The organism is Pseudomonas sp. LBUM1643, from assembly GCF_059716215.1.
On the sequence record NZ_CP166813.1, the window covers coordinates 3,616,350 to 3,731,692 of the forward strand.

Consider the following 115,343-nt stretch of genomic DNA (forward strand, 5'->3'; position numbering starts at 1 on the left):
GTGGTGAAATCCGCCCGCGTGATGAAGCAGGCCGTGGCCCACTTGATCCCGTTCATCGAACTGGAAAAAGGCGACAAGCCCGAAGCCAAGGGCAAGATCCTGATGGCCACGGTCAAGGGTGACGTGCACGACATCGGCAAGAACATCGTCGGCGTGGTGTTGGGTTGCAACGGCTACGACATCGTCGACCTCGGCGTGATGGTGCCGGCGGAAAAAATCCTGCAAATGGCCAAGGAGCAGAAGTGCGACATCATTGGCCTGTCCGGTCTGATCACCCCTTCGCTGGATGAAATGGTTCACGTGGCCCGCGAGATGCAGCGCCAGGATTTCCACCTGCCACTGATGATCGGAGGCGCAACCACTTCCAAAGCGCACACGGCGGTGAAGATCGAGCCCAAGTACAGCAACGATGCAGTGATCTACGTGACCGACGCCTCGCGCGCCGTGGGCGTGGCGACACAGTTGCTGTCCAAGGAGTTGAAACCGGCGTTCGTCGAAAAAACCCGTCTGGAGTACATCGAAGTTCGCGAGCGCACCGCCAATCGCAGCGCCCGCACTGAACGCTTGAGCTACCCGGCCGCCATCGCCAAGAAACCGCAGTTCGACTGGAGCACCTACACCCCGGTCAAACCGACGTTCACCGGCGCCAAGGTGCTGGACAACATCGACTTGAAAGTCCTGGCCGAATACATCGACTGGACGCCGTTTTTCATCTCCTGGGACCTGGCAGGCAAGTTCCCGCGCATCCTGCAGGACGAAGTGGTCGGTGAAGCCGCCACCGCACTCTACGCAGACGCCCGGGAAATGCTCGCCAAACTGATCGACGAGAAACTCATCAGTGCCCGCGCGGTGTTCGGTTTCTGGCCGGCCAATCAGGTGCGCGACGACGACATCGAAGTCTACGGCGATGACGGCAAGCCAATCGCCAAGCTGCATCACCTGCGTCAGCAGATCATCAAGACCGACGGCAAGCCGAACTTCTCCCTGGCCGACTTCGTGGCACCGAAGGACAGCGAAGTGGCCGACTACGTGGGTGGTTTCATCACCACCGCCGGCATCGGCGCCGAGGAAGTGGCGAAGGCCTATCAGGACGCTGGCGACGACTACAACTCGATCATGGTCAAGGCACTGGCCGACCGCTTGGCCGAGGCGTGTGCCGAGTGGTTGCACCAGCAGGTGCGTAAAGACTACTGGGGTTACGCCAAGGACGAGACCCTGGACAACGAGGCATTGATCAAAGAGCAATACACCGGCATCCGCCCTGCTCCGGGCTACCCGGCCTGCCCGGATCACACCGAGAAAGGCACGCTGTTCGCCCTGCTCGATCCCGAAGCCAGTGAAATGCAGGCTGGGCGCAGCGGTGTGTTCCTTACCGAGCATTACGCGATGTTCCCGGCAGCGGCGGTCAGCGGCTGGTACTTCGCTCACCCGCAGGCGCAATACTTCGCCGTGGGCAAGATCGACAAGGACCAGGTGCAGAGCTACACGTCGCGCAAAGGTCAGGAGTTGAGCGTGACCGAGCGGTGGCTGGCGCCGAACCTGGGTTACGACAACTAAGTCTGTCTGTGGGCGCAAGGCTTGCCCGCGAAGTTTTTGGCGTATTCAAGGACGCCATCGCGGGCAAGCCATGTTCCTACAGACCGGAGCCACGCCAACGGATTCAGATGGAAGGCTCGAACTCAGTTACGTCGTGAAGGCCCGGGTTGGGGCTCACGCGTGCCGGGTTGCTCAGTGTTGCTGGCGAGACTCTGGAGATCCCGTACTTCTCTTCGAGACAACTCGATCAGTTTCTGCTTGCGACTGGCTTGAATGATTTTGCCCAGTGTCACCACCTCCTTATCGTAATCCTGCGCACTGATGTCCCCCCTTTCTCTACGATCCTCCAGTTCGCTCAGTCCCTGTTGACGTTCTTCATCGATGGCATCATTGATGCCGGCGATTTCGTCTGGATATCGCTCCTCCAGATAACTCGTCCAATAATCACGGGCGACCATACTGTCCAGGAGCGCGTCGGAATGCTCGGCAGCAAGAATTGACGCCCGGGTATCAGCCAAAAGTCGCCCACTGATCGGTCTATCGAATGCCATGTGGGTAGGCTGCCCCGGCAAATCCAGCCCGTCTGCCCACCCCCCCCTCAATCCAATTCGATAGCGCAGGCGCACCTCGGCTCTATCGCGGTGCTGTGCCGCCGCATCCGCCAATGTCTCTACCCTGTCCAGCCTGAACAGTTGCCGTGACAACCTCAACAAGGCCTGGCCTCTGCGCATGGGGCGGCCTGGGGGAATGTTGCGCAAAGCGTGGTACACGTACACCCGGACTTCCAGCTCGCTGAACGTCAGGATTCGGCCGTCAATGCAGGTGCCGTGGGTCTCGGCGTTATGGAACAGCAACTCCCGCAGTTCGGTATTTTCGGCAGCGGCTTCCATGACGTCCCAAAGCCGTCGCGTCAGGTCAGCGCCAACAAATCTGAATTCATCGGTATCACGCAACAGCGTAATCAACTGAAAGAAACGTTCATGATTCTCTTCCTGGGCCAGTTGCCTCCAGAGTACCCTTCTGACGATTGCCAGCTCAGAACGCGTGTTGGCAAGCCATGGTTCCAATGCCGGGTCTGCAGTATCGAGTCCAGGGTTCAAGAGGGGTTCGACAGGTTGAACGACCGCATGTGTGTCAGGGCGACCTCCACCGTCACTGTCACTGTCACTGTCACCGTCACTGTCATCGTCCGAATCCCCATCAGAGCCGATTTCATCATCAGTAAGGGGATCCTCGATTCGCCTGATGATTTCCTCTCGGGAAATCCCCATCACGTCCCCGCGCCCGTTTGCATCACCATAATCCCTGAGCTGTTCAAGTGTTTGTAGCGAAAGCTCAAGGTTATCGGACAAATCCGTGCCGGCCACCAATCCATCATGATTGCCGTTGAGCAACTCACCCGGGATTTGCGTGATGGAGTTGCCGCTCAGGTTCATTGTGCTCAGGTGCCCAGCATCCAGCGCCCCCTCGGGCCACTGCCGGAGACCGTTGTAACCAAGATCCAGCGTCTCCAGTCGGCTGAATGCGCGAACACTGAACCCGTCCAGCGTGTTCTGGCTCAAATCCAGCCAACGCAGGCGCTCTGTGCCCAGTTGTTGATAGAGAGGTACAGGATCCGCGATGTGGTTGGCGGCCAGTTCCAATCGCTCAAGCTGACTCATGTGCTGAACGGCGCTTGGCAATTGCGTGAGCTCGTTACCGCTCAACGCCAAACTGTTCAGACGAGGGAAAGCATTCAAGAAATCGTTGGAGCCTTGAGCGGTGAGCCTGACGCCCGTCAGGTCCAGCGTTGTCACCTGTGGAAACTGCACCTCAAGTTCAGGCAGATCACCCGTCTGCAGGCCATTGAGTTTTAGTTCTTGCCCTGGGGCGGTGCTGTGATCTATCAAACCTTCCTGCCACAACTCCTGGATGCGCAATGCTGCGAAGGAGCGGGTTTCCGAGGAGACGAGGGTTCCGGCCGTTCGTACTTCCCGGGTGTAGAGCCAGCTGTTCAACCGCCGCGTCAGCGAAACGCATGTCTGGTTCCAGTCGTTGATCTGCGTATCTATTTGCACAGTGTTCATGCCATCGCTGCGTAGGCGCTGGATCCTTTGCAGGGCCTGGTCCTCGGTCATGACCGGGTTCAAACGGCGCAAGCGCTCGACAAAACCGGCGGCCCCTTCGATGTCGACGGCCTGCTCGGGCAATGACAGTAAATTACGAGCGATCGACCAACCGGTCTCTGTCGGCGGGAAATCCGATGGCACCGCCTCCTGCGCAAAACGTTGCAATGTCCCTTCGGACAATCCCTTTGCGTTCTCGATCCGCTGCTGCGCCGCTTTCAGGGAGGCCTCGCCTTGAACGCTGAATGCGTTACCCGTCAGACTGGTTTTCATCAGTGCATCTTCGTGGGAAAGCGCCTCGGGAGAAAGCGATGTCAGCCCGTTGTCACGCAAGTCAAGCCAGGACAGTTGAGGCAAGCTTTCGGCCCCCTTCGGCCACGCCTGCAATTTCGTCCCTCTCAGGTTCAGCGCCTTCAACTGAGTCATCGCGCTGACATCAAGATTGTTCAACGGGTTATTGCCCGCGTTCAGGTACTCAAGATTTTTCAGCCCATTGAATTGGTTCTGGACGGTCGGCGTGACGACAATACGGTTGTTGTACAGGTCAAGCCGAGTCAAATCCGGAAGGTCACCGGGAACGATCGGCAGCTCGGTCAAGCCATTACCGCTGATTTCAAGGGTTCGCGTTCCGCTGAACGCCTGAACAAAACCACGTGTTTGCTCGATAGGCACATCCAGCCATCCGAGACGCAATGTTTGAACATGGGAAAAACTGCCCGCCGGCAAGCGTGGAAGCGTCTTGATTTTTTCATCGCGAAGCACTTCGGACATGCGCAACCCGACGTTTGGCAGTTCGAACACGGACACATCTGCGACCAATCCATAGCGTTGGCGCACGGCCCCACGCCAGCTCGTCTCAAGGGCAAGAAACACACTGGCGTTATGCCCTGAAACCGAACGAAAGGAACGTTGCGCCCATCTCAACCCTGCGAACCCGGTCGGTTCATAGAATGGCCGAAAGATTCCGGTATGCTCAGCGCTCAGGGCCTCAATGGCGGCGAGCCGGGTCCGGGGAGTGTTCCAGGTACTCATGATTCTCGCGTGCAGAGGGTCCATGAAACCGGCGTCTCCCATCAGGAACTTCAGTTCCCCGCGACAATATTCATTCACCATCTGATTCACATCAGCCAGATGCCCCAACGGCCCAGAGTAATTGCTTGCGTACTCAAAAGCAGGTTTGAAGGCCTCGACAGAAAATCTGGACCAATCCATCGACAAGCCCGCCCACAGTTTTTCATGGCCGGTAAACAACGCATCGGGAAGTGTGCTGATAGCAGTTTTTGACAGGTCCAGACGTTCAAGCTGCTCCAGTTTTTGACCGTAGGACGGCCATTGCGTCAAAGAATAGGGCGCGTTTAATTTCAATGATTTAAGTTGGCTAAACGACGCCAAATCAATTGCATGGATTGCCTCAGAGGTAAAACCGGAGTAGTCGATGTCCAACGACTCCAGAGAAGTGAGCGCATTCAGTCGGGTCGGGAAATCCGCTGCCAGTGAATTCGCATCTGTCGAAAACCTCAGATGCGTCAGCGCCTGCATTTCACCGACCACCTGCGGCAAAGAAGTGAGTGGTTGGCGCCTGGCTGCAAGACCGCCAAAGGCACTTCCTTTGCCACCTATCGACAGTGTTCTGACGTTTGGAAAACGTGCAAGCAATGCATCGGCATTAGCGTCCGTCATGCCGCGTCCCGCTACCGATAGTTCACGGACATGCGAAAAGTCCGTGGTGAGCGGTGGCAATGGCTCATCACAGATAAGGTTCAGCTGCGCGGCTTCGGAGACTTCCCCGGCTAACGGAGTGTTACGCCAGCTGGTCTTGAACGCTTGCGCGACTTGAGTCCTGTGGTGAAAGCTTGAGCTCCCGGGGGTTCCAACCCATTGATCTAGTGACCAGTTCAGCGCCTGCCAATCACGCGTACGTGTTTCCAGAACATTATAGATTTGCTTCTCGGTCTGCCCGAGCTGTTGTCGGATAAATGCGTCTGCCTGTGCTGGAGTCGGATAGAGCGCCTCGACCCGGGAAATCAAGGACGGACTCAGCCCTTTGCCGCGCCCGCTGGCGTAGTAACCCAGCAGTTTCTCGTTGACCCGCACCGGTGGCTTGAACGGCTTGGCTTGTGGCTCGAGCACACGCGCTGCTTCACTGCGGTGAGCGTCCGCATAATCGATGATTTTTCTTTGCAGCTCGCTGCTTTGACTGCCCCTGGAAACCCCCAGGTTGGAGCGCGCGTCATCAGGCAAGGCATGCATGATGGATGCGTAGAAATTATCGCCCTGCCTGGGCAGGCTGTTGAGTGTCTCTCCCCGGCCGTTGAACGCCTGGTACTGTGGACCGTTTTTTATCAGGTATTTCTTCTCGGGTGCGGCCTCGCCACCAATACTGTCAAGCAGCGTACCCGTGTCACTCCCATCGCGGACCTCCAGACGCAATGTATCCGGCCAGCCCGGGAGGTTTTCCAGGGCGTGCAAGGCCAATCGCCGACTGTCTGCCGAGGCCATATTTTCGCTGCGCAACCCCGCGTATGCCCGAGTCTGGCGGCCTTGCAGCGCGTACCACCGAGCGTCCTCAAGCATTTTCAAAGGAGTGCGGTGCGTGGCGTCCAGTCGTGCGAGGTCATCCGGGCTGCCATGGGCCAGAACCTCGCGCGCAGCGGCGTCGCTGAGCCCGGGACATTCGCGCTGCAACTTGCTGATCCGGACATCCCCCGGATCGGCGCGTTTGTATAGCGCGTCAAAAATGGCTGGCTGACGAGTCTGCGCGTAGTCGGCAAATTGCCTGCCAAGCTCTTCGGATCTTAATGCGCGGACACGTGCCCCCTCCCCTCCAAGCAGGTGGGTGATTTCGGATTCATTCAGTGCTGCCAGAATGCGAGTGGGCAACGCTCCTTTCAAGACATCTGCCCGGCTCACCTTGATCAGGGGTTTGCCGGCATCACCACGCCAAGGACGCTCAGTGCCATACTTGATCGATTCCCCCGACAGGCCGGGCCCTTCGAAGACTTCCAGCACCCGACCGGTCGGCCATCTTGGCATCCTCGTCACCAACGGCAACGCATGGAAGTAGCGATCATCAATCGGTCGCGTCCCGTGCAGTTGCTCGATCACCTGCCCCGCCCCCGAATCAGCGTTGAACAGACGCATGGCATCTGTCAGCTCGGGTGGAGGCGCGGCGTGATCCACGTGCATTTTGCGCAAAGCGTTATCGCTCACGCCGCTGACATCGGCGGCCCTGAGCAGCGCTGCGTCAGAAAACGCCTCGGTTTCGTGGCCCATACGGCGCAACAGTGTCAGACGGTCCCAGGTCAGCGGACGCTCCAGCGTGTGGCGCCACGCCCCGAGGCCGTTACCTTCGAGAACAGGCTGATAAGCGTTAGCGTCGGTTGGATGCTTGATGCGCCATTTCTGGATCGACTCGTCAAAGAACTTCTCGTAAACCATGTCGCCTTCGCGGATGTACGTTCTGCCGTCTATAACGTGTTGCCCCAACGCATTCGGACGGGAATGGGCGTCCAGCGTCACGCGGCTTTCATAACCACCAAGGTCCGGCCTCCATAGTCGTGTTTCACCATTGGGCAGCGTGACGGGATGCAGGTCGTCAATCAAAGGCTCGGGCTTGACCGCCGTCAGTTTACCGACCCCTGCTCCCACGCCCGCCATTACACCAATCAGCGCCAGGTTCTCGGCCACGTCGACCAGGTGTGCCTTGGCCGCCCGCTTATCACCCTCACTCCACTCAACGGCACCTTCCAGGGTTTCGTACAACAGCTGGCCCGCCATGACCACCATCATCACTTCGCCCAGCACCGGAATGAACATGGACACCATGTTCACCCCCAACATGCCGATCTGAAGGAGGCGGGCAAGTTTCGCCTCTCGCGCCTTGACGTCAACGTCATTGGAGGGCACTGCATGGCTGCGGGCGTCGGCCAGGACCTTGTCGCGGTTTTGTTCGTAAAGATAGGTCCAAAGATCAACGTTTTCAGCCCAGATGCCTCGTCCCTTACGGGTGACGCTCGATGGCGCGATGTAAGGTTCAGACGCAGGCTCCATTTTGCCGGGCCGCTCAGGAGGCAACTCCTTGATATAGGTAAGGGATGAAGCCGTACTGATGAACTCGACAACTGTTCTCCAAGGAGACCTGAAGACGTCGCTTGGGGAGTCCGCCGACTTTTGAGTAAACTGGCTGAAGTAATAGGATCGCTGATCGTACGGCACGAATTGGCTGAAAAAACGCTGGTAGTTGTTCGGTTCGCTGACACCGGGGTGCAAGGCGTCCGGGCCCATGAACAGGCGTTTGAACTCCTGCTCCATCTGCGACCCGCTGTAACGCTTGAACGGGTGCGCCGGATCGTGGGGAATGTAAAGAATCAACTCATCGTTATAGCGATACTTTCACAGATCACGAACGCCACGCAGCCTGTCATCCTGTGCTTCATCAAGCCCATGTCGTGGAACCAGACTTGTTTTTTGCCCATCCAGGGATGGACCTCACCGTTGATCACCGACAGGATCATCGCGTGATCCTTTGCTTCGATATCATTTGTTATCAATGCCTGTTCAGCGGCGGCTCTCATGGCCGCTTTTTGGCTGGCAATGAAGTGTTGTCGAAGTGTCGCTTCAGCCCCTGCGTCCGCAGGGTGGAAGAACGACTGCAGATAGGCCTGGTATTTCGCCCCGATATCAAGGCTTCGGCACAGGGCCATAAACTGGCTGACCGTCAGGTTTACGGCCGCTGACGCGTACGTATCGGGTGTGGAAGTGGCCACCAAAAACCCGGAAGTCTTATGGTACGCCCCAGGGTTGCATTCCCAGGCTTCGAAGTTATGCAATGCCGCCTGCAGCATCGACAATTTCATAAACTCGAACGACGAAATTTCCACTTCTAAAACACCCAGCGCCAAAGGCCGCCTCAGGCACAAGTGTGTCTTTTTGACATCCACTTCTACCGCGTACTGGTCTTTGAGTGCCTTGAGCAGCAACGGCTCGGCGAACGCGTCGATGTCCTTGAAGGTCGACATCGTCTTATCCAGCCGGGCCTGCGCGACAGCACTGGCCTTGAAGCTTTCATTGATAATCTTGCGTTGTCCGGGCGTGGCGTTCAGATACCAGGCCGGCATGACCGTTCCTGCCTCCTTGAGCGCCGTCCTTCGTTGCGGCGAAGCGTCAACCAGCCACTGGGGGATCGCTTTTTCGAGGAACTCGCCGTGGATGCTATCAGTCGCTGACGGCTTTTCGTCTTTGGTGGGGTGGGGCGATTGCGAGGACATGAGTCACTCCTTTGCTTAGGGAGCGACAGCACACCATTCGCCGCGATTTCATCTGCGGTACATAGATAGTGTCCGGGACGGGATCCTGTATCCCGCTGCTTGATCGAAGGCACCCGACGGCAAATTGTCTATGCTCTGTATCAACGCGACTTTCGTAACGAGGGATTTATGGACGATCCAGTCGACAACAAACCGCCGAGCTTCTGGCAGATGCTGCACAGTGTCATGGCCGCGGCGTTTGGTGTGCAAAGCGGAAAAAATCGGGCTCGCGACTTTACCCATGGCAAACCGAGCCACTTCGTCATCCTGGGGATTTTGTTCACGGCGGTGTTCGCTTTGACGCTGTTCGTCATCGTCAAACTGGTGCTGCATCTGGCGGGCGTATGACGCGGCTTAACGCATCAACGTTTGCAAGGTGAATGGATAACGATAGGACGTCGGTTTGCCTTTCGCGGACAAGCGACGGAAATCGACGCCGTAGTCCGTCGAGGTTTTTATGGCCAATAATCGCTTGGCCTGCACCTCGTCAATCAGCTGCAACAGCGAAATTTTCCGGTCACGGCCGCCGTACTGGTTCAGGTCTACCCCCTGATCAAGGTCATGCAACTCCACCAGCGCCCAGCCGCCCAACGTGAAATGTCCGCCCAACAACACACTCAGGCGCCCGTCCATCTTCGCCTGCAACGCCTCGGGCGAGGTGTTCACCGCGCTGAACAACGCGTCCTTGCCCGGCACGCCCCCCGCCTCCGAAAATGCCTGCATGGCGCCAAACGCCATTTCATCATTGGCCGACCACACCAGCGACACCTTTGGATAGCGCTGAAACAACAGCTTGGCCTGTTCATGCGCCCGCTCCCGGGTCCAGCCGCTATAAACCAGTTGGCGCAACCGCACTTCAGGGTGTTCGGCCAGGGCGCGCTGCATGCCTCGTTCACGCAATTGGGCCGACGGTGTGATCTTCAGGCCAGAGAACGCCAGCAATTCGATCACCTGGCCCGGCGCCACGGGCGGATGCTGGCGAATCAGCTCCTTGAGCATCAGGTAGCCGCCCTCCTCGTCGTTGGGGACCAGGCTGCCCAACAAATCGGGCCGCTGGCCCATCAGGCTCAACTGATCAGGCGTCAACGACGCATTGACCATGAACAGCTTCACGCCGCTGCCTTGGGCCATGCGCATGATTTGCGGGGCGACATATTGTTCGTTGACGAAGACCAGATAGTCTGGACGGTCGGGGCCTTGCAGCGCCTGGCGAGCTTGCGCCAGCGTACGCTCGGGCATGCGCTCGGCATAGAGGGTTTGCAGGTCGATGCCCAAATCATCGGCGGCCGCCTGCATGAACTGCGTATAGGTGACCCAGAACGTTTCCTCAGTGGCCCCCGGGTTCAGGAACACCACCGACTCGGCTCGCGCAACCTGACCGTAGACCGCCAGGGTCATCAGCAGGAAGGTGTAGAAAAACTTGAGCATTGATCGTCCGAGCCCCGAAAATCCGCCGGCATTATAGCCGGCAGACTCCCGTAAAACGGCGTTCACTACGGTTTTTGTCCAACAATCGTCGGAACAAGGCCCGGACCAAGTGGTTTACTGATGACTGACCCAGAAAATCGCGGTACCCACGACCAGGATAATCAGGAACAAAATCGCCCAGGCATCCACTTTGCTATCGGGTTTCGAAGCTTTGGTAGGGTTGCTCATTGCATCGCCTCTTGTCGGTTTTATCGGTGATTGCACGAAGACTCGCTCACAGTTAAGACGATGATTGCCCACACCACAAACGCGGGTTTATCAACAACGATTCTCGTTAGTCGTTTTGGTTCTTTACATATACTCAAACATCACTTTTGCGCATAACTGCAAACTGGTATCTTGCCCCGGCTCCGTTGGGAGTGCGCGGCCGTGCGCGCAGAATTGCCGAGGCAGTATCGGACTTCAGCAAGTCACAAAAAGCAGCTGGAACCGACCGGCCCAAGCCTGAGAACAGGACTTATATGTACGTATACGACGAGTACGATCAGCGGATCATCGAGGACCGCGTCAAGCAGTTCCGTGATCAAACCCGACGCTATCTGGCAGGCGAACTGAGCGAAGAAGAATTCCGCCCCCTGCGCCTGCAAAATGGCCTTTACATCCAGCGTTTCGCGCCGATGTTGCGGGTTGCGGTGCCTTACGGCCAACTGACTTCGCGCCAGACGCGGATGATGGCCAAGATTGCCCGTGACTTCGACAAGGGCTATGCCCACATCAGTACCCGGCAAAACGTGCAGTTCAACTGGCCAGCACTGGAAGATATTCCAGACATCCTGGCTGAACTGGCCACCGTGCAGATGCACGCGATCCAGACCAGTGGCAATTGCCTGCGCAACGTCACCACCGACCAGTTCGCCGGTGTCGCTGCCGACGAATTGATCGACCCGCGCCCCTGGTGCGAGATCGTCCGCCAGTGGACGACGTTCCACCCGGAATTCGCCTACCTGCCGCGCAAGTTCAAGATTGCCATCAACGGGTCGACTTCCGACCGTGCCGCTATCGAAGTCCATGACATCGGCCTCGAGCCAGTGCACAACGCCGCAGGCGAACTGGGCTTCCGTGTGCTGGTCGGTGGTGGCTTGGGCCGTACGCCGGTGGTGGGCGCGTTCATCAACGAATTCCTGCCGTGGCAAGACCTGTTGAGCTACCTCGACGCCATTCTGCGTGTCTACAACCGCTATGGCCGTCGCGACAACAAGTACAAGGCCCGGATCAAGATTCTGGTCAAAGCCCTCACGCCTGAAGTCTTCGCGCAAAAAGTCGACGCGGAAATGGAACACCTTCGCGGTGGCCAGACGACGCTGACCGATGCAGAAGTGCATCGTGTCGCCAAACACTTCGTCGATCCGGACTACAAGTCGCTGGACAACCTGTCCGCCGAACTGGCCGAGCTCGACCAGCAGCACCCTGGCTTCGCTCGCTGGCGCACGCGCAACACCCTGGCGCACAAGAAGCCGGGTTATGTCGCCGTGACCTTGTCCCTGAAGCCGACCGGTGTTGCTCCAGGCGATATCACCGACAAGCAGCTCGACGCCGTGGCCGACCTGGCCGACCGTTACAGCTTCGGTCAGCTGCGCACCTCCCACGAGCAGAACATCATTCTGGCCGACGTCGAGCAGAGCCAACTGTTCGCGATGTGGGGCGAATTGCGCGAGCAAGGTTTTGCCACGCCAAACATCGGCTTGCTGACCGACATCATCTGCTGCCCGGGTGGCGACTTCTGCTCCCTGGCCAACGCCAAGTCGATCCCGATCGCCGAATCCATCCAGCGTCGTTTCGACAACCTGGACTACCTGTTCGACATCGGCGAACTGGACCTGAACATCTCGGGCTGCATGAACGCCTGTGGTCACCACCACGTAGGCCACATCGGCATTCTCGGCGTGGACAAGAAAGGCGAAGAGTTCTACCAGGTTTCCCTGGGCGGCAGCGCCAGTCGCGATGCGAGCCTGGGCAAGATCCTCGGCCCGTCCTTCGCCCAGGACGCCATGCCGGATGTGATCGAAAAGCTGATCAACGTGTACGTGGAACAACGTACCGAAGACGAGCGCTTCATCGACACCTATCAACGTATCGGCATTGACCTCTTCAAGGAACGCGTCTATGCAGCGAATAATTAAGAACAACGAAGTCGTCGACGAAACCTGGCACTTGCTGCCCAAGGACTTCAACATCGACGAGATCAGCAACTGCGACGACCTGATCGTCCCGCTGACGCTGTGGCGCGAACACGCCCGGATGCTCAAGGCTCGCGACGGCGGTCTGGGCGTTTGGCTGGACGCTGATGAAGAAGCCGAAGAAATCGGTGAAGACGTGGACAACTTCCAGGTCATCGCCCTGAACTTCCCCGCCTTCACCGACGGGCGCAACTATTCCAATGCGCGCCTCCTGCGTGACCGTTACGGTTTCAAAGGAGAGCTGCGGGCCATTGGCGATGTGCTGCGTGACCAGTTGTTCTACCTGCGTCGCTGCGGGTTCGATGCCTTTGCATTGCGGGCCGACAAAGACCCGTACGAAGCGCTGGAAAGCCTCCAGGATTTTTCGGTGACCTATCAGGCCGCCACTGACGAACCGCTGCCGCTGTTCCGCCGCCGCTGATCGTCAAACCTTGAACCCCGTCCGGGGTTCAAGGCACTCCTCCCCTAGTGTGTATCGACCGGAATCGGTCGTCCCATGGCCACCCAGTCCCGGTACAGCCTCGCCTGATTCTCCAGCGCTGTGAAAAGAGCAAACGGATTTTCAGCGTCGACTTCGGCCACTTCGACATCCTGCACCAGCCGGGCCCACAACGCCTCTGACGCATCGGCTTCGCCCAGCAGTCGCCAGACCCGCGCCTGAAGCGGCAGGTAGTCCACCCGAAAATCTGCGGTCAGGCTCAGACCGTCAATAATCCGCAAAAAACGCGTGCCAAGCGGCTTCGCTTCCAGCCGTAGCCAAATCAATCGTCTGGCGAGTCGTTGTTCTTGAAGGCTTTCACGTAGCCATTCGTTGACGTCACCGTATTCGGGCCCCGGTTCGCTTAACCAGAGATTGATGCCTGTGCGCTTGCGGTGCTCCACAAGGCGCAACAGCGTGTCCTCGTCGGCCAATGGATTGCCGTACAACAGCACGCGATCCTGGGTGATGGCCTGGTTCAATACGGCCGGCGGCACCCGGTTGATCTGATTATTTCGCAGGTCCAGCACGTCCATGTACGGCGGGTCCATGATCCCGATCGGACATGAGCCGATTCGGGTATTTCTCAGGTTCAGCCAACGCAACTCTTCCATCCCCACCAGCAAAGGAGGGACGACCAACGGGTTGTCGCTCAAATCCAGTCGCTGCAATCGAGTCAGTTCGCTCAGTCGCGAGGCAGTCGCCTCCGTGAATTTCATTTCGGTTGACCTGAGATTCAACGAGGTGAGATGGCGCAATCGAGGAATTTGAGGGGGCAGAACGCTTTGCAGGTTCCCATCGATATCGGAAAGGCGTAAATCGACGCCTTCCAGATTCAAGGTGCGTAGGTTTGGGAAGCTTTCCAGAAATCCATTCAGGCTTTCACGCTCGAACAAATGCAAGCGACGCATCGACAAACCGGTCACATCGGCAAGACGAACATTCAGACTTGGCAGTCGATGACAGTCCTCAAAATCCATGTCTATTTCGAAACCGGTCAAGTGGCTGCCTGAATAATGACTGTCGTGGTGTGGCGCACGTTTTTGCCAGATTTCGCTGATTTCATCAGCCAGTTCCTCTCTGAATGCGCGCTCTTGCTGCATCGCGTTCTGGAACAATGTCAGGTTATGTGCCTCGATCTGCACAGCGCTCAGCCCATGCGCGTCAATGTCACCCACAGCCAGGAAAGGAATATCCATGTCTTCGACATCGTCTGCGGTCTGATTTATCCAAACGTCCAGATCGATGTTCAATTGCCGCAGCTGGTGGTTTAACCCGTCGATGTGCGCCTGGGCACTCGCCCCCGCCCGTTGCAGCACCTCATCTGCTTCTGCGGTGGAAAATTCGGGATAGATGTCCTTGAGCTGCAACCTCATCATTTCGTGCGTCAATGCCTCTGCCTGCGGTGTGGCCGGAAAGCCACCGCCCCGCAGACCCTGGGTTTCAAAGGGCAGCCTGCTGTCCATCCTGCCGGATCCGAGCATGAATTCAGACCGGGACATTGCCTGTTCGCCAATCTTGAGCCGTAGCTCACTGGCCGGATCAAGGGACGTGAGCTGCAACACCGAACGCTCATCGTCGGACAACACCCCGAGCACCGCACCGTAAAAGTCCGTTTGCCGGCCCTTGTACTGGTAGTGGTTTTGCGTCTTGATCAGGTGTCGTACATCCGGTGCATCCAGTGGGCCGGTACGGTCGAGCACTCGCCCGATGGCCGATTGATCAAGAACGTCTATCCGCAGGTTTTTGGGCCAGCCAGGGAGGTTTTTGAGTGAATGCAGCGCCAGTACCTCCGACTCCGGATTGAGCATCGAACGCAGATACAACCCCTCATATGCCCGGTTGAGCCTTACATGCTGCTGATATTGACGGGCCTTGCTGTCCAGGCGCTTGAACACTTGCAAGGCCTCGGCCGCCTCTGGCGGTCGCTGAATGTCCACGCCATAGCGGTCGAGCATTTGTTCGATAGCGTTTTTTGGCAAGCCTGGGTATTCACGTTGAAACAACCGTACCCATTCATGCGCAGACTGTTGAAGCATTTCATAACGGCTGTTGAACTGCTCCGGGCGCCCTGCCAGCCCGAGTTCCTGATCGATCTTGAAGCGGCTGATCGTATCGGCCAATAACGGTGTCGGTGGGCGCCCGGTTTGCATCAGGCGCAGCATGTCGTCATCGACCGCGCTGATTCTGCCGATTTGGGCGAGCATTTCATCACTGAAGGTGGCCACCGTCGGGCCGACTCCACGCAGGAGTTCCAGACGGGTTGGCAGGGTTGGAATGGGTTGAGCGCTCGCCCCAGGTGCCGGCGGCGCCACAGCAGGCTCGCCCTCACCGCGTTCAGCTTCCCCCAGCACTCTGATTTCCGCTGCATCGCGATCCGCCGAGCCTGCGACGCCGAGGATCGGCAAGGCATTGAGCAAGCCAAATACCGTGCGCGTCACACCCTCTGAACGCTGGCTTGCCGTCGCACCGTTCAGGGCCTGATCCAGGCCGTAACCGGCATCGATAAGCCCCGCCAATGCCAGCAGGCCCTCACCTCCAGGAACGAACAGGGCCAGAGGACCGAACCGATTGACCCACTGCACAATTGGTTCAACAACGGCGCTCAGATTGTCGCGATTGACCTGCGCATCGTCACGAATGGTTTTGACGCTGGCCAAGGCGGCCTGCTTCATTGTCAGCACCAGTTGCGCGAAGGGATCGGTGCCGGGGGGCGGGTCATCGAAGCCGATGTACACGGCAGGATCCCAGTAGCCATCATTGTTGAAAAAACCGGACTCTCGGGTTAACCGGTGCATTCGAGGATACAGGGCCATTCCCTCCAGCGCGGTCAGTACTCCCGCGTGATAGGTGCCGTCTGCGCGATCGTCCTCGGCAAAATGACGCGCAAGCGCCTGCCGCGTTTCAAGGACCCGCCCCTGCTCGACCACCCATTGGCGCAAGTGTCCGGTGTCGGCGAAATCATGCAGCGGCGAGGAGTTACCGGGGATGTACATCAGCATCCTGGCGCTGGACGGGCTGCGGAAGGTCCAGATATCGGTGGCGGTATAACGATAGAGTTTCAGGCGGCTCGCCTTCACCGCGGACGGCGTCGGGGTCGGAGCTTGCAGCGGGTTGATCGTCAGCGTTTCCCAGGTTTGCGCAGGCGGCAAACCGGCGGCCTGTAATGCTACGTGCAGCCCTTCTTGAGTCAGCATTTGGTCATGGCGCTGCAACCAGGCACTCATGACAAATGCCGCCTTGACCGACGTCCTCAAGGCATAGGGCGCGGGTGCCATAAGGACTTCGTCCGAGGGCCACGCCCGATCAAGGTAATCGCTGTACAGGTCCTGCAACTCCAGTTCCCAGACCCATTTCTTGAAATCCGCCGGGCGCAAGGCCAACTGTGTTTCGGGTCCGTAAACTTGAGGAACGGTGTGTCGATAGATGCCTTCATACGTCTGGTGATTGCCGCTGCCGTGGTCGGCGAACTCATCGACCTTCTCCACGATGCGTACCTGCGGGCCGACATCAGGCGGGGTGTATAAACCAAACGCTGTTTCACCGAATCGTCCGTCACCGACGGTCTGGTAGTTGAGAAGTAGAACCTGCAGCAACGATTGAGCGTTTGCGACTTGCCCTTGATGGATCCCGGCCTGTGCAGGATGCCCCTTGTAATCGTAATCGAGCGTGACCAGGAAGGTGGTCTGCGGATCGATGTCCCGCCCCCATTTTTTCGTGATCTGGTGCTCGCCAAACTGTTCGGGGGTCTGTGGCAGCGCGACGTCCACAATGTCTTTCAGTTCGTCGCGCATTTGCCGGCGCGGAGACGGATGCGGGCCGGCGACTTCGTCATGAGGAAGCTCATTCATGGTGCATTCCATTGCAGTTGATTGAGCCTCAACATTAACCCTCCCCCGATGGTCGGTAAGCAGGAAAGGGTCCCGCCCCCTCTCGGAAAAATCGTCAGCGTGAAAAGAAAGGCACCGTCGCAACTGGCGAAACCGGGCCTGACCCGGTTTCTTTTAACTTGCTGTTTGTTCAGGTAACCGACGGATCGGCTGGCGTCAGTCCGGGATGTCTGACCAAGGCTTCGGTCGTCAGGCGCCTGATTAATTGATCGACATCGTTTTTATGGTTTTCAATGATCGCGTTCATGCGCTGGGTTGCGGTTGCACGCGGCAAGTCCACCTGCGCCTCAAGTTGTGCAATGGCATCAGCACTGCGCTGATTAACAACGTGAAATGCCTCTTGATAGGTAGCGACTAAGTACTCGTACCAGAACCTCCAGGCACTGATCGAGGCCGACGGTGCCGCTGACGCCTCTGCGTTGACCACCTCTTGGTAAGCGTGCTCGAGCTGTTCGGGGGAAACGTCAACATCGCGCACGAAATTCATGTCCCTCGGCTGAGCGGGCAAGTCAAGGCGATGCGCCAGCCTCACACGGTAGATCAGGCTCAGTTCCTGGCCCTGTGCGCGACTGATCGACCCGGACAGGGCGCGACGGCCTATCTCGATCATGGCTTGCCGTTGCACCTCCCGCAGTCGAAACAAGCCTCTCATCAAACGAACCAGTTCTCCTTCGAGCGTACGCTCGCCCCCGCGGGCTGCAGCCACGGCTCGAAAACACAGGACCCGGACTTCAATATCGCTGAATAGACCCGAAGCGTCTTCGGCACCGACTCGCCCGATACGAGCCATCCGAAACAACGCCCGACGCAACCCATCGTCTTCGCCTGCGGCCTCCAGTACGTCCCATACACGCCTGCTCAAGTCGATTTGCAGCAGGTTGAAATCGGCGGTGTCATGCAGTTGGGCAAGCAGATGAAAGAAATCCCGGGACCACGGATAAGCCGACAATGAGTTCCAGAGCGCTTGTTTACTGGCTAATGGCACCCCTGTCAGGCCGCTCATCCAGATGGCGCCGTGCCTGGCCAAATCCGGCTGCACTGCCGCCGCCTGACGGTAATCGGCGGTCAGGACGCCCAAGCTGATTCCGCTGGATTGTTGATAAGCAGAAAGCTCACCCAAACTTGAGGATGAAAGCGGATTGCCATTAACGTTGGTGCCGCGGTTCAACTCGGCTCGGCCCTTGTAAACCGACTCGGGAATTTGTGCGATGAGGTTGTCGCGCAAATCCAGCATCTGCAGCTCGCTAAGGCCGTTGACCCCCACTGGCCAGTCGTTGATCCCGGTGCCGCGCAATGCAAGTTGCCGTAGTTTTTGCAGGGAAGTGACAGTCGGAACTCGCCCAAGGGTCGGGTTGAAGCTCAGGTTCAAAGAGTGCAGATGTTCCCTGGCGGCCAGCAACCTGACTGATTCGGGCGTCAGATAAATCTGGTTATCGCTCAAATCCAGGTGTTCCAGCCTGGGCATGATCTCGATCGCTTGAGGAATTCGCGTCAGATGATTGTTGACCAGGCTCAACGTGCGCAGGTTCGTGAAATTGCGCAGAAACGCATTCAGTCCCGCACTCGCTCCTACCTTGTCCATCTCCAGGGCGCCGATGTGACCGAAGTCACCAACAATGACAGGCAGATCCCCCAGCGATTGCGCATCGAAACCCAGGCTGTAAAGCGTTTGCGCCGAGCCTGGCATGAGGCCGGTCTCTTTGCGCCAGGCGCGCAAAATCGCCATGGCCGCCCGTTCCTTGCTGTGTGGCGGCACCTTGAGTCTTGGACCGTCGCCCTCTTGGTAGTGTGTCTCGCTATGGACCCAGCGCTCTAGCGAATGACGGATGGCATGAATTTCCTGACGAAGATTTTCCAGTGCCCTGATGACCAGCACTTCGTCCGTTCCCAGGGTTGTCAGGAACCGGTCGATCTCGGCATCCGAATGCAACGGGTACAGTTCCTGAGCACGCTGCATCACCTCTGGCGAGCGACCTGAAGATCCGCTCGAAGTGCCTGCTCCCAGCAAGGTCACTCTTTCGGCCTTCCGATCAGCCAGGCCCATAGGCGAGCTGTATCCAACGCGTGCCGTCTCGATACCAATGGCCTGGGCAATGAGACTTCGGCGCTGCAGAGCCAGCATGGTGATTTTTTTCCTTAACGCCACACCAGCATCGTTCGCTTCGACCCCCAGCACGTTGCGGACATTGACTGGCAAGCTCTCCCATAGCGTTTGAAAAAAATGCGCGCGGGTGCGTTTCAGGTGCTCGGACAACACCTTGTCATTACCATCAGACGCCTTAAACCGGTCAGGGTAGGCTTCAAAGTAAATCTTGTGTGCCGCGGCGTTCGAACCAATAGTGGCCTTGTCCTGCGAATGAACAGCCCATTCGACGATCTCGACAAACACATCATTCGACCACCCAGGAAGATGCTTGAGGGTGTTGAGTATCAAGCGGTCCGTATCCATCCCACTTGCCGCATCCAGATAAAGCCCTTCATACGCCCGGTTCAGGCGCACGACTTGCGCATACCGCCGAGCTTCTTCGACCAGACGCAACGGTACCTTTCCCTCTTCGAGTTCGAGCCATTCGGCAACATCGGCGTTGTGTACCAACTCGTCAGCAACGCTGGCAGGCAATTGCGCAAACTCCTCCCGCACAGGTGCGGCCTTCGTCTGCGAGCTGACGTCAGCGCGCTGATAGACACGGGCAAAAAGCGCCAGCCTATTGCGTTCGGACTGCTCGGCAATCATTTTGCTCAAGGCCTGCGCCTGCAGCGTTTGGTCGGTCGTCGTCACGCCAAGCAGGCGTGCGCGCTCTTTCGTGTCAAGCGCCGTCAGCAGGGCTGGATAAAACTGTCCCTTGTCTAACAGACGCTCTGCGATGTTTATTTGTCGAGGCGCTGAAGCAGGGCCGTAACGCCTGACTTCAGCCCCGGTGGTGTCCGTAATACGCACGCTCGCGTTTTCGGGCCATTGACCCACGGACGTCAGCAGGTGCAACTGCAGGTCGGCGTCCGCTTGCGGTGCGGAGGACGGCAGGCTCATTTGCGCAATGAAGCGACTGACGGCCTTGTCCGCGCGAAAGCGTCGAGTGGTGTCGACCAGCGTAGCCATGGGCTTGCTTCTATTGAGGTACAGCCGTTGTAACAGGTGTTCGTCGATGCCGCTGGCCGCGAGGATTTGTGCTCCTTCCATGTCCGAAAAGTCTTCTTCGCGATAGCCGAGGCGCCGAAACAACGTGAGCAGATCCCATGTCTGCGGCAGTTCGGACTCATGTCGCCACGCACCAGCGCCGTTGGTTTCCAGCACGGGGGAATAGCGTTCAGGCGTGACAGGGTGCTCAATCTCCCACAAGCCGGTGCCTTGTACGGGACGGATCGCAAAGCTATCCATGCCGGTTCGCAAGTATCGACCTTCACGCCACGAGACAAGCCCCTGGTCATCGACAGCGAGCCTGCGCGGCACGGATGAAGTCTGCCGATAGGCCTTCAGATCCGGTTTCCATAACCGTAAAGAACCGGACCCAGCCGTGACGAATCTCAAGCGGCCAATGAAACTCGAGGTATTGATCACCCTGAAGCCTTTGCCTGCCGCCACGCCGCCGCCGGCCATTGCCGTCATCAGAATCAGGTTTTCGATGACGTCGAATAGATAATCCGTGGCCTGCTCCTGCTCACCCTCGGACCAGCTTTCAATGCCTTCGTAAACTTGCGCCAGAAGCTGAAGGCCCGCGACCGCAAACATCGCCTCGCCGACGACTGGAATGAACGAGGAGAAAAACAGCAACGTATTGAGGCCAATGGTTTTATAAGTCTCCAGCCTGTCCAGACGCGTTTTTTCGTCCTCGTCATCCGTTGGCACCACCAGTAATCGCGCATCTGCAAGGACGTGTGCTGAGCGCTGGTTGAACATCGCCACGAACACCTCAGCGTCAAGATCGAACCCATCGACCGGTACATAGACACTTTTCTGAGGAAGTGGTGATGTGTTTGCAGACAGCAGCCTGGCATTAAGCGTCGAGAGAAACCCGGGACGATCACCGAGCAAAATGAAACGCATGAAAAACTGGCGAAAATCGGCATTTCTCAAACGATCGCTGAGCTCGGTTTCAAAATATTTAAACGACGCGTATTCCTTCAGCGGGTGCAAAGGATCACCCGGCAAGTACACCACGCACCGGTAATCGTCATCTGCATGCTCGCTGACAGGGCCAATAAAAAACACACCGTGCAGTTTTACATTCAGTAGTTCCAAGCCTTGATAACCCGGCGAGTTCTTCCCCAGCTTGAGGGATGAGGCATCATTCCTGACCGACTTCAGCAGGTCGTACACATCGGCGCCGATATGTTTTTTCATGAATGCAATGTGCATCTCGACTTCAAACTGATTTTTTGCAAAGGCGACGTATTTATCACGTAACTGGAGATTACCAAATACCGCTTTAATGTGATTTTGATACTGCTCACCCAAGTCAAGCGTTCGACAAAGTTGCGCAAACTCATGGGGTTTGATCGCCAGAATGTTGTCGGAGCCGCCATTAATTAGCGCAGGTGCATAAATTAAAGAATACTCATTGTAGTGACCAGGCTCCGTCTCGGCGGATTCGAAGTTTTCGCAGGCCGCCATCAACAGATCCCGATCAATCGGCGTTACCAGCTTTTTCCGGAGCCCCAGCAGACTCGATGTAGAACGAACATGCTGAAAGATGACACCTTGCACATCGAGCTTTCTACGCAACTTGTCTGACACGGCTTTTGCCAGCAAAGGCCGACAAAACTTCTCAGGTGATTTCAACGCCGTCAACAACGTCGCCACCGCGTTTCGTGTTTGATGACTCGCCAACAAACGTTGGCGCAAGGCGTCACGGACATCTGCAGGTGATTCAAGCACCCAGGAAGGTGCTTGCTGTTTAATGAGAGAAAAGAAAACGCCCTGTTGTTCTGGCGTCATGTCCACCCGTAGCGCGTTAATATTTTTAACAGGCATGCTCAATAACCTTAGAACTGATAAGAACCCTCAGACTAACGTCGAGATGCTTTAAAGAAAATTCCGATTACTTGATGAACGACAGGCTAAAAAAAGCAGAATTATAAAACTATAAACTATCTATATACTGCACAAGCCCCATACAAGATAAAGAGCGCTTGTCACCGGATACCGGCAACAAGGCCCTTCTCGAAGTTTTTACCAGAAGCGTTGCTGAGTCAATCGACTCCACCAGGTCAGCAAGACACGGTCAACTGAACCGCTGGCCGCCATGCCAATGCGCTCTTGCAGACTTTTGCGTTCGGCATAGTGCAGGTGATAAAGCTCGGATTTTTTGGCTCGCTCGGAGAGGTATTCATCACTGGTCTTGAGTTCGTCCACCAGTTGATTGTCCATCGCCGCGACGCCCAGCCAGATTTCACCAGTGGCGACCTTATCGATGTCCAGTTGCGGGCGGTAGCGCGAGACAAAGTTCTTGAACAGCTGATGCGTGACGTCCAGGTCTTCCTGAAACTTCTCACGGCCCTTCTCGGTGTTCTCGCCGAACACGGTCAAGGTGCGCTTGTACTCACCCGCGGTCAGCACTTCGAAGTCGATGTCGTGTTTTCTCAACAGACGATTGACGTTAGGCAACTGCGCGACCACACCGATGGAACCCAGGATCGCAAAGGGTGCGCTGATAATCTTCTCGCCGATGCACGCCATCATGTAGCCGCCGCTGGCTGCGACCTTGTCGATGCACACCGTCAGCGGCACGCCCGCGTCACGGATGCGCGCCAGTTGCGAGGAGGCCAGACCGTAGCTGTGCACCATGCCGCCGCCGCTCTCCAGGCGCAACACGACTTCGTCCTTAGGCGTGGCCAATGTCAGCAACGCGGTGATCTCGTGGCGCAGGCTTTCAGTGGCTGATGCCTTGATGTCACCATCGAAATCCAGCACAAATACCCGGGATTTGGCCTCAGGCTTCTTCTTTTGCTTTTTCTCGGTTTTAGCCTGGGATTTGCGCAGCGCCTTGAGCTGATCCTTGTCGAGCAACGTCTGCTCCAGGCGTTCACGCAGGCCCTTGTAGAAATCATTAAGCTTGCTGACCTGCAATTGGCCGGCCGATTTGCGTCGGCCTTTGCTACGCAACGCCGCGAAGCTGGCCAGGACCACCAGAATGGCGACCACCAGTGTCACGGTCTTGGCCAGAAAACTGGCGTACTCGGACAAAAACTCCACAGTGACTCCTTCAATACTAAGCGCAGCTTAAACAGGCGCGGATGTGTCCAGCATACCCATGCGCCGGCTTGTCGGCCAGCCGCGAAACCTCAGGCAACAGGCCTGCAACGGGCATTTCAAACAAGCGTATGTTTTTTCATTGACAGCTCATCGCCATCCTCATAACCTCGCCAAACCTTCAACGTGCGGGAAGACGTGGACGTGGGCAGCATCTATCTGATTCGACATGGCCAGGCCTCCTTTGGTGCAGACGACTATGACGTTCTGTCGCCCACTGGTATTCGCCAGGCAGAAATCCTCGGCCAGCACCTGGCGGAGTTCGGTATCAGCTTTGATCGCTGCCTTTCAGGTGACCTGCGCCGCCAGCAACACACGGCCAACAGTGCACTTGAGCAGTTCGCCGCCGTGGGCTTGCCCGTCCCGATCCTGGAAACCGATGCCGCATTCAATGAATTCGACGCCGATGCGGTGATCCGCGCACTCTTGCCGGCCATGTTGCAGGATGAACCTGAAGCCCTGCACATCCTGCGCAATGCCGCGCAAAACCGTGCCGAGTTCCAGCGCATCTTCGCCCTGATCATCGAGCGCTGGCTGGCCGGCACCTACGACACGCCCGGACTTGAAAGCTGGCTGGGGTTCGTCGAGCGGGTGCAGGCGGGGTTGCAGCGCATCCTCGAACAGGCCGACAACACACAGAAAATCGCCGTGTTTACCTCCGGCGGCACCATCACCGCCCTGCTCCACCTCATTACGCAAATGCCTGCCCGCCAGGCCTTTGAATTGAACTGGCAAATCGTCAACACCTCGCTCAACCACTTGAAGTTTCGTGGTCGCGAGGTGGCACTGGCTTCCTTCAACAACCATGCACACCTGCAACTGTTGAAGGCCCCGGAACTCATCACGTTTCGTTGAGTCCGGACTATTGTGACCCTGGCTGTAATCACCCAGCTCTAATTACCCAAGAAAGGATCGAACCATGACCTCCGTAGCTGACGCCGTACAAGCAATGAAAGCCAAGTTCAACCCAGCCGCTGCAGCCGGTCTGGACCTGGTATTCGGTTTCCGCATTGACGACACCAAGAACTTCTCGCTGATCGTCAAAGACAGCACCTGCGAACTGCTAGAAGGCGAAAACCCTGACGCTCAGGTGACGTTGGTGATGGACGGCGAGACGCTGCAAGGCATCGTCGACGGTTCGACCGACGGCATGCAAGCCTTCATGGGCGGCAAACTGCGCGCCGAAGGCGACATGATGCTGGCCATGAAACTGTCCGAGCTGTTCCCGGCCTAAGTACGCCGCTCCCGACCTTCGGGGGCACATCTGGCTGCAAACGAATCCCGCCCTTCGAGGCGGGATTCGTCGTTTTTCGTCTCCGTAAAACGGCTGCCTGCGGATTTGCCGTCTATATTCCTTCTGGCCGCTCGCGTCAGACATAGGCCGCTTGCCCCCGATCGTTTTACGCGGAGCACTGCCATGAGCCCACCTGATGACCACGATGGCTACAATCGCCGACGTGTACTGCAAGGCCTGTCGGCGGGTGCCGTCGGTGCCTGGATCAGCCCGCTATTCGCAGGGAGTAAAACCATGCCTGACGCCCCGGCCGACCTCATTCTCTACAATGGACGCCTGCACACCGTCGATCGCAAGAAACCCCAGGCCAGTGCCGTCGCAATCAAGGACGGACGTTTCGTGGTGGTCGGCAGCGACGCCCAGGCCATGGCCCTGCAAGGTCCTGGCACACAGATCATCGACCTCCACGGTCGCACGGTGATTCCCGGTCTCAACGACTCACACTTGCACCTGATCCGCGGCGGTTTGAACTACAACCTCGAACTGCGCTGGGAAGGCGTGCCGTCACTGGTCGACGCCCTGCGCCTGCTCAAGGACCAGGCGGACCGCACACCCACGCCGCAATGGGTACGGGTGGTCGGTGGCTGGAATGAATTCCAGTTCGCCGAAAAGCGCCTGCCCACAATCGAAGAGCTGAACAAAGCCGCACCGGACACGCCCGTATTCGTCCTCCACCTTTACGACCGCGCCCTGCTCAACCGCGCGGCGTTGAAAGTGGTTGGCTACACCCGCGATACGCCGAACCCGCCGGGCGGCGAGATCCAGCGCGATGCCAACGGCGAGCCGACGGGCATGCTGATCGCCCGCCCGAACGCGATGATCCTGTACTCGACCCTCGCCAAAGGGCCGAAACTGCCCCTGGAGTATCAGGTCAATTCCACCCGCCAGTTCATGCGCGAACTCAATCGCCTGGGGGTTACCAGCGCCATTGATGCCGGCGGTGGTTATCAGAACTACCCGGACGATTACCAGGTCATCCAGCAACTGGCCAGGGACAAGCAACTGACCGTGCGCATCGCCTACAACCTGTTCACCCAAAAACCCAAGGAAGAGCTGACCGACTTCAAAAACTGGACCAGCACCTCCCGTTACGGTCAGGACGATGATTTTTTACGGCACAACGGCGCCGGGGAGATGCTGGTGTTCTCGGCGGCGGATTTCGAGGATTTCCTCGAACCTCGTCCCGACCTGCCGCAAACCATGGAACAGGAACTGGAACCGGTGGTGCGGCATCTGGTGGAACAACGCTGGCCGTTCCGCCTGCACGCCACTTACAACGAATCCATCAGCCGCATGCTCGACGTCTTCGAGAAGGTCAATCGCGATATACCATTCGATGGTTTGCCGTGGTTCTTCGATCATGCCGAAACCATCACCCCGCAGAACATCGAACGGGTCAAAGCCCTCGGCGGCGGCATTGCGATCCAGGATCGCATGGCGTTCCAGGGCGAATATTTCGTTGACCGGTACGGCGCCAAAGCGGCCGAGCACACGCCTCCCATTGCGCGCATGCTCGCCGAAGGTATTCCGGTCGGCGCCGGCACCGATGCCACGCGGGTGTCCAGTTACAACCCGTGGACCTCTCTCTACTGGCTGGTCAGCGGCCGTACCGTAGGTGGCCTGGAGTTGTACCCCCAAGGTTTGAGCCGCGACACGGCGCTGGAGTTGTTCACCCATGGCAGCGCCTGGTTTTCATCCGAGCAAGGCAAGAAAGGCCAGATCAAAGCCGGGCAACTGGCGGACCTGATCGCGCTGTCGGCCGACTATTTTCACATCGAGGATGAAGCCGTCAAATGGATCGAATCGGTGCTGACGATCGTTGATGGCAAGATCGTCTACGGTACGGCGGAGTTCGAAAAACTCGGGCCACCGCCCGTGCCGGTCGTACCGGAGTGGTCGCCGGTGGTCAACGTGCCGGGGCACTGGAAACCCCTGGCGCCGATGACGGCGCAGGTTCATCACTGCGTGGGGGCATGTGCGGTGCACGCACACAGCCATGAACGGGCGCGATTATCCTCTGCGCCGGTCAGCGATTTCCAAGGATTCTGGGGGGCGTTTGGCTGTTCGTGTTTTGCGTTTTGAACGGCGCCTGCCAGACAACAGGAGTGCCCCGTGGGAGCGAAGCTTGCGCGCGATGATGATGGAACAGGCCATATCAAATTTGAATAAAAAATTGCCATCGCGAGCAGGCTCACTTCCACAGTGGGCGACGCAAGCTTCAAATCAGCTCACGTCGAAGGCTGACTAGCTTTAGTGGTTGATCTGCTTTTGATCTGCTTTTGATGTTGATCTTCTTGCCGCCTCGAGAGGCCGAGCGCAGGTTCTGCGCAGTGGGCAACCCGGCATGGATGCCGGGTTAGCCGCGCACGGCCATGGATGGCCGATCGCGGCGGGCCCACGGAGCAGGACCGGAGCCGAGGGTATGCCGAGCCTAAGCGAGGCACCGAACGACAGGGGCAAGAGCGTTTGGTTACTTTGCGCTTTTCAAAGTGACTCGCTGTAAAAGCGAAACCAATAGCAGCCGTTACCGCAGAAATGGATATGTACACCCGAAAAATTCCGCCGCCGTCCAAACCGCTATCGCCAGCAGGCTAGCTCCCACAATTGATCTGGGTACATCAGCGAGAGACAGGTCAACTGTCAGGCCGCCTTCGCAGGCAAGCCAGCTCCCACAATTGATCTGGGTGCATCAGCGAGAGACTGGTCAACTGTCAGGCCGCCTTCGCAGACAAGCCAGCTCCCACAATTGATCTGGGTACATCAGGGAGAGATCGGTCGGCTATCAGGCCGCCGTCGCGAGCAGGCTTTGCTCCTACAGCAGGATCACCGCTGCAACAACAACAACGCCACCAACGCCGTCCACCCCGTTTGATGACTGGCCCCCAATCCGCGCCCGGTCTCCCCATGAAAGTACTCATGGAACAACATCAGGTCGGCGCTGGCAGGATCAGCCTGCAACTGTGGATACCCCTGCATCGACGGTCGATTCCCCTCTTCATCGCGTAAAAACAACCGGGTGATGCGCTCGTTCAGGCTGTCGGCCACTTCTTCCAGCGACGCCAGAAACCCCGAGCCGGTCGGGTATTCCACAGAAAAATCTTCATCGTAATAACGATGAAACTCACGCAGTGATTCGATCAGCAGGTAGTTGATCGGCATCCACACCGGCCCGCGCCAGTTTGAATTACCGCCGTACAAACGCGACTCGGACTCGGCAGGTTCATACCGGGCGCACAGCTGATGACCGTCGATCTGCAAGCCAAAGGGCTGCTCGGCGAAGGCCTTGGACAATGACCGAACTCCGAAAGGCGATAGAAACTCTTCTTCATCCAGCATTCGTCTCAGCAGATCCTTGGTTCGCTCGCCCCTCAACAGCGCCAGCAGCATGCGGTTGTCCTCACCCGGTTCGGTCCAGCGCGACACCAGACTCGCCAGGTCCGGCCGGTGGCGCATGAAACCGAGCAGACGCTCACGCAACCCCGGCAATCCTTCGTGTTCGTGCTGTTCCAGCACCTGCACGGCAAACAGCGGCATCAGGCCCACGATCGAACGTAAGCGCAATGGTTCGTTGATGCCGTCGGGACGGTGCAGCACGTCATAGAAAAAATGATCCTGCTCGTCCCACAAGCCTTCGGCCTCCGAGTCGACCCGATTGATCGCTCCGGCGATGTACAGGAAGTGTTCGAAGAACTTCACCGCGATGTCCACGTAGACGCTGTTGCGCTTGGCCAGTTCCAGCGCGATGCGCATCAGGTCCAGCGCATAGGCGGCGACCCACGCTGTGCCATCGGCCTGGTCGAGTTGATAGCCGGTCGGTAGCAGCGCCGAGCGGTCAAACAGCGCGATGTTATCCAGCCCCAGAAAGCCGCCCTGAAACAGGTTGCGACCCTCGGCGTCCTTGCGGTTGACCCACCAGGAAAAATTCAGCAGCAGCTTGTGGAATATCCGTTCGAGAAAGTCCAAGTCGCCGATGCCGGTCAGCGCTTTGTCTTGCTGATACACCCGCCAGCTGGCCCACGCATGGACCGGTGGATTGGCGTCGTCGAAGCGCCATTCGTAGGCCGGCAACTGGCCGTTGGGGTGCATGAAGCGGTCTTTCACCAGCAGCAACAATTGATGCTTGGCGAATCCCGGATCGATCAGCGCGTAGGCCACCGCCTGGAAACCCAGGTCCCACGAGGCATACCACGGGTATTCCCAGGTATCGGGCATCGAAACAATGTCGAAATTCGACAGGTGCCGCCAATGCTTGTTGCGCAGGTTCGAACGTCCCGGTGGCGGCGCCGGTTGCGCAGGATCGCCATCGAGCCACCGATTGACGTCGAAGTCGTACAGCTGCTTGGACCACAGCAATCCCGCCAGTGCCTGGCGCTGAACATTGCGCGCATCCGGGTCACTGATGCCGCTTTGCAGCGCCGCGTAGAACCCGTCGGCCTCGCTGCGCCGGCGTTCAAACAGCGCACCGGCGTTCAACTTGCGTGCCCCGGCTGGCGCGAAACGCACGTAGACGCTGCGTGTCTGCGAGCCTTCGAAAGTCAGCGCAAAATGCGCGGCCACCTTTGTTCCCGCATCACGGCGTATCGCCTCTTCACAGCCATCGACCAGGAAATCATTGATCCCGTCCTTGAACGGTCCCAGTGCTGCCACACCATCGAGTTTCGGAAAGTTGCTCTGGTTTTCGCAGAACAGCCACTGGCAATCCGTCTCGCCCCATGCGCTGGCGACTCGATCATTCAGCAGCGGGTGTCGGGCCAGCACCTGCTCGCCCTTCAGGGTCAGGCCGGGTTTTTGCCCGTCGGGTTCCCAGCTCCAGGTGTTGCGCGCCCACAGCTGCGGCAATACGTGCAAGCGGGCCGGCTGATCAGAACGGTTCTGCACGGTGACGCGCATGAAGATGTCGTCGGGCGCCTGCTTCGCGTATTCCACTGTCACGTCGAAATAGCGACCGTCCTCGAAAACGCCCGTGTCGAGGATTTCGCACTCGGTATCGGCCAGGCCGCGGCGGCGGTTTTCAGCCAACAGATCGGCGTAGGGGAACTCGCCCTGAGGGTATTTGTAGAGCATGCGCATGTAGGCGTGGCTGGGCACGCCGTCGACGAAAAAGTACAGTTCCTTGACGTCCTCACCGTGATTGCCTTCGGTGTTGTCCAGGCCAAAGAGCCGTTCCTTGATAATCGGGTCGCGCTCGTTCCACAAGCCCAAACCCAGGCACCAACGCTGAGCCTTGTCAGAAAACCCGGCGAGCCCGTCTTCGCCCCAGCGATAGGCCCGACTGCGCGCGTGATCGTGGGGAAAGTAACGCCAGGCATCGCCGTCGGCACTGTAGTCTTCCCGCACCGTGCCCCACTGACGCTCGCTCAAATACGGCCCCCATTCGCGCCAATGCTCGGAATCACTGCCGGCCAGACGCTGGCCTTCAGGGGTACCGAGGATGTTCGCAGCGTGTTTGGCGGTCATGGGCAGGTCCGTCGGGCGAGCGTCGGGTGGAGTGTAGTGCGTCATCTGTGGCGAGGGAGCTTGCTCCCGCTGGGCTGCGGAGCGGCCCCTTCATTTGCAGTATTACCGTGTCGCCTGAGTTTGCGACTGCTGCGCAGCCGAGCGGGAGCAAGCTCCCTCGCCACAGGTTAGTGGTGCTCTTACAATGCCCGAACCCCCCACACCGGCCACCCCATGGACATCGAACTCGCCCGCACCTTTCTGGAAATCGTCCGTCACGGCAGCCTCGCGGCGGCGGCGGAAAAACTCCACGTCACCCAGACCGCCATCACCGCACGGGTGCAAAAACTCGAGAGCCAGTTGGGCAGCACGTTGTTTGTGCGCAATCGCGCCGGTGCCCGCCTGACACCTAATGGCGAGGCGTTCGTGGTGTACGCCAATCAACTGGTGGAAACCTGGGAAGCCGCGCGCCGGGATTTGCCGTTGCCCGAGGGCTACCACAACGTGTTGCATATCGGTGGCGAGGTCAGCCTGTGCAACCCGCTGATGCTCAGTTGGGCCGGCGAACTGCGGGAGAAGATCCCCAGCCACGCCCTGAGACTGGAAATTCGCGACGGTGAGAACCTGTTGCGCCAGCTGGAGCTGGGCGTCCTGGACGCGGCACTGGTCTTCCAGCCTGAGTATTGGCCACGACTGCAAGTCGAGCAGGTGCTGGAAGAAAAACTCGTACTTGTGCGTCTGGTAGCCAAACCCGATCCCTATGTCTATATCGACTGGGGCCCGGATTTTCGCCGCCAGCACGATGCGGCGCTGCCGGACAAGGCCAAGGCAGCGTTGAGCTTCAACCTCGGCCCGCTGGCGTTGCAGTTCATTCTGGAACACGGCGGCAGCGGCTATTTTCGTACCCGGGTCGTCCAGAGCTACCTGGAAAGCGGCGTGATGGAGAAGGTGCCAAAGGCCCCGGAATTCAACTACCCGACCTATCTGGTCTACTCCCGCGATCGTGATTCGGCAACGTTGCAGCAAGCGTTCGAACTTCTACGCGAAGTTATCAAGACCGACGATGACTGGTCGCAACGCTGGGACCCGCTCACCTGATGACGGTTTGCACCGGAGCATGGCGTTTGTGTCCTGAAGGTTCGCAAAGCCGAATGGCTGGAATCGGCTAATCTGCTGGTGATAACCATCAGATCAGGTGATTGCAGTGAGGCAGACCACCGACACATTCCGCAGCCGCTACCGTGCCGACATTCACCCCCGTTACAACCCCTGGTTGCACGGCACCTTCGTGTTGTTGTTCGGCTGCCTGGCCATCGGCGGATTCTGGAGCACCGTGCATCAGGTTCAGCCGCTGGAATGGCTGGCCGTGCCAATCGGCCTGCTGTCCTTCAACTTCGGTGTGTACATGGTCCATCGCCACCTGGGGCACCACAAAAAAAGCTTCGCGCGGATGTTCTACGCACGCCACGCCGGCGACCATCACAGCTTTTTCACCCCCGGCCACATGACCTACGACAGTGCCCGGGACTGGCGGGTGATTCTGTTTCCCGCGTGGCTGATCGTGGTGCACACGGTCGTCATTACCCTGCCCTTGTGGTGGCTTGTTTCACAGCTCAACGCCAACGTGGCCGGGTTGTTGGGTGGCTGCCTGGTGCTCGGTTATCTCCTGTATGAAGTGTTCCATGCCTGCGAACATTTACCTCCAGGCAACCCGGTCACACGCCTCCCGTGGATACGCCAGATGCGCCGCCTGCACGAACTGCACCATCGCCGCGAAGTCATGCAGGAACGCAATTTCAATATCGTTTTTCCGTTGATGGATTACCTGTTCGGCACCCTCTACTGGGAACCGGAAGACACCGCCACAGACTCGACGAGAATCGCCATGACGCGCATGCAGCACCAGATCGACATCGCCGGAAACCCGATTGCCGTGCTCGCATACGCCAGCACGGTGACCCGCTGGCCGGAGTGGCACCCTTCCTCCCTCAATGTCGATGGCCAAAGCGGCCCGCTGCATGCCGGCTCGCGGTTTGAGGAAGACATTCGCGCCGGCGGCCGTGAGGGGCATTTGAGCTGGGAGGTCGATGAGTATCTGCCGGGACGTCGCTGGCGCGCTCGGGCTCAAGGTGATCACGGGCTGTCGCTGGTGCTGACCTATGAGTGCGAAGCATCGGGCAGTGACACGCGTTTTGTGCGCACGCTGGAGTATCAATTCAGCGGTTTGGCCATGCGCATGGCCAACCGGCTGGTGCTCAAGCAGCGCATCGATCGCGAGTCTGCGGAGTCCCTGCGCGCGTTGCGTGAAATGGCACAAAAACAGCTGGTTTCGACAGGAGTCATCGTGTGAGTCGAGCGGTCAGGTTTCGTCATGTGGTACTGCTGGTCATCGTCGCCATTGTGGCCTTTTTGCTGTTGATGCCCACCAAGGTCAAACCCGTGGCCTGGACACCGCCACCCGCACCTTCACTCACCAGCGGCATCTATGCCGACAACCAACGCCTCAAGGGTCTCGAGCCGGTAGGTGCGGCCAATATCGAAGGGCCGGAAGCCTTGCTGCTGGAGGAAGATTTCCTGATCACCGGCCTGCATGACGGCCGAGTGATCCGCACCAGTCTTGATGGCAAGACCACCAAGGTGCTGGCCGATACCGGCGGACGCCCGTTGGGCCTGGCCCGTCATCCGAATGGCCTGCTGGTGATCGCCGACGGGGTCAAGGGCCTGCTGTCCCTTGACGCTCAGGGGCAATTGATTCCTTTGACCACCACCGCCAACGGCGTGCCCTTCGGCTTCACCGACGACGTGGTCATCGACAAATCCGGTCATTACGCCTACTTCAGCGACGCTTCCAGCCGCTTCGGCTATGGCAAGGACGGCGAGGCCATCCTTGAACACGGAGGCGATGGCCGCTTGCTACGTTATGACTTCCAGACCGGCAAGACGACCGTGCTGCTGGACGCGCTGGAATTTGCCAACGGTGTGACGCTGGGGCCGGACGATGCCTATGTGCTGGTCAACGAAACCGGTGCTTATCGCATCAGTCGTTACTGGCTGACAGGGCCGAAAGCCGGCACTCATGACCTGTTCATCGACAACCTGCCCGGCCTGCCGGACAACCTGTCATTCAACGGTCAGGCGCGCTTTTGGGTCGCTCTTTATTCCCCGCGCAATGCCCTGCTGGACGCCACCGCACCCCATCCGTTCGTGCGAAAGATGATCGTGCGAGCGATGATGGTTTTACCCAAGCCTGTCGAGAAACGGGCATTCGCCCTGGGACTGGATCTGGACGGCAAAGTGATTGCAAACCTGCAGGACGCGAGCAGCGATAACTACTCGCCAATCACCACCGTGCGTGAATATGGGGACTGGTTGTACTTCGGGTCGCTGAAGGCAGATCACATGGCGCGACTGCCGCTGGGCAAGGCGCTGGAGAAGTAATGCGATGCCGGACGGGAGTAATCCTGTCCAGCCTTTACATCCCTGACACGGCCCCATCGCGAGCAGGCTCACTCCCACAGGGGATTGGCGGCGTACACACATTCCGTGCCCGACCAAAATCAAATGTGGGAGCGAGCCTGCTCGCGATTGCGATGGGACATTCAACATCGATGTCGCCCATCACCGCGGGTCTGTTTGACCATCGCGCACGGCATTGTCGGTTTCTTCACGCACACGCTCGGGATCGATGGCGGTGACGTCGTCTTCGTCAATCGGCCGTACGCCTTCGTTACCCGGTAGTTCGTCGATGCCCGGTTCGTCTTCCGGGTTAACGGTGGTGCGTCCCGGACTCAACGGTTCGGGATGGGTCGGAATGGGGTCATACCCGCCCTGTTCTTCGCTGGGGAATTTTGGTTCGTTCATAAGGCACCTCGAATGGAGCCGCGAATGGGACTCTGTTCATTCGAGGTGCTGGTATTTGTCCCCGTTCCAATTTTTCAGTCACCGGTCGTCGGTGGCTTGATATAGCAACTCAGGACGGTGTCTGAAGTTGTTTAACGATCTTGTCCTTGACCAACAATCGCTGTTCCTTGAGCTTTTTCAGTGCGTCATCGCTGGGCGCATCCGACTTGGCGGTCTCAGCCTTGACTACCTCGGCGTCCGCCTGGGAATACTTGTTGATCAGTGAATCCAGTAACGGATCCTTGGCGCGCTTTTGCTGGACATCTTCCTTTGAAAGCTTCAGATCCTGATAAAGGTCGTGTGGCACCGGCATGGAACACCTCCGTTTGTTAATCGGTGGCAAGTGCGATCGATTGCGCTCACCAACCATCAGAATGGCCTCCGTTGGACGGTTCTGTCGAGGCCGGTGATGTCCGTTCGTCGCCCTGCCATCAATGCGATAAAACCTTTATCCACCCAACAGTCTCCACTGAATAACGATCACTGGATCGCCTATAAAACCTGTGTGGAGAATGACCAATGGACGGATTCACCCTGCGTAACCTCGCCCTGGCCGTAGCCCTGAGCACTAGCATGGGCACGGCGTTCGCCGCTACTTCGAATGATTTCGTCGACAACGCTGCCAAAGGCGGCATAGCGGAAGTCGAGACCAGCAAACTGGCGCTGGAGAAGAGCTCATCAGCTGACATCAAGGCTTTCGCCAACATGATGATCACTGATCACACCAAGGCGAACACCCAACTAGAGGCACTGGCGAAAAAGAACGACATCGAGGTGCCGGACACCACGACGTTCGTCAAGCAGGCCAAGGAAAAGATCCTCGAAATGCGCGATGAATCCTTCGATGCGGCCTACGCCAACAATCAGGTCAAGGCCCACGAGGAAACCATCGCGCTGTTCAAGAAAGAAGCCGGGACCGTCACTGACGACAAGGTAAAAGGCGCGACCGAATTCAAGGCGTTTGCGCAGGAAATGTTGCCAGCACTGGAAAAACACCTGGATATGGCGAAAAAACTGCAAGCCGCGCATCCAAGTAAATAATCGCTGCACCCATGAAAAAGGCCGCATCCCGGGATGCGGCCTTTTTTTGTCGCTCGACAGCGCTCAGCCTAGCCGCCATCGGTATCAATGTCCGCGTCAGTGTCCTCACCAGGTTTCGCCCGATCAGGTTCCGGCTCGAAGCCCGGACTGAACTGGTTGTCGTTTTCGGTATGCTGGTTTTTCTGATCGACCGCGGTGTCGGCACTTTCCGGTTTGGCGGTTTGCTGCTGTTGCCCGGCTTCGCTTGCCCCCGGCGTCTGCGGATCAATGGCCGGATCATTTCGATCAACCGCTTGATCCTGCCCTTGCGTCATTGAATCGTCTTTCATGATCACCTCGTTAAACAGTACACATGCACCGCTGAAACAGCCGGGCCTTGTAGATTCGAAGCCTTCTCTAACCGCAAGGTTCCATTGGATAATCACCAGTAGAAAGTTGATCTCCTCCTCAGGTTGATCTCCTCCTACACTCGACTGTGTTTGAGATAAAAATTCCTGTGCAAGCGAACAACTATTTTGCACGGCAAATGTCACTGACTTGCGCCGATCAACATTCAAGGAATCGGCCAACACTTTCACGGAGTTCAGGCACATGGCGGCACTGCAGACCAGCACACTCGATGCGATGAAAAACAACCAGGCGCAACTGTTGAATGATTGGACTCATCGCCTCGAAGCCAACGGTGCGACGCGCAACCTTAAAGAGCAGGACCTCAAGCAACAGACCACGGAACTCCTGCACCTGATCGTCTCGGGACTTGAAAGCGGCAACGGCCAGAATGTGGCAGCGCCAGGCTGGGACGAGATCCGCCTGTTTCTCGAAAAGCTCTCCCACAGCCGCGCGCTGCTGGGCCAGGACTCGCACCAGACCGCCAGCTTCATCTTCTCGCTCAAAGGCCCGATGTTTTCGATGCTGCAGAATCACTATCAGGACAACCCTGCGCTGCTGGCCGAACAACTCTGGGAAATCTCCGAACTGCTTGACGCCCTGGGCATGCACACCATCCGCACCTTCCAGAAATCCCGCGAAGCGGTGATCAAGCGTCAGCAGGAAGAACTGCTGGAACTGTCGACCCCGGTGGTCAAGTTGTGGGACGGCGTACTCGCGCTGCCGATGATCGGCACTCTCGACTCGCAGCGCACTCAGGTGGTGATGGAATCGCTGTTGCAGCGCATCGTCGACACCGGTTCCGAGATCGCCATTATTGACATCACAGGCGTGCCAACCGTCGATACCCTGGTGGCACAGCACCTGCTCAAAACCGTTACAGCCATTCGCCTGATGGGTGCCGACTGCATCATCAGCGGCGTGCGACCGCAAATCGCCCAAACCATCGTGCACCTGGGGCTGGACCTGCAAGGCGTGGTCACCAAAGCCAACCTGGCCGATGCACTGAAACTGGCCCTTACCCGACTGGGCCTGTCCGTCAACAAGGCGGGCTGAGCCCATGGATCGCATCCCTATTTTGCAGATGGGCGACTTCTTGCTGGTGACCATTCAGGTCGACATGCATGACCAGTTGGCCTTGACGCTTCAAGACGACCTGTCCGAGCGCATCAGCCGAACCTCCGCCCGGGGCGTGTTGATTGATATTTCAGCGCTGGACATGGTCGACTCGTTCATCGGACGGATGATCGGCACCATTTCCGGCTTGTCGAAAATCATGGATGCCCAGACCGTGCTGGTCGGCATGCAGCCCGCCGTCGCCATTACTCTCGTTGAGCTGGGGATGACATTGCCAGGCGTCAGCACCGCGCTGAACGTCGAGCGCGGGATGAAACTGCTGCAGGATCGAGTACGCGAGCAATGAACGTGCGCAGCAGCGGCAGCCAACCCATCAATATCGAACAGGACGTCGTCCTGGCGCGCCAGACGGCGCGCAAGCTGGCCACCGAGTGCGGCATGCGCCTGATCGACCTGACCAAACTGGTGACTGCCGTCAGCGAGCTGGCGCGCAACACCATGGTCTATGGCGGTGGCGGCGATATGGACTGGCAGATCCTCGAGGACAACGCTCGCACCGGTCTGCGTCTGATTTTCCGCGATGAAGGCCCGGGCATTCCCGACCTGAAGCTGGCCATGACCGACGGCTGGACCTCTGGCGGCGGCCTCGGGCTCGGCCTGACGGGGGCCAAACGTTTGGTAGAAGAGTTCGAACTCGAAACCGAGCCTGGCAAGGGCACTCGAATAACGATTACGCGATGGGCATGACGATAAGCGGTTCGATGACGCAGGTATTACCCATCGAAGACAGCAGCCAGATCGGCCACGCGCGCCGTACTGCCCAGCAACTTGCGCAAACCAACGGCTTTGACCCGACCGATTGCGGGCGCGTGGCGCTGGTGGCCACGGAGCTTGCGAGCAACATTCTCAAGCATGCGACCCGTGGCGAACTGCACTTGCGAATACTGCCCAGGGCCTCAGGCGCCGGTATCGAAATGATCGCCGTGGATCGCGCCGGGGGCTTCGACGTGCACGCCTGCCTTGCCGACGGTTTTTCCACCCGGGGCACTCAGGGCATCGGGCTTGGGGCGGTGTCGCGCCAGACTGAAGTGTTCGACGTCTACGCGGATGCGCGGGGCACCGTGCTGTTGGCACGCCTGTATCCACGCGGCGACAAGGCGCCGGATCAGCGGTTTGGTGTCAGCCAGCACTCACTGCACAACGACCCGGCCTGCGGCGATGTCTGGCACCTGGCGTTTGACGGGCCCTGCATCAGCGCGCTGGTGATCGACGGTCTGGGTCATGGCGAAGACGCCGAACGAGCGGGCCGCGCCGGTGAGAAAGCCTTCGCGCAGGCACCGTTTTCGACGCCGGTGCTTCTTTTGGAAGACATCCATCGCGACATGCTCGGCACCCGGGGCGGCGCGCTGGCCATCGCGCAGTTCGACAGCCACCGGGATGCGCTGAGATTCGTCGGTATCGGCAATATTGGCGCCAGCTTGATAGAACCTGGAAAATCACGCGGCCTGGCCTCCCACCCCGGCATCGTCGGTGGCCAATATCGAAAGGCGCAACCCTTTGACTATGCTCAAGTGAACGGACAACTATTGATCATGTACAGCGACGGCCTGCAGTCCCGATGGAACCTGCAAGATTACCCCGGTCTGGTGCATCGCCATCCCGCTGTGATTGCCGCCCTATTGCACCGCGATTTTTGCCGGGGACGTGACGACGTCACCGTGTTGGTTATTGCTCTGGAGGCCGCCCATGGCTGAGACACCCATGAGTCAGATGGACGAGCAAACGGCGCTGGTCGCACGTTTGCAAGGCGAAGCCAACGCCCTGCGCGAAGAGCTGGATGAAACCAATCAGGGCGTTTTAGCACTGTACGCCGAGCTCGACACCCAGGCCGAAGAGTTGCGCCAGGCCTCGGACCTCAAAAGCCGTTTCCTGTCGTACATGAGCCATGAATTCCGCACGCCACTGGGCTCGATCCTGAGCATCACCGGCCTGTTGACCGACGAGCTCGACGGCCCCTTGAGCGCCGAGCAGCACAAACAGGTGGCGTTCGTCAGCACCGCTGCGCGCGAGCTCAGCGACATGGTCGACGATTTGCTCGACCTGGCGAAGATCGAAGCCGGGCGTATCAGCATCTCCCCGGCCTGGTTCGACATGTTCGACCTGTTTGCGGCCCTGCGCGGCATGTTCAGGCCAATTGTCGATGCCAGCGCCGTGGACCTGATCTTCGAAGAGCCGGTGGGCCTGCCCAGGTTGTTTACCGACGACAAGAAACTCGCGCAGATCCTGCGCAACTTCATTTCCAACTCGTTGAAGTTCACCACGCGCGGCGAAGTACGGGTCTCGGCGCGACTCGAGGGCGACGCTCACGTACGCTTTGCGGTCAGCGATACCGGAATAGGTATCGCGCCGGAGCTACATGGCGCATTGTTCGAGGACTTCTCTCAGGTTGACTCCCCCTTGCAGAAACGCCTTCGCGGTACCGGACTCGGACTATCCTTGTGCAAACGCTTCGCCGCGCTGCTGGGTGGCGAAGTCGGGCTCGACAGCAAACCCGGCGCAGGTTCGACCTTTTTCGTGATCATCCCGCTGGCCATTGCCATGGAGCCCGCCGATGAGACGTGACATCCGTTTGCTGATCGTCGACGACAACGTGGCTACGCGCTACGCCTTGCGCCGTCGCCTGGAAAAACACGGCTACGAGGTGCTGGAAGCAGGTACGGGTGGCGAGGGGCTGGAACTGATCGATAACGTCGAGCTTGATGCCTTGATCCTCGACGTCAACCTGCCGGACATGAGCGGTTTCGACATCGTGCGCAAACTCCGTTCAGAAACCGCGACGGCCCTGCTGCCAGTGATTCACGTGTCGGCGGCGTCGATCCAGACGGGCGACATCATCACCGGCCTCGACGCCGGCGCCGATGCCTACCTGATTCACCCGGTCGACCCGGATGTGCTGTTGGCGACCCTGCGCACCTTGCTGCGGGTGCGCGAAACTGAAAATGCACTGCGTGAAAGCGAGGCGCGCTTTCGCGAGATCTTCGTCAATGTGTCCGCCCCCATCGCAGTGCTGGATGCACAACTCAAAGTCCACGAATGCAACCATGCCTTCGCCCAGCTGATTCAGGACAACCTCGATCCAGACACCCTGCGCGAATGCTTCGCGCCAGACCAGGGCGCCGTCATCGACGAGCTGCGCCTGCGCCTGGCCTACGGCGAACGCTGGAGAGGCACCCTGAACATGCGCGTCCACGGTGAAGTCCGTGAGGCCGAATGGCAGATTTCACCTTACCGCACCCCCGAATTGAGCCTGGTGTTCGTCGAAGACGTCACCGAGCACCGCCACCGCGAACGCTCGCATCTGGCTCGTCTGGATGACGCCACGACCCAGTTGGCCAAGGAAGTCGCCGAGCGCGCGCGCACCGAGGCCCAGTTGCTGCAAGTGCAGAAAATGGATGCCTTGGGCAAGCTGACGGGCGGCATCGCCCACGACTTCAACAACTTGCTGACCGGCATCATCACCAGCCTCGAACTGATCCAGAAACGCGTCGCCGATTCACGCACCGACAAGGTTCAGTTCTATGCCGAAGCGGCGTTGAACTCGGCGATGAGCGCCGCCTCCCTGACCCATCGCCTGCTGGCCTTCGCCCGTCAGCAGCCGCTTGACACCCGACCCGTGGACATCAACGAGCACGTCCGCTCACTCGAAGAATTGTTGGCGCGCACCATTGGCGAACGCATTGCGCTGAGGCTGGAGTTGACCTCCAAACCCGCCATCGCGCTGGTCGATCCGATTCAGCTTGAAAGCGCCGTACTCAACCTGGTGATCAACGCTCGCGATGCACTGCCACAGGGCGGCAATGTCTGGGTCAGCACCTACGCCGCCTACTCCCATGGTGACCCTAATCTGGCGGATGGCGCGTATGTCGCCCTGTCCGTACGCGATGACGGGACCGGTATCGACCACAGCGTCATCGACAAGGTGTTCGATCCATTCTTCACCACCAAGCCCTTAGGCCAGGGCACGGGGCTGGGACTGTCGACCATCTACGGCTTCGCCCGTCAATCCGGCGGCGATGCACACATCCGCAGCGTGGCCCGACGCGGCACCGAGGTCACCATCATGCTGCCGGCCAGCTCCGACCCGACTGTCAGCGAGGTGGCACCTGTTATCGTCGACTCTCAGGGTGAGGGTGAGCATGTGTTGATCGTTGAGGACATGCCCTCGGTGCGCATGTTTGTGGCAGAAGTATTAGTGGATGCCGGTTACCGATGCACCCAGGTGGGCGATATTGAAGGTGCGCTGGAACGCTTGCAGAACGACCCGTCCATCGACCTGCTGCTGACCGACGTCGGCCTGCCGCGCATGACCGGCCGGGAGCTGGCGGATGTGGCGCGGGACTGGCGCGAGAAGTTGCCGATTTTGTTCATGACCGGTTATGCGGAAAACGCGATCAATCGCCAGGTGTTCCTCGGCGAGGGCATGGAAATGTTGGTCAAACCGTTCCAGATCAGCGAACTGCTGGACAAGGTGCGGCGCACGATTGATGGCGCCTGACAGGTCCTCATCGCGAGCAGGCTCGCTCCCACAGTGGACCGAGTCATCCAGACGGGCACGGTCTAATGTGGGAGCGAGCCTGCTCGCGATGAGGCCAGCTAATTCAACCCCATTCAAATGCCAAGCACCGACCCAGATCCCTCATGAGACCGCGTCCGTTTGGACGCCTCGGTCCACTGTGGGAGCGAGCCTGCTCGCGATGAGGCCAGTCGATTCAACCCCGTTCAAACGCCAAGCACCCTAGCCAAAAACGGCGCGGTCCTGCTTTTCTTGCTCCCGGCCACTTTCTTCGGCACCCCCGCCACGACAATTTTCCCGCCCTGATCCCCCGCTCCCGGCCCGATATCAATCACCCAGTCACTCTGCGCAACCACACGCATTTCGTGCTCGACGACAATCACCGTGTGCCCCGCCGTCACCAGGGTATTCAACTGTTCCATCAACCGGTCAACATCCCGTGGGTGCAGCCCGGTGGTGGGTTCATCAAGCACGTACAGCGTCGCCCCGCGCTGATTGCGCTGCAGCTCGGTGGCCAGTTTGATGCGTTGCGCTTCGCCGCCTGACAGTTCTGTCGCGGGCTGGCCGAGACGCAGGTAACCCAGGCCGATATCGCGCAGAACCTCCAGCGAGCGGCGAATACCCGCTTGCTCGGCGAACACCTCAACCGCTTCATCCACCGTCAACTGCAACACCTGGGCGATGTTCAAGCCCTGCCAGGTGATTGCCAGTGTCTCGGGGTTGTAACGCGCGCCGTGGCAGGTCGGGCATGGCGCATAAACGCTGGGCATGAACAGCAACTCGACACTGACAAAACCTTCGCCTTCACACGTCGGGCACCGGCCCTTGGCAACGTTGAAAGAAAATTGCCCGGCGTCGTAGTGCTTCTTCCGCGCCTCGTCCGTCGCGGCGTAAAGCTTGCGTACGTTGTCGAACAGACCGGTGTACGTCGCCAGGTTCGAGCGCGGCGTGCGGCCGATGGGTTTCTGATCGACCTGCACCAGCCGCTTGATCGACCCCAACCCCGCCGTGACCTGGCCGCCGCTGACTTGCGGCGCGTCGTCCTCAAGGCTTGGCTCTTGCGCGTCGTTGTCATTCACCACACGGCCGAGGTGCGCGCCCACCAGTTCCAGCAATGCCTGGCTGACCAGACTGGACTTTCCGGAGCCGGAAACCCCGGTAACCGAGGTAAAACAGCCCAGCGGAAACTCGACGCTGACGTTGTTCAGGTTGTTGCGGGTGATGCCCTCCAGGCGCAACCAGTCGGACGGTTTGCGGCAGTCTCGCGGCTGGGTGACCTGCGCCGTGAACAAATAATCTCGAGTCTGGGATTGCGCCACGCTGGCCAGGCCCGAGGGGGGCCCGCTGTACAGAATACGGCCGCCATGCTCGCCCGCCGCGGGGCCGACGTCGATCAGCCAGTCGGCGCGGCGCATGGTTTCCAGGTCATGCTCGACCACGAACAAGGTATTGCCGGAGGCTTTCAGGCGTTGCAGTGCTTCGAACAATGCCTCGCCATCCGCCGGGTGCAGGCCGGCCGATGGTTCGTCCAGCACGTAAATCACCCCGAACAATTGCGAGCCCAATTGAGTCGCCAGGCGCAATCGCTGCAACTCGCCGGAGGACAGTGTCGGCGTGCTGCGTTCCAGTGCCAGATACCCCAGCCCCAGGTCCGTCAGCGTACTGACCCGCTCCAGCAGGTCCTGGGCGATACGCTGCGCCGCCAGGCGTTTTTCCACGGACAGATTGGGCGTGTGGCGCACATCCGGCGCATTGGCGTGACCACTGGCACCATGGGCCACACGCTGCTCACGGGCTTCGCGGGTCTGCACGTGCGTCAACACGTCGCCCGCCTCGCCCGCCTGTTCGAGATAGCTGTGCGCTGCCACCGGTTTCAACACCTCGGCGACTTGCAGCAACGGCATCTGCGACAACTCGCCAATGTCGTATCCGGCAAAGGTCACCGACAACGCCTCACGCTTCAGCCGCTTGCCCTCGCACAACGGACACGGGCTGCCAAGCATGAATTGCGAGACACGCTTCTTCATCAGCGCGCTTTGAGAGTGAGTGAAGGTATGAAGGATGTAGCGCCGGGCACCGGTAAACGTGCCCTGGTAACTGGGTTCCATTTTACGCTTGAGTGCGACTTTGGTTTCGTCAGGCGTGAGACCGGCGTACACCGGCACCGTCGGCGTTTCTTCGGTGAAGAGAATCCAGTCGCGCTGCTTTTTCGGCAGATCGCGCCATGGCTTGTCGACGTCGTACCCCAGGGTCACGAGGATGTCCCGCAGGTTTTGCCCCTGCCACGCCATGGGCCATGACGCGACGGCACGCTGGCGGATGGTCAGGCTCGGGTCCGGGACCATCAGCGCTTCGGTGACTTCATAGACCCGGCCAAGGCCGTGGCATTGCGGGCAAGCGCCTTGCGGCGTGTTGGGGGAGAAATCTTCGGCGTACAACATCGGCTGGCCCGGCGGATAACTGCCGGCGCGGGAATAGAGCATGCGGATCAGGCTCGACAGAGTCGTCACGCTGCCCACTGAAGAACGCGTGCTCGGTGTGCCGCGCTGTTGCTGCAAGGCCACGGCCGGCGGCAAGCCTTCAATGGAGTCGACATCCGGCACGCCGACCTGATCGATCAGACGTCGCGCATAAGGCGCCACGGATTCGAAATAGCGGCGCTGCGCTTCGGCATAGAGCGTCGAAAACGCCAGGGAGGATTTCCCCGAGCCCGACACACCGGTGAACACCACCAGGGCGTCACGGGGAATGTCGACATCGACGTTCTTGAGGTTGTGCTCCCGGGCACCCCGCACCCTGACCATGCCGGAGGTTGGATTGGAAGTCATAGGCCGCCTTGATTAAAGGAAGATTTGGAATGCGATCCCCTGTAGGAGTTGCCGCAGGCTGCGATCTTTTGATCTTTCTATGTAGCGACGATAAAGATCAAAAGATCGCAGCCTTCGGCAGCTCCTACAGGGGCTTTGTATTCAGCCGCTGAGCACGCTGCGCACCATGCGGGTGAGCGCGTCCGGCCCATAGGGTTTACTCAGCAGATACGTATCGGCGCTAAGCTGGTGATTGCGCGAAATGATGTCGCGGGTATGCCCCGACGTAAACAGTACGGCCACCGGCGGCTTCTGCACCTTGGCCCATGCTGCCAGGTCCGAACTCTTGATCAGCCCCGGCATGACCACGTCGGTGAAAATCAGGTCCACCTCCCAACCCTCCAGCAGCATCTGCATGGCCGCATCACCGTTGGCCGCCGTCAGAACCGTGTAACCCTCTTCCTGCAGCAACTCCACCGCTGCGACGCGCACCGCTTCGTTATCCTCGACCACCAGAATGGTTTCATGACCGCCAAGAGCGTGTGTCTCCTGGATGATCGTTTCACTCTGCGGTGCACGCAGGCTGCGGGGAAAGTACAGCTGCACCCGCGTGCCCTGCCCTTCGACGCTGGTCATTTCGATATGACCGCCGCTCTGCTTGACGAAGCCGAACACCATGCTCAGCCCAAGCCCCGTGCCCTGGCCGTCGGCCTTGGTGGTGAAGAACGGCTCGAATGCCTTGGCAAGGACGTCAGGCGACATGCCGACGCCGCTGTCGACCACGGCAACACGCACGTAGTCACCGGCCACGATGCCCTTGCCGACACAGAACTCGCGATCGAGAACAACGTTCTCGGCGCTCAACTCCAGGATGCCTTCACCCTGCATGGCATCGCGGGCGTTGATCGCCAGGTTGAGGATGGCGTTTTCCAGTTGGTTGCGGTCCACGTGCAGGTACCAGGAATCCAGCGGCATCCGCACAGCGATCTGCAGGGTTTCTCCGAGCGTGCGCTGCAACAGTTCACCGAGGCTTTCGAAGATCTGCCGGGGGTGATGGACCGCAGGCGACAGCGGCTGGCGGCGGGCAAACGCCAGCAACTGCGAGGACAGCTTGGCGCCGCGTTCAACCGCAACAATCGACGCCTTGACCCGGCGTTGAACGTTGGGATTGTCCGGCTCATGCCGCGCCAGCAAATGCAGGTTGCCGGCGATCACCTGCAGCAGATTATTAAAGTCGTGGGCCACGCCGCCGGTCAGGCCTCCGATGGCTTCGAGCTTCTGCGATTGACGCAATTGCTCTTCCGCCGCGAGTCGCGCCCCAACCTCTTCAGCCACACGCTGCTCCAGGTTGCGGGTGAACCGCAGCAAGGATTCTTCAGCGTTCTTGCGCTCGTTGATGTCGATCAGCACGCCGGGAAAGCGCAGTGGTTTGCCCTGTTCATCGAACTCGCAACAACCGCTCGCCAGTACCCACAAGTAACTGCCGTCGGGGCGACGTACGCGGTATTCGGCGTTGAAAGGCTCACCGGTTTTCACCGCTTGTTCAACCTGGTCCTGAACCCAACTGAAATCGTCCGGGTGAATCCGCGACTCGGCGATGTCCATGGGCAAGTTGACCAGGTTCTGGTCAGGCGGGTAGGAGAATGTTCGGGCAAAACGTTCATCACCGGACAGCACGTTGTCCTTGATGTCCCAGACAAACGAGCCCAGCAATGCCCCGGCATTGAGCGCCAGGCGCACCCGCTCGTTGTCGGCGCGATAAGCGTCTTCGGCAGCCTGTCGCCGGCGTTCGGAAATCACATGGTCGGTTTTTTCGACCACCATCGCGATGACGCCGGCAGGACACCCGGCATCATCGGCGACCGGGCTGTAATACAGGTCGAGCCAGACGTCCTCGGGTACACCGTTGCGAAGCAGCACCAGTTCTTTATTGCGATAGGACAAGGTCCCGCCGGCGAGGCAGGTATCCACCACATGGCGGTTGAAGTCGGCGACTTCCGGCCAGCCAAGCTCCACCGGCGAGCCCAGCAGATAAGGATGCCGGCCACCGGCGAATTCCGAGTATGCATCGTTGTAGACCATGTACCCGGCCCGCCCCCAGAGCATCACGATTGGCAGCGGCGAGGCGAGCATCATCTGCACCGCACTGCGCAGGCTTTTGGGCCAGGCGTCAAAGCTTCCAAGGTCGGTCAGACTCCAGTCGAAAGCACGAATGCGTCCGGCCATTTCGCCGTTCCATCCGGCACACCCGTGGCTATCGTCTAGGTACTGCATCGACTGACTCTTTTGCCCCTGAAATGACACCTGTTTGCTTCGAGCACGTGAGGCGCCAATGGTTTCATTAAGGTATGACCCACCGCTCAGTTACGACGTTTTCGCTGTAGCAGCTGCCGAGGCACGAGGCTGCGTTGCGTGTCCGCAGGACCGCCCAGGGGTCGCTTCGCAACCCAACGCAGCCTCGTGCCTCGGCAGCTGCTACAGGGTTGGTGGCGGCTATGGAGCGTGCGTCACACCTCAATCAAATGCTTAAGCGGATGGTAGCCAGTTTTCAGCGTGGCCGCGACGTCGAGAATGGCCTTTTCGATGCCGTTCAAATGCAGGCAGGTGAGTTCGATCGCCGCACTCTGATTACCCGCCTCGATGTACTCGATCAATCGCAGGTGTTCGTCGTCACGGCAGGCTTCGTGGCTGTCGTCATCCAGCGCCGCTGCATACAGTGAGGCGCGGGAAATCAGCTTTTGGAACCAGTCGAGCAGCACCGGGTTGTTCAGGCTGCGCGCGAGCTTGATGTGGAACTCACCCAGCAAATGAATCAGCCGTTCGTGGTCACCGCTCTGATGCGCTTCATCCTCAAGCAACAAGTGATCGCGCAGGTCGCGGGTCACGGAAGTGTCCCGCCGACGGCACAGTTCACTGACGATGCCGATCTCGACCAGGCGCCGGGTTTCAAACAGCGAACGGATCTCCTCGTCACTCGGCAACGACACCGACGCACCTTTATTGGGCTCGGTCGTGACCAGTCCATCAGCCTCCAATTGCTTGAGCGCGGCACGAACCGACGTCCGGCTGACATTAAAAAGTTCGGCCAGTGACGCCTCGCCCAGCTTCATGCCCGGGCGCAAAGAACGCTTGCTGATCGCCTCGTAAACCCCTTGGTAGACGCGGTCGACGGTCGTCTCGAGTTTTTTGTCGGTCATCTGAACACTCCTGATGCGCTGAGCAACCAGCCCCTGGCGATGAGCAGCCATTGAAAAAGGGGGTTGCACAGGCAGATTAATCCGGTTATTTCTAGATTGCATCCAGATATTGCATACAATAATTAGAGGAATGCACCATTATGGGTCATCCAGTCGCGATTGAAGTGCGTAACGTTTCCAAGCGGTATTCCGACGATCCCGGGCTGGCGCCCGCCCTCGACAATGTCTCTGTGGACATTGCCGACAACGAATTCTTCACCCTGCTCGGCCCCTCTGGCTGCGGCAAAACCACCCTGCTGCGCACCATTGCCGGTTTCGAGCACGTCAGCGACGGCGAGATTCGCCTGGCCGGCGAACCGGTCAACCACTTGCCGCCCTTCAAGCGTCGGGTCAACACGGTGTTCCAGAGTTACGCGCTGTTTCCACACATGAGTGTCGCGCAGAATATCGCCTTCGGCCTCGAGATGCAGGGTCTTGATCGCAAGCAGACGGCCCAGCGGGTCGAGGAGATGCTCGCCCTGGTGCAAATGCAGCACCTGGCTCAACGCAAGCCCGCCGAATTGTCCGGCGGCCAGCAGCAGCGAGTGGCGCTGGCACGGGCATTGGCGCCGAAACCGAAAGTGTTGTTGCTGGATGAGCCCTTGTCGGCCCTCGACCTCAAGTTGCGCAAAGAGATGCAGGTCGAACTCAAGCGCGTGCAGAAGGAAGCCGGGATCACGTTCATTTTCGTGACCCACGATCAGGAGGAAGCCCTGACCCTGTCCGATCGCATTGCCGTGATGTCCGCCGGCAAGATCCTGCAGATCGGTACCCCGAACGACATCTACGAACGCCCGCAACATCAATTCGTGGCGCAGTTCATCGGCGACATCAACTTCCTTCCCGGCCACCTCAAGCGCGGCCTGCACAACGAAAACCTGTTCATCCCCACTGGCATGCCGGTGGAAATCCCCTGCGCGCCTCAAGGTGTCGACAGCGCCAAGGTGCAATTGGCGTTCCGCCCGGAGCGTTCGCAACTGGTCGACCCGACGCAGCCCCATCACCTGCGTGGCGTGATCGAAGCGGTGCTGTATGTCGGCACCGCCACGCTCTATCAATGCCGTTTGAACAACGACATCAAGGTCATGCTGCGCGAGAACAACGAAGGCCTGAACCGTGGCCGGGTCGTCGGTGATCGCGTCGCGGTCAACCTGCCGCCCCACGCCTGCCTGTTGATGGAGGCCTGAGATGAGCGTCAGCAGCACTTCCCCCGCCCTCAACCGCGCGCTGTTGCTCAGCCCGGTGGTTCTGACCCTGCTGGCCCTGATTGCCATCCCACTGGGGATCATGGGCTATATCAGCCTGCTACCTCGCAACGTCTATGGCGGTGTCGACTGGCAGGCCAACTGGCAATTGCAAAGCTACGTGCAGCTGTTTTACCAGGAAGGTTTCGACGGTGAACTCGAGCTCAACTGGGTCTACGCCCAGGCGTTGTTGCGCTCGGTTTTTCAGGCCGGCGGCACCACGGTGTTGTGTTTCCTGTTCGGCTTTCCGGTGGCGTTGTGGATGTCGAGCCTCACCCCCCGTCGACGTAACCTCATGGTCTTGCTGATCACCATCCCGTTCTGGACCAACCTGCTGATCCGCAACTACGCCTGGCTGATCATCCTGCGCGAGCACGGCTGGGTGGCGCAAAGCCTCAACGCGCTGTTCCCCCAGGCCGGAGGCATCACCCTGCTTTATAACGACTTCGCGGTCAGTGTCGGGCTGGTCTACAGCTTCCTGCCGTTCATGATTTTGCCGATCTACTCGACCCTGGAAAAACTCGACTGGCGTCTTGTCGAAGCCGCCTACGACCTGGGTGCCAATCGCTGGCATGCGCTGAAGCGGATCATCCTGCCGCTGTCGATGCCGGGGGTGATTGCCGGCGCGCTGCTGGTGTTTGTGCCGAGCCTCGGCGCGTTCATCACCCCGGCGATTCTCGGCGGCGGCAAGACGCTGATGATCGGCAACCTGATCCAGCAGCAGTTCGGCACGGCGCGCAACTGGCCGCTGGGCAGCTCGCTGTCATTCCTGTTGCTGGGGATTCTGTTGCTGTCGCTGGTGCTGTACGCCCTTTATAGCCGCAGCGCCGCCAAAACTCTTCGTCGGGGAGCCACCGCATGATCGCCCTGCACCTGAAAAAACTGCCGCTCACCCGCGAAGTCAGCCTGTTGATCCTGGCCTATCTGTACGTGCCGATCTTCGTGTTGATTGCCTACAGCTTCAACGCCAACCGTTCGGCGACGGTGTGGACCGAGTTTTCCTTTGCCTGGTACGGGCGGATCCTGGCCAACCCGTCGATACAGACCGCCGCACTGAACTCGATCATCGTTGCCAGCATCGCCACGGTCTGTGCCACGGCGATTGCCCTGCTCGCAGCGCTGGCGACCTACCGGCCTTTCTATGGACAGAAGATGGTCGAGGGCGGGATCAACCTGCCGCTGATCCTGCCGGAAATCGTCACCGCGGTTGCCACCCTGCTGTTGTTCATGGCACTGGGTATCAAGCTCGGTTTGCTCACGGTGATCGTGGCGCACGTCGGCTTCTGCATTCCCTTTGCCTACCTGCCCATCCGTGCCCGGCTCAATGATCTGGACAAGAGCCTGCTGGAGGCGGCGAACGACTTGTACGCCAATCCGTGGCAGGTGTTCCGGCGGGTCACGTTGCCGTTGCTGTGGCCTGCGGTGTTGTCCGGTTCGGTGCTGGCGTTCGTGGTCAGCCTCGACGATTTCATCATGACGTTCTTCGTTGCCGGCCCTGGCTCCACGACCTTGCCGGTGTACATCTTCTCGGCCATCAAGGCCGGTGTGACACCGGAGATCAACGCGATCTCGACCCTGATGCTGGTGATCTCCATCGTGCTGGTGGTGCTGGCCTTCTGGCTGGGACAGCGCGGCAAAAACCAATGAGTCCTTTTCCCTCTGGAGCGTTCTCGATGAAAAATAAAAGCATGCGTTGCGGCGTCGCCGGCCTGGCCCTCAGTTGCTTCGCCGCACTCACTGCGTTCGGCGCACAAGCCGCCGAGCCCAAAGAATTGTTCTTCTACAACTGGACCGATTACTACCCGGTCGAGTTGCTGGCCAAGTTCGAAAAAGAGACCGGCATCAAGGTCACCATGGACGGCTACGACAGCAACGAAACCCTGCTGGCCAAATTGCAGGCCGGCGGTGCGGCGTATGACGTGATCGTGCCGTCGCAGTCGATCATGCAAACCCTGATCAAACAGGACCTGCTGCTGGAAATCGACGCATCGGCCCTGCCCAACTTCCAGTACGTCAAACCGGCCTTCCGCGACCCGAGCTTCGACCCGGGTCGCAAGTTCTCGGCGCCGTACCTGTGGGGCACCACCGGGTTCTCCTATGACAGTGCTCGGGTGCCTGGCGGCAAGCTGGACGATTCATGGAAAGAGTTCTTCGAGCCGCGCAAGGAACTGCAAGGCCAGCTTGCTGCGCTCGACACCTCCAGCAGTGTGATCAACGCTGCCAGTCATTACCTGGATGTCGACGAATGCAGCGAGAACCCGCAGGACGCCAAGCGCATTCTGGAGCTGCTGCAAAAACAGAAGCCGTTCCTGAAGATGTACAGCTCGGACAACACCGTCGACCGCATGGCCTCCGGTGAAGTGATCATGATGCAGAACTGGAACGGTTCGACGGCGCGGGCGACCTTGCAAAAGAACACCATCAAGTACGTTTACCCGCGTGAAGGTGTGGCGATGTTCCAGGACAACTTTGCCGTGCCGAAAAGCGCGCCACACCCTGGCAACGCGAAGGTGTTCATCGACTGGATGATGAAACCGGAAAACGCCGCCGCCGTGTCCAACGCCATTGCCTACGCCAACGGCATCCAGAGCGACAAGCTGCTCGACGCCAAATGGAAAGTCATGGACGCCATCAACATGCCCGACGAATTCGCCTCGCGCCTGCGGCCTGAAAAGGAATGCAGCAACAAGGCGCGGGAACTGCAGGACCGGATCTGGGCGAAGCTTAAAGGTTGATCGTTTGACTTGAAACCAAGTCGCGGCCATCGCTAGCAGGCTAGCTCCCACAGGATTCGGGGTTGCCCCGGATTCTGTGCCCCACACAAACCACTGTGAGGGTTGCCCCGGATTCTGTGCCCCATACAAAACCACTGTGGGAGCTAGCCTGCTAGCGATGAGGCCAGCCGGAACACCGCTGATTTAAAGAATATGAATGAGGTTTATATGTCCCACCCCCGCTGGCTACGCAACGTGCGCCCCTACGGCTCTACCGCCGAAGACCTGCTGATCGAAAACGGCCGGTTCACCCAACGTCGTCCGGCCTCGAACACCGAATTGCTAGCCACCGACATTGACGGCCAACACCAGCTCCTCACCCCGGCCCTGGTGGAAAGCCACGTGCACCTCGACAAAACCCTCTGGGGCCAACCCTGGCGCCCCAACAGCGCCGGACCGACGCTCAAGGACTACATCGCCAACGAGCGCCGTATCCTGCGTGAAGTCGAAACACCCATCGCCCAACGCGCCGGCGCGCTGCTGGAAAACTGCATCGCCCGTGGTTCGCTGACCATGCGTTGTCACGTCGATATCGACCCGGAGTTCGGCCTGCGTCACGTCGAAGCCATGCAGCAATTGCGCGAAAAATACCGTGACCTGATCGACCTGCAACTGGTGGTGTTCCCGCAAACCGGGCTGATCAGCCGCCCCGGCACCGCCGAACTGATGCGCGAAGCCATGGCCCTTGGCGTGGAAAATGTCGGCGGACTGGATCCGTGCGGTATCGACAACGACCCGATCGCACAACTCGATGTCGTCTTCAAGCTGGCCAGCGAATTCGAGCGTGGCGTGGACATTCACCTGCACGACAAAGGTGAACTGGGCCTGTGGCAAATTTCGCTGATCGCCGACTACACCGAGCGCTTTGGGCGTCAAGGTCGGGTGATGATCAGCCACGCCTACTGCCTCGGCATGCTGCCGTGGAGTCAGGTCAAACCCGTCGCCGAACGTCTGGCGGCCCTGGGTATTTCGTTGATGAGTTCGGCACCGGCCGATTGCGCGGTGCCGCCGTTCCTCGCACTGCGTGAAGCGGGGGTGAATGTGTGCCTGGGTTCGGACGGGATTCGCGATGCCTGGTCGCCCATGGGCAACGGCGACATGCTGGAACGGGCGATGCTGCTGGCGTTTCGTTTCGATTTGAACAAGGACGATGAACTGGCAGCGGCGTTCGAGGCGGCGACGGTGAATGGCGCTCGGGCGCTGGGGTATGAGGGTTATGGCCTGGAGATTGGCCAGCCAGCGGACTTTTTGCTGATGCCGGTGCAGACCCTGGGTGAAGCGGTGGTTTCGCGGCCGCTGCGGCAGGTCTATCGCGCGGGTGTTTTGATCGCCGCCGATGGACGCTTGCTGGAAAGCCGCTTGTGAAACCCGGATCGGTCAAAACAGTCGGCCTTAAAGCCAGCTGCGTGGTCGGTTTCGATGGCACGCAGCACGTGCTGTGGCGCGATGGCGAGGTGGTCTTCGAAGGTTCGCGCATCCTGTTTGTCGGGCGTGGCTATGGCGGCCCGGTGGATCAGTGGATCGACTACGGTAATGCCCTGATCGGCCCCGGTTTTATCGATCTGGATGCACTGGGTGATCTCGATTCCACCGTGCTGACCCTGGACAACGGCGACGAGCGTGAAATGGGCCGGATGTGGTCTTCGGACTATCTGGTCAACGGTCCGCGCGAGAGTTACAGCCCGCAGGAAGAGGTCTTCAAATACCGCTACGCCTTCACTCAGTTGATCCGCAATGGCATCACCACCGCCATGCCGATTACCTCGATGTACTACCGCGAGTGGGCGGAAACCTACGACGAGTTTGCTGCCGTGGCCGGTGTGGCAACCGAGTTGGGCCTGCGCACCTACCTCGGTCCCTGCTACATGAGCGGCATGAGTTATTGGCAGGCCGACGGCACGTTGGCGCACCACTGGGATGAAGCCCGTGGCATGGTCGGGCTCGATGCCGCTGAACGTTTCTTTCGGGATTTCGACGGCGCGAACAACGGCCTGATTCGCGGCGCGTTGCTGCCCGACCGCATCCAGACCTGCACCCCGGCGCTGCTGCAGCGCACGGCCGGGCTGAGCCGCGAACTCAACGCGCCGGTGCGGCTGCACTGCTGCCAGGGGCTCGGTGAGGTGGCGATGGTCGAGCAGCTTCGCGGTGTTTCACCCCTGGGCTGGTTGCAGCAAGTTGGGCTTCTGACCCAGCGCTGCCTGCTGCCCCACGGCATCTACACCCGTGGCGATGATGACCTGCAACGGGTGGTGGATGGCGGTGCGAGCCTGGTGCACTGCCCGGTGGTGTTTGCCCGGGATGGCGAGGCACTGAATTCGTTCGGTCGCTACCAGGCCAAAGGCATCAACTTCGCCCTGGGCACCGATACCTGGCCGGCGGACTTGCTGGACAACATGCGCCAGGGCTTGAACATCGCCCGATTGATGGAAGGCGATGGAGCTTTGACCCGTGCACTGGACTTTTACAACGCCGCCACCCTCGGCGGCGCCAAAGCCTTGGGTCGTGATGACCTCGGCCGATTGGCACCGGGGTGCAAGGCCGACATCACCGTGTTCAGCCTGCGCGGTCTGCACCTGGGGCCGCTGTTTGATCCCTTGAAAAACCTGGTGCTGGCCGGGCGCGGTGACGACTGTATCGCCAGCTACATCGATGGCCGCTGCGTGATGCAGGACGGCCAGGTCCAGGGGGTGGACTACCCCGCCCTGCAACGCCAGGCCCAACAACAATTCGAAAAACTGATGCGCAGCCACAGCGACCGGGCCTTCGGCCAACCGGACTGGAAAGGTCTTTTCCGACCGGCCATCCCGTTCGCCGACGACTACAGCGCACACGCACCATTGAGCGCGATTGATCCTCTCCTTTAGAGTTTTCTGCCTATGCAAAGCTTTGACTTCAGCACATTGAGTGCGCGTGACAAATATAAAATCCTGATCGGCAGCGTGGTGCCGCGGCCGATTGCGCTGGTCACCACCATCGACGGCGAAGGCCGCATCAACGCCGCGCCGTTCAGCTTCTTCAATGCCCTGTCGGCCGATCCGCCGATCCTTGCGCTGGGCGTGGAAAACTACGGCGATCAGAGCCCCAAGGACACTACGCGCAACATTCAGCTCAACCAGGAATTCACCGTCAACATCGTCAGCGATGCGCTGGTGGAAGCCATGAACGTCTGCGCCGTGCCCTTTGCGCCGGGCTTCGACGAACTGACCGCTGCCGGCCTCACGGCCATCCCCGGCACCACGGTCAAATGCCCACGCATCGGCGAAGCACCGGTAGCGTTGGAGTGCCGACGGATGATGGCGCTGTCCATCGGGCAATCCCGGGAGATCATCTTTGGCGAAGTGCTGATGGCCCATGTGCGCGACGAACTGATCGACCCGAAAACCCTGTACATCGATCAACTGGGCCTGGATGCCATTGGCCGGATGGGCGGCCATGGTTATGCGCGCACGCGTGATTATTTCGACCTGCCGACACGCTCTTTGCAGGCATGGACAGATGCACCGGGCGGTGGCGAGCGGTTTTGGCCTGACACCAAGTAACCAGCCTTCACACATAACCTGTGGGAGCGGGCTTGCCCGCGATGGCGGTGTGTCAGGCGCAGGTGATGTTGAATGTGCCGGCCTCATCGCGAGCAGGCTCACTCCCACAGTGAACTGTAGCGGGCACCCAATCTGTGTACCGCCACACATCCCTTGTGGGAGCTGGCCTGCCAGCGATGGCGGTGTGTCAGGCGCTAGTGATGTTGAATGTGCCAGCCTAATCGCGAGCGGGCTCCCACAGGTTTTCCATTTCCAATAGCAGGCAACGCAGGCATTCCTTCGCAACAGTTCAGCGGAAATCCCGGCTCCGCACGCTGATGCCGTCCAGCAGTTCACTCAGGTCACTCATGCGTCCGGCGATCAAATGCCGGACCTCGCCTTCCTTCTCCCAACGCCCATCGACCTTGAGCAACTGCGAGCCCACCAGTACTTGCCGTTGCCGCTCGGCCAGGTCGCGCCAGACGATGACGTTGACGTTGCCGAACTCGTCTTCCAGGGTGACGAAGGTCACCCCACTGGCCGTGCCCGGACGTTGTCGGCCGGTCACCAGTCCGGCCACGCTTACCGGTCGCCCATGCTCGACCTCAAGCAGTTCCTTCGAACTGCGGCAGCGCCGGGCCTTCAGCTCAGTGCGCAACAACGCCAGCGGATGTGGTCCGAGGGTGGTGCCGACGCTGTTGTAATCGGCCAGCAGATCTTCGCCGACCGTGGGTTTGGGCAACGCCACCGCGCCCTCCTCCTGCCGCGGCAGGCCGGCGAACAGGCCGAGCTGTTTCTCCACCCCCGCCACTTCCCAGCGCGCCCGATGCCGATCACCGGCCAGCCCGCGCAATGCACCGGAGTCGGCCAGTTGTTCCTGGGCGCGAGCGTCCAGTCGTGCCCGTTCGCCGAGGTCGGCGATGTCGACAAATACTCCCCGAGACCGCGCCACCTCAATGCGCCGGGCATCGTCCTCGCGAAAGCCCTTGATCATGCGCATCCCCATGCGAATGGCCGGCTGCGCCCCCATGATCGGTTCGAGGCTGCAATCCCAGTCGCTGGCCCGCACGTCCACCGGGCGAATCTGCAAATGATGACGCCGCGCGTCCTGCAGAATCTGGTCCGGGCTGTAGAAACCCATCGGCCAACTGTTGATCAGCGCACAGGCGAATGCCGCGGGCTCATGGCATTTCAACCAGCAACTGGCGTAGGTCAGCAGGGCAAAACTGGCGGCGTGGGACTCGGGAAACCCATAGCTGCCAAAGCCTTTGATCTGCTCGAAAATCTGCGCGGCGAACTCCGCCGTGTAGCCGTTTTTCTTCATTCCGGCCGCCAGTCGTTCCTTGTGCGGTTCGAGTCCGCCGTGACGCTTCCAGGCCGCCATGGAGCGACGCAACTGATCCGCCTCGCCGGGGCTGTAGTCAGCGGCGACGATGGCGATCTGCATCACCTGTTCCTGAAACAGCGGCACGCCCAGCGTGCGCTTCAACACATCGCGTAGCTGTTCGGAAGGATAGCTTTCGAGCTCTTCCTTGTTTCGACGCCGCAGATACGGGTGCACCATGCCGCCCTGAATCGGTCCGGGGCGGACGATGGCCACCTCGATCACCAGGTCATAAAACGTGCGAGGCTTGAGCCTGGGCAGCATCGACATCTGCGCCCGGGATTCAATCTGGAACACACCGACGGTGTCGGCACGGCCGATCATGTCGTAGGTCTGTGGATCCTCGGAAGGGATCGACGCCAGGCTCAGATCAAGATGACGATGGCGTCGCAGCAAATCGAAGCAACGACGAATCGCGCTGAGCATGCCCAACGCCAGAATGTCGACCTTGAGCAGCCCGACCGCGTCGAGATCGTCTTTGTCCCACTGGATGATCGTGCGCTCGGCCATGGCGGCATTTTCCACCGGCACCAGGCTGTCCAGTGGTTGCTCGGAAATGACGAAACCGCCGGGGTGCTGGGACAGGTGACGGGGGAAACCGATCAGCTGTTGCGTCAGACTCAACACCCGGCGCAGCACCGGGCTGTCGGGGTCGAACCCGCCTTCGCGCAGGCGCTCAAGGGGCGGCGCCTGATCACTCCAGTGACCACAGCAGTCAGCCAGCGCATTGACCTGATCCGGCGGCAGGCCCAGCGCCTTGGCCACATCGCGCACCGCGCCGGCGCCGTGATAGCTGCTGACGACCGCCGTCAGCGCCGCACGATGGCGACCATAGCGCTGGAACACGTACTGCAGGACTTCCTCGCGGCGCTCGTGCTCGAAATCGACGTCGATGTCTGGCGGTTCATTGCGTTCCTTGGAGAGGAAGCGCTCGAACAGCATGTTCATCCGCTCAGGGTCGATTTCTGTGATGCCCAAGGCGAAACACACCGCCGAGTTGGCCGCCGAGCCTCGGCCCTGACAGAGAATTTTCTGCCCTCGGGCGAAGGCCACGATGTCCTGGACGGTGAGAAAATAACTTTCATAACCGAGCTCGGCGATCAACCCCAGCTCCTTGTCGATCAACCCGCGCACCTTCGGGCTCGCCCCTTCTGGCCAGCGCTCGCGAATGCCTCGTTCGGTCAGCTCACTCAGCCAGGACGTTGCGCTGTGACCTTGCGGCACCAACTCCCGGGGATACTGATAACGCAACTGGCCAAGGTCGAAGGTGCAGCGCCGGGCGATGTTCAGGGTTTCGTCGAGCAGGGCCTGCGGATAGATCGACTGCAAGGCATCGAGGCTGCGTAAATGCCGCTCGCCGTTGGGGTGCAGACGCAGCCCGGCGTCCGCCACCGGCAGGTGATGACGAATCGCGGTCATGGTGTCCTGCAAGGCCCGGCGCCCGCGCGCGTGCATGTGCACATCGCCGCTGGCCACCGCCGCAATGCCCAGCTCCCGGGCCAGGGTCCATAGATTGTGCAGGCGCCGGCTATCGTCCTGACCGCAATGCAGCTGCACCGCCAGCCACAGGCGTTCAGCGAAGACCTGCTTCAGCCAGTGGCCCTCTTCCAGGGCATCGACCGCGTCCGGCACCCACAGCGCCAGCAATCCCGGCAACGGCTCGCTGAAATCTTCCCGCAGCAGCTGATACTGGCCTTTCTGCGTGCGACGCCGGGCCCGGGTGATCAGTCGGCACAAGGTCTGGTAACCCTCGAGGTTCTCCACCAGCAACACCAGTTTCGGACCCTTCTCGATGCGGATTTCGCTGCCGATGATCAGCGGCAGCTCAACGGATTTGGCCGCCTGCCAGGCGCGGACGATCCCGGCCAAGGTGCATTCGTCGGTGATCGCCAGCGCCTGATAGCCATGTTTTTTCGCCCGTTGAAACAGCTCCAGGGCACTGGAGGCACCGCGCTGAAAACTGAAGTTCGACAGGCAGTGCAGTTCGGCATAACCGACACTCATGAGAACCAGCCCTGCAGCCACAACGGGCCGCCCTCGCCCACCGCACGGTAGGCCCAGCCCTGTTGGCCGGCACGGGTTTCGATCAGGTAGTAATCCCGGCGCACGTCGTCGCCGTCCCACCAGCCGGACTCGATGCGTTCCGGCCCCATGAGGATGCGGGTCGAGCCTTCGTGAATCGCCAGCGGTTCGCTGAGCAACCAGCCCGGCCGTTGCACGGTGCCGAAGCCTGCGCAAGGCTGGCTGTCGGCACTGGCCTGCCACGCGCACTCGGGGCGGTGATCGGCCTGAAAACGCAAGCCATGCACCGCGTCATCCCCCAGCCGTGCGCGCAGCCGTTCGCGCAGTTGCTCCCAGGGCAAGGATTGCTGCGGACGATCGTCGAACAGTTCCTGAAACTGCGGCACAAAAGCCGGTAAGTCTTCGGCACACAGGCGAAAACCGCGCACCGGGGCTTCGACCTGAACCTGCTCCAGCCGCCCCCGGGCCAGTTCGAAGAGCATCGCCGGATCGCGTTCGGCGCTGAGCAGGCCGACCTTGATCACGCTGTCCGGCAACCCGGCGTGTTCCAGGTGCAGGTCGAAACGCTGCACGCCGCTGTCTCGACCACAGAGGAACGCCGACAGGTCGCCGGTCAAGCGCCGTAGCGGAAACAGCAAGGCCTGATGGGATTGCACATCGAAGTTGAGCTCGATGCGCACATCGAAACGGTCCGGCGGCAGGTAGAACACCAGCGCCAGCCGCCGCAATCCGAGCAAGGCGTCCAGATGCTTGAGCACCTGCGCCTCGAAACGCCGGGCCAGGCTGTGCCGGGGCAACGCCTGCACCTGACTCAGGGTACGCAGCCCCATGCGCGACAGCGCCGTGGCGACATCGGCTTCCAGCCCGATCCGGTCGACCGGCATTTGCCCGAGGCGATCCTGCAAGGCTTGATCGTCGGGCACCACCAGACCGTCATAGGCGTTGGCCAGCACCCGCGCTGCCACCGGGTTGGGCGCGGCGACAATGCGGTGGCGAAAGCCCAGCTCGCCGAGTTCGTTGCGCAAGCGCGCCTCGAATTGCGGCCAGGCACCAAACAGTCCCAGGCTGGACTCGATCTCAAACACCAGCGCACGCGGGTAATGCACGCTGACCTGGGAGCTGAACCGGTAGGCCCAGGCCGCTAGAAATTGCTGCCAGTGTTCGATGTCGGCGACGTCGTATTCGGCCGTGACAAAGCCTTTGCTCAACGCCTGAGCGGCGCTCATGGACTGGCCGGGGCGTAAACCCAGCGCCCGCGCCGGACCGTTGACCGCCTGCAACACCCGACGCTGGGCCGGACCGGTCAGCAGCGCCAGCGGTTCCTCGGGATTGGCGCGCTGACGCAGGACCGCGTCCAGCGCCAATTGCGGGAAAAGAATGCACACCCAGCGCATGGCAACCTCAATGCCCCACGGGGAAAGCAATCGGTGCCGAACGGGCCAGCCCGCCCCGGCACTTGAGCACGCGCAATTGCGCGGGCCTGGCATCAATGGCAATGCGCAGGGCCGCGGGCGACGGGTTGATGGCTTCACTGATCGAGCGATAGGCGAACGCCAGGGTCGAGCCGGTTTCTGCCGCGACCTGCAAGCGGCGCAAGGCACGATCATCGGCCTTGTGCGGCCAGCACAGCACCGCGCCGCAACTGCCCGAGCGCAGGCATTGCTCCGCCGCCCACAGCGCATCGCGCTCGCTGGCCTGGATGATCGACAACTGGCGCAGATCGACCCCGGCGCTCTGCCAGGCCTGGGGGTACGGCACGTGAGGCGGTGCCACCAGCACGATGCGCTCGCCCGCCGCCGACAGCCTGGCCAGCGCCGGCCACACCAGTTGCAACTCGCCGACGCCCTGCCCGGCCAACAGAATTTCGGTCAAGGCCGCTTCCGGCCAGCCACCGGTGGGCAACGCCGCATCCAGCGCGGCATGCCCCGTGGGTTGCGGGCTGACGGCCGGTGGCGCAGGCCGGCCCTTCCAGACCTGGCCGCCATTGAACAGCGTATCCAACGCAACGACGGCGCCCATCAGCCTTGCCTCACCAGACCGCAGAACACGCCTTCGATGGCCAGGTCCTGGTCGTCTTCGACGATGATCGGTTGATAGGCCGGGTTGCGTGGCAACAGGCGAACCGTGTCGCCGACCCGCTCGAAGCGCTTGATCGTGACTTCGCCGTCAAGTCGCGCCACGACGATCTGGCCGTTGACCGCTTCGGGGCTGCGGTGCACGCCCACCAGATCACCGTCGAGAATGCCGTCCCCGATCATCGAGTCACCGCGAACCCGCAGCATGTAGTCGGGCACCCGGGAGAAGATCGACGGATCGAGCAGCAGGCGGCTATGCACCTCGGCATCGGCGCCAATCGGCGCACCGGCCGCGACCCGGCCAAGGACCGGAATGTCCAGCAGCTCGGGGCGCGGCGGTTGCCCGAGCAAGCGAATGCCTCGGGCCTGATGCGGGTTGACCTCGATAAAACCGGCATCGGTCAGCGCCAGCACATGCTTGCGCGCCACGCTGCGGGAGGCAAAACCGAACGCCTCGCTGATTTCAGCGAGGCTCGGGGACTGACCTTTCTCAGCGATGCGTTCGCGGATAAACGTCAGGATGGCGGTACGGCGGGGAGTGAGAGTCGTCATGGAGTACATTTGTACTCTTTCGGTTTTTTTCTGGCAAGGACTTGTAGGAAATGTCCGATGAAACGTTGGAGCGGGGAACACCTAAACGTCAGGTCGGCTGTCAGGCCGCCTCGCTTTGTTTTTGATCTGCTTTTGATCTTGATCTTCTTGCCCCCTCGGAAGGCCGAGCGCAGGTTCTGCGCAGTGGGCAACCCGGCATGGATGCCGGGTTAGCCGCGCACGGCCATGGATGGCCGATCGCGGCGGGCCCACGGAGCAGGACCGGAGTGAGGGTATGCCGAGCCCCGGCGAGGCACCGGACGAAAGGGGCAAGAGCGTTTGGTTACTTGGCGCTCCTCCAAGTGACTCGCTGTAAGAGCGAAACCAATAGCCGCCGTGACCGTAGGAATGGATATGCACACCTGCAAAATCTCACCGCCAATCAGGCCGCCATCGCCGGCAAGCCACACACACAGTTTGATCCGGGTACATCTGGAAGAAACCTGTCGGCTATCAGGCCGTCATCGCGAGCAGGCTCACTCCCACAGGAAAACGCGCAGGCCTGAAGCGTCAGGTCGGCTGTCAGGCCGCCTCGCTTTGTTTTTGATCTGCTTTTGATCTTGATCTTCTTGCCCCCTCGGCAGGCCGAGCGCAGGTTCTGCGCAGTGGGCAACCCGGCATGGATGCCGGGTTAGCCGCGCACGGCCATGGATGGCCGATCGCGGCGGGCCCACGGAGCAGGACCGGAGTGAGGGTATGCCGAGCCCCGGCGAGGCACCGGACGAAAGGGGCAAGAGCGTTTGGTTACTTGGCGCTCCTCCAAGTGACTCGCTGTAAGAGCGAAACCAATAGCCGCCGTGACCGCAGGAATGGATATGTACACCAACAACAATCTCACAGCCGATCAGGCCGCTATCGCTGGCAAGCCAGCTCCCACAATTTGATCTGGGTACACCCGCCAGAAATGAGCGACTGTAAGGGCGCTATCGCTGGCAAGCCAGCTCCCACAATTTGATCTGGGTACACCCGCCAGAAATGAGCGACTGTCAGGGCGCCATCGCTGGCAAGCCAGCTCCCACAGTTTGATCCGGGTGCATCAGGGAAATACTCACCACCAACCAGACCGCATCGCCGGCAAGCCAGCTCCCACAGTTTGATCCGGGGACATCTGAAAGAAACCTGTCAGCCTGAGAATTCAGGGGCGCTGGGCAACATGGAATCTCCCACCTGGGTTATGGGGTGGTTTCACGAGAGAGTTGTGCCAGGTAAGCCCATGGATAAATCCCACGATCATGGCCATCGCTGAAGACGAGTTGCAGGCTCCCGCAGTTGGGTGTGCAGCGGGACACTGCTGAGAGATAGAACGTTATCGGTAATGAAGATCACTTGTTATAACGAGTTATGACGTGATCTTAGACAGGGGTTTTATGGTTGGGAAATAACGTTTGGGTATAAGGATAGGCTTGCCGAAAAGGTCGGTTGCACCACAAACCTGCGGTCCGATGGAGCTTTTGTGGCGAGGGAGTTTACTCCCGCTGGGCTGCGCAGCAGTCCCTCTTTTTAGGGCCGCTTCGCGACCCAGCGGGAGTAAACTCCCTTGCCACAAAAGCAATCCAGCGTTCTACGGAGGTTCAGATTCTGCCGAGAATTCGGTCCATCACCCAATCGGTTTTCAATGCCTGCTCGGCCACCGCGGGGTGCTGCGACTCACCACGGATATGGGCATTCATGCCCAGCACGTGATGCCACTGGATGTGCGGGTGATTGTCGATGTGCACACTGAGCTGTTCTTCGGCCTCCAGTTGCACCGGATGTTCGTCGAACACCGAAAAGCTGATCCGCCCTCGGCTGCCGATCAGTTCGACCCGGTCCTCGCGACGGTCGGCGACAAAGTTCCAGCAACCCATGCCCGTCGCACCGCTGGCAAACCGCCAACAGGCGCTGACGGCGTCTTCGGCGGCATACAAACCGGCTTGCCGGGCCGTGAACCCGGCGACGTCGACAATATCGCCAAGCAAGTACTGGAACAGGTCCAGGCCATGGCTGGCGAGGTCGGCGAAGTAGCCGCCACCGGCAATCGCCGGATCGGTGCGCCAGTTGGCTGCGCCGTCGCTGTCCGTTGCAGACGGGGCTTTTGTCAGTGTCCAGGTCAGGTGTCGAACCTCACCGATCCGCCCCTCTTCCAGCCATTGGCGCACTTGCTGAAAACGCGGCAGGGAGCGCCGATAGTAGGACACGAACAGGTGCAGTCCGGCATCGGCAAAAACCTGATGCATCTGCTGGCTTTGCCGGGCATTCAGTGACATGGGTTTCTCGACGCAGCAATGCTTGCCGGCGGCGGCCACTTTCAGGGCGTAAGCCTGATGGCTGTCGGGTGGCGTAGCGATGTACACCGCGTCGACTTCAGGGTCGTTGATCAACGCATCGGCGTCGGTGTAAATCCGTGCGATGCCGTGGCGCGCGGCGTAATCGCTCACCGCGTCCAGGCGCCGCCCCATCACTGCCACCAACGCCGAGCCAGGTGCCTTGTAAAAGGCCGGTCCGCTCTTGCGTTCAGTCACGTCGCCACAACCAATCATGCCCCAGCGCACTACGTTCATTGTCACTCCCTGATATCAGCCGATGCGCAATGCGCGCAGGTCCAGATGTCCATCCTTGAGCGGTGGGCACCAGTAGTAACCTCCCGTGATCGGTCGACTGATGCGATACAAGCCGTCAGTGATCCCGTCTTCCAGACCGCTCATGCGGCGCAGTTGCGCTTCGAAGGCGTCGAGAGAAAAGCCGAACGCCAGGAACATCAGACCGGCACGATCACCTTCGATCCACGGCATCGAACGCCGGACCACGAACGCTTCCGGGGCGAAGCTTTCCTGTGCCGTGCGTTTGACGTGAGCCGAGATCGGCGCATCGTCGAGCTCTTCGTTGTCGCTCAGGCGACGGCCCATGATGTTGTCGGTTTCATGGGACGGCAACGCACGAAAGCCCTTCAGGTCGTGCTGCCACTGCTGGATCGCAGCAAAACTGCCACCCACCAGGCCTTCGGCACCTTCACCCAGCAATGCAGCAGCCACGGCGGCTTCATCGTGAGGGTTTTCAGTACCGTCCTCGTAACCGGTCAGGTCGTGGCCGGTGAGGTGGCGGAAGGTTTCGTTCATCTGCACCAGACGAAACGCTGGCGCCAGCGCCGTTTCGATGGCCTGACTGCGATTGAGCAATTCGCCCCGGTCAATACCGTGCAACCAGCACCAAAGCGCGTGCTGGGTCGACGGGTTGTCGACGCCGACGCCGGTCATTGCCGGAAACGGGCGCAAACCATCGACCTGACTGTGCAGCGCTTTGACCAGGGATTCACCAAAACCAACCACGGCCGACTTGCCGTCCACCAGTTGCATCAGCTTGTCGAGTGCTGCCGGCAGTGCGTCGACGGATTCCAGCGCGAAGAACATATGACGGGCTTGAAGTGGAACGGGGGTGGCGAGAATGCCCGGCTGGTAGTAACTCATATGAACTCCTTGAAAAGAGGCGCAGTTTACCCGCAGCGAAGAGGATGGTCATTGATCGGATAGATTCATTGCCCTCTGAAAACGCATTAAGCTCAATGCAGGCGCTGCAAAAATGCACATCACCTGCAAAATCACAGCACTTGAAACATTCACTATCTCTGTAGCAGCTGCCGAGGCACGAGGCTGCGTTGCGTGTCCGCAGGACCGCCCAAGGCCGCTGCGCAGCCCAACGCAGGCTTCGCCAGCTGCTACAGGGATGTGGTGTGCAACGTGCCGCACATGGCATGGGATGTGCCCCCGTATTGATTACCTGCGCGTTTCTCAGCCAGGTCTCCCAAGCCAACCAGAGCCGATTGCCCCGATGGATACTCTCAATTTCCTGGCCCAAAAGGCCCCGCCGCTCACCAGCACCGTCAGTGCCGACGGGTTACTCGTCAGCCTGTCCGAGAGCTTGAGCGATCAATTGGGTTATGCGCCTGATGAAACACTGAACCAGCCGATCGAACGCTTCTACAGCGTCGAGTCTGTGCGTGCCCTGCGCATGCTGTTTGCCAATCCTCCCGCCGACGAGCAGGTCCACAGCCTGGAATTGACCCTCATTCGCCATAACGGTGGGTTGCTGCACGTCATCGCCAGCGGCCTGCTGGAATGGCGTTCGGTTCAACCGGCGCGCCTGCACTTGCTCAACATTGCGCTCGGAGCGCTGGGCCATCGCGTGCGGGAAATGCACAACGCCAACGAAGTGATGAGCCAGATGCTGCAAAGCGCCAAAGTCGCCTACTGGTGCATCGAGTTCGCCGACGCGGTGGACATCAACAACTCGCCGGATGAAATCGTTCGCCAGGTCTTCGAAAACGACTCGCACTGGCGCCTGTGCAACCGGGCGATGGCCGATGTCTACGAGATGCCGTCCGACGTTGATTTCAACCAGCAACCCGTACGCCTTTACTGGCCGCGCAGCCCGGCCAACGAAGAATTCGTGCGACGCCTGATCGAAGCCGGTTTCAGCGTCGACTGTGCGCTGTCCGTGGACCGCCGCCACGATGGTTCACCCGCCTATGTCGAGAACGATGTTCGCGCCACCATCGTCAACGGGCACCTGTTACGCATGTGGGGCAGCATCCGCGACGTCAGTCAGGAACTGCGCATGCAGCACGACGCCGAGCAGCGTATCGACGCCTTGCGACGGGTGTTCGACGCCGTACCGGACGCCGTGCTGGTGATCGATGAGCACCTGCAACCGCAATGGCGCAACGCAGCGTTTGAAGAGACCTTCGGCATCACCAATGGCGCCGGCATCGCCCGCCTCCTGCTGGACAATGCCCTGCCGGAGCGCACCTGGCACCGCTTGCCGCTGCCCGATTTGAGTGGCCGCGAGCCGGACTTCGACGTGCATTGTTCGCGCATTCTGATTCGCGAAGGCGTGGCCTGGCGCGTCGCGGTATTTCGTGAACGCCAGGGTGTCTTGCGTCCCCAAGAGCTGCACCCATGAAAGACTCGAACCTGCCGCCTACCTTGCAGATGGGCATGCGCTCTTCGGTCAACGTCAGCAGTGAAGTGCTCGCCGCGCTGCTGCAAACCCCGGCACTGCATGCCCTGCTCGACAGCTTCAGCGAAGCGCTGATCGTGACGGATGGCGAGGGCCGCGTGCGTTTTCTCAACCTGGCCGCCGAGCGGGTCAATCGCCTCTCGAAACAGCAAGCCATCGGGCTGTCCGAGAGTGAGTTCTTCCAGCGTTCGGCGTTGAACTACGACGACTTGCAGGCCGCGATGAATCGCGGCGGCAACAATGCCTTGACCCGTTCCCGGGAAGGCCGGGTGATGCTCAGTAGCACCCACGCCATACCCACCGGGGCGTATGAAAAACCGTTCAGGATGTTGACCCAGAAAGACTTCGACGCCAGCCAGACACCACGTCGAGCGTCACTCGGTGCCCGCCCCGTGGAACCCCAAGGCCTGCGCGATCCACAGGACAACGCGCTGCACCTTTCCCCGCAGCTATCGAGCATCGCCGACACGGGCGTGCGCGCCTTCCGGCGTCGCGCAAGGTTGCTGTTGCTCGGTGAGCCGGGTGTCGGCAAAACCGCCATCGCACGGCATATCCACCGCGCAGCCGGTTGGGGCGATCGGCCGTTCATCCACGTCAATTGCGGGAGCATTCCAGAAAGCCTGTTCGAGTCGGAAATGTTCGGCTATGAACGCGGCGCCTTCACCGGCGCACTGGCGGGCGGCAAGCAAGGCTATATCGAGGCCGCTGCAGGCGGGACGTTGTTCCTCGACGAGATCGGCGAAATTCCGCTGCACGTCCAGGCCAAGCTGTTGAAGTTTCTTGAAGACAGCACCATTCAGTCAGTCGGCTCGCCCCTGAGCAAAACCGTGCAGGTACAGGTGATAGCGGCCACTAACAAGGACTTGCGTCATCTTGTGAGCGTCGGCGAATTTCGCGCCGATCTCTACTATCGCCTGGCAGTCCTGCCGGTGGAAATCCCGCCCCTGCGCCAGCACCGGGACGACCTGCCCTTTCTCATCGACATCTTGCTCAGCCGCATCAATGGCGATCGTGAGCCGTCGTTGAGCTTGTCTGCCGGCTGCCGCAAGCGGTTGATGAGCTATGACTACCCAGGCAATGTCCGTGAACTGGTGAACATTTTCGAACGCCTGGCGGTACTCGCCGACGATGAAGCGCAAGAGCATCACCTGCCCGCAGAATTGCTGGAAACGGGACCCGATCATGAGCCCTTGAAGACGCGGGTCACGGATGTCATTTCGCAGGATGACCCGGAGCAGAATCTGAAGCTTCAGGTGCAGCATTTCGAGCGGCAGATCATTCTTAAAGCGGTCCATCTGTGTGGCAGCAAGCGCAAAGCTGCGCAGCACTTGGGGATCGACATCGGGACGTTAATACGCAAGCTCCAGCGCGACGAGTAACGCACGCGCTCATGTTGGAGCCCTGTAGCCCCGTAGCCCCGTAGGACTCCTGTAGGAGCTGTCGAGTGAAACGAGGCTGCGATCTTTTGATTTTGCCTTTAAAAGCGAAGATCAAAAGATCGCAGCCTCGTTTCACTCGACAGCTCCTACAGGGCTCCCACCAAAGGTCCGTACGTTGCGATGCTACCGCTGCAAAAACGCATACATATCTAGTTACTTTTGCCTGTCCCTCTCCCCCGCAATAAAACAAAACCCTTTATTTACAATGACTTAAACAATTGGCACGACCTGTGCTCCTGCTACCTGCAACCCACCCACGCTGGGCATTGCATCAGGGCCGGCTTCTCACAGCCGAGCCGGTAGCCAGGAGGAATAATAAGAATGTTGATCACCGGGATCAAAAGCCGACCCGTCTATGACCGCTTGCAACCGCTGCCAGGCGGCATCCGGCACATCATTGCCGGGCAAGGCAGCGGCGGTCGCGCCATGTTGCGCCTGCTGGCCGACATGAACGGGCAGAACAGACCTATCACCTTGCTGTACTCCCAGGAGTCTTTTTCCGGCCAGGATTTCCTCGCCCAATTGCAGCAGCACCCACAACACCCTCTTCACCTGCACGCGACCAACCAGGCGCTGATCGACGAGCTCAAAAGCTTGCTCGGCGATGCGCGTATGGGCACCCGTCTGTACCTCGCCGGCTCGGAAAGTTTTCTGGGCAGCGCCATGCAAGTGGCGACGCATTTCGACCTCAACCGCGACGAAGTCTTGCGCGAGCACTCCGGGACGCTGGTGCGCCGAGTCTGGTGCGTGCATTGCGACACCTACACCGAAAACGTCACCCAACGCGTTTACGACTGCCCCGGTTGCGGCGTCACGCTGGTGGTGCGCGATCACTATTCCCGGCGCCTGGCGGCCTTTCAGGCGGTCAAGGCCGATGCTGAAGTCCCGGGTGAATTGCCCGAAGCAGAGGAGCTCGATACATGAGCCAGAACAATGGGACGTTGAACCTGCGGGTCGCCCGCATAGAAGCAGTGACGCCGGAAATCAAGCGCTTCACCCTGGTGTCGCCAACCGGTGCGCACTTGCCGGCCTTTTCCGGCGGGAGCCACGTGGTGGTGCTGATTTCCAACCCGCACACCACACTGCGCAATCCCTACTCGCTGCTGAGTTCGCCCTACGACACCAGCAGTTATCAGATCGCCGTGCGCCGGGTAGACAGCGGCCGTGGCGGCTCGGTATCGATGCACGACGATGTCAGTGAAGGGGATCTGATCGAGGTCACGCCACCGGTCAACCTGTTCCCGCTGATCAAGCAGGCGCGTCTGCACATCTTCATTGCCGGCGGCGTCGGTATCACACCAGTGATTTCCCAGCTCGAAGAGTTACGCCTGAGCAAGGTGCCTTTCGAGCTGCATTACGCCGTGCGCGGTGAAGCACATGCGCAACTCGGCAAGGAATTGCAGGCCACTTATGGCGCCCAGGTTCATCTGTATCGCAAGGGTGTCGATGCGCGTATGGAGATCGGTCGAGTCCTCGCCGACCGTCCGCTGGGCAGCCACGTTTACGTGTGCGGGCCGGACAGCATGATCGACGCCACGCTGGTGTGCGCCAGGGATCTGGGCTGGACCGACAGCCATGTGCACTTCGAGCGCTTCCTCGAACAAAGCAGCGGCGGTGAAGCCTTCAGTTTCACCCTGGGCCGCAGCGGCGCAACCATCGAGGTTTCGCCCGACCAGACCATGCTCGAAGCGGTGGAAGCTGCCGGCTACAGCCTGCCTTACCTGTGTCGCGGGGGCGCCTGTGGTCATTGCGAAACCGACGTGCTCGAGCTCGATGGCGAGTTGCTGCACAGCGATGACTGGCTGTCCGACGAAGACAAAACCAGCCGCAAGAAAATCATGCCCTGCGTATCCCGCGCCAAGTGCAATCGCCTGGTCATCGACCTCTGATCGACGGAGAAAAAACAATGAACATAAAATTCAATCCCGACGAAACCTACCGCGACGACTACACCTTCACCAACAGCCCGGAGACCATCGCCCGCGCGCCCTTCCCGTTCCCCGATGACGACTACATGTACTCGATGAACCTGGAGCCGCATGTCTCGGTAGGTGACGGTGCGTTCAGGGCCGCGTTCGATATCGACGAGCATTACATCAGTGAGTGCAAGGACCGCGCGATCACCCTGGAAAAAGACCCGGGCATGCACTACGTCTCGGCGCCACACATGATGGAGGCGCAATGGGACTTGCTCGAATTGATCATGGAATCCTACGCACGCGACTATCCGCAGTACTTCAGCCTGGAGCGCGAAGGTCGCCAGTGGCACTGGATCAACCGCCTGCTGGACATCGACGATCGTTTCACCTTTGGCGATCCGGCGACCCTGCCCTATGAACCGATGGAATACGTAACCCGCCAGGCTCAGGGCGATTGGGTGCTGCAGGAAGAACGCGATGGCACGCTCTATTGGGGCGCGGGAATCGCCACCCAACGCGCCGATTACTCCCTGCGCTTCAACCTGGGCATGAGTTGGGAAGAGTTCCACGGACCGGTGCCGCTGGTGAAGGAAATCGGCATGCTCGATCGCGCGCTCAAGTTTCTGCTGCGCTTGCGCACCGGGCACCCGGTGCGTCGCCTGAATTGGTCGCTGACGGTCAATCCACGCCTTGAAGTCTCGGCCGAAAGCCTGCCGGAGTGGGCGCCGGACCGCACCCTCGTGACCGCGGAAAATGCCGGCAAGCTGGTGTACCTGCGGATCGAGTTGCAGCCGCTGCATCGATTGCCGCGCAGCAACGCCATCGTGTTCCCGATTCGTACGTATCTGCTGAGCCTTGAGGACATCGCCACCAACCCGGCGTGGGCGCGACGCATGCATCGGGTTCTGCGGGATCTGAACCAGCAACTGGTCGATTACAAGGGCTTTAGCCGCTACCGCGATGCGGCTGTTGAATGGCTGTCGCAGTACGACGACGAGCCCAAAGCCTGACGCGATCCCCTGTGGGAGCCAGCCTGCTGGCGATGGCGGTCTTCAGGGCGTCATCGCCAGCAGGCTGGCTCCCACAGGTTCTACCTCGCGCAATCCACTGCCATTAATAATGAGGAAATAACATGAGTGGCTCATCCAACACGCGTGCAAGCGTCAGTGCCGATCAGGATGCGGAACAGCTCCGCGCCCTCGGCTACAGTTCGGATTTCAATCGAAGCATGAGCCTCTGGGAAAACTTTTCCCTGGGCTTTACCTATTTGTCGCCGGTCGTCGGCGTGTACACGTTGTTCGGGTTGTGCCTGGCCGCTGGCGGTCCACCGATGTTCTGGTCCTACCTGCTGATCGGCGCCGGTCAGCTACTGGTGTGCTTGATCTTCGGTGAAATCGTCTCGCAGTTCCCGATTTCCGGCGGTGTCTATCCGTGGGCGCGCCGGCTGGTCGGCAAGCGCTGGGCGTGGATGGTCGGCTGGGTGTATGCCTGGGCCTTGTGCGCAACCATCGCCGGGGTTGCCGTGGGCGCCGGACCCTATCTGGCCATTATGCTGGGCTTCAACCCTGGCCCCGAAGCCAACATTTACATCGCGTTGAGCATTATTTTGCTGTCGACCGCGCTAAACCTGGTCGGTACCAAACTGCTGGCAAGGGTGGCGATGTTTGGTTTTCTCTGTGAGCTGGTCGGGGCGATTCTCGTCGGTGGCTACCTGTTGATCTTCGAGCGTCATCAACCCTTCAGCGTGCTGTTCGACACCTTCAACCTGCAGGTCAACGGCTCGTACTTGCCAGCCTTCCTCGCGGCGTCCCTGGCCGGCCTGTTCCAATACTACGGCTTCGAGGCCTGCGGCGATGTAGCCGAAGAAACCCCGAACCCCGGTAAGCGCATTCCCAAAGCCATGCGCATGACCATCTACATTGGGGGTGCAGCAGCGATGTTCGCGTGCCTGGCGCTGATCCTTTCAGTGCCGGACATGGCCAGGGTCCTCGCTGGCGAAGACACCGATCCGGTCGCCACCATCCTGGCCAATGCCTTCGGCCCGGTCGGATCGCGCCTGGTGATGGCGGTGGTCATGGTGTCTTTCATCTCCTGTGTGTTGAGCCTGCAAGCGGCGGCCAGCCGTCTGTTGTTCGCCTACGCCCGCGACGAAATGATCATTGGCAGTTCACTGCTCAAGCGCCTGTCGGGCAACCACGTGCCATCGTTTGCCTTGATGATCAGCGGCCTGGTGCCGGCGGCCATTGTTTGCCTGGGAATGTTCATGGCCGATGCGGTGGCGACCATCGTCGGCTTCGCGGCCATCGGCATCTACGTCGCCTTCCAGTTGATCGTCATCGCGGCCCTGATCGCCCGCGCCAAGGGCTGGCGCCCGAACGGTCAATTTACCCTCGGTGCATGGGGCCTGTGGGTGAACCTGGCTGCGCTGCTGTATGGCCTATGCGCAATCGTCAACATGGTCTGGCCACGCTCGCCGGATGCCCCTTGGTACATCAACTACGCGATGATCCTGACCACGCTGGTGGTGATGGGTGCGGGTCTGGTCTACATGCTGCTGGGCAAGCCCTACGACAAGGGCACGGCGCCGGCTGGGGATGCGTGGAAGTTTTCGAAACCGCAGGTCAAGGCAGCTGATGTGTCCGGGGCGGCGGTCAATAGACCGACGATTTGAAGACATATAAATAAATCCCTGTCGAAACCGAACTTCTGTAGGAGCTGCCGCAGGCTGCGGCAGCTCCTACAGGGTCCGGTTTCTCCAGAAGACATAACAACAGTTCTGAAGAGGACATAGAGATGCAAACCAAACTCCTGATCAACGGCCAACTGATCGATGGCGAAGGCCCCGCTCAAGCCGTGTTCAACCCGGCCCTCGGCCGCGTTCTGGTGGAGATCAACGAAGCCAGCGAAGCCCAGGTCGATGCCGCCGTGCGCGCCGCCGATGCCGCGTTCGACAGCTGGTCGCAAACCCCGCCGAAAGACCGCTCGCTGCTGCTGCTCAAACTGGCCGACGCCATCGAAGCCCACGGCGAAGAACTGGCCAAGCTGGAATCGGACAACTGCGGCAAGCCCTACAGCGCTGCGCTGAATGACGAGATCCCGGCGATTGCCGACGTGTTCCGCTTCTTCGCCGGCGCCAGCCGCTGCATGAGCGGTTCGGCGGGTGGCGAATACCTGCCCGGCCACACCTCGATGATTCGTCGCGATCCGGTGGGCGTGATCGCCTCCATCGCGCCGTGGAACTACCCGCTGATGATGGTCGCCTGGAAAATCGCCCCGGCCCTTGCTGCGGGTAATACCGTGGTGCTCAAGCCGTCGGAACAAACGCCGTTGACGGCGTTACGCCTGGCCGAACTGGCGTCGGAGATTTTCCCGGCCGGCGTACTCAATCTGGTGTTTGGCCGGGGTCCTACCGTGGGCAGCCCTCTGGTCACCCACCCGAAAGTGCGCATGGTGTCGCTGACCGGTTCGATCGCCACCGGTTCGAACATCATTTCCAGCACCGCCGACAGCGTCAAACGCATGCACATGGAACTGGGTGGCAAAGCCCCGGTGATCATCTTCGACGACGCGGACATCGACGCCGCCGTGGAAGGCATTCGTACTTTCGGTTTCTACAACGCCGGCCAGGATTGCACCGCGGCGTGCCGCATCTACGCCCAGGCGGGGATCTACGAGCAGTTCGTCGAGAAGCTCGGTGAGGCCGTGAGCAGCATCAAGTACGGCTTGCAGGACGATCCGTCGACCGAGCTGGGGCCGCTGATCACCGCGCAACACCGCGACCGCGTGGCCGGGTTCGTCGAGCGCGCCGTGGCGCAGCCGCACATCCGTTTGATCACTGGCGGCAAGGCCGTGGAAGGCAACGGCTTCTTCTTCGAGCCGACAGTATTGGCGGATGCGCAGCAGGATGACGAGATTGTCCGTCGTGAAGTGTTCGGGCCGGTGGTGTCGGTGACGAAATTCACCGATGAAGCGCAGGTGCTGGGTTGGGCCAACGATTCGGACTACGGCCTGGCGTCATCGGTCTGGACCTCGGACGTCGGCCGTGCGCATCGCCTGTCGGCGCGCCTGCAGTACGGCTGCACCTGGGTGAACACGCACTTCATGCTCGTCAGCGAAATGCCCCATGGCGGTCAGAAATTGTCCGGTTACGGGAAGGACATGTCGATGTACGGGTTGGAAGATTACACCGTGGTCCGGCATGTGATGTTCAAGCACTAACAGCATCGCTGGCAAGCCAGCTCCCACAGGGTTGGGGTGTACTCCGGTCCTGTGGGCAACCACAAAACTTGTGGGAGCTGGCTTGCCAGCGATGGCGTCACCCCAGTCCCAACAGCCAAAACACAATCCCTGTGGGAGCCAGCCTGCTGGCGATGACCTCGCCTCGATCACAACGTCCTCTGCCCGTTCCCGATCCCCTTGGCAATGTCCACCCCCCAATCCAGCGCCGCTTCCATGTCCAGCAAGTGCGGCTTGGGGTCTGGATCTTCAAAAATGACCGTGCCGTCCGGTCGGTAAACACCGATCAACATCTTCAACGAGCCGTCTCTCAATATTTCCGCTTTTACCTCGATGGTGCATCCATTCGACAACGTCTCCTTATGGTCCAAATGGCGTTCAGTCATTGCAGCAATCCTCCGGTCGTTGAAGTCCGAGTCAGGTGTTCCCCTGCACTCATGTTAGCTCACCATTTCGCACCAAAATGGCCCACTGAACCGCCTGAAAACAGCGCCCTGACAGCGGCGCAATGCCACCTATACTCAAAACCACCGCCCCCTCGGGGTCTGCACGTCCAACAATAAAAAGCAGAGGTGGAACATGGTTTGGCAGCAAATCTACGATCCGTTCAACAACCCGGTCATCTCCACGATCATGGCCGCCGTGCCGGTCGTGGTGATGCTGGCTTCCCTGGCTTTCTTTCACATCAAGGCGCATCTCGCTGCACTGCTTGCCTTGGCATCGGCTTTGCTGATCGCCATTTTTGCCTTCGGCATGCCTGCGAACATGGCAGGGTCCGCAGCGCTGTTCGGTGCCGCCAATGGCTTGCTGCCGATTGGCTGGATCGTGCTCAACATTATTTTCCTGCACCGGCTGACCACCGAGAACGGTTCGTTCAAGGTGCTGCAAGACTCGCTGGCGCGGATTACCGATGATCGACGTTTGCAACTGCTGTTGATCGCGTTCTGCTTCGGGGCGTTCTTTGAAGGGGCTGCCGGGTTCGGTACCCCGGTGGCGGTGACCGGTGCCATTCTGATCGGACTGGGCTTTTCGCCCCTGGCCGCCTCCGGCCTGGCGTTGATCGCCAACACCGCGCCGGTCGCCTTCGGGGCGCTGGGCACCCCGATCATTACCCTGGCCAAAGTCACCGGGCTGGATGAAATGGAACTGTCGATGATGGTTGGCCGGCAGCTACCGTTTTTCTCGGTGCTCGTGCCGTTCTGGTTGATCTGGGCGTTCGCGGGCTGGCGCAAAATGCTGGAAGTCTGGCCGGCAATCCTGGTGGCCGGGGTCAGTTTTGCGGTACCGCAGTTCCTCGTGTCCAACTACCACGGGCCGATGCTGGTGGATGTGATCGCTGCGCTGATCTCCATGGCCTGCCTGGCCGGATTCCTCAAGGTGTGGAAACCCGCCACGGTGCACACCTCTGCGGCCCTGTCCGGCCGTGTCGACAATTCAAAAATCGACGCCGAGCATGACAAGAAGCCCGAACCCACCGCAACCTTTGCCAGCGACGCCAAGCCCGCCGTCATGCGCGCGTGGATGCCGTGGATCATCCTGACCGTCTTCGTGTTTGCCTGGGGCACCCAGGGCTTCAAAAACATGTTCGACACCCGTCCTGCCATCGACCCGGTCACCCACTCGGCCAAGCTTGATCCACAGGGCAAGCCGATGCGCGAAGCAAACCCGATCTTCTCACCGGCCCTGACATTCACCACCTTGCACCAGCAAGTCGAGAAGGTGCCGCCTGTGGTGCCTGCACCAAAAACCGAGGAGGCGATCTACAAGTTCAACTGGTTCACGGCGACCGGCAGCGGGATCCTGTTTTCAGCGATCCTCGGCGGACTGCTGATGGGCTATTCCATCCCGCAGCTGATCAGCCAGTACGTACGAACGTTGTGGGTGGTGCGCTATTCGCTGATTACCATCGCGGCGATGCTTGCGCTGGGCTACCTCACCCGCTATTCCGGGCTGGACGCAACCATGGGCCTGGCCTTCGCGGCGACGGGCATTTTCTACCCGATGTTCGGCACCCTCCTCGGCTGGCTCGGCGTGGCGCTGACGGGCTCGGACACGGCCTCCAACGTGCTGTTCGGTGGCTTGCAGCGCGTGACCGCCGAACAACTGGGGATCAGTCCGGTGTTGATGGCCGCAGCCAACAGTTCCGGCGGGGTCATGGGCAAGATGGTCGATGCCCAGTCGATCGTCGTGGCGTCCACGGCAACACGCTGGTACGGGCATGAAGGGGAAATTCTGCGCTACGTGTTTTTCCACTCGATTGTCCTGGCGATTCTGGTCGGCGGGTTGGTGACCTTGCAGGCGTATGTCGCGCCGTTCAGCCATATGGTCGTCGGTGGGCACTGACATTCAATGAAGACCTGTGGCGAGGGCGCTTGCTCCCGTTGAGTCGCGAAGCGGCCTTAAAAAAGGGACTGCTTCGCAGCCCAGCGGGAGCAAGCTCCCTCGCCACAGGTAGGGTGTCGCTATGAGTGATCAGCCAACAGGAGGTAGACAGATGACGCGTCTCACTGCGAAAGACTTTTCCCCGCAATTGCTCGAACTCTATGACTACTACGCTCACGGCAAGATCAATCGGCGCGAATTTCTGGACCGTGCGGCGCTGTTCACTCTCGGTGGGTTGACTGCCAGCGCCCTGCTGGCCGCTCTGAGCCCCAACTACGCCCTCGCCGAGCAAGTGGAATTCACCGACCCGGACATTGTCGCCGAGTACATCACCTACCCTTCGCCCAAGGGTAACGGCCAGGTTCGTGCCTATCAGGTCAGACCGGCGAAGGCCACCGGCAAGGTGCCGGCGGTGGTGGTCGTGCATGAAAATCGCGGGCTCAACCCCTACATCGAAGACGTAGCCCGGCGTGTGGCCAAGGCCGGTTTCATCGCCCTCGCCCCCGATGGACTGACGTCCGTGGGTGGCTATCCAGGCAACGATGACAAGGGGCGCGAGCTGCAAGCCACGGTCGATCCGGAAAAGCTCATGAATGATTTTTTCGCGGCCATCGAGTGGCTGATGAAGCACGACATGGGCACCGGAAAAGTCGGTATCACCGGTTTCTGCTACGGCGGCGGGGTCGCCAATGCGGCCGCCGTGGCCTACCCGGAACTGGGCGCCGCCGTGTCTTTCTACGGTCGCCAGCCTGAGGCAAAGGACGTGCCCCGGATCAAGGCCCCGGTGATGCTTCACTACGGCGAACTGGACACGCGCATCAACGAAGGCTGGCCCGCGTATGAGCAGGCGCTGAAAGCTGCGGGCAAGACGTACGAGGCGTACATCTATCCCGGCGCCAACCACGGCTTTCATAACGACTCGACACCCCGCTACGACGAGGCGGCGGCGAAGCTGGCGTGGGACCGCACACTGGCGTGGTTTCAGCGTTATCTGGTTTAAAGGCAATGCGACGACGCACTAACACATCCCGATTCCGATACGTCCTCTGTATGATGGCGCGCTTTTAGCGCGAGTCATTCATCGAGGAGTTTTCATGGACAGGCTTTACCGGACACGTCACAAGGGATTGTCCGCTCCGCGGTTCGCGCTCAATTGCTTCACCCTGGGCCTGCTGTCGGCCAACACCGCCCTGGCGGCCGAGACCGAGCTGCCAGCGCTGACCGTCACCGGCGAAGACACTTCCGGCTATCAAGCCGACAACGCATCGGTCAGTGGTTTCGATGCCGCCCCCTTGCTTGACACGCCGGCGTCGATTTCAGTTTTCAACGACGCCCTGATCAAGGATCAGCAGGCGCGCCTGCTCAGCGAGGTGCTGCGCAACGATGCATCGGTCGGCCAGAGCTACGCCCCGGTCGGGTACTACGAAAACTTCGTGGTGCGCGGCTTCTCGTTGAATTCCGCCAGTAGCTACAAGATCAACGGGCGCACCATCACTGGCGAGCAGAACGTCGGGCTGGAAAACAAACAGCAGGTGGAGTTGCTCAAGGGGCTTTCCGGCCTGGAAAGCGGCGTCTCCGAACCGGGCGGGCTGGTCAACTACGTGACCAAACGCCCCACCGATGTGCAGTCGGTGACAGTATCGACAGACGATCGGGGCAGCGGCTACCTGGCCACCGATGTCGGCGGTTTCTTCGGCAGCGAGCAGCAGTTCGGACTGCGCGCCAACCTCGCCCATGAAGACATTCATTCGTATGTCGAACACACCAACGGCCAGCGGGATTTCGCCTCCCTGGCGTTTGACTGGAACATCAGCCCGAACGCGCTCCTGCAACTGGACGCGGAGTACCAGACCAAGGAACAACGCTCGGCACCGGGCTACCAGTTACTCGGTGGCACGACGTTGCCGCACCACGCCTCACCGAAAAAACTGCTGGCTCACCAGAGCGGTTCCAGGCCGGTCACCACCGATGCGTTGAACCTCAACGGCAACTTCGAATACCGTTTCAGCGACGACTGGAAAGGCAACCTCAGCGCGTCGCGCAGCCGGGTGGTGATCGACGATTACAGTTCCTTCGCCTGGGGCTGCTACGGCGCCACCAGTTGCGCCGACGCCGCGGTGCCGAACTACTTCAGCCCCGAAGGCGACTACGACATCTATGACTTCCGCAGCCCCGACGACACCCGCCGCAACGACGAGGTCCAGGCGACACTCAGCGGGCGTTTCGACACGGCCGGCCTCGGGCACGAACTAACCGTAGGCACCAGTGCATTTCGCCGGGTGGTGGATAAACGCGACCCGATCAACGTGATGATCGGCAGCGGCAACATCAACCGCGAACCGGAAGACTTCGCCCGCTACGACGGACCGCTCAACGATTCCTTCCGCCGTCTGGACAGCCGCCAGTACGGACTGTTTTTCAATGACCGGATCAGTTTCAACGAACGCTGGCAAACCGTGCTGGGCGGACGCGAAGTGCGACTGGATGAAGAAACCTTCGACAGCCAGGGCGACACCACGCGCCACACCCAGCGGTATGAATTCCTGCCCCAGGCTGCGCTGATCTACAAGCCGGTGCACAACCTGTCGTTGTATACCCGTTACAGCAAAGGGCTGTCCCTGGGCGGTGAAGCGGCCTGGTTCACCACCAATGCGTTCGAGATCCTGGCGCCAACGGTTTCACGGCAGATCGAGGCAGGGATCAAGTACGACTGGCAGCGCATGACCCTCGGTGCGGCGTTGTTCCAGATTCGTCAGGACTACCAATACGCCCGGCCGAATGACGACGGCACCTTTACCTTTGCCCAACAGGGCGAACAGAAAAACACCGGGCTGGAACTGTCGGCCAACGGTTGGGCCACGCAGCGCCTGCAGATCAGCGCCAGCGTTGCGGCGATTCGATCGCGGGTGACCGGTACCGGAACGCCCGCTTATGAAGGCCACCAGACGATCAATGTGCCGACGATGCGTGCCAGCCTTTATGGGGATTATGCGCTGCCGTGGGTTGAGGGTCTGGCAGTGCTGGGCGGCGTGCAGTACAGCGCCAGCAAGTACGCCAGTCAGGTGGGTGAAGTGGAGACGGGGGCGTATGCGATCTTCAACGTCGGGAGTCGCTTCAGTACGCGCATCGACGGCTATGAGACGGTGTTCCGGCTGAGCGTGGACAACCTGTTTGATAAGCGCTATTGGCGCGACGCGGGGGAATACATGGGGGATGACTATGTGTTCCAGGGCGCACCGCTGACCGCACGGTTGAGTGCTTCGATCAACTTCTGATCCGGGTGTCTGACACGGCGCCATCGCGAGCAGGCTCACTCCTACATTTTGATCTGCGGTGGACACTGGATCTGCTTCCAACAAAAATCCCCTGTAGGAGTGAGCCTGCTCGCGATAGCGGTGGGACATTCAGCATCGAGGTATGCCTGACCCGGCCTGTTCCCACCGACGCTCCAACAATCTGCACCTATGCTGAAACTATCCACCCGAGGATCAGCCAATGTGCGGACGTTTATCGCAATACCGGGGTATTCACGATTTCGTTGCAGCGCTGAGCATTCCCGACGCGATGATCAATCACGTCGGTGATGAGCCGCTGGCCCGCTACAACGCCGCGCCTACCACCCAACTCGCCCTGCTGCATCTGGAAGACGACGGTCTGCACGCCGACACGGTTCGTTGGGGATGGCGCCCGCACTGGGCCAAGGATCGTCCGCCGCCGATCAATGCGCGTGTTGAAAAAGTCGCCCATGGGCCGTTCTTTCGGGCGATCTGGCCGCACCGGGCGATTGTGCCGATCGACAACTGGTTCGAATGGGTAGAGGCCACGGACAAGACGAAGCAGCCCTGGCTCATCCGCCGTAAAGACCGCGAAACGGTTTTCTGCGCAGCCATCGGCCAGTTTCCCAGCCGAGGCGCCGAGCCGCGGGCGGATGACGGATTCGTTATTGTCACGGCGGACAGCGCTGGCGGCATGCTCGACATCCATGACCGGCGCCCGATCGTGTTGTCACCCGAACTCGCGCGGGAGTGGCTTGATCCTGCGACGCCGAGGGAACGCGCAGAACAGATAGCGCTGATGCAAGGTGAAAGCAGTGACATTTTTGAGTGGTACAAGGTGGACAAAGCCGTCGGCAATTCAAGAAACCAGGGGCCGGCGTTAATTGAGAAAGTTGCTTGAACACTTCAACGAATCAGTCTTAGTTGTATAGACAGGCAGATAAGTTAAATCGTTACACTCACTGTTTCATCCAAGAAACACTATTGCTAAAGAGTGGCAGTTTGCCGCCTTCACCGCCTGTCTGACATTTCGATTGTCATACATACATTTGAGACGACTGCCGCTAGCATGCGCGCCGCCATGCCCATGGCCTCAGCTGGATTGACCGAAGAGTCAACAAGCGAAAAAAGAGCCCCTGAAACTCAAGCCTTGCAGAGAATTAAGTTGCGCGACGATTTATCTACCAATGTACCTGGTGGTCTGGAGTGTGTTTTTCTTTCGACCACTGAACGCTATGCACTCGATTGTTTTATCGGGCAATACATCAACACCCGAAACCTGCAATCAATACCCGCTATTGAAGCGGCCCTGCGCGCCGCTTTGCGCAACTATCCGGGTAAACATCCGGTGATGGTCAATGAGCTGAATGCCTGGATCGACAAGACATTGGGTTATCGGGCGGCTCACCCTGATGAGCTGCTTGTGGAAGATGTTTGAAGCACTGCGCTGAGTTAGCTTTCGAGCTTATTTCGAAAAAAGATCAAAAGATCAAAAGATCAAAAGATCAAAAGATCAAAAGATCGCAGCCTTCGGCAGCTCCTACATGGATCAGTGTAGGAGCTGCCGAAGGCTGCGATCTTTTGTTTTGGTCAGGGTTTCAACGGTCTTTCGATATCACGCTCCGATAACTCCCGACTCTCGTCATGTTTCCAATCCGGGATCGAACGTCTTTGCCGCTCGATTTCTTCTTGCGATGGTTCATCCGTGTCTTCATCCACGCCATTATCCGAGCCTGGATGCTTGGGTTCATTTGCCATGTTCACCTCTCTTCCTGAAGGGATCAGTCATCAGGTTTCAGCGTAGAACACATTCCGGCATCTGGCTCACAGCCACCAACGCAGCAGGAAGAAAAACGCCATGCTCAACAACATGCTCAGCAGCGTGTTGCGGGTGTAAATCACCAGCGCAACGGCCACCAGCGAGCTGATCAGGTACGGATTGTCCCACTGCAGGTTCAGTTGCCTGTCGGGCATAAACACGATAGGCCCGCAGATCGCCGTCAACATGCCGGGCACAGCGAACCCCAGAAACTGCCGGACATTACTGCTCAGGCGCACCGGCAGCCGTGGCTCAAGAAACACGTAGCGGTTGAGAAACACCAACGCGCCCATCCCGAAGATCACCGCCCAGACCATCATGCTGCTTGCCTCACATAGAATTTGTTGCAGAGAAACCCTGTGGTCATCCCCGCCAGTCCCGCCAGGACCAGCGCCGAGCCCAATTGCCAGTAGCTGAACAGCACCGAGCAGAACAACGAGACCGCCACGCAGGCCACCGTCGGCACGTTGCGCACCACGGGTGTGATCAGCGCGATGAAGGTCGCCGCGATGGAGAAATCCAGGCCCATATGCTCAAGCCCCGGAATGCTGCTGCCGAGCACGATGCCGGCCAACGTGAAGAGGTTCCAGGCGATGTAGAACGTCAGCCCGACACCCAGCGCGTACCAGCGGTTGAATTGCTGCTTGTCATACTGGCTGGTCAGGGCGAACAGCTCATCGGTAAGCAAAAAACCCAACCCCACCCGCCAGCGACCCGGCAAAGGCGAGATCACCGAGCGCAGGCTCATGCCGTAGAGCAAGTGTTGCGACGTCAGCAGCAACGTGGTCAGCAGAATCGAAAAGATACCGGCACCGCCCTTGAGCATGCCGATGGCAACCAATTGTGCGGCACCGGCAAACACAATGCCCGACAGTGCCTGGCCTTGTAGAGGTGTGAGATTCGCTTCAATCGCCATGGAGCCGGCCAGCAGCCCCCACGGCGCGGTTGCCAGGGATAACGGCAGGATCGCCACGGCGCCGCGCAAGAATGCGCTGCGAGGCAGGTGTGAGTTGGACATAACGCTCTTGACCGGAAAAAAGATGTCAGACTTTGCCAGCACTCATCGCCGATGGCTCTAAAAATTTGTCATTCGTTGAAGGGTCGCATTAATCCCTCCGCCCACTGCTCGCCTGACACCTCACGGAGTCGACATGCTGTATCGAATCGCCGCCGACGGGCTGGTGCTGTTTCACCTGTTGTTCATCCTGTTCGTGCTGTTTGGCGGGCTGCTGGTGCTCAAGTGGCGCCACTTGATCTGGTGGCACCTGCCCGCCGCCGCCTGGGGCGTCGCGGTGGAAGTCTTTCACCTGATCTGCCCGCTGACGGAATGGGAAAACCGCATGCGCCTGGCGGCCGGGCAAACCGGTTACGGGGGCGGCTTCATCGAACATTACGTGTGGCCGGTGATCTACCCCGCCGGCCTCACCCCCGCGATTCAGCTGGGGCTTGGCGCGGTGGTGCTGGTGATCAACGTTGGGGTCTATCTTCGAGTGTGGCGACGCGCCCATTGAATCAACAGATCGCCCGAGGACGTTGAACCCTGGCGCTCCCGACCCCGCGCAGGAACATTCTCGCCCAGGGCGATGGCTTGGCCGTGGGCTGGCAACGACCGCTTCATCTGACCTCAGTTGGCAATCACGCTCATGTTCCTGCCGCTGGCCTTGGCCACGTACAACGCCTTGTCCGCAGCGCGCACCAGGTCTTCGGGCTGATCCTGCGAGGCCGTGTTGTAAGCGCAGACACCAACGCTGACCGTGACCGTGCCCTCGACGCCCTCACTGTGCTCGATACCTGCCTGCTTGACGGCGCTACGGATTTTTTCCGCGATCAGGAACGCGCCCACATAGTCGGTAGCCGGCAACACCACCGTGAACTCCTCGCCGCCGTAGCGGGCAGCCAGGTCGCCGGGGCGCTTGATGTTGTCACGGATGATCGCGCTGATCTTGCGCAAACAGACGTCGCCCGCCACATGGCCGTACAGGTCATTGAAGCGCTTGAAGTGGTCGACATCGATCATCAGCAACGCCAGGTGAGTCTGGGTTCGCCGGGCACGCCCCATTTCGGCGAGGATGAACAGATCGAACTGCCGCCGGTTGGACAATCCGGTCAGGGCATCTTCCAGCGCCAGCAACTCCAGACCGCGATTGACCTCGAGCAGCTTTTCCTGAGCATCCAGCAAGACGCTCTGGATGTGATTCTGCTGCCTCATCAGCCGGATCAGCCGATAGCCCAGAACCCCAAGAAAACTCAGCAGCAAGGCGACAATGCCGGCACTGAGCAGGGATTCGTCGCGCCAGCTGGCGAGGACTTCATCTTTGTCCAGCGCGGTAAAAATGATCAGCGGGTAACCCTCGACCCGGCGGAATCCAACCACCCGTTCCACGCCGTCAACGATCGACTTGACCCTGGCAGTGCCTGAGTTGCCCTTGGGCAGCAATTGGGTAAACAGCGGTCCATTGGCAACGCTGGTGCCGATTTCTGCGTCTTTGAATGGCCGGCGCACGACAATGGTCGCATTGTCGGCGATCAGGTTGATCACGCCGTTGCGGCCCATGTCGATGCTGTCGTAAAGCCCGAGAAAATGATCGAGATAAATGGTCGCCAGCGCCACGCCGGCAAAGCTGCCGTCCGGATGATTGACCCGGCGCGACACGGTCATGATCCATTCGCCGCTGGAACGACTCTTGATCGACGGGCCTATGTGCGGTCCACGGTCGGGATGATCGCGATGGAAGACGAAATACTCACGGTCGGCGTTATTGGCATTGGGCATTTGGGCGCCGTTGGAGTTGGCGATCCACTGCCCTGTCGCGTCGTAGACGAACAAGCCGTGCAACTGGCTCAACTCCGTGCGCTGCACACTGAGCAGCCGTTGCATCCTCGGCAGGCGCGCAGATTCGACACCCTCGTTTTCCAGTCGCTCGACCAGGGTCAACAGCAGCGTGTCCGCTTGCTTGATCGACGCCTGGGCTTGCCACGCCAGGGTCTGCGCAAGGTTGGACATCGCCACTTCCTTGTCCCGCAGATTGTACTGGCGCGAACTCCAGGCTTCCCAGATGACGATAATCGTCATCGACAGACAGACCGCGACGAGCAGAACCACCACGGACCTGACCTTGAGCCTGGACACGGGCTGCTCACCGTTCAACGGCGTGGCGAGCCGGGCGTTTTCGATGCGTTCGTTAATGGACAGCTGACCCATATCATTCCCTGATTACTTATGATTTCGGCGTTTGCTTGACGGCGTCCAGCCAGGCGGGATCCAGTCGCGTCTGGTCGGCGTCAATGCCTAGCGCTTCCATTCGCGTTTTGTGCAGGTCAATCTCGCGATGCAACTGACCATGATCGCTGGAATTACCGTCCAGCTCATGCATCTGGCTCAACCCCAGATGATAGAAGCGTAGCAACTTCATGGCGCGAGGATCGTCGCGCTCCACCGCGGCCGTCACCTGGTGCATGACGTTGGTGACGCTCATCAGGCTACGCTTGAGTTGCCAACCGTAAACGGTCGATGCCATCCACGGCTGGTTCCAGAAATACCCGCGCATCAATGCAACCATCAGCAGCACTGCGACGAACACGCCACCGACGTTAAACCGCATGTTGTCGCCGCCGGGCTCGCCGAACAGCGCCACCGCGGCGGTCGACAACACCATTGCCAGCGCCAGGAACGTCAGGGCAATAATGACCGTGCTGCGCCGCGTCTGTTGTCGATAGGTCTGGGCGTTTACCGGCTGGATTTCAAACATTGCGGCGGGGTTCCTTGGATCAAGGGAAAGAGACTCGATGATAAAACTGCGGGGCATTATCGCCTCCCCGGCAGATTTAGCTATGCTGGAGCTCCTTTTCATCTTTTCATCGTCAAAGGGCAACGTGGCGATACTGCGCAGTTCGTGCCATCTTCTTTAATGGATACACACTATTCGGATGCCATTTGCCGATCCCCGTGTGAGTGACATCGTTTTAAGGATCATTGAATGACCCAACGCCATGTAATCAATGCCTCTGTCAGCCCAAAAGGCAGCCTGGAAACCCTTTCTCAGCGGGAAGTACAGCAACTGAGCGAAGCCGGATCCGGCAGCACCTACACCTTGTTTCGCCAATGCGCCCTGGCCATCCTCAATACCGGCGCCCATGTTGATAACGCCAAGACCATTCTGGAAGCCTACAAGGATTTCGAAATCCGCATTCACCAGCAGGACCGCGGCGTTCGCCTCGAACTGCTGAACGCGCCGGCCAATGCCTTCGTCGACGGCGAAATGATCGCCAGCACCCGGGAAATGCTCTTCAGCGCCCTGCGCGACATCGTCTACACCGAAAACGAACTCGACAGCCAGCGTATCGACCTGAGCAACTCCCAGGGCATCAGCGATTACGTGTTCCACCTGCTGCGTAACGCCCGCACCTTGCGCCCCGGTATCGAACCGAAAATCGTTGTCTGCTGGGGCGGTCACTCGATCAACACCGAGGAGTACAAATACACCAAGGAAGTCGGCCATGAGCTGGGCCTGCGCAGCCTGGATATCTGCACCGGTTGCGGCCCCGGTGTGATGAAAGGTCCGATGAAAGGCGCGACCATCGCCCACGCCAAGCAGCGCATTCACGGCGGCCGCTACCTCGGTTTGACCGAGCCCGGCATCATCGCGGCGGAAGCACCGAACCCGATCGTCAACGAGCTGGTGATCTTGCCGGACATCGAAAAACGCCTGGAAGCGTTCGTGCGTGTCGGCCACGGCATCATCATCTTCCCGGGCGGTGCCGGTACGGCGGAAGAGTTCCTGTACCTGCTCGGTATCCTGATGCACCCGGACAACGAAGGCCTGCCCTTCCCGGTCATTCTCACCGGACCAAAGCACGCCGCGCCTTACCTGGAGCAGTTGGATGCGTTCGTCGGCGCCACCTTGGGTGAAGCGGCGAAAAAGCATTACGAAATCATCATCGATGACCCGGCCGAAGTGGCCCGGCAGATGACCAAGGGGCTCAAGGAGGTCAAACAGTTCCGCCGCGAGCGCAACGACGCCTTCCATTTCAACTGGCTGCTGAAGATCGACGAAAGCCTGCAGCGCCCGTTCGATCCCACCCACGAGAACATGGCCAACCTGAAACTGCGCCGTGATCTTCCCGCCCATGAACTGGCCGCCAACCTGCGCCGCGCGTTCTCCGGGATCGTCGCCGGCAACGTCAAGGACAAGGGCATCCGCCTGATCGAAGAACACGGGCCGTATCAGATCCGCGGCGACGCGGCGGTGATGCAGCCACTGGATAAACTGCTCAAGGCATTCGTCGCCCAGCACCGGATGAAACTGCCCGGCGGCGCTGCGTATGTTCCGTGTTATCAAGTGGTTGCGTAAATAACCTAAAGCAAAATGTGTACTTGCGAGCCGAAGCTTTTACTTCGGCTCGCTGCCTTCTATGGAAAGAGAAATCACGATGCGCCAACGTAATGCTGCACGACTCCTGGTGATAAACCCGCAGAACGAGGTGCTGCTGTTTCGCTTCCAGCACAAGGGCGATGCCCTGGATGGCCGCGACTATTGGGCCACGCCAGGAGGCGGGGTCGAGGACGGCGAAACCTTTGAAGAAGCGGCGGTCCGCGAACTGCTGGAAGAAACCGGGTTGCAGGTCGACAACGTGGGCAGCTGCGTGGCCGAGCGCAATTTCACGATGATGCTGCCCAACGGCGAGACGGTGTTGTCCGTGGAACGCTACTTCGTCGTTCGCGCGGCGGGTGAGCAACTGACCCGTGATGGCTGGACCGTGGATGAGGCGCGAGTGATGACCGAGCACAAATGGTGGTCAGTCGGCGAGTTGGAGCAGACCGCTGAAACGGTGTGGCCGGAGCGCTTGATCGAGATGGTCGAAAAGGTGTGAGTTGAAACCTGAAACCTGAAACCTGAAACCTGTACCTCAGCGACTGACCGGAACGCCGTGCCTCTGCGACCTGACCCGAATTCCGTCCCCCCGCGACCTGACCCGATCCTTGTAGGAGCTGTCGAGTGAAACGAGGCTGCGATCTTTTGATCTTGTTTTTAATGATCAAAATCAAAAGATCGCAGCCTCGTTTCACTCGACAGCTCCTACGAGGACGCGCGGTGGCGTTATAGCCGATCCGCATCAATCACGGCCTTGGCAAACGCCTGCGGGTCTTCTTGCGGCAGGTTGTGGCCGGCACCCCCGTTGATCAGCCGGAATTCGTACTTGCCCGTGAACCGCTTGGCGTAATCTTCTGGCGCCGGGTGCGGCGCGCCGTTGGCATCACCTTCCAGGGTAATGGTCGGCACGCTGATGGACGGCGCCTTGGCGAGTTTCTGCTCCAGGGCCTCGTACTGGCTCTCACCTTGCACCAGACCCAGGCGCCACCGGTAGTTGAAGACCGTGATGGCGACATGGTCCGGGTTTTCCAGAGCCGCGGCGCTGCGGTCGAAGGTGGCGTCATCGAATGACCATTTTGGCGATGCAAGCTCCCAGATCAGCTTGGCGAAGTCGTGACGATTTTTTTCGTATCCCGCCTGACCGCGCTCCGTGGCGAAGTAGAACTGATACCACCACTGCAACTCGGCCTTGGGTGGCAACGGGTTTTTCCCCGCAGCCTGGTTACCGATCAGATAACCACTGACCGACACCAGCGCCTCCACCCGTTCCGGCCAGAGTGCCGCAACGATGTCTGCCGAGCGCGCACCCCAATCGTAGCCCCCCAGCACCGCCCGCTTGATCTTGAGCGCGTCCATGAAATCGATCACGTCACTGGCCAGCGCGGCGGGCTGACCGTTGCGAACAGTCTGGTCCGAGAGGAAATGCGTATCACCGTAGCCCCGCGCATAGGGAATCAGCACGCGGTATCCCTTCGCCGCCAGCAAGGGCGCAACCTCGGTGTAGCTGTGAATGTCGTAGGGCCAGCCGTGCAGCAGGATCACGACAGGCCCCTGCGCTGGACCCACTTCCGCGTAAGCCACATTCAGCAAGCCTGCGTCGACATGCTTCAGCGGGCCGAACGGTGTGTAGGCTTGCGTCTTGAGCGTCGCCGTCACCGGCTCTGCGGCGGCGGCATTAACAACGCCCACCGCGCCCAGCTGCATCAGTGCGAACGCAAGGAACGAGGGGCCAATCAAGCGGCGGTGTTTTGGGGTTTTGTGACTCAACACGGTCATGTTCACAGTGATCTCTCCTCAGGTCGGCGGCGGTAGGAATGAGCGTAGTGGAAGGGTCAGCCGCCCTGATTGGCGCATTCGGCGAACTTGCTGTAATCGAGGACTTTTTGTTTGCCGCTGGAATCCAGGTAAGTCATGCGGGCATTCACGATGCCGCAGCTGCCACCGCTTTCAACGGTCGAGATCACTTTCTTGATATCCAGATGGGTACCGTAGGTATAGGTCTGCGGCTCGCTTTTGACGTCGGCGTGGGCGGAAAACGCAGCGATGTTCAGAACTGCGAAGACGCCGGCGGCGATAACGTTGTTTATGCTCATGGTGATGACCTCGGGGCTGCAATGGGAAGACGTTGCGAGCAAGTTGCCTTGTCTCGATGGAACCCATTTAATCGACGCGAGGTATCTGCCATGTGTCGTAAAACCACGGCCATTAAGGCGTAAGGTGTCAAACCGAGCATTCGATACAGTGCGATACAAAACCTGCGACCCATAACAAGAAGGTTGAGCGATGGAACACGTGAACCACATCCTGATCGTCGATGACGATCGAGAGATCCGCGAGCTGGTCGGTAATTACCTGAAGAAGAATGGGCTGCGCACCACGGTGGTCGCCGATGGCCGGCAAATGCGCAGTTTTCTCGATGCCAACCAGGTGGACCTGATCGTGCTGGACATCATGATGCCCGGCGATGACGGCTTGCTGCTGTGCCGCGAGTTGCGCTCAGGCAAACACAAGGCCACGCCGATCCTGATGCTCACCGCCCGCAACGACGAAACCGACCGCATTCTCGGGCTGGAAATGGGCGCCGATGATTACCTGACCAAACCCTTCTCCGCCCGCGAACTGCTCGCGCGGATCAACGCCGTGTTGCGCCGCACGCGGATGCTGCCGCCTAACCTGCTGATCACCGAAAGCGGCCGGCTGCTCGGTTTCGGTCGCTGGCGCCTGGACACCACGGCCCGTCATCTGCTGGACCAGGACGACACGATGGTGGCGCTCAGTGGCGCCGAGTACCGCTTGCTGCGGGTCTTTCTCGACCACCCGCAGCGGGTGCTCAGCCGCGATCAGTTGCTGAACCTGACGCAAGGCCGAGACGCCGACCTGTTCGACCGTTCCATCGATTTGCTGGTCAGCCGGCTGCGCCAACGGCTGATGGATGACTCCCGGGAACCGACCTACATCAAGACGGTGCGCAGCGAGGGGTATGTCTTTTCCTATCCAGTGGAAATGCTGGGGGCGTAGATACGGGGTATCTGGTATCAAACGCGGATCAACGCGCGTGATAACGACTATGCGTGCAGGTGTTTTTTCATGCCCACGCTCCAGCTCTACAGTGGCCACATCTTCTTCCCACGCTCTGGAGCTACATCATGAAAAGCATTATCGGTCTTGGTTTCGCGCTTTCGGTTCTCGGTGCAACATCCGTCATGGCCGAGCCTCATGCGGTGTCGCAAGTCGTTGCAGCCGCCAAGGTCAGCCAACCGGCTACTTTGAACGTCAATACGGTTGGCGTTGATCATAAAGACGCTCAAGCGAGCAAGCTGTATGTCGCCGAGAACCGTCCCGAGTTTGGTTCGAAGTATCAGCGTTATTGATTGATGGCTTTAAACCCTGGGTGGATTCAGTCTACCCATAAGCGGTATGCCTACTCTGTGGCGAGGGGATTTATCCCCGTTGGGCCGCGAAGCGGCCCCAGAACCTGAAACGGAGGTGCATCAGGCACACCTCAGTTGCAGTTTTTAGGGCTGCTTCGCAGCCCAACGGGGATAAATCCCCTCGCCACAGCCCGTGCTCGCCTGAAGCTCTTCTTAAGTGAAGTGCTGTGCTCGCCTGAAGCTCTTCTTGAGTGAACAGTATTACGTTCTATCCGGTTTTTTTATGATCAGTCGCGAAGCGAGTGCCTTCGCCTGGCTCGCGACATCGGTGACCGCCGTGCTTTCCCACCACATGCCGCGCAACGGTGGCCCCATTGCAAACAATCGATCGGACAGGTGCCCGTTTGCATCCATGACGGCGCCATCCACCGCGGCCGCGATGCCCAGCGCCAGCGGTCCCGGCTGAATCAGCCCGCGCGCCAGTAGCTGCCGGGGTAATGGCCGCGCAACGCGGCGCCAGTCATATTCGATGCCGCTGGAGTTAATTAACGCTGCACCGCTGACGATGGAGGTTTCAGCCTCGCCGCGACGGCGGATGTAGAGGCTGACGTTGTCGCCATGGGTCGAAGGCGCCAACCCTTTGAACGACGCCGCCTCAATTTGCAATCGACCTTCCCCGTGCAACCGCGCAACCAGCTCGGCGCTCAAGGGCGGGGAACGGTGGTGATGGCTTTCCCACCAAGGCCGCACATGCCGTACAAACTGCCGGCGCTGTGCATCCGTGGCCTGATTCCACAACCGGCCGATGTGCGCCCGGACCGTGTCCAAGGGTGCCTGCCAGTCGATGCCCTGAGCAATGGCGTCCCGGCAATGCCGACGTAATTCGCGCACCAGCTGGCGTGGTGTGCGCAAAGTCGCATCTTCGGCGAGGAAATCTACCCAAGCCGGGGGTTGGCGCCTTACGTGCGGCAGCAAACCATGGCGCGAAAACACGTTGATCGGCCCGCGGTGCCCGGCCTGTTCCAGTGAAACCACAGCATCGACCATGGTCAGCCCGGAACCGATGATCAACACCGTCGACTGTGGATCGAGCTGCCGCATGGCCGCCACATCCCAAGGATCGAGCGCGGCCGCGTTCATGCCGCTGGAGTGGGTCTGGGGTGTGCGCGCAGCGGGAAACATCCCGGTCGCCAACACGGCGTAAGCGCCCTGCAAGCGTTGGCCGTCGCTCAGGGTCAGCCGAACGCTATCGTCCAGTGCCTCAAGGTCCACCACTTCAGCGCGCACGTGTTCAACCGTGGACCCGTTCAACGCGCCGACCGCTTGCGCTTCCGTCAGACGCTGCTGCACGTACACACCGAACAGCCCGCGAGGCGGGAACAATTCGCTGATGGGCACATGCTGCTGGTCAGACTCGGGCCAGCCGCCCGCCGCAATGTGTTCGGTGAGCCATTGCGTGAGGTCGTCGGCGTTGTCTGGGTCGACGCTCATGCGGGCGGCATTGCCATTGAGCGTATGGCCCAATTCGACGGCGCTGTACGCCTCTCCCCGACCGAGTTCGGCACGCGGTTCGATGACCAGCACCGAGCGCTTGCCCGGCAAACGCAGAAGCTGCGCCGCCAGCATGGCGCCGCTCAGGCCACCGCCGACGATCAGAATGTCTGCGTGGCGAATGGCGTCGGTCGCGTGTCCGCGTGGGGTTTCACTCATGGCGTTCTCACAGATCAGTGTTTACCTAAAGGGAAGTCTTGCAGTTCGCGCTGCGGCTGCCGGATTGTCGAGACGACTGTGAGCGCCACATTAATGGCTCGCCCGGCAATCAGGAAGCGGGCAATTTCCTGAACGATCATAAGCCGCAAATCCATGAAGGGTTCGTCAGTCAGTACCAAAGTAGGACGTCTGGCTGGATCACGTTCACACGGTGTCCCGTTTCAGTTCGAACAGCCAGTCAGCCCGTGGTTGCGTGCAAGGGTGTCGCGTGACGGGCCAGATAAAGTGCAGGTTCTGGAAGCCGAGCAGTCGTCGAACGCACTGTTTGATCAACCGTTGCGGGCCTTTTCCCGGGTGGGCAATGGCCCAGTCGCAGAGGCGTTGACGCCAGGTGCCAGGCGCTGCGAGACGGCTGTCGATCTCGTTGAGCAGGGACTCCAGGCGCTTTGCTGAAAGCAGCAGGCCGGTTGGCGCCACCTCCCGGCGGTCGCGACTGGCGCTGGCAGGGCTTTGCGGGAAGGCCAGGGATTGACCGCTGTTCAGCCATTGATCGAGCAGGACACTCAGGCCGGCCTGCCATTGGGTACCCTCTTCGCTCCACAATTGTGGCCCGTGCCACCACCCAATCAGGCGCTGCGGGGGGGCCGCGGGGCCGAGCAGGCCGATGAAATCGAGGGGTGTTTGCCCTTGGTTGATCCAGCGTAATCTCGTCTGTTGACCTCGCACGAAGGCATGACTGGGCCGACAGCGGGACAGGGCGTCCTGCAGTAACTCGGGGTCCAGGTTGTCGGGAAGCGTCAGCACCTGGCCTCCAATGTGCTGCGCCGCCAGGGCCAGCAACACCAGGTCGGGCTCGAAAGCACCACTCAGCGCCAGTCGCGAGGCGTCGGTGAAACCTTGCTGGCGCAAGCCATCCGCCAGGCGTTCGACATCGCGCAAGACGTCAATCCAGCGCCACACAAACCACTGACCTTGGCGTTTGTGGCGTAAAGCCGGCTGCAACGGACTGACTCGTGCCCAATGACGCAACGGCTCCTGGGTATTTGGCACATCGACTCGCCACTCGGTGATGTCCCCGATGGGGGAACGCTTGAGTTCGTGCACGCTCATGAGATCAACCTCTGTTGATGGACGAAAGCATGCGGTGGTCCGCCGGGCCGGGATGTGTGTTGAATGGACGGGCCTTATCGCGGGCAAGCCCGCTCCCACATTTTGGGGTCAGACCAGTTTGAGCTTTGCCGGGCGCGGTGTTTGTGTCCGGCGCTGATCTCCTGTGGGAGTGAGCCTGCTCGCGATGGCGGTGTAACTGGCGACATCCATGCTGGATGTGCCGGCCTCATCGCGGGCAAGCCCGCTCCCACAGGGATTGATGTGTTATGCAGATACCGACTTCTTCTCTTCCTGCCGAAACGCCGCCAGGTCCCGATACCCCGCTCCGGGATGAATCGCCGGTAACGTTGGCCCTTCTCCAAACAGCTTCTCGCGCAAAGTCCCTGGCGCGTATTCGGTCTTGTACACCCCGCGCTTCTGCAACTCTGGCACCAGCAGTTCCACCGCGTCGATGAAGGTTTCATGGGTCAGCGCGTAGGCCAGGTTGAAGCCGTCGACGTCGGTGTCCTCGACCCATTCCTGAAGCAGATCGGCGACGGTTTCCGGGCTGCCGACAAACAAGGGACCAAACCCACCGATGCCAACCCAGTCCGCCAGCTCGTTCGGCGTCCAGACCTTGTCTGGATCAGCCGTCGAAAACGCCTCCACAGCCGATTGAATGGCGTTGGTATGTACATGCTTGAGGGGCTCGTCTGGCTTGAACTGGCTGAAGTCGATGCCGGTCCAGCCAGAAATCAGCGCCATCGCCCCTTCATAGCTGACCCAGGTTTTGTATTCCTCAAACTTGGCTTTCGCCTTGGCATCGGTCTCGCCGAGGATCACCGTCTGCAGGTTGAAGATCAGGATTTTCGAAGGATCACGTCCGGCTTCGGAGGCGCGACGGCGAATGTCCGCAACGGTTTTCTTCAGGAGGACCTTCGACGGCGCGGCGACAAATACACATTCGGCATGTTCAGCGGCGAATTGTTTGCCCCGACTCGATGCACCCGCCTGATACAGCACGGGCGTGCGTTGCGGAGACGGTTCACAGAGGTGAATGCCGGGCACCTGGAAGTGTTTTCCGACGTGGCGGATTTCATGGATTTTGCTCGGATCGCTGAAAATCCGACGCTCACGATCCCGCAGGATCGCACCCTCCTCCCAACTGCCTTCCCAGAGCTTGTAGCAAACCTCCAGGTACTCTTCGGCGAAGTCGTAGCGGGCGTCGTGTTCGGTCTGGTTTTTCTGGCCAAGGTTCTTCGCGCCGCTCTCCAGATAGGAGGTCACAATGTTCCAGCCAGCACGACCCTTGGTCAGGTGATCGAGGGTCGAGAGGCGTCGGGCGAAGGGATACGGATGCTCGAAGGACAATGACGCGGTCAGGCCAAACCCCAAATGTTCGGTAACCAGCGCCATCGGTGGAATCAGTTGCAGCGGATCGTTGACCGGCACCTGCGCCGCCTGGCGAATCGCTGCGTCACCGTTACCGTTGTAGACGTCGTAGATGCCCAGCACGTCCGCAATGAACAGGCCGTCAAACTTGCCGCGTTCAAGGATTTTCGCCAGATCGGTCCAGTATTCCAGGTCCTTGTATTGCCACGAACGATCTCGCGGATGCGCCCACAGGCCGGGCGACTGGTGACCGACACAGTTCATGTCGAAAGCATTGAGGCGAATTTCACGGGCCATTGAGCGGCGCTCCGAAAACGATGGGAATCAATACCCGGAACGTTTGCAGGAGTCATGCCTAAACATTAATCCGTTATATATCAGTCGCTTATAGAACAATTCGAGAAAGACATGCAGCTTAAAAAAAACCAAAGTGTCTATTCGGTGTTGCCGGGCAGACAGTCAGATCACCACGTTACGCACAAACCTTGCGGCCACTGCACCCTCATTTCGATAAGAGTGAGGCTGGTTGCTGGCGAACATGTAGAACTCACCGGCGGCGATCTCATGGGGTGTCTCGCCCAGCATCAACGTCAGACAGCCTTCAAAGACAAAGATCTGCTCGCTCCAGCCATCGGCATCCGGCAGTGAGGGGTAAATTTCCCCCGGTTGCAGGCACCACTCCCATTGTTCGACTTCACGGGTGGCGGTGGCTTTGGACAGCAGAACCGCTTTACTGCCCGGAATGGTTCCAGCCCAGGCCACTTCATTGATACGGCTCGGATCACGCGCATCGGGCGCCTGGATCAGATCGCTGAATGCCACATCCAGCGCTTCGGCAACGCGATCAAGGGTGGTCAGGCTGACATTCTTTTCGCCTGCTTCAATCGCTACCAGCATCCGTCGACTGACACCCGACTTTTGAGCCAGGGTGGTCTGGCTCATGTCGGCAGCATGGCGCAGGCGTCGAACGTTCTGACTGACGTGCTGGAGGACCGAAGCCCGTTGCGTGGAATCTTTGTGCACTATATTGCTCACTTGGTGGGGCTGGGCAGTATACTGCGCAACATTCGACGCATTGTGCGTCTCCCTCAGGTAGCGCGCAAGGTCATGACGTCGGTGAACTCCTCTCACACTTCTCCCCGTTTCTCACGTTTTAGCAAAGCGGAATGCGTGCTGGTGGTAATCACCATGATCTGGGGCGGCACCTTTTTGCTGGTGCAACATGCAATGACCGTCAGTGGGCCAATGTTTTTCGTTGGCCTGCGCTTTGCGGCGGCAGCGATCATTGTTGCGCTGTTCTCCTGGCGTCACCTGCGGGACCTGACGTTGTTCGAACTCAAGGCCGGGGCTTTTATCGGCGTGGCGATCATGCTCGGTTATGGCTTGCAGACTGTCGGCTTGCAGAGCATTCCGAGCAGTCAATCGGCTTTTATTACCGCGCTGTACGTGCCCTTCGTGCCGCTGCTGCAATGGCTGGTGCTGGGACGGCGTCCCGGGTTGATGCCAAGCATCGGGATCATGCTGGCGTTTACCGGGTTGATGCTGTTGTCGGGACCTGCTGGCGTTTCTTTCAACTTCAGTCCCGGTGAAATCGCTACGTTGATCAGTGCCGTGGCGATTGCCGCCGAGATCATTTTGATCAGCACCTATGCAGGCCAGGTCGATGTGCGTCGGGTGACCGTGGTGCAATTGGCGGTCACGTCGGTGCTGGCGTTCTTGATGGTAGTGCCGACCCAGGAGCGGATACCGGATTTCTCCTGGCTGCTGCTATGCAGTGCTCTGGGCCTGGGTGCAGCCAGTGCAGCGATTCAGGTCGCCATGAACTGGGCGCAGAAAAGTGTTTCGCCGACCCGGGCAACACTGATCTATGCCGCAGAGCCGGTGTGGGCCGGGATTGTCGGGCGGATCGCCGGGGAACGTTTGCCGGCGATTGCCTTAGTGGGCGCCGGATTGATTGTGGCGGCGGTGATCGTGAGCGAGCTGAAGACAAAGGGGAAAGGTGCGGTTGTCGAGGAAGCGCTGGAGCGGGAAACGGAGGGTTGAGCTTGAGGATGTTTGGTGTGAGTCAGATTGCTATCGCGAGCAAGCTCGCTCCCACAATGGACATGGGGTGCCAATAAAATCCCTGCACAATTGAATAAACTGTGGGAGCGAGCTTGCTCGCGAAGGGGCCAGACCTGCCGAATACAGCCCTTGGAAACAATGTGAATCAGGGTTTTTCCGTCTACGGTGTAGGATTCTGCCACAGGTTGGAGTTTGGCGATCCGGGGGCTGGCACGTATGATGCTTCACAAACTTCCGCAGATTAGAAGCCTATGTCCCTGATAGTTCTACTGCTTCTGCCTTTCATAGGCAGCTGTCTGGCAGCCGTACTGCCGCACAACGCGCGTAACGCCGAATCATTGCTCGCTGGTCTCGTTGCCCTGATAGGCACCGTCCAGGTAGCACTCCTGTACCCGCAGATCGCCCATGGCGGGGTGATTCGCGAAGAATTCTTCTGGCTGCCCAGCCTGGGCCTGAACTTCGTCCTGCGCATGGATGGCTTCGCCTGGCTGTTCTCGATGCTGGTGTTGGGCATCGGCACGCTGGTTTCGCTGTACGCCCGTTATTACATGTCACCCGACGATCCAGTGCCGCGATTCTTCGCGTTCTTTCTCGCGTTCATGGGCGCCATGCTCGGGCTGGTCATCTCCGGCAACCTGATCCAGATCGTGTTCTTCTGGGAATTGACCAGCCTGTTTTCCTTCCTGCTGATCGGCTACTGGCACCACCGCTCCGACGCGCGACGCGGCGCTTACATGGCGTTGATGGTCACGGGCGCAGGGGGATTGTGCCTGTTGGCGGGGGTAATGCTGCTCGGCCATGTGGTGGGCAGCTATGACCTGGACAAGGTCCTGGCCGCCGGCGATCTGATTCGCGCACACGCCCTCTACCCCATTCTGCTTCCTCTCATTCTTATCGGCGCCTTGAGCAAAAGCGCGCAATTCCCCTTCCATTTCTGGCTGCCACACGCAATGGCAGCACCGACCCCTGTCTCGGCGTACCTGCACTCGGCAACGATGGTCAAGGCCGGGGTGTTCCTGCTGGCGCGACTCTGGCCATCCTTGTCCGGCAGTGAAGAATGGTTCTACATCGTCAGCGGCGCCGGCGCCTGCACCTTGTTGCTCGGCGCTTACTGCGCGATGTTCCAGAACGACCTCAAGGGACTGCTCGCCTACTCGACCATCAGCCATCTCGGGCTGATCACCCTGCTGCTGGGCCTTAACAGTCCGCTGGCCGCCGTGGCCGCTGTGTTCCACATCCTCAACCACGCCACGTTCAAAGCCTCGCTGTTCATGGCCGCTGGTATCATCGACCACGAGAGCGGCACCCGGGACATTCGCAAGCTCAGTGGCTTGATCAAACTGATTCCCTACACCGCCACCCTGGCCATGGTCGCCAGCGCCTCGATGGCCGGCGTACCGTTGCTCAACGGCTTCCTCTCCAAAGAGATGTTCTTCGCCGAAACGGTGTTCATCAACGCCACCGCCTGGGTCGAGATGACCTTGCCGATCGTTGCGACCATCGCCGGTACGTTCAGCGTCGCTTACTCCCTTCGCTTCACCGCCGACGTCTTTTTCGGCCCGACCGCCACTGACCTGCCCCACACACCCCATGAGCCGCCACGCTGGATGCGCGCGCCTGTCGAGTTGCTGGTGTTCGCTTGCCTGGTGGTGGGGATTTTCCCGGCGCAGGTGGTCGGCCCGATCCTGGCGGCTGCCGCGCTGCCCGTGGTCGGTGGCACGCTGCCGGAATACAGCCTGGCGATCTGGCATGGCTGGAACGCACCGATGATCATGAGCCTGATCGCCATGTCCGGTGGCATCGTGCTCTACCTGCTGCTGCGCAATCAGCTCAAGCGCGGACGCTTCAAATATCCGCCGATCATTGGCCGGTTCAACGGCAAGCGCCTGTTCGAACGCTGCCTGGTGATCATGATGCGCCTGGGGCGTCGTCTTGAACGGCGGATCAGCACCAAGCGTCTGCAAACCCAGCTGTTCCTCGTGGTCCTTGCGGCAGTGCTGGCCGGGTTGATACCGATGCTGCACAGCAGCCTCAGCTGGGGCGACCGCCCGAAGATCCCGGGCTCGATCGTATTCGTGACCCTCTGGCTCCTGGCGATCGCCTGCGCCCTGGGCGCGGCATGGCAAGCCAAGTATCACCGGCTCGCGGCCCTGACCATGGTCAGCGTCTGCGGCCTGATGACCTGCGTAACATTCGTCTGGTTCTCGGCGCCGGACCTGGCGCTGACACAACTGGCGGTCGAAGTCGTCACCACGGTGCTGATCCTGTTGGGCCTGCGCTGGTTGCCGCGACGCATCGAAGAGGTCGCGCCGTTGCCGAGCACCCTGCGCAAAGCGCGCATCCGTCGCATGCGTGACTTGCTGTTGTCGACCGCGGTCGGTGGCGGGATGGCGCTGTTGTCCTACGCCATGCTGACGCGGCAGACCCCCAACGTGATTTCCTCGTTTTACCTCAGCCGCGCCCTGCCTGAAGGTGGTGGCAGCAACGTGGTCAACGTGATGCTGGTGGACTTCCGGGGCTTCGATACTCTCGGTGAAATTACCGTGCTGGCCGCCGTGGCCCTGACCGTGTTCGCCCTGCTGCGCCGCTTCCGCCCACCGAAAGAGAGCCTGCAGTTGCCGGCCCAGCAACGCTTGCTGGCTCCGGACGTGGTCACTGACCTGGTCAACCCGCGTCACGCCAGCGATACCGCCCTGGGCTTCATGATGGTGCCGGCAGTGCTGGTGCGGCTGCTGTTGCCCATCGCGTTTGTGGTGTCGATCTACCTGTTCATGCGCGGCCACAATCAGCCGGGGGGCGGGTTTGTCGCCGGACTGGTCATGTCGGTAGCGTTCATCCTGCAATACCTGGTTGCCGGCACGCAGTGGGTCGAAGCGCAGATGAGCCTGCGGCCGTTGCGCTGGATGGGCACCGGGCTACTGTTCGCCACGGTTACCGGCCTTGGCGCAATAACCGTCGGGTATCCGTTCCTGACCACCCACACCTGGCATTTCTCTCTGCCGGTGTTTGGCGACATCCACATCGCCAGCGCCCTGTTCTTCGACATTGGCGTGTACTCCGTGGTCGTCGGTTCGACATTGCTGATCCTGACCGCCCTCGCCCACCAATCGGTCCGCGGACACAAAACCGCGGCCTTGCCAAAATCCGTCGCCAGCAAAGGAGCCGTCTGATGGAAGAAGTCATCGCAATCGCCATCGGCGTCCTCGCCGCGTCCGGTGTCTGGCTGATACTGCGGCCGCGAACGTTCCAGGTGGTCATGGGCCTTTGCCTGCTGTCCTATGGCGTCAACCTGTTCATCTTCAGCATGGGCAGCCTGTTCATCGGCAAGGAGCCGATCATCAAGGACGGTGTGCCACAAGACCTGTTGAACTACACCGACCCGCTGCCACAAGCGCTGGTGTTGACCGCTATCGTCATCAGCTTCGCCATGACCGCACTGTTTCTCGTTGTGCTGCTGGCCTCCCGGGGCCTGACCGGCACCGACCATGTGGACGGCCGGGAGCCTAAAGAATGACGCTGATGCCGCACCTGATCGCTGCACCTATTCTGCTGCCGCTGCTGACCGCCGCCGTGATGCTGATGCTGGGCGAGAAGCACCGTCCGCTGAAGGCCAGGATCAACCTGTTCTCCAGCCTCGTAGGCCTGGGCATCGCCGTGCTGTTGCTGCAATGGACTCAGGAGACAGGTGTTCCCGGCTCGATCGGCGTGTACTTGCCAGGCAACTGGCAGGCCCCGTTCGGTATCGTGCTGGTGGTTGATCGACTCTCTGCCCTGATGCTGGTGCTGACAGGAATCATCGGCGTCAGCGCCCTGCTCTTTGCCATGGCTCGATGGGACGGAGCCGGTTCGAGCTTCCACGCGCTGTTCCAGATTCAGATGATGGGCCTCTACGGCGCGTTCCTGACCGCCGACCTTTTCAACCTGTTCGTGTTCTTTGAAGTGCTGCTGGCGGCATCTTACGGGTTGATGCTCCACGGTTCGGGCCGTGCACGGGTGTCGGCAGGCCTGCATTACGTCTCGATCAACCTGCTGGCCTCGTCGTTGTTCTTGATTGGCGCGGCGCTGATCTATGGCGTCACCGGCACGCTCAACATGGCTGACCTGGCGCTGAAAATCCCGCTGGTACCGGAAGCCGATCGCGGCCTGTTGCATGCCGGCGCGGCGATTCTGGCGGTGGCCTTCCTGGCCAAGGCCGGGATGTGGCCGCTGAATTTCTGGCTGGTGCCGGCGTACAGCGCGGCGAGTGCCCCCGTGGCGGCGATGTTCGCGATCATGACCAAAGTCGGCGTCTATACCTTGCTGCGCCTGTGGACCCTGCTGTTCTCCGGCCAGGCAGGCGCGTCGGCGTACTTTGGCGGTGACTGGCTGATCTACGGCGGCATGGCGACCATCGTCTGCGCGGCGGTGGCCATCCTTGCGGCGCAACGTCTGGAACGTCTGGCCAGCCTGAGCATTCTGGTGTCGGCGGGGATTCTGCTGTCGGCCATCGGCTTCGCCCAGCCCAACCTGATCGGTGCTGCATTGTTCTATCTGGTCAGCTCAACCTTGGCCTTGAGTGCACTGTTCCTGCTGGCCGAACTCATCGAGCGCTCGCGTTCGGCCAATGATATGCCGCTGTTCGACGACGGCGACCTGCTGCCTCGGCCGATGGAATCCCTGCAGCCCCCCAAAGGCATCAACCTCGACGATGAGCAGAAAGCGGTTGTCGGCCAAGTGATTCCCTGGACCATGGCGTTCCTGGGGTTGAGCTTTATCGCCTGCTCCCTGCTGATCATCGGCATGCCGCCGCTGTCCGGTTTCATCGGCAAGCTCGGCTTGCTGCACGCCCTGCTCAACCCGTTGGGGCTGGGTACCAGCAACGATGAACCGGTCTCGAATGTTGCGTGGGGCTTGCTCGCGCTGCTGATTATCTCGGGGCTGGCCTCGTTGATTGCCTTCTCACGCCTGGGCATCCAGCGTTTCTGGACACCTGAAGAACGACCGTCGCCTTTGCTGCGCCGTCTGGAGTGCGTACCGATCATTGCGTTGTTGGGTCTGAGCATTGCACTGACCTTCAAGGCCGAGCCCCTGATGCGCTACACCCAGGACGCTGCCGCGGCCCTGAACAACCCGCAGCAATACGTCATGGCGGTGCTCGGCACCCGCGCCGTTCCCAGCCCCGAGGCAAAAGCCGTGATCGCGCAGGTGCAACCATGAGGCGTCTGTTTCCTGCACCGTGGCTATCGCTGGCGCTATGGGTGTTGTGGTTGGTGCTGAACCTGTCGATGAGTCCCGGCAACCTGTTGCTGGGTGCGCTACTCGGCTTCTGCGCGCCCTTGATGATGCGCAAGCTGCGACCACTGCCGATTCGCATTCGTCGACCGGGCGTCATCGTCCGTTTGCTGTTGGTGGTCGGGCGTGACGTCGTGCTGTCCAACCTCGCCGTGGCCTGGGGCGTGCTTAACGCCGGTCGCCGTCCCCCGCGTTCGCACTTCATCAAGGTGCCGATGGACCTGCGCGATGCCAACGGCCTGGCCGCACTGTCGATGATCACCACGGTGGTGCCAGGCACGGTGTGGTCGGAGCTGGCGCTGGACCGCAGCATCCTGCTGCTGCACGTATTCGATCTGGAGGACGAGGCGTTGTTCATCGAGCATTTCAAGGCGACCTACGAGCGCCCCCTGATGGAGATCTTCGAATGAGCCCCTTTCTGTCGAACGCCATCCTGCTGAGTCTGTTCATTTTCTCGGTAGCGATGGTCCTGACCCTCATCCGCCTGTTCAAGGGGCCATCGGCACAGGACCGCGTACTCGCGCTGGATTACCTGTACATCCTGGCGATGTTGATGATGCTCACGTTGGGCATTCGTTATGCCAGTGACACCTACTTCGAAGCGGCGCTGCTGATCGCACTGTTCGGGTTTGTGGGCTCGTTTGCCCTGGCTAAATTCCTGCTGCGTGGCGAGGTGATTGAATGAGCGCGCAACTGTCTTTGTGGGTTGAAGTGCCGGTGGCGATCCTGTTGGTGCTCAGCAGTCTCTTTGCGTTGATCGGCGGCATTGGGCTGTTGCGAATGAAAGATTTTTTTCAACGCATGCACCCGCCTGCGCTCGCGTCGACGCTGGGGGCCTGGTGCGTGGCCCTGGCGTCCATCATTTACTTCTCGGCGCTCAAGTCCGGACCGGTGCTGCACGCGTGGCTGATTCCGATCCTGCTGGCGATTACCGTGCCGGTCACCACGTTGCTGCTGGCGCGAGCGGCGTTGTTCCGCAAGCGTATGGCCGGGGATAATGTGCCGGCCGAGGTAAGCAGTCGGCGGAGTGAGAGTGGGAGTTAAGCCCCCCGCAAAAGATCGCAGCCTCGTTTCACTCGACAGCTCCTACAAGATCAACGTTATCCCTGTAGGAGCTGTCGAGTGAAACGAGGCTGCGATCTTTTGATCTTGCCTTGAATCAGATCCAGTCTTTGGGTCAGTGCAGCGCTCAATGGCCTCATCGCGGGCAAGCCCGGCTCCCACAATGGTCTTCGGCGTATGCAAGATCCTGTAGGAGCTGTCGAGTGAAACGAGGCTGCGATCTTTTGATCTTGCTTTGACTCAGATCCAGTCTTTGGGATCAGTGCAGCGCTCAATGGCCTCATCGCGGGCAAGCCCGGCTCCCACAAGGGTCTTGGGTGTCTGCAAGCTCCTGCAGGAGCGGTCGAGTGAAGCGAGGCTGCGATCTTTTGATCTTGCCTTGAATCAGATCCAGGCCACGGCCAACAACCCCGCCCCCAGCACCACGCACAATGGCGAATAAGCCCAGGTATCCAGGCGGGCGAATCGCGAATCCTTGACCTGCTTGAAGAACCCCACCAGATTCGAATCGCCAATCGCCCGGGCAAACATCAACATGGCGATCGCGCTGATGACCCACTGCAGCGACCAGTGATGCACCGTCGGCAGGTACAACCCGACCCGCAGACACACCAGCATCGCAATCAGCAGCAACCCCACCGCCACCAGCAAGGTTGTGAAGCCTGAAGGTTTGAAAGCCGGCCTGGGCGCCTGGCCGCCCTCTCCGGGCACACGGGGCACCGCGGCCTCGCTTCCCAGTTTGCCTCCCGCCGCCCAATACAGGTGTATCAGGCTGATCAACAGGAAGACGGCAGCCATCCATTGCGCAATTATCAGGCTCATAGTCAAACATCCAGCGTGAAATGTCGCCGCAGGATGAACCTCCCCAAACGTTTATGTAAGGGCAGGTTCGAACTCACTTCAAATCGGCCGAGACTTTGTCCGCCACATCCTTGGGTACCCAGGCCTGCCAGACGTCCGGATGCGCCTTCATGAACGCTAGCGCGGCCTGACGCGGCGCGGTGTGTTTTGCGCTCATTTCGGCCAGCGCCTTGTTCAACGGATCGATCGGAAAATCGACTTTGCTGAAGAACTCGGCAATCTCCGGGTACTGCTTCTGGAAAGGTGTGGACACGCCGATGGACAGCTTCGAGGCCAGTGAACGCGTCGGTTTCGGATTCGGGTTGTCGGCGTCGGTAAGGGTTTTCCAGGCCTCGGCATCAAACGGTGGCTCTTCCAGTTGAATCAACTTGAAGCGTCCCAGCAATGGCGTGGGCGACCAGTAATAAAACAGGATCGGTTTGCCCCGACGAATCGATGAGCTGATCTCGGCGTCCAACGCGGCCCCGGAACCACTGCGAAAATTCACATAGCTGTCTTCCAGGCCATACGCCCTCAACTTTTGCTTGTTGACCACTTCGGACGTCCAGCCGATCGGACTGTTGAGGAAGCGCCCTTTGCCAGGGGACTCCGGGTCACTGAACACGTCTTTGTATTTGGGCAGGTCTCTGACGCTACGCAGACCCGGAGCGGCGGGTTTGATGCCCTTGGCCGGGTCGCCCTTGATCACGTACTCCGGAACCCACCAGCCTTCGGTGGCGCCCTTTACCGTATCGCCCAGGCTCACGACCTTGCCTTCAGCCTCGGCCTTGACCCAGACCGGACTGCGCCCCGCCCACTCTTCACCAATGACCTGAATGTCGTTATTGGCCAGTGCGGTTTCCAGAGTGATGGTCGTCCCGGGCAACGTATCGGTCGGCAGCCCGTAACCCTTTTCGACAATGAGCCGCAAGATGTCGGTGATCAGGCTGCCGCTTTCCCAGTTCAGGTCGGCAAAGTGGATGGGCGCCTGTGCAGCGAGCACCGGAACGGGTGAAGCCAACACACTGCAGGTGACCACCGTAGCGGCCAGCAACCGTCGTAGTCCTTTCATGCTTTGCACCTCGTGCTGATCACAGCAATAGCAGGATGGCCGCGCGGAAGACCGCAAGCCTCAAAATACTCAGTCAACTGACTGTAGTAGAGGTTCCTGCTTTCGAGGGGTGTGAATCGATTTTCGGAAATTTCCCGCAAACCCGAGGCTGTTACTCGCTGGCTTTGAAGGTAACCAGCTCGCCCTTGCGCCATTTTGCAGCCTTGGCGGTGACGGCCTTGAGGGTCTTGGTCAAGCCTTCCTGCAACTGTTGATGGGCGGCAAACACCATCACCACGCTATGACCTTCCTTGAACACAACGCCGTGCCCGTCAGCGGTGGTCACGAACGCGTAATCGCCCAATCCGTAAACGGTCAGTTTGATTTCGCGAAATTTGATCTCCAGCTTGCCGCCTTCGCGACTGGGTAGCACGGAGGCGCTGAAATGATCGCCGACTTTGAGTTTGAGCCCGGGTTTGTCATCGACGACCAAGGCTTCTTCGGTGTCGATCTCGGCAATGTAAATGCCTTCTGCGTTCTGTTCGGTGATGTAAACAAAACGTGACTGAAACTGTTTAACCAGCTTTGCGCGCAGATCACCCAGCACGAACAAAGCATGCATATCTAGATTACTTACTGCCAAGGAAACATCCCCACATCTGAAATGACGCCGCGCGCGAAATGAGCGTGCGGAAGAAAAAAAGCGGCCATGCCGAAAGTGAAACCAAACTACCGAATTGAAATCCGGGGACGAGCAGCCTACTGAAAGTTTGCTCGCATCGCCCTGCCTGGCGTTCTTCAACGCTTGAAGGAAAACGGACTTTCTATCGCCAGACAAAACGGACTATCAACTTTAGGGAAAAATCGCTTTGAGAAAAGCATTTTTCCGACAGATCGCCAGCGAAAAATTGCTTTAGATAAACAACGATCACTCACCGATACGGGTGATTCTAGAGCAGCGATGCTCACCGAGACTACCCATAACCGCGTTCAAACGTCGGCAAAACAACGAAAAGGACTTCACATGTGCACCCTGACACACTTTTTCCATCCTCATACCCTTCAATTAAACGACTCGCAAGCCATGAAATCCGGGCTTTTCCCACTAGAAGGTTCACGTTTTGCAGCCCCCACCCCAGCTCGTTTTCAGGTCGTGCTGGCCGGTAATGCCTTCTTCCATATCAAGGAAACTTCCACGGGGAACGTAAGAGGTTTCCGTCGCCACCATAACGAAGCCTGCGCGTTGGCCCGCTCCCTGGAGTTGCACCACTGACAATCCTGGCCGTTGATCTCGATAGACGTTTCGTCATGCCGACGACTTAACTCAGCCGTCGGCAGGCAACTACTGCCATACTGCCCGACCAAAGAAAACCGTCCCCAAGCCGGACGGCGTTCAAAACAACAGAATATTTTCAAGGGAAGGCAGCTACGTGACGGAATTTGATATCGGCGAATTTTTTATCCGGGGCGAAGCCAGAGAAGTCGAGGGTGAATTCCAGGCGGTTATTGTCATGCGAGCCAAACCGCCATTGACGACTGTGACCTATCACCAGGTCGAAAAGGATCGCTGGTTCAAAACATCGGACGTTGCTGATTTCGCCGCCAAAGAAGCAGCCAAGGCCCTCAAGCTTGCCGTTGATGAAGGCGCACTGAAAGCCTGATACCGGGTTTGCAGTCTATGCTTGCTCTGCTTTCGAACAACGCTATCGAACTCCTGGAGCGCGGGCCCCTCAGATGCAATGAGCCGCACTTCAGATCTCGCACTCGGCGCGACCCGCAAGGAGAGAAACATGGATTCACCTACACATGACTTGGAAGGACTGTTCGACCAACTTGGCCTGGACTCCAGCGAAAAGGCCATCGACGATTTCATCGCTAGCCATTCCCCACTGCCCGACGACAAGAAACTCATTGATGCCGAGTTCTGGACGCCACAACAGGCAGCGTTTCTGAAAGAACAATTACGCGAAGACGCTGATTGGGCGCGCGTGGTCGATGACCTCAACCTGCGCATGCACCAGATTCACTAGTCCTGGATCAGTGCAGGCTGCCCGGTTTCCCGACGCTCAATTGCGCCAGCCAGGCAGCCCTGCACTCCTCCGCTTCGTTACGACTGGAGAAGGCTGTCCCGCGGCGTTCACCATTGAGCAACACCACCCAGCAGACACTCTGTCCCATCGCACGTAGACAGGCGGGCACGCCGCTGCCAATCATCACCGCCACATCGACTTTGCTCTGCATGCTGACCTCTGAACTTAATTAGCCACCTAACTATGTAGGCATGGTAGTAAGTTCCTGAACGAGGAAACAGCGACGTCGCTGCACAGCTTCATTGCCAAACCGGTAACAATCAGCGGCCTCTCAGCGCGGGTTCTCTGGTTTATAGCCCAAGCGCAAACCGCCCCAGTGCCGTCCTTTGATAACGATTGGCACCGAAAGATCGTGCATGAGCTCGCCGGTATCCCGGGTATAGGTTTGCAACAGAACAGCTTGCTGATGGCTGCCGCAACGAATACCGGTGCGGTCGGCAAACTTGCGCTTTGTGCGGTTCTGCAGCGCATCCACCAGGGCATCACCCGTCAGTGGCTGGCTGAAGACCTTGTTATGAGTCGGCACATAACCTTGCTGGGTACAAGCGATGGCGAACACCAGGCCTTCATGGCGCGTCAGTAAAGGTTCCTGAATCGCCGGCAACACCTGATCGGTATAGCGATCGAAACGGGCCTGGAATTTGGCCGGTTGAGTGTTCGCGATTGCCTGGTAATGCCGGTCGAACAGGTCGTCCAGGCTGACTCGTCCCTGATCGATATCGGCTTCAAAACACGCCGCAATTTGCGTGGCTCCTTCGCGCGCCAGGTCGTAGATACGCTGGTGATAGTCATCCAGACCGACTTCGGCCAGCCGCTCACTGATGGTTTCGGCCTGCCCTTCCATTTGCACCGCCGCCTGGGCCAGGCGCTGTGTCTGTTGATCGCTGACGGACAGGTCACTGCGCATTTGCTCAATGGCGTGGAACAGGCTGTCGAGTTGCTCACGGTTGGTGTCAGCGCCTTGGGCGATCTCCCCGACCTGGGCTTCTACGCCCGCCGCCAGACGCGCAATGTTGTCCAGGTGCTGCCCCGTCTGTTCGACTTGCTCGACACCTATGTCCAGATCGGTGGAAAGTTGGCGAATCTGTTCCACCACCTGCGCGGTGCGCTGCTGGATATCGGCGACCATTTCACCAACTTCACCCGTCGCCGTAGCCGTGCGCGCTGCCAGGCCACGCACCTCATCGGCGACCACCGCAAAGCCGCGACCGTGTTCGCCGGCTCGCGCGGCCTCGATGGCCGCGTTCAACGCCAACAGATTGGTCTGGCTGGCAATGGACTGAATGACCAGGGTGACTCGCTGAATGTCATCGCTGCGCAGGCTCAAGGCCTCGATCAGCTCGCGGCTGTTACTGGCGCGCTGACTGAGCTGGTGCATGCGAGCAATGGACTCGATCAACTCCGAGCGCCCCGCCGCGCTGCTTTGATGGGCTTCACTGGCGGCGCTTAGGGCGTTTCGGCTCAAGGTCGAGGTGGCTTGTTCGGTCGCGATCATCACTTCGGCATTGCTGACGATTTGCGCCGCCGCACCAAGTTGCGATTGCAGCCTGTCGGCCAACTGCTTGACCGAAAACGCTACGCCGGCGGCTGACAGTGCGTTGTGACTGGTGGTGTAGGACAGATCGCGAGTCAGCTCGGCAATTGCATCGCGACTGTTCGCCAAGGCGGGTTCTGGAAGGGTTCGCGATCGCAGGCGCGGTAGCCAGATGATCATCACGGCCAGCGGCAAGCCGAGGTAGAGCGGCCAGTTACCGAGCGCGACGCCACACAACAGGAGCATCAGTGCGATGCTTTGCAAGGTCGGCGTCAGCCAGCGGGTTGGGGTCACAGGTACTGGTACGGGCACTTGCCCAACCAGAGATCCGTCTCTCGTCATCTTCGTCACCCTACGACTCTTCTAATTGTATGTGCATTAGACGCCACTAGATCGCCATTATCTATGGTCCCTTAGTCGGAGGCGTTGCAGCAGATCAACAAAAGTAAGCGGGCTTTTTAATAGACGAAAAAAAGCATCGCGGGCAAGCCTTGCTCTTGAGGGAGCCGGGCTTGCCCGCGATGCGGGGCGTTACGAAATCAGGCCTGACGCTGGTGCTTGTCGATCTGTTCGTGACGCTCTTGAGCTTCGATGCAGTACTTGGTGGTCGGGCTGATCAGCAGGCGCTTGAGGCCAATCGCCTCGCCGCTGTCATCACACCAGCCGAAGCTGTCTTCTTTGATGCGTTCCAGAGCCTGTTCCAACTGAGGCAGCATGCGCTGGTCACGATCGATAGCGTTCACCAGCCAGGTGCGCTCTTCTTCAACAGAAGCTGCGTCGGCCGGATCGGCTGGAGTGTCCAGGCTCTCGATGGCGATGCGGTTCTGTTCGATGCGCTCATGGGTTTCGACTTTCATGTTCTGCAACAGCTCGGAGAAGAAAGCATGTTGCTCGGCATTCATGTAGTCATCCGCCGGCATGGCCAGCAACTTGTCCTTTGTCATTGATATCTCTATAAAAAAACGTGCATTAAGGCGAATTAGGGAGCGTTCCGCGGGACCTGGTCTGGCCATCGGAAAGGCGCCGTTTATTCCAAGCGCCACCCGGCACTCAATTTACGAGGGGCGGCAGTCTAAGGCCGACTTGAGGCCTCAGCAACTGAAAAGACAGCGAATTCGTCCGACAAAGCCCTGAAAGTGCGCTACGGCAGCCTTTGTGGTGGTTATCGGAGTGCGTTTATAGCAAGAAATTCCATCCGGCGGCTGTATATAGAAGACAAATGGCTGATCGGCACCGGGGATCAACACACCATCTAGTCCAGTGCGCCGAACCTGGGCTAAGGTTGAGCGTCCGAAATCGTCATCTCAAGGAGAGCCGCAATGAAGCTGATCGGCATGCTGGATTCGCCCTACGTACGACGCGTCGCCATTTCTGCCAAATGCCTTGGCATTCAGCTGGAACACCAATCGGTTTCAGTGTTCCGGCATTTCGAACAATTCCAGCAAATCAACCCGGTGGTCAAGGCGCCAACACTAGTGCTGGATGATGGCGACGTACTCATCGACTCGACCCTGATCATCGATTATCTGGAAGCGCTGGCCGGCACCGGTAACAGCCTGATGCCAACCCACATCGAACAACGTGTGCGCGCGTTGCGGTTGATTGGTCTGGCGTTGGCGGCGTGCGAGAAGTCCGTGCAGCTTTATTACGAGCGCACCCTGCGTCCGGTCGAGATTCAATTTGAACCCTGGGTGGAACGGGTTGAAGGGCAACTTGCCGCGGCGTACCTGGCGCTAGAACGGGAACTGGAAAAACAGCCACTGAAGACCGACGGATCGATATCCCAGGATGGACTAACTCTGGCAGTGGCCTGGAGTTTCACCAGGCTTGTGGTTCCTGAACAAGCAGACGCTGCCCATTTTCCACGGATCGCAGCGTACACGGCGTACGCGGAGCAGCTGGAGGAGTTTCTCAATACACCCATTGAATGAGCGCCCTCACCCGAAAAAATCAGGCCCCACAAAAAAGCCGCTTCTACCAGAGGTAGAAGCGGCCGAGGCATAAGCCCCAGTGTTATCAGTGCATGAACAGGGCGATCAGGATAATGATCGGGATCGGTACGCCGAGGAAAAACAACAGTAATGAGCGCATGAGTATTCTCCTGGATTATCGAATAGAGGAAGGGGTGGTGACATAAGCGTCGGATTCGACATACACCACCGCATCCCGGCGACGACCGCCGAAGGTTGCAGCGAAGCTGGCGAAGAACGCGCCGATCAACAGGGCAACGAACATCCACAACGCCGTCATGGCAGCGACTTTGGCAGCGGTATCAGCCGCTTCCTTGGCCGCTTGCTTGGCATCGGCCACGGCTTTCTGGGTGCGGGCATACACTTCGTCGACACGACGTTCAGCGTCGGCCTGAGTCAGGTTGGTCCGTTGGGCAACCAGTTGCGCGAGGTAAGTACGGTCTTCAGCAGCCAGTTGACCGTCATTCAGGCTGCGCACAAAGATGCGGGTGACGGTGCTACGGGCGGCGTCATCGCTGACAGCGGCAGGACGATCATCACGGAACAGGCTGTCGACGAAGTAGCCATACTGGTCGCTGCTGGTGTTATTGGCAGCTGTACCGGCGGCTTGAGTCGCGGCACTGGCGGCACCACCGACAACATTGGCCCCGGCTTGCACACCGCCACTGACAATGCTGCTGACCGAGCCAACCACCAGTGTGGCAGCAACCAGTGTCGCAACACACCAGGCCAGGAAGCCATGGGCAGTGTCACGGAAGTACACTTCGTCACCGTGCATGTTGGCCCATTTCACCCGCAGACGACCGGCGATGTAACCACCGAGCCCCGAGGCGACGATTTGGGTAAACGCCAACCAGACGATCGTCGATATGCCAAGGCCCTTGGCGCTGACGCCTTCGTTAGCCCAGGGGGAAACCGCCGAAAAGCCCAGACCGAAGCCGAGCAATACCAGGATCAGCGACAACGCCGCCGCAGCAGCGGCTCCGGCGAAAATCGCACCCCAGGAAACGCCCGACCGCGCGTTTGATTCTTCTGCGGCAGGATAGAAACCATCCGAGGATCTATTCATTATTATGTCGCTCCAGGCAGGAAAGATGTTGTTACAAGTTGTTGACTGAGTCAGTGCAGTCAGCGTGCCAAAGCGGAATATTTAATAAGTCGTTATTTTTCAATGGCTTAAAAATTTTGAACTTCCAAAAGCCATGCAAATTGCAACGAAACGTCATAACCAGCGGGTTTTATGCATTGCGCCTTTAGATGAAGTTTTATTTAGAAAGACCCGCGCTAAATATTGGCAAAATGCCGGCAACGTTTTGAACCACCATCAGGCCTCCCTATGACCCGAATCTTGACCATCGAAGACGACGCCGTGACCGCCCGGGAAATTGTTGCGGAACTCAGCAGCCATGGCCTCGACGTGGACTGGGTCGACAATGGCCGCGAAGGACTGGAGCGTGCAGTCAGTGGCAACTACGACCTGATCACCCTCGACCGTATGCTGCCCGAGCTGGACGGCCTGGCCATTGTCACCACGCTCCGGACCATGGGCGTGGCCACGCCGATTCTGATGATCAGTGCCCTCTCCGATGTCGATGAGCGAGTACGAGGCCTGCGTGCAGGGGGTGACGATTACCTGACCAAACCCTTCGCCACCGATGAAATGGCCGCCCGGGTTGAAGTCCTGCTGCGCCGCCAGAACACCGTCGCCACCCAGGCCACCACGCTGCGGGTCGCCGACCTCGAACTGAACCTGATCAGCCACGAAGCCAGCCGCGACGGTCAACTGCTGACGCTGTTGCCCACCGAGTACAAACTGCTGGAATTCCTGATGCGCAACACCGGGCAGATCCTGTCGCGCATGATGATTTTCGAAGAGGTCTGGGGTTATCACTTTGATCCCGGCACCAACCTCATCGACGTGCACATCGGCCGGTTGCGCAAAAAGATCGACCCACCTGGCAATGCCCCACTGATTCGGACCGTGCGAGGCTCGGGTTATGTCATTGCCGAACCCGTCTAAAGGCTGGCGCTCTTCCAGCAGTCGTTTGCTCGCGCTCTACAGTTCGCTGTTCGTGATCTGGAGCGGCATTCTCATGGGGGTCATGTACTACGAGGTTTCCGCCTACCTGGACAACCTGGCCAAACACTCCCTGTTGCAACGCCAGCATCTGTTCTCGCACTTTCAAGGCCAGCAACTGGTCGACGCGCTCGCCGTGAGCATGACCTTCGACATCCGCGGCATCGACGCCTATGGCCTGTTCGACGAGCAGCACCGCTATCTGAGCGGCGCGCTCAACCACGTTCCCGAAGGATTGCCACTGGACGGCAAGATTCACATGCTCAGCGATTGCGCCGATTCCGACGACCCGAGCCTGCCAGCCGACAGTTGTGATGCGGTTGCCACCCAGACGCTTGATGGTCGTTGGCTGATTCTGGTGCGCGACAACGGTTCTCTGTTTGCCGTCACCCGGATCATCCTCCACGCCTTGTTCTGGGGTGTCACCCTGACCATCCTTCCCGGCATCGCCGGATGGCACCTGTTGCGGCGCCGCCCCTTGAGACGGATTCGCGGGATTCAGGCCAGCGCCGAAGCCATCGTGGCCGGTGACTTGACGCGCCGATTGCCATTGTCCAACCGTCGCGATGAACTGGACATGCTCGCGGCCATCGTCAATGCCATGCTCGAACGCATCGAGCGGTTGATGAACGAGGTCAAGGGCGTCTGCGACAACATCGCCCATGATCTGCGCACGCCACTGACCCGCTTGCGGGCGCAGTTGTACCGCATCCAGCAGCAGGCGGACGAAGGCTCACCCCTGGCCGTGCAACTCGATTCCGTGCTCGGCGAAGCAGACACCTTGATGGCGCGTTTTCGCGGCCTGTTGCGGATTTCCGAACTCGAAGATCGCCAGCGCCGTTCCGGTTTCGTACAGCTGGACCCGGTGCCGATGTTGCAGGAGCTGCATGACTTTTACTTGCCGCTGGCTGAAGAAGGCGAACTGAAATTCCAGCTGCAAATACCACTCTCATTGCCGCCGCTAAACGGTGACCGGGCGTTGTTGTTTGAAGCCGTGGCCAACCTGTTGAGCAACTCGATCAAATTCACCCCTCCGGGTGGCGAAGTGATTTTGCGTGGGGTCAATGAGGGTGGGCATACGCGGATCGAAGTACTCGACTCCGGTCCCGGCATACCGCTGGCAGAACGGGAAGCGGTGTTCCAACGCTTCTATCGCGCCGAGGGTGGCAACCAGCACAGCGGATTTGGACTGGGACTGTCGATCGTCGCCGCGATTGTCAGCCTGCACGGGTTTACGCTGGAAGTGGGGAGCAGTGAAATGGGTGGCGCGCGGCTGGTGCTCGATTGCCGGCAGAGCCTGATCCCACAGACCTGACAAGAACTGCACAGTAATGAATATCCCCTGTGGCGAGGGGATTTATCCCCGTTGGGCTGCGCAGCAGTCGTTAAACCAGCGTACGCGGTGTACTTGACACACCTCGGCTGCAGTTTTTGGGGCTGCTTCGCAGCCCAACGGGGATAAATCCCCTCGCCACAAATGTATGCATATCGCTTCACACCCACAGGGGATTTCAATCCTCCCTCATCCCGGGTAATTGGCCCGCAACGCTTTCAGCCCGCCCTCATAGATTCCCGCAAACAACGTCACCACGTCCTCATTGCTCACACCGACCGGTTCAAACGTCCCCGACCACGTCACCCGCGCGCCCTCCCCTTGAGCCTCAACACTCAATGTCGCCAGGTAATCCTTCGCCGGAAACGGCGCCTGCAAAATCGAATAGCTGTAAGTCTTCGCCGCGTTATCAAACAGCTCGAGCCGCTCGACCACCACCGCGCCATCCGAGGTTTGCAGGCTGCGCACGCGTCCGCCTTCGCTCAACTCACTGCGGGGAATGAACGGCAGCCAGTCCGGCAGCGTGTCGAAGCCACCAATCAATTGCCACACCTGGTCGGCCGAAGCCGGGATATCGATGGATGCTGATGCAGTTGCCATAGGTCGTTCTCTCTAGATGAAAAGGGTTCAGATTGCCATGCTGTCGACGACACCGCCGTCGACCCGCAGGGCTGCGCCAGTGGTCGCCGAGGACAGTGGCGACGCAATGTAGGCCACCAGGTTCGCGACTTCCTCGACATCCGCCACGCGCTGGATAATCGACGTCGGACGGGCCTTGCGCACAAAGGCGTCGGCTTCTTCCCGGGCGCTGCGTCCGGACTCGGCGATGGCATCCTTGAGCATGTGCTCCAGGCCGTCGGTAAATGTCGGGCCGGGCAGCACCGAATTGACCGTCACGCCAGTGCCCGCCAAGCGCTTGGCCAAACCATGGGACACCGCGAGGTTAGCGCTTTTGGTGACGCCATAGTTGATCATGTCCGCCGGGGTCGCGACGCCGGATTCGGAGGACAGGAAAATCACCCGCCCCCATCCTTGCTTGACCATGTCCGGCACGTAATGCCGAGACAGGCGCACACCGGAGATCACGTTGACTTCGTAGAAGCGCGTCCACTCACTGTCTGACGCGTCGAAGAAATCCACGTCATTGAAGATCCCCAGATTGTTCACCAGGATGTCCGCCCGCGGTTCGGCGGCGAACAACTGTTCAGCGCCTTCAGCGGTGCCCAGATCGGCCGTCACACCACGCAACTGCGCACCCGGCACGCTTTGGCGAATGCAGGCCAAGGCTTGCTCGACCTTCGCTGCTTCACGGCCGATCACCACCACCGTTGCGCCGGATTCGGCCAACGCCTTGCTGATGCCCAAGCCAATGCCGGCGGTGCTGCCGCTGACAATTGCCAATTTTCCGCGCAGATCAATTTTCATACGTCACCACCCTTCATGTAAGAGCTGCCGAAGGCTGCGATCTTTTGGCCTGGCAGCGGAGCCCGCTCGGAAACCAGCTTCGCGTCACGCAGAGCCTGCCAAAACGCCGCAGGAATCACCGCCGACAACGCCGCCACATCTTCAGCAATCCGGTCCGGACGGCTGGAGCCTGGAATCACCGCCGCCACCGCCGGATTCGCCAGGGAGAACTGCAACGCCGCCGCTTTGATATCGACACCGTGGGCCGCGGCAATACGCTTGATTTGCTCGACTTTATTGACGATCGCCGGACTGGCTTTCTGGTACTCGAAGTGCGTGCCACCCGCCAGAATGCCCGAGCTGTACGGACCGCCGACCACGATCTCGACGTTCTGCGCCAGCGCGGCATCCATCAAACGCTGTAAGGCACGGTCATGGTCGAGCAGCGTGTAGCGCCCGGCCAACAGAAAACCGTCCGGCTGAGCATCGGTCAGGTCAAGGGTCAGTTCGCAAGGCTCAACCTTGTTCACGCCCAGGCCCCAGCCCTTGATCACGCCTTCCTCACGCAACCGCGTCAGCACTCTGAACGCGCCGGTGCGGGCCTGATTGAAGTACTCGAGCCACTGATCACCGTAAAAATCCTGGGCGATGTCATGCACCCAGACGATGTCCAGACGGTCGGTTTGCAGACGTTTAAGGCTGTCTTCGATCGAACGCAGCGTCGCGTCAGCACTGTAGTCATTGACGATCTTGTTGGGGCGACCGTGCTCGAACACCCCACTCTTTTCGCCCAGGTCCCGGGCCGAAGCATCTTCGACTTCATCAAGAATCACTCGGCCAACCTTGCTGCTGAGCACATAGTCGTCGCGGTTGTATTGCGCCAGCGCGGTGCCGAGGCGAATCTCCGAGAGGCCGGAACCGTAGAACGGCGCGGTATCAAAGTACCGAACGCCTGCATCCCAGGCCGCGTGCACGGTGGCCATCGCCTCTTCTTCGGGAATGGCGCGGAACATGTTGCCCAGTGGCGCAGTGCCGAAACCCAGCGTGCCGGGCAATTTGTCTTTC

General features: G+C 59.7%; 97 protein-coding genes (2 of these 97 cut by a window edge). 54 read left to right on the plus strand and 43 right to left on the minus strand.

Annotation, left to right across the window (positions count from 1 at the left end; all coding sequences use genetic code 11):
• Positions 1-1,557: the 3' end of a methionine synthase gene (metH, locus tag ACA063_RS16160; RefSeq protein ID WP_497662449.1), read on the plus strand. 2,154 nt of this gene lie to the left of the window's left edge; the window shows 1,557 of its 3,711 coding nt (coding positions 2,155-3,711); its start codon lies beyond the left edge, outside the window; the stop codon is at positions 1,555-1,557.
• A 122-nt stretch (positions 1,558-1,679) separates the two neighbouring features.
• On the opposite strand, the gene ACA063_RS16165 is transcribed toward metH, so the two are convergent.
• Together ACA063_RS16165 and ACA063_RS16170 are read right to left on the minus strand one after the other, a co-directional pair.
• Positions 1,680-8,012, minus strand: a complete 6,333-nt coding sequence (locus ACA063_RS16165; protein WP_497662450.1) for an NEL-type E3 ubiquitin ligase domain-containing protein — start codon at positions 8,010-8,012, stop codon at positions 1,680-1,682.
• Entirely contained in the window at positions 8,009-8,908 is a 900-nt protein-coding gene (locus tag ACA063_RS16170) for a dermonecrotic toxin domain-containing protein (RefSeq protein WP_497662451.1), read from the minus strand. Before ACA063_RS16170 ends, ACA063_RS16165 begins: the two co-directional genes overlap by 4 nt.
• 168 nt (positions 8,909-9,076) lie before the next feature.
• On the opposite strand from ACA063_RS16170, the gene ACA063_RS16175 reads away from it, so the two are divergent.
• Positions 9,077-9,295, plus strand: a complete 219-nt coding sequence (locus ACA063_RS16175; protein ID WP_497662452.1) for a DUF2970 domain-containing protein — start codon at positions 9,077-9,079, stop codon at positions 9,293-9,295.
• Between the two features lie 6 nt (positions 9,296-9,301).
• Here ACA063_RS16175 and ACA063_RS16180 read toward each other — a convergent pair whose 3' ends face one another.
• Positions 9,302-10,375 (minus strand): ABC transporter substrate-binding protein, encoded by a 1,074-nt coding sequence (locus ACA063_RS16180; RefSeq protein ID WP_497662453.1) that lies wholly within the window; start codon positions 10,373-10,375, stop codon positions 9,302-9,304.
• Between the two features lie 521 nt (positions 10,376-10,896).
• Here ACA063_RS16180 and ACA063_RS16185 point away from each other — a divergent pair.
• Both ACA063_RS16185 and ACA063_RS16190 read left to right on the plus strand, forming a co-directional pair.
• A complete protein-coding gene (locus tag ACA063_RS16185; RefSeq protein WP_162439324.1) occupies positions 10,897-12,555 on the plus strand; it encodes a nitrite/sulfite reductase in 1,659 nt (552 codons plus the stop codon).
• Positions 12,539-13,033, plus strand: coding sequence for a DUF934 domain-containing protein (locus ACA063_RS16190; protein WP_162439323.1), 495 nt, complete (start codon positions 12,539-12,541; stop codon positions 13,031-13,033). The genes ACA063_RS16185 and ACA063_RS16190 overlap by 17 nt, the downstream gene beginning before the upstream one ends.
• A 44-nt stretch (positions 13,034-13,077) precedes the next feature.
• Here ACA063_RS16190 and ACA063_RS16195 read toward each other — a convergent pair whose 3' ends face one another.
• The 3 genes from ACA063_RS16195 to sohB all read right to left on the minus strand — a co-directional run bounded on the left by ACA063_RS16195 (position 13,078) and on the right by sohB (position 23,170).
• Positions 13,078-16,941, minus strand: coding sequence for a leucine-rich repeat domain-containing protein (locus ACA063_RS16195; RefSeq protein ID WP_497662454.1), 3,864 nt, complete (start codon positions 16,939-16,941; stop codon positions 13,078-13,080).
• Positions 16,942-17,110: 169 nt separating this feature from the next.
• On the minus strand, positions 17,111-21,949 hold the full coding sequence (locus tag ACA063_RS16200) for an NEL-type E3 ubiquitin ligase domain-containing protein (protein ID WP_497662455.1): 4,839 nt from the start codon (positions 21,947-21,949) through the stop codon (positions 17,111-17,113).
• A gap of 198 nt (positions 21,950-22,147) precedes the next feature.
• A complete protein-coding gene (gene sohB / locus ACA063_RS16205; protein WP_497662456.1) occupies positions 22,148-23,170 on the minus strand; it encodes a protease SohB in 1,023 nt (340 codons plus the stop codon).
• Positions 23,171-23,371: 201 nt separating this feature from the next.
• On the opposite strand from sohB, the gene ACA063_RS16210 reads away from it, so the two are divergent.
• The 3 genes from ACA063_RS16210 (at position 23,372) to ACA063_RS16220 (ending at position 26,603) form a co-directional block, all read left to right on the plus strand.
• A complete protein-coding gene (locus tag ACA063_RS16210; protein WP_497662457.1) occupies positions 23,372-24,082 on the plus strand; it encodes a histidine phosphatase family protein in 711 nt (236 codons plus the stop codon).
• Between the two features lie 64 nt (positions 24,083-24,146).
• Positions 24,147-24,461: an SCP2 sterol-binding domain-containing protein gene (locus ACA063_RS16215; RefSeq protein WP_497662458.1), complete on the plus strand. Its 315-nt coding sequence runs from the start codon at positions 24,147-24,149 to the stop codon at positions 24,459-24,461.
• Positions 24,462-24,755: 294 nt separating this feature from the next.
• Positions 24,756-26,603, plus strand: coding sequence for an amidohydrolase (locus ACA063_RS16220; protein WP_497666537.1), 1,848 nt, complete (start codon positions 24,756-24,758; stop codon positions 26,601-26,603).
• 741 nt (positions 26,604-27,344) lie between these two features.
• Here ACA063_RS16220 and ACA063_RS16225 read toward each other — a convergent pair.
• Positions 27,345-29,978: an MGH1-like glycoside hydrolase domain-containing protein gene (locus ACA063_RS16225; protein ID WP_497662459.1), complete on the minus strand. Its 2,634-nt coding sequence runs from the start codon at positions 29,976-29,978 to the stop codon at positions 27,345-27,347.
• Between the two features lie 213 nt (positions 29,979-30,191).
• On the opposite strand from ACA063_RS16225, the gene ACA063_RS16230 reads away from it, so the two are divergent.
• The 3 genes from ACA063_RS16230 (at position 30,192) to ACA063_RS16240 (ending at position 33,395) form a co-directional block, all read left to right on the plus strand.
• Positions 30,192-31,055, plus strand: a complete 864-nt coding sequence (locus ACA063_RS16230; RefSeq protein WP_497662460.1) for a LysR family transcriptional regulator — start codon at positions 30,192-30,194, stop codon at positions 31,053-31,055.
• A 106-nt stretch (positions 31,056-31,161) separates the two neighbouring features.
• Positions 31,162-32,307, plus strand: a complete 1,146-nt coding sequence (locus ACA063_RS16235) for an SRPBCC family protein (RefSeq protein WP_497662461.1) — start codon at positions 31,162-31,164, stop codon at positions 32,305-32,307.
• Positions 32,304-33,395: an SMP-30/gluconolactonase/LRE family protein gene (locus tag ACA063_RS16240; protein WP_497662462.1), complete on the plus strand. Its 1,092-nt coding sequence runs from the start codon at positions 32,304-32,306 to the stop codon at positions 33,393-33,395. Before ACA063_RS16235 ends, ACA063_RS16240 begins: the two co-directional genes overlap by 4 nt.
• A 180-nt stretch (positions 33,396-33,575) precedes the next feature.
• On the opposite strand, the gene ACA063_RS16245 is transcribed toward ACA063_RS16240, so the two are convergent.
• Both ACA063_RS16245 and ACA063_RS16250 read right to left on the minus strand, forming a co-directional pair.
• Positions 33,576-33,818, minus strand: coding sequence for a hypothetical protein (locus tag ACA063_RS16245; protein ID WP_497662463.1), 243 nt, complete (start codon positions 33,816-33,818; stop codon positions 33,576-33,578).
• Positions 33,819-33,927: 109 nt separating this feature from the next.
• Positions 33,928-34,170: a DUF465 domain-containing protein gene (locus ACA063_RS16250; RefSeq protein ID WP_497662464.1), complete on the minus strand. Its 243-nt coding sequence runs from the start codon at positions 34,168-34,170 to the stop codon at positions 33,928-33,930.
• Positions 34,171-34,376: 206 nt separating this feature from the next.
• Between ACA063_RS16250 and ACA063_RS16255 the strand changes: the two genes are divergently transcribed.
• Positions 34,377-34,898, plus strand: a complete 522-nt coding sequence (locus ACA063_RS16255) for a DUF4142 domain-containing protein (protein ID WP_497662465.1) — start codon at positions 34,377-34,379, stop codon at positions 34,896-34,898.
• Between the two features lie 68 nt (positions 34,899-34,966).
• On the opposite strand, the gene ACA063_RS16260 is transcribed toward ACA063_RS16255, so the two are convergent.
• Positions 34,967-35,227 carry a hypothetical protein gene (locus ACA063_RS16260; RefSeq protein WP_497666538.1) on the minus strand — a complete coding sequence of 87 codons (261 nt, stop codon included), beginning with the start codon at positions 35,225-35,227 and terminating at the stop codon, positions 34,967-34,969.
• Positions 35,228-35,489: 262 nt separating this feature from the next.
• On the opposite strand from ACA063_RS16260, the gene ACA063_RS16265 reads away from it, so the two are divergent.
• The 6 genes from ACA063_RS16265 to ACA063_RS16290 are packed head-to-tail and all read left to right on the plus strand — an operon-like array spanning position 35,490 to position 40,917.
• The gene (locus ACA063_RS16265) at positions 35,490-36,341 is read left to right on the plus strand and encodes an STAS domain-containing protein (protein WP_162439311.1); all 852 of its coding nucleotides are present in this window, start codon (positions 35,490-35,492) and stop codon (positions 36,339-36,341) included.
• A 4-nt stretch (positions 36,342-36,345) separates the two neighbouring features.
• Entirely contained in the window at positions 36,346-36,708 is a 363-nt protein-coding gene (locus ACA063_RS16270; protein ID WP_497662466.1) for an STAS domain-containing protein, read from the plus strand.
• The gene (locus tag ACA063_RS16275; protein WP_162439309.1) at positions 36,705-37,109 is read left to right on the plus strand and encodes an anti-sigma regulatory factor; all 405 of its coding nucleotides are present in this window, start codon (positions 36,705-36,707) and stop codon (positions 37,107-37,109) included. Before ACA063_RS16270 ends, ACA063_RS16275 begins: the two co-directional genes overlap by 4 nt.
• Complete coding sequence (locus ACA063_RS16280; protein WP_497666539.1) at positions 37,106-38,116, plus strand: ATP-binding protein; 1,011 nt, start codon at positions 37,106-37,108, stop codon at positions 38,114-38,116. The genes ACA063_RS16275 and ACA063_RS16280 overlap by 4 nt, the downstream gene beginning before the upstream one ends.
• Positions 38,109-38,984 carry a sensor histidine kinase gene (locus tag ACA063_RS16285; RefSeq protein WP_497662467.1) on the plus strand — a complete coding sequence of 292 codons (876 nt, stop codon included), beginning with the start codon at positions 38,109-38,111 and terminating at the stop codon, positions 38,982-38,984. The genes ACA063_RS16280 and ACA063_RS16285 overlap by 8 nt, the downstream gene beginning before the upstream one ends.
• Positions 38,974-40,917, plus strand: a complete 1,944-nt coding sequence (locus ACA063_RS16290) for a PAS domain-containing hybrid sensor histidine kinase/response regulator (RefSeq protein WP_497662468.1) — start codon at positions 38,974-38,976, stop codon at positions 40,915-40,917. Before ACA063_RS16285 ends, ACA063_RS16290 begins: the two co-directional genes overlap by 11 nt.
• A 224-nt stretch (positions 40,918-41,141) precedes the next feature.
• Here the strand turns inward: ACA063_RS16290 and ACA063_RS16295 are convergent, their stop codons facing one another.
• From ACA063_RS16295 to ACA063_RS16305, 3 genes are all read right to left on the minus strand, one after another.
• Positions 41,142-43,763: an excinuclease ABC subunit UvrA gene (locus ACA063_RS16295; RefSeq protein ID WP_497662469.1), complete on the minus strand. Its 2,622-nt coding sequence runs from the start codon at positions 43,761-43,763 to the stop codon at positions 41,142-41,144.
• Positions 43,764-43,904: 141 nt separating this feature from the next.
• Entirely contained in the window at positions 43,905-46,016 is a 2,112-nt protein-coding gene (locus ACA063_RS16300) for a hybrid sensor histidine kinase/response regulator (protein ID WP_497662470.1), read from the minus strand.
• Positions 46,017-46,249: 233 nt separating this feature from the next.
• Complete coding sequence (locus ACA063_RS16305) at positions 46,250-46,939, minus strand: GntR family transcriptional regulator (protein WP_497662471.1); 690 nt, start codon at positions 46,937-46,939, stop codon at positions 46,250-46,252.
• A gap of 140 nt (positions 46,940-47,079) precedes the next feature.
• Here ACA063_RS16305 and ACA063_RS16310 point away from each other — a divergent pair, with 140 nt between their 5' ends.
• The 7 genes from ACA063_RS16310 (at position 47,080) to ACA063_RS16340 (ending at position 54,535) form a co-directional block, all read left to right on the plus strand.
• Entirely contained in the window at positions 47,080-48,165 is a 1,086-nt protein-coding gene (locus tag ACA063_RS16310; protein ID WP_497662472.1) for an ABC transporter ATP-binding protein, read from the plus strand.
• 1 nt (position 48,166) lies between these two features.
• Positions 48,167-49,084, plus strand: coding sequence for an ABC transporter permease (locus ACA063_RS16315; protein WP_162439302.1), 918 nt, complete (start codon positions 48,167-48,169; stop codon positions 49,082-49,084).
• Entirely contained in the window at positions 49,081-49,869 is a 789-nt protein-coding gene (locus ACA063_RS16320; RefSeq protein WP_008031524.1) for an ABC transporter permease, read from the plus strand. The genes ACA063_RS16315 and ACA063_RS16320 overlap by 4 nt, the downstream gene beginning before the upstream one ends.
• 26 nt (positions 49,870-49,895) lie before the next feature.
• Positions 49,896-50,957: an extracellular solute-binding protein gene (locus ACA063_RS16325; protein WP_497662473.1), complete on the plus strand. Its 1,062-nt coding sequence runs from the start codon at positions 49,896-49,898 to the stop codon at positions 50,955-50,957.
• Positions 50,958-51,164: 207 nt separating this feature from the next.
• Complete coding sequence (locus ACA063_RS16330) at positions 51,165-52,361, plus strand: amidohydrolase family protein (protein ID WP_497662474.1); 1,197 nt, start codon at positions 51,165-51,167, stop codon at positions 52,359-52,361.
• The gene (locus ACA063_RS16335; protein ID WP_497662475.1) at positions 52,358-53,860 is read left to right on the plus strand and encodes an amidohydrolase family protein; all 1,503 of its coding nucleotides are present in this window, start codon (positions 52,358-52,360) and stop codon (positions 53,858-53,860) included. Before ACA063_RS16330 ends, ACA063_RS16335 begins: the two co-directional genes overlap by 4 nt.
• A 12-nt stretch (positions 53,861-53,872) precedes the next feature.
• On the plus strand, positions 53,873-54,535 hold the full coding sequence (locus tag ACA063_RS16340) for a flavin reductase family protein (protein ID WP_162439298.1): 663 nt from the start codon (positions 53,873-53,875) through the stop codon (positions 54,533-54,535).
• 289 nt (positions 54,536-54,824) lie between these two features.
• Here ACA063_RS16340 and ACA063_RS16345 read toward each other — a convergent pair whose 3' ends face one another.
• From ACA063_RS16345 to ACA063_RS16375, 7 genes are all read right to left on the minus strand, one after another.
• Positions 54,825-57,923 carry an error-prone DNA polymerase gene (locus tag ACA063_RS16345; protein WP_497662476.1) on the minus strand — a complete coding sequence of 1,033 codons (3,099 nt, stop codon included), beginning with the start codon at positions 57,921-57,923 and terminating at the stop codon, positions 54,825-54,827.
• On the minus strand, positions 57,899-59,314 hold the full coding sequence (locus tag ACA063_RS16350) for a Y-family DNA polymerase (protein WP_497662477.1): 1,416 nt from the start codon (positions 59,312-59,314) through the stop codon (positions 57,899-57,901). Before ACA063_RS16350 ends, ACA063_RS16345 begins: the two co-directional genes overlap by 25 nt.
• A gap of 7 nt (positions 59,315-59,321) precedes the next feature.
• Entirely contained in the window at positions 59,322-59,939 is a 618-nt protein-coding gene (imuA, locus tag ACA063_RS16355; protein WP_497662478.1) for a translesion DNA synthesis-associated protein ImuA, read from the minus strand.
• Complete coding sequence (gene lexA / locus ACA063_RS16360) at positions 59,939-60,556, minus strand: transcriptional repressor LexA (protein ID WP_497662479.1); 618 nt, start codon at positions 60,554-60,556, stop codon at positions 59,939-59,941. The genes imuA and lexA overlap by 1 nt, the downstream gene beginning before the upstream one ends.
• Positions 60,557-61,758: 1,202 nt before the next feature.
• Positions 61,759-61,875: a gamma-butyrobetaine hydroxylase-like domain-containing protein gene (locus tag ACA063_RS16365; RefSeq protein WP_497662480.1), complete on the minus strand. Its 117-nt coding sequence runs from the start codon at positions 61,873-61,875 to the stop codon at positions 61,759-61,761.
• 282 nt (positions 61,876-62,157) lie between these two features.
• Positions 62,158-63,126, minus strand: a complete 969-nt coding sequence (locus ACA063_RS16370; RefSeq protein ID WP_497662481.1) for a Gfo/Idh/MocA family protein — start codon at positions 63,124-63,126, stop codon at positions 62,158-62,160.
• A 15-nt stretch (positions 63,127-63,141) separates the two neighbouring features.
• Positions 63,142-64,029 (minus strand): Dyp-type peroxidase, encoded by an 888-nt coding sequence (locus ACA063_RS16375; RefSeq protein ID WP_497662482.1) that lies wholly within the window; start codon positions 64,027-64,029, stop codon positions 63,142-63,144.
• A 361-nt stretch (positions 64,030-64,390) separates the two neighbouring features.
• Between ACA063_RS16375 and ACA063_RS16380 the strand changes: the two genes are divergently transcribed.
• From ACA063_RS16380 to ACA063_RS16410, 7 genes are all read left to right on the plus strand, one after another.
• Positions 64,391-65,521, plus strand: a complete 1,131-nt coding sequence (locus tag ACA063_RS16380) for a PAS domain-containing protein (protein ID WP_497662483.1) — start codon at positions 64,391-64,393, stop codon at positions 65,519-65,521.
• Positions 65,518-66,957, plus strand: a complete 1,440-nt coding sequence (locus ACA063_RS16385) for a sigma-54 interaction domain-containing protein (protein WP_497662484.1) — start codon at positions 65,518-65,520, stop codon at positions 66,955-66,957. The genes ACA063_RS16380 and ACA063_RS16385 overlap by 4 nt, the downstream gene beginning before the upstream one ends.
• A 381-nt stretch (positions 66,958-67,338) precedes the next feature.
• A complete protein-coding gene (locus ACA063_RS16390; RefSeq protein WP_497662485.1) occupies positions 67,339-67,941 on the plus strand; it encodes a dimethylamine monooxygenase subunit DmmA family protein in 603 nt (200 codons plus the stop codon).
• Entirely contained in the window at positions 67,938-68,906 is a 969-nt protein-coding gene (locus ACA063_RS16395) for a PDR/VanB family oxidoreductase (RefSeq protein ID WP_497662486.1), read from the plus strand. The genes ACA063_RS16390 and ACA063_RS16395 overlap by 4 nt, the downstream gene beginning before the upstream one ends.
• A 17-nt stretch (positions 68,907-68,923) precedes the next feature.
• On the plus strand, positions 68,924-69,946 hold the full coding sequence (locus ACA063_RS16400) for a heme-dependent oxidative N-demethylase family protein (protein WP_497662487.1): 1,023 nt from the start codon (positions 68,924-68,926) through the stop codon (positions 69,944-69,946).
• 122 nt (positions 69,947-70,068) lie between these two features.
• A complete protein-coding gene (locus tag ACA063_RS16405) occupies positions 70,069-71,607 on the plus strand; it encodes an APC family permease (protein ID WP_497662488.1) in 1,539 nt (512 codons plus the stop codon).
• Positions 71,608-71,729: 122 nt separating this feature from the next.
• The gene (locus ACA063_RS16410; RefSeq protein ID WP_497662489.1) at positions 71,730-73,154 is read left to right on the plus strand and encodes a gamma-aminobutyraldehyde dehydrogenase; all 1,425 of its coding nucleotides are present in this window, start codon (positions 71,730-71,732) and stop codon (positions 73,152-73,154) included.
• A gap of 167 nt (positions 73,155-73,321) precedes the next feature.
• On the opposite strand, the gene ACA063_RS16415 is transcribed toward ACA063_RS16410, so the two are convergent.
• The gene (locus ACA063_RS16415; protein WP_497662490.1) at positions 73,322-73,558 is read right to left on the minus strand and encodes a hypothetical protein; all 237 of its coding nucleotides are present in this window, start codon (positions 73,556-73,558) and stop codon (positions 73,322-73,324) included.
• A 193-nt stretch (positions 73,559-73,751) separates the two neighbouring features.
• Here ACA063_RS16415 and ACA063_RS16420 point away from each other — a divergent pair, with 193 nt between their 5' ends.
• The 5 genes from ACA063_RS16420 (at position 73,752) to ACA063_RS16440 (ending at position 80,267) form a co-directional block, all read left to right on the plus strand.
• Positions 73,752-75,515, plus strand: a complete 1,764-nt coding sequence (locus tag ACA063_RS16420) for an L-lactate permease (RefSeq protein WP_497662491.1) — start codon at positions 73,752-73,754, stop codon at positions 75,513-75,515.
• Between the two features lie 151 nt (positions 75,516-75,666).
• Positions 75,667-76,554: a YghX family hydrolase gene (yghX, locus tag ACA063_RS16425; RefSeq protein WP_497662492.1), complete on the plus strand. Its 888-nt coding sequence runs from the start codon at positions 75,667-75,669 to the stop codon at positions 76,552-76,554.
• Between the two features lie 94 nt (positions 76,555-76,648).
• Complete coding sequence (locus ACA063_RS16430) at positions 76,649-78,829, plus strand: TonB-dependent siderophore receptor (protein ID WP_497662493.1); 2,181 nt, start codon at positions 76,649-76,651, stop codon at positions 78,827-78,829.
• 220 nt (positions 78,830-79,049) lie between these two features.
• Positions 79,050-79,730: an SOS response-associated peptidase gene (locus ACA063_RS16435; RefSeq protein ID WP_497662494.1), complete on the plus strand. Its 681-nt coding sequence runs from the start codon at positions 79,050-79,052 to the stop codon at positions 79,728-79,730.
• Between the two features lie 264 nt (positions 79,731-79,994).
• The gene (locus ACA063_RS16440) at positions 79,995-80,267 is read left to right on the plus strand and encodes a hypothetical protein (RefSeq protein ID WP_497666540.1); all 273 of its coding nucleotides are present in this window, start codon (positions 79,995-79,997) and stop codon (positions 80,265-80,267) included.
• A gap of 152 nt (positions 80,268-80,419) precedes the next feature.
• On the opposite strand, the gene ACA063_RS16445 is transcribed toward ACA063_RS16440, so the two are convergent.
• The 3 genes from ACA063_RS16445 to ACA063_RS16455 form a co-directional block, all read right to left on the minus strand.
• Positions 80,420-80,587, minus strand: a complete 168-nt coding sequence (locus ACA063_RS16445; protein ID WP_497662495.1) for a hypothetical protein — start codon at positions 80,585-80,587, stop codon at positions 80,420-80,422.
• 66 nt (positions 80,588-80,653) lie between these two features.
• Positions 80,654-80,965: an AzlD domain-containing protein gene (locus ACA063_RS16450; protein ID WP_162439235.1), complete on the minus strand. Its 312-nt coding sequence runs from the start codon at positions 80,963-80,965 to the stop codon at positions 80,654-80,656.
• On the minus strand, positions 80,965-81,666 hold the full coding sequence (locus tag ACA063_RS16455) for an AzlC family ABC transporter permease (protein WP_490147879.1): 702 nt from the start codon (positions 81,664-81,666) through the stop codon (positions 80,965-80,967). The genes ACA063_RS16450 and ACA063_RS16455 overlap by 1 nt, the downstream gene beginning before the upstream one ends.
• A 133-nt stretch (positions 81,667-81,799) precedes the next feature.
• Here ACA063_RS16455 and ACA063_RS16460 point away from each other — a divergent pair, with 133 nt between their 5' ends.
• On the plus strand, positions 81,800-82,159 hold the full coding sequence (locus ACA063_RS16460) for a DUF2784 domain-containing protein (protein ID WP_497662496.1): 360 nt from the start codon (positions 81,800-81,802) through the stop codon (positions 82,157-82,159).
• 113 nt (positions 82,160-82,272) lie between these two features.
• Here the strand turns inward: ACA063_RS16460 and ACA063_RS16465 are convergent, their stop codons facing one another.
• Both ACA063_RS16465 and ACA063_RS16470 read right to left on the minus strand, forming a co-directional pair.
• Positions 82,273-83,850 (minus strand): sensor domain-containing diguanylate cyclase, encoded by a 1,578-nt coding sequence (locus ACA063_RS16465; protein ID WP_497662497.1) that lies wholly within the window; start codon positions 83,848-83,850, stop codon positions 82,273-82,275.
• A gap of 16 nt (positions 83,851-83,866) precedes the next feature.
• Complete coding sequence (locus ACA063_RS16470) at positions 83,867-84,397, minus strand: DUF3087 domain-containing protein (RefSeq protein WP_497662498.1); 531 nt, start codon at positions 84,395-84,397, stop codon at positions 83,867-83,869.
• Between the two features lie 228 nt (positions 84,398-84,625).
• Here ACA063_RS16470 and ppnN point away from each other — a divergent pair, with 228 nt between their 5' ends.
• Both ppnN and ACA063_RS16480 read left to right on the plus strand, forming a co-directional pair.
• Entirely contained in the window at positions 84,626-85,999 is a 1,374-nt protein-coding gene (gene ppnN, locus ACA063_RS16475; protein ID WP_497662499.1) for a nucleotide 5'-monophosphate nucleosidase PpnN, read from the plus strand.
• Positions 86,000-86,078: 79 nt separating this feature from the next.
• Positions 86,079-86,519 carry an NUDIX hydrolase gene (locus tag ACA063_RS16480; RefSeq protein ID WP_497662500.1) on the plus strand — a complete coding sequence of 147 codons (441 nt, stop codon included), beginning with the start codon at positions 86,079-86,081 and terminating at the stop codon, positions 86,517-86,519.
• Positions 86,520-86,746: 227 nt separating this feature from the next.
• Here the strand turns inward: ACA063_RS16480 and ACA063_RS16485 are convergent, their stop codons facing one another.
• Together ACA063_RS16485 and ACA063_RS16490 are read right to left on the minus strand one after the other, a co-directional pair.
• Entirely contained in the window at positions 86,747-87,796 is a 1,050-nt protein-coding gene (locus tag ACA063_RS16485) for an alpha/beta fold hydrolase (protein WP_497666541.1), read from the minus strand.
• A gap of 56 nt (positions 87,797-87,852) precedes the next feature.
• Positions 87,853-88,113: a DUF2790 domain-containing protein gene (locus ACA063_RS16490; protein WP_497662501.1), complete on the minus strand. Its 261-nt coding sequence runs from the start codon at positions 88,111-88,113 to the stop codon at positions 87,853-87,855.
• A 190-nt stretch (positions 88,114-88,303) separates the two neighbouring features.
• Between ACA063_RS16490 and ACA063_RS16495 the strand changes: the two genes are divergently transcribed.
• The gene (locus ACA063_RS16495; RefSeq protein WP_162439210.1) at positions 88,304-89,038 is read left to right on the plus strand and encodes a response regulator; all 735 of its coding nucleotides are present in this window, start codon (positions 88,304-88,306) and stop codon (positions 89,036-89,038) included.
• Positions 89,039-89,166: 128 nt separating this feature from the next.
• A complete protein-coding gene (locus ACA063_RS16500) occupies positions 89,167-89,391 on the plus strand; it encodes a hypothetical protein (RefSeq protein WP_497662502.1) in 225 nt (74 codons plus the stop codon).
• Positions 89,392-89,652: 261 nt separating this feature from the next.
• Here ACA063_RS16500 and ACA063_RS16505 read toward each other — a convergent pair whose 3' ends face one another.
• From ACA063_RS16505 to ACA063_RS16525, 5 genes are all read right to left on the minus strand, one after another.
• The gene (locus tag ACA063_RS16505) at positions 89,653-91,101 is read right to left on the minus strand and encodes an FAD/NAD(P)-binding protein (protein WP_497662503.1); all 1,449 of its coding nucleotides are present in this window, start codon (positions 91,099-91,101) and stop codon (positions 89,653-89,655) included.
• A gap of 14 nt (positions 91,102-91,115) precedes the next feature.
• A complete protein-coding gene (locus tag ACA063_RS16510) occupies positions 91,116-91,241 on the minus strand; it encodes a hypothetical protein (RefSeq protein ID WP_497662504.1) in 126 nt (41 codons plus the stop codon).
• Positions 91,242-91,305: 64 nt separating this feature from the next.
• Entirely contained in the window at positions 91,306-92,211 is a 906-nt protein-coding gene (locus ACA063_RS16515) for an AMP-binding protein (RefSeq protein ID WP_497662505.1), read from the minus strand.
• Between the two features lie 264 nt (positions 92,212-92,475).
• The gene (locus ACA063_RS16520; RefSeq protein ID WP_497662506.1) at positions 92,476-93,879 is read right to left on the minus strand and encodes an LLM class flavin-dependent oxidoreductase; all 1,404 of its coding nucleotides are present in this window, start codon (positions 93,877-93,879) and stop codon (positions 92,476-92,478) included.
• Between the two features lie 162 nt (positions 93,880-94,041).
• Entirely contained in the window at positions 94,042-94,605 is a 564-nt protein-coding gene (locus ACA063_RS16525; RefSeq protein WP_497662507.1) for a helix-turn-helix domain-containing protein, read from the minus strand.
• Here ACA063_RS16525 and ACA063_RS16530 point away from each other — a divergent pair.
• The 7 genes from ACA063_RS16530 (at position 94,600) to ACA063_RS16560 (ending at position 101,961) form a co-directional block, all read left to right on the plus strand.
• Positions 94,600-95,625 carry a DMT family transporter gene (locus tag ACA063_RS16530; RefSeq protein WP_497662508.1) on the plus strand — a complete coding sequence of 342 codons (1,026 nt, stop codon included), beginning with the start codon at positions 94,600-94,602 and terminating at the stop codon, positions 95,623-95,625. The genes ACA063_RS16525 and ACA063_RS16530 overlap by 6 nt on opposite strands.
• Positions 95,626-95,897: 272 nt before the next feature.
• Positions 95,898-98,816: a monovalent cation/H+ antiporter subunit A gene (locus ACA063_RS16535; RefSeq protein WP_497662509.1), complete on the plus strand. Its 2,919-nt coding sequence runs from the start codon at positions 95,898-95,900 to the stop codon at positions 98,814-98,816.
• The gene (locus ACA063_RS16540; protein WP_003192163.1) at positions 98,816-99,160 is read left to right on the plus strand and encodes a Na+/H+ antiporter subunit C; all 345 of its coding nucleotides are present in this window, start codon (positions 98,816-98,818) and stop codon (positions 99,158-99,160) included. Before ACA063_RS16535 ends, ACA063_RS16540 begins: the two co-directional genes overlap by 1 nt.
• Complete coding sequence (locus ACA063_RS16545) at positions 99,157-100,842, plus strand: monovalent cation/H+ antiporter subunit D (protein ID WP_497662510.1); 1,686 nt, start codon at positions 99,157-99,159, stop codon at positions 100,840-100,842. The genes ACA063_RS16540 and ACA063_RS16545 overlap by 4 nt, the downstream gene beginning before the upstream one ends.
• A complete protein-coding gene (locus ACA063_RS16550; protein ID WP_497662511.1) occupies positions 100,839-101,327 on the plus strand; it encodes a Na+/H+ antiporter subunit E in 489 nt (162 codons plus the stop codon). The genes ACA063_RS16545 and ACA063_RS16550 overlap by 4 nt, the downstream gene beginning before the upstream one ends.
• Complete coding sequence (locus ACA063_RS16555; RefSeq protein WP_497662512.1) at positions 101,324-101,602, plus strand: K+/H+ antiporter subunit F; 279 nt, start codon at positions 101,324-101,326, stop codon at positions 101,600-101,602. Before ACA063_RS16550 ends, ACA063_RS16555 begins: the two co-directional genes overlap by 4 nt.
• The gene (locus ACA063_RS16560; protein WP_497662513.1) at positions 101,599-101,961 is read left to right on the plus strand and encodes a Na+/H+ antiporter subunit G; all 363 of its coding nucleotides are present in this window, start codon (positions 101,599-101,601) and stop codon (positions 101,959-101,961) included. Before ACA063_RS16555 ends, ACA063_RS16560 begins: the two co-directional genes overlap by 4 nt.
• Positions 101,962-102,363: 402 nt before the next feature.
• Here the strand turns inward: ACA063_RS16560 and ACA063_RS16565 are convergent, their stop codons facing one another.
• The 3 genes from ACA063_RS16565 to ACA063_RS16575 form a co-directional block, all read right to left on the minus strand.
• On the minus strand, positions 102,364-102,801 hold the full coding sequence (locus tag ACA063_RS16565) for a DUF3995 domain-containing protein (RefSeq protein WP_497662514.1): 438 nt from the start codon (positions 102,799-102,801) through the stop codon (positions 102,364-102,366).
• Positions 102,802-102,874: 73 nt separating this feature from the next.
• Positions 102,875-103,891 carry an ABC transporter substrate-binding protein gene (locus ACA063_RS16570; RefSeq protein ID WP_497662515.1) on the minus strand — a complete coding sequence of 339 codons (1,017 nt, stop codon included), beginning with the start codon at positions 103,889-103,891 and terminating at the stop codon, positions 102,875-102,877.
• A gap of 151 nt (positions 103,892-104,042) precedes the next feature.
• A complete protein-coding gene (locus ACA063_RS16575; RefSeq protein WP_497662516.1) occupies positions 104,043-104,513 on the minus strand; it encodes a hypothetical protein in 471 nt (156 codons plus the stop codon).
• Positions 104,514-104,675: 162 nt separating this feature from the next.
• On the opposite strand from ACA063_RS16575, the gene ACA063_RS16580 reads away from it, so the two are divergent.
• The 3 genes from ACA063_RS16580 to ACA063_RS16590 all read left to right on the plus strand — a co-directional run bounded on the left by ACA063_RS16580 (position 104,676) and on the right by ACA063_RS16590 (position 105,900).
• Entirely contained in the window at positions 104,676-105,143 is a 468-nt protein-coding gene (locus ACA063_RS16580) for a hypothetical protein (protein WP_497666603.1), read from the plus strand.
• 157 nt (positions 105,144-105,300) lie between these two features.
• Positions 105,301-105,531, plus strand: a complete 231-nt coding sequence (locus ACA063_RS16585; protein ID WP_162439195.1) for a hypothetical protein — start codon at positions 105,301-105,303, stop codon at positions 105,529-105,531.
• A 129-nt stretch (positions 105,532-105,660) separates the two neighbouring features.
• Complete coding sequence (locus ACA063_RS16590) at positions 105,661-105,900, plus strand: DUF2789 domain-containing protein (protein ID WP_497662517.1); 240 nt, start codon at positions 105,661-105,663, stop codon at positions 105,898-105,900.
• A 7-nt stretch (positions 105,901-105,907) separates the two neighbouring features.
• Here the strand turns inward: ACA063_RS16590 and ACA063_RS16595 are convergent, their stop codons facing one another.
• The 3 genes from ACA063_RS16595 to ACA063_RS16605 all read right to left on the minus strand — a co-directional run bounded on the left by ACA063_RS16595 (position 105,908) and on the right by ACA063_RS16605 (position 108,438).
• Positions 105,908-106,111 carry a hypothetical protein gene (locus ACA063_RS16595; RefSeq protein ID WP_497662518.1) on the minus strand — a complete coding sequence of 68 codons (204 nt, stop codon included), beginning with the start codon at positions 106,109-106,111 and terminating at the stop codon, positions 105,908-105,910.
• A 120-nt stretch (positions 106,112-106,231) separates the two neighbouring features.
• Positions 106,232-107,836 (minus strand): methyl-accepting chemotaxis protein, encoded by a 1,605-nt coding sequence (locus ACA063_RS16600; RefSeq protein WP_497662519.1) that lies wholly within the window; start codon positions 107,834-107,836, stop codon positions 106,232-106,234.
• A gap of 197 nt (positions 107,837-108,033) precedes the next feature.
• Positions 108,034-108,438, minus strand: a complete 405-nt coding sequence (locus tag ACA063_RS16605) for a TraR/DksA family transcriptional regulator (RefSeq protein WP_007907888.1) — start codon at positions 108,436-108,438, stop codon at positions 108,034-108,036.
• 375 nt (positions 108,439-108,813) lie between these two features.
• Between ACA063_RS16605 and ACA063_RS16610 the strand changes: the two genes are divergently transcribed.
• A complete protein-coding gene (locus ACA063_RS16610) occupies positions 108,814-109,425 on the plus strand; it encodes a glutathione S-transferase (RefSeq protein WP_497662520.1) in 612 nt (203 codons plus the stop codon).
• Positions 109,426-109,600: 175 nt separating this feature from the next.
• On the opposite strand, the gene ACA063_RS16615 is transcribed toward ACA063_RS16610, so the two are convergent.
• Positions 109,601-110,533, minus strand: coding sequence for a hypothetical protein (locus ACA063_RS16615; RefSeq protein WP_497662521.1), 933 nt, complete (start codon positions 110,531-110,533; stop codon positions 109,601-109,603).
• A 267-nt stretch (positions 110,534-110,800) separates the two neighbouring features.
• Here ACA063_RS16615 and ACA063_RS16620 point away from each other — a divergent pair, with 267 nt between their 5' ends.
• On the plus strand, positions 110,801-111,484 hold the full coding sequence (locus ACA063_RS16620; RefSeq protein ID WP_194691977.1) for a response regulator transcription factor: 684 nt from the start codon (positions 110,801-110,803) through the stop codon (positions 111,482-111,484).
• The gene (locus ACA063_RS16625; RefSeq protein WP_497662522.1) at positions 111,462-112,856 is read left to right on the plus strand and encodes a sensor histidine kinase; all 1,395 of its coding nucleotides are present in this window, start codon (positions 111,462-111,464) and stop codon (positions 112,854-112,856) included. Before ACA063_RS16620 ends, ACA063_RS16625 begins: the two co-directional genes overlap by 23 nt.
• 207 nt (positions 112,857-113,063) lie before the next feature.
• Here ACA063_RS16625 and ACA063_RS16630 read toward each other — a convergent pair whose 3' ends face one another.
• The 3 genes in view from ACA063_RS16630 to ACA063_RS16640 are tightly spaced (at most 27 nt apart) and all read right to left on the minus strand, a layout consistent with a single transcriptional unit that may run on beyond the window.
• Entirely contained in the window at positions 113,064-113,474 is a 411-nt protein-coding gene (locus ACA063_RS16630) for an SRPBCC family protein (protein WP_497662523.1), read from the minus strand.
• Between the two features lie 27 nt (positions 113,475-113,501).
• Positions 113,502-114,299, minus strand: coding sequence for an SDR family NAD(P)-dependent oxidoreductase (locus ACA063_RS16635; protein WP_497662524.1), 798 nt, complete (start codon positions 114,297-114,299; stop codon positions 113,502-113,504).
• Positions 114,296-115,343 carry the 3' portion of an aldo/keto reductase gene (locus tag ACA063_RS16640; protein WP_497662525.1) on the minus strand. The gene runs 8 nt beyond the window's last position, so 1,048 of the gene's 1,056 nt are visible here — the last part of the coding sequence; its start codon lies beyond the right edge, outside the window; its stop codon occupies positions 114,296-114,298. The genes ACA063_RS16635 and ACA063_RS16640 overlap by 4 nt, the downstream gene beginning before the upstream one ends.

What these genes read in the sequence shown, in the direction of transcription:
- ACA063_RS16170 (WP_497662451.1), bottom strand. Translation starts at nt 8,908, where the DNA reads ATGTCCTCGCAATCGCCCCACCCCACCAAAGACGAAAAGCCGTCAGCG.
- ACA063_RS16175 (WP_497662452.1), top strand. Translation starts at nt 9,077, where the DNA reads ATGGACGATCCAGTCGACAACAAACCGCCGAGCTTCTGGCAGATGCTG.
- ACA063_RS16180 (WP_497662453.1), bottom strand. Translation starts at nt 10,375, where the DNA reads ATGCTCAAGTTTTTCTACACCTTCCTGCTGATGACCCTGGCGGTCTAC.
- ACA063_RS16185 (WP_162439324.1), top strand. Translation starts at nt 10,897, where the DNA reads ATGTACGTATACGACGAGTACGATCAGCGGATCATCGAGGACCGCGTC.
- ACA063_RS16190 (WP_162439323.1), top strand. Translation starts at nt 12,539, where the DNA reads ATGCAGCGAATAATTAAGAACAACGAAGTCGTCGACGAAACCTGGCAC.
- ACA063_RS16195 (WP_497662454.1), bottom strand. Translation starts at nt 16,941, where the DNA reads ATGAATGAGCTTCCTCATGACGAAGTCGCCGGCCCGCATCCGTCTCCG.
- ACA063_RS16200 (WP_497662455.1), bottom strand. Translation starts at nt 21,949, where the DNA reads ATGCCTGTTAAAAATATTAACGCGCTACGGGTGGACATGACGCCAGAA.
- ACA063_RS16215 (WP_497662458.1), top strand. Translation starts at nt 24,147, where the DNA reads ATGACCTCCGTAGCTGACGCCGTACAAGCAATGAAAGCCAAGTTCAAC.
- ACA063_RS16220 (WP_497666537.1), top strand. Translation starts at nt 24,756, where the DNA reads ATGCCTGACGCCCCGGCCGACCTCATTCTCTACAATGGACGCCTGCAC.
- ACA063_RS16225 (WP_497662459.1), bottom strand. Translation starts at nt 29,978, where the DNA reads ATGACCGCCAAACACGCTGCGAACATCCTCGGTACCCCTGAAGGCCAG.
- ACA063_RS16230 (WP_497662460.1), top strand. Translation starts at nt 30,192, where the DNA reads ATGGACATCGAACTCGCCCGCACCTTTCTGGAAATCGTCCGTCACGGC.
- ACA063_RS16245 (WP_497662463.1), bottom strand. Translation starts at nt 33,818, where the DNA reads ATGAACGAACCAAAATTCCCCAGCGAAGAACAGGGCGGGTATGACCCC.
- ACA063_RS16250 (WP_497662464.1), bottom strand. Translation starts at nt 34,170, where the DNA reads ATGCCGGTGCCACACGACCTTTATCAGGATCTGAAGCTTTCAAAGGAA.
- ACA063_RS16255 (WP_497662465.1), top strand. Translation starts at nt 34,377, where the DNA reads ATGGACGGATTCACCCTGCGTAACCTCGCCCTGGCCGTAGCCCTGAGC.
- ACA063_RS16260 (WP_497666538.1), bottom strand. Translation starts at nt 35,227, where the DNA reads ATGAAAGACGATTCAATGACGCAAGGGCAGGATCAAGCGGTTGATCGA.
- ACA063_RS16265 (WP_162439311.1), top strand. Translation starts at nt 35,490, where the DNA reads ATGGCGGCACTGCAGACCAGCACACTCGATGCGATGAAAAACAACCAG.
- ACA063_RS16270 (WP_497662466.1), top strand. Translation starts at nt 36,346, where the DNA reads ATGGATCGCATCCCTATTTTGCAGATGGGCGACTTCTTGCTGGTGACC.
- ACA063_RS16275 (WP_162439309.1), top strand. Translation starts at nt 36,705, where the DNA reads ATGAACGTGCGCAGCAGCGGCAGCCAACCCATCAATATCGAACAGGAC.
- ACA063_RS16280 (WP_497666539.1), top strand. Translation starts at nt 37,106, where the DNA reads ATGACGATAAGCGGTTCGATGACGCAGGTATTACCCATCGAAGACAGC.
- ACA063_RS16285 (WP_497662467.1), top strand. Translation starts at nt 38,109, where the DNA reads ATGGCTGAGACACCCATGAGTCAGATGGACGAGCAAACGGCGCTGGTC.
- ACA063_RS16290 (WP_497662468.1), top strand. Translation starts at nt 38,974, where the DNA reads ATGAGACGTGACATCCGTTTGCTGATCGTCGACGACAACGTGGCTACG.
- ACA063_RS16295 (WP_497662469.1), bottom strand. Translation starts at nt 43,763, where the DNA reads ATGACTTCCAATCCAACCTCCGGCATGGTCAGGGTGCGGGGTGCCCGG.
- ACA063_RS16300 (WP_497662470.1), bottom strand. Translation starts at nt 46,016, where the DNA reads ATGCAGTACCTAGACGATAGCCACGGGTGTGCCGGATGGAACGGCGAA.
- ACA063_RS16305 (WP_497662471.1), bottom strand. Translation starts at nt 46,939, where the DNA reads ATGACCGACAAAAAACTCGAGACGACCGTCGACCGCGTCTACCAAGGG.
- ACA063_RS16310 (WP_497662472.1), top strand. Translation starts at nt 47,080, where the DNA reads ATGGGTCATCCAGTCGCGATTGAAGTGCGTAACGTTTCCAAGCGGTAT.
- ACA063_RS16315 (WP_162439302.1), top strand. Translation starts at nt 48,167, where the DNA reads ATGAGCGTCAGCAGCACTTCCCCCGCCCTCAACCGCGCGCTGTTGCTC.
- ACA063_RS16320 (WP_008031524.1), top strand. Translation starts at nt 49,081, where the DNA reads ATGATCGCCCTGCACCTGAAAAAACTGCCGCTCACCCGCGAAGTCAGC.
- ACA063_RS16325 (WP_497662473.1), top strand. Translation starts at nt 49,896, where the DNA reads ATGAAAAATAAAAGCATGCGTTGCGGCGTCGCCGGCCTGGCCCTCAGT.
- ACA063_RS16330 (WP_497662474.1), top strand. Translation starts at nt 51,165, where the DNA reads ATGTCCCACCCCCGCTGGCTACGCAACGTGCGCCCCTACGGCTCTACC.
- ACA063_RS16340 (WP_162439298.1), top strand. Translation starts at nt 53,873, where the DNA reads ATGCAAAGCTTTGACTTCAGCACATTGAGTGCGCGTGACAAATATAAA.
- ACA063_RS16350 (WP_497662477.1), bottom strand. Translation starts at nt 59,314, where the DNA reads ATGCGCTGGGTGTGCATTCTTTTCCCGCAATTGGCGCTGGACGCGGTC.
- imuA (WP_497662478.1), bottom strand. Translation starts at nt 59,939, where the DNA reads ATGGGCGCCGTCGTTGCGTTGGATACGCTGTTCAATGGCGGCCAGGTC.
- lexA (WP_497662479.1), bottom strand. Translation starts at nt 60,556, where the DNA reads ATGTACTCCATGACGACTCTCACTCCCCGCCGTACCGCCATCCTGACG.
- ACA063_RS16370 (WP_497662481.1), bottom strand. Translation starts at nt 63,126, where the DNA reads ATGAACGTAGTGCGCTGGGGCATGATTGGTTGTGGCGACGTGACTGAA.
- ACA063_RS16375 (WP_497662482.1), bottom strand. Translation starts at nt 64,029, where the DNA reads ATGAGTTACTACCAGCCGGGCATTCTCGCCACCCCCGTTCCACTTCAA.
- ACA063_RS16380 (WP_497662483.1), top strand. Translation starts at nt 64,391, where the DNA reads ATGGATACTCTCAATTTCCTGGCCCAAAAGGCCCCGCCGCTCACCAGC.
- ACA063_RS16385 (WP_497662484.1), top strand. Translation starts at nt 65,518, where the DNA reads ATGAAAGACTCGAACCTGCCGCCTACCTTGCAGATGGGCATGCGCTCT.
- ACA063_RS16390 (WP_497662485.1), top strand. Translation starts at nt 67,339, where the DNA reads ATGTTGATCACCGGGATCAAAAGCCGACCCGTCTATGACCGCTTGCAA.
- ACA063_RS16395 (WP_497662486.1), top strand. Translation starts at nt 67,938, where the DNA reads ATGAGCCAGAACAATGGGACGTTGAACCTGCGGGTCGCCCGCATAGAA.
- ACA063_RS16400 (WP_497662487.1), top strand. Translation starts at nt 68,924, where the DNA reads ATGAACATAAAATTCAATCCCGACGAAACCTACCGCGACGACTACACC.
- ACA063_RS16405 (WP_497662488.1), top strand. Translation starts at nt 70,069, where the DNA reads ATGAGTGGCTCATCCAACACGCGTGCAAGCGTCAGTGCCGATCAGGAT.
- ACA063_RS16410 (WP_497662489.1), top strand. Translation starts at nt 71,730, where the DNA reads ATGCAAACCAAACTCCTGATCAACGGCCAACTGATCGATGGCGAAGGC.
- ACA063_RS16415 (WP_497662490.1), bottom strand. Translation starts at nt 73,558, where the DNA reads ATGACTGAACGCCATTTGGACCATAAGGAGACGTTGTCGAATGGATGC.
- ACA063_RS16420 (WP_497662491.1), top strand. Translation starts at nt 73,752, where the DNA reads ATGGTTTGGCAGCAAATCTACGATCCGTTCAACAACCCGGTCATCTCC.
- yghX (WP_497662492.1), top strand. Translation starts at nt 75,667, where the DNA reads ATGACGCGTCTCACTGCGAAAGACTTTTCCCCGCAATTGCTCGAACTC.
- ACA063_RS16430 (WP_497662493.1), top strand. Translation starts at nt 76,649, where the DNA reads ATGGACAGGCTTTACCGGACACGTCACAAGGGATTGTCCGCTCCGCGG.
- ACA063_RS16435 (WP_497662494.1), top strand. Translation starts at nt 79,050, where the DNA reads ATGTGCGGACGTTTATCGCAATACCGGGGTATTCACGATTTCGTTGCA.
- ACA063_RS16445 (WP_497662495.1), bottom strand. Translation starts at nt 80,587, where the DNA reads ATGGCAAATGAACCCAAGCATCCAGGCTCGGATAATGGCGTGGATGAA.
- ACA063_RS16450 (WP_162439235.1), bottom strand. Translation starts at nt 80,965, where the DNA reads ATGGTCTGGGCGGTGATCTTCGGGATGGGCGCGTTGGTGTTTCTCAAC.
- ACA063_RS16455 (WP_490147879.1), bottom strand. Translation starts at nt 81,666, where the DNA reads ATGTCCAACTCACACCTGCCTCGCAGCGCATTCTTGCGCGGCGCCGTG.
- ACA063_RS16460 (WP_497662496.1), top strand. Translation starts at nt 81,800, where the DNA reads ATGCTGTATCGAATCGCCGCCGACGGGCTGGTGCTGTTTCACCTGTTG.
- ACA063_RS16465 (WP_497662497.1), bottom strand. Translation starts at nt 83,850, where the DNA reads ATGGGTCAGCTGTCCATTAACGAACGCATCGAAAACGCCCGGCTCGCC.
- ACA063_RS16470 (WP_497662498.1), bottom strand. Translation starts at nt 84,397, where the DNA reads ATGTTTGAAATCCAGCCGGTAAACGCCCAGACCTATCGACAACAGACG.
- ppnN (WP_497662499.1), top strand. Translation starts at nt 84,626, where the DNA reads ATGACCCAACGCCATGTAATCAATGCCTCTGTCAGCCCAAAAGGCAGC.
- ACA063_RS16480 (WP_497662500.1), top strand. Translation starts at nt 86,079, where the DNA reads ATGCGCCAACGTAATGCTGCACGACTCCTGGTGATAAACCCGCAGAAC.
- ACA063_RS16485 (WP_497666541.1), bottom strand. Translation starts at nt 87,796, where the DNA reads ATGACCGTGTTGAGTCACAAAACCCCAAAACACCGCCGCTTGATTGGC.
- ACA063_RS16490 (WP_497662501.1), bottom strand. Translation starts at nt 88,113, where the DNA reads ATGAGCATAAACAACGTTATCGCCGCCGGCGTCTTCGCAGTTCTGAAC.
- ACA063_RS16495 (WP_162439210.1), top strand. Translation starts at nt 88,304, where the DNA reads ATGGAACACGTGAACCACATCCTGATCGTCGATGACGATCGAGAGATC.
- ACA063_RS16500 (WP_497662502.1), top strand. Translation starts at nt 89,167, where the DNA reads ATGAAAAGCATTATCGGTCTTGGTTTCGCGCTTTCGGTTCTCGGTGCA.
- ACA063_RS16505 (WP_497662503.1), bottom strand. Translation starts at nt 91,101, where the DNA reads ATGAGTGAAACCCCACGCGGACACGCGACCGACGCCATTCGCCACGCA.
- ACA063_RS16510 (WP_497662504.1), bottom strand. Translation starts at nt 91,241, where the DNA reads ATGATCGTTCAGGAAATTGCCCGCTTCCTGATTGCCGGGCGAGCCATT.
- ACA063_RS16515 (WP_497662505.1), bottom strand. Translation starts at nt 92,211, where the DNA reads ATGAGCGTGCACGAACTCAAGCGTTCCCCCATCGGGGACATCACCGAG.
- ACA063_RS16520 (WP_497662506.1), bottom strand. Translation starts at nt 93,879, where the DNA reads ATGGCCCGTGAAATTCGCCTCAATGCTTTCGACATGAACTGTGTCGGT.
- ACA063_RS16535 (WP_497662509.1), top strand. Translation starts at nt 95,898, where the DNA reads ATGTCCCTGATAGTTCTACTGCTTCTGCCTTTCATAGGCAGCTGTCTG.
- ACA063_RS16540 (WP_003192163.1), top strand. Translation starts at nt 98,816, where the DNA reads ATGGAAGAAGTCATCGCAATCGCCATCGGCGTCCTCGCCGCGTCCGGT.
- ACA063_RS16545 (WP_497662510.1), top strand. Translation starts at nt 99,157, where the DNA reads ATGACGCTGATGCCGCACCTGATCGCTGCACCTATTCTGCTGCCGCTG.
- ACA063_RS16550 (WP_497662511.1), top strand. Translation starts at nt 100,839, where the DNA reads ATGAGGCGTCTGTTTCCTGCACCGTGGCTATCGCTGGCGCTATGGGTG.
- ACA063_RS16555 (WP_497662512.1), top strand. Translation starts at nt 101,324, where the DNA reads ATGAGCCCCTTTCTGTCGAACGCCATCCTGCTGAGTCTGTTCATTTTC.
- ACA063_RS16560 (WP_497662513.1), top strand. Translation starts at nt 101,599, where the DNA reads ATGAGCGCGCAACTGTCTTTGTGGGTTGAAGTGCCGGTGGCGATCCTG.
- ACA063_RS16565 (WP_497662514.1), bottom strand. Translation starts at nt 102,801, where the DNA reads ATGAGCCTGATAATTGCGCAATGGATGGCTGCCGTCTTCCTGTTGATC.
- ACA063_RS16570 (WP_497662515.1), bottom strand. Translation starts at nt 103,891, where the DNA reads ATGAAAGGACTACGACGGTTGCTGGCCGCTACGGTGGTCACCTGCAGT.
- ACA063_RS16590 (WP_497662517.1), top strand. Translation starts at nt 105,661, where the DNA reads ATGGATTCACCTACACATGACTTGGAAGGACTGTTCGACCAACTTGGC.
- ACA063_RS16595 (WP_497662518.1), bottom strand. Translation starts at nt 106,111, where the DNA reads ATGCAGAGCAAAGTCGATGTGGCGGTGATGATTGGCAGCGGCGTGCCC.
- ACA063_RS16600 (WP_497662519.1), bottom strand. Translation starts at nt 107,836, where the DNA reads ATGACGAGAGACGGATCTCTGGTTGGGCAAGTGCCCGTACCAGTACCT.
- ACA063_RS16605 (WP_007907888.1), bottom strand. Translation starts at nt 108,438, where the DNA reads ATGACAAAGGACAAGTTGCTGGCCATGCCGGCGGATGACTACATGAAT.
- ACA063_RS16610 (WP_497662520.1), top strand. Translation starts at nt 108,814, where the DNA reads ATGAAGCTGATCGGCATGCTGGATTCGCCCTACGTACGACGCGTCGCC.
- ACA063_RS16615 (WP_497662521.1), bottom strand. Translation starts at nt 110,533, where the DNA reads ATGAATAGATCCTCGGATGGTTTCTATCCTGCCGCAGAAGAATCAAAC.
- ACA063_RS16620 (WP_194691977.1), top strand. Translation starts at nt 110,801, where the DNA reads ATGACCCGAATCTTGACCATCGAAGACGACGCCGTGACCGCCCGGGAA.
- ACA063_RS16625 (WP_497662522.1), top strand. Translation starts at nt 111,462, where the DNA reads ATGTCATTGCCGAACCCGTCTAAAGGCTGGCGCTCTTCCAGCAGTCGT.
- ACA063_RS16630 (WP_497662523.1), bottom strand. Translation starts at nt 113,474, where the DNA reads ATGGCAACTGCATCAGCATCCATCGATATCCCGGCTTCGGCCGACCAG.
- ACA063_RS16635 (WP_497662524.1), bottom strand. Translation starts at nt 114,299, where the DNA reads ATGAAAATTGATCTGCGCGGAAAATTGGCAATTGTCAGCGGCAGCACC.